Origin of the sequence: Sphingopyxis sp. HIX (assembly GCF_001468285.1) — a bacterium.
GTDB lineage: Bacteria > Pseudomonadota > Alphaproteobacteria > Sphingomonadales > Sphingomonadaceae > Sphingopyxis.
The window spans coordinates 1-109017 of record NZ_LNSB01000010.1; the positions used below are offsets into that span (position 1 = coordinate 1).

The 109017-nt window shown below is 67.1% G+C and carries 115 protein-coding genes and 1 tRNA gene; 50 read left to right on the forward strand and 66 right to left on the reverse strand.

What is annotated here, in order from left to right:
* Nucleotides 1–144 precede the first annotated feature (144 nt).
* Both ATE62_RS06430 and ATE62_RS06435 read left to right on the forward strand, forming a co-directional pair.
* Nucleotides 145–2862: an ATP-dependent DNA helicase gene (locus ATE62_RS06430; protein ID WP_058809309.1), complete on the forward strand. Its 2718-nt coding sequence runs from the start codon at nucleotides 145–147 to the stop codon at nucleotides 2860–2862.
* 59 nt (nucleotides 2863–2921) lie between these two features.
* A complete protein-coding gene (locus ATE62_RS06435) occupies nucleotides 2922–3467 on the forward strand; it encodes a SixA phosphatase family protein (protein WP_058809307.1) in 546 nt (181 codons plus the stop codon).
* Nucleotides 3468–3469: 2 nt separating this feature from the next.
* Here ATE62_RS06435 and ATE62_RS06440 read toward each other — a convergent pair whose 3' ends face one another.
* From ATE62_RS06440 to rpmF, 5 genes are all read right to left on the reverse strand, one after another.
* Nucleotides 3470–3859 (reverse strand): MerR family transcriptional regulator, encoded by a 390-nt coding sequence (locus tag ATE62_RS06440; protein ID WP_058809302.1) that lies wholly within the window; start codon nucleotides 3857–3859, stop codon nucleotides 3470–3472.
* A 3-nt stretch (nucleotides 3860–3862) separates the two neighbouring features.
* Nucleotides 3863–4156: an integration host factor subunit alpha gene (locus ATE62_RS06445; protein WP_058809301.1), complete on the reverse strand. Its 294-nt coding sequence runs from the start codon at nucleotides 4154–4156 to the stop codon at nucleotides 3863–3865.
* Nucleotides 4157–4440: 284 nt separating this feature from the next.
* Nucleotides 4441–5406 (reverse strand): beta-ketoacyl-ACP synthase III, encoded by a 966-nt coding sequence (locus ATE62_RS06450; RefSeq protein WP_058809295.1) that lies wholly within the window; start codon nucleotides 5404–5406, stop codon nucleotides 4441–4443.
* Entirely contained in the window at nucleotides 5403–6437 is a 1035-nt protein-coding gene (gene plsX / locus ATE62_RS06455; protein ID WP_058809293.1) for a phosphate acyltransferase PlsX, read from the reverse strand. The genes ATE62_RS06450 and plsX overlap by 4 nt, the downstream gene beginning before the upstream one ends.
* Before the next feature lie 22 nt (nucleotides 6438–6459).
* Nucleotides 6460–6639, reverse strand: coding sequence for a 50S ribosomal protein L32 (rpmF, locus tag ATE62_RS06460; protein WP_056348227.1), 180 nt, complete (start codon nucleotides 6637–6639; stop codon nucleotides 6460–6462).
* Nucleotides 6640–6941: 302 nt separating this feature from the next.
* Here rpmF and ATE62_RS06465 point away from each other — a divergent pair, with 302 nt between their 5' ends.
* Entirely contained in the window at nucleotides 6942–7376 is a 435-nt protein-coding gene (locus ATE62_RS06465) for an MAPEG family protein (protein WP_058809291.1), read from the forward strand.
* Nucleotides 7377–7383: 7 nt separating this feature from the next.
* Here ATE62_RS06465 and ATE62_RS06470 read toward each other — a convergent pair whose 3' ends face one another.
* The 4 genes from ATE62_RS06470 to ygfZ are packed head-to-tail and all read right to left on the reverse strand — an operon-like array spanning nucleotide 7384 to nucleotide 10043.
* Nucleotides 7384–8049 carry an MBL fold metallo-hydrolase gene (locus ATE62_RS06470; RefSeq protein WP_058809288.1) on the reverse strand — a complete coding sequence of 222 codons (666 nt, stop codon included), beginning with the start codon at nucleotides 8047–8049 and terminating at the stop codon, nucleotides 7384–7386.
* A 54-nt stretch (nucleotides 8050–8103) separates the two neighbouring features.
* A complete protein-coding gene (locus ATE62_RS06475) occupies nucleotides 8104–8649 on the reverse strand; it encodes a retropepsin-like aspartic protease family protein (RefSeq protein WP_058809286.1) in 546 nt (181 codons plus the stop codon).
* 45 nt (nucleotides 8650–8694) lie between these two features.
* Entirely contained in the window at nucleotides 8695–9285 is a 591-nt protein-coding gene (locus ATE62_RS06480; protein ID WP_058809285.1) for a hypothetical protein, read from the reverse strand.
* Nucleotides 9286–9317: 32 nt separating this feature from the next.
* Nucleotides 9318–10043 (reverse strand): CAF17-like 4Fe-4S cluster assembly/insertion protein YgfZ, encoded by a 726-nt coding sequence (gene ygfZ / locus ATE62_RS06485; RefSeq protein ID WP_058809284.1) that lies wholly within the window; start codon nucleotides 10041–10043, stop codon nucleotides 9318–9320.
* A gap of 67 nt (nucleotides 10044–10110) precedes the next feature.
* Between ygfZ and pyrC the strand changes: the two genes are divergently transcribed.
* Nucleotides 10111–11130, forward strand: a complete 1020-nt coding sequence (gene pyrC / locus ATE62_RS06490; RefSeq protein WP_058809283.1) for a dihydroorotase — start codon at nucleotides 10111–10113, stop codon at nucleotides 11128–11130.
* A 173-nt stretch (nucleotides 11131–11303) separates the two neighbouring features.
* On the opposite strand, the gene rarD is transcribed toward pyrC, so the two are convergent.
* Together rarD and ATE62_RS06500 are read right to left on the reverse strand one after the other, a co-directional pair.
* Nucleotides 11304–12221, reverse strand: coding sequence for an EamA family transporter RarD (gene rarD, locus ATE62_RS06495; RefSeq protein WP_058809282.1), 918 nt, complete (start codon nucleotides 12219–12221; stop codon nucleotides 11304–11306).
* A 20-nt stretch (nucleotides 12222–12241) separates the two neighbouring features.
* Complete coding sequence (locus tag ATE62_RS06500) at nucleotides 12242–12463, reverse strand: hypothetical protein (RefSeq protein WP_058809280.1); 222 nt, start codon at nucleotides 12461–12463, stop codon at nucleotides 12242–12244.
* A gap of 194 nt (nucleotides 12464–12657) precedes the next feature.
* Here ATE62_RS06500 and ATE62_RS06505 point away from each other — a divergent pair, with 194 nt between their 5' ends.
* The gene (locus tag ATE62_RS06505; RefSeq protein ID WP_058809278.1) at nucleotides 12658–13056 is read left to right on the forward strand and encodes a glycine zipper 2TM domain-containing protein; all 399 of its coding nucleotides are present in this window, start codon (nucleotides 12658–12660) and stop codon (nucleotides 13054–13056) included.
* A 126-nt stretch (nucleotides 13057–13182) separates the two neighbouring features.
* Here the strand turns inward: ATE62_RS06505 and ATE62_RS06510 are convergent, their stop codons facing one another.
* Complete coding sequence (locus ATE62_RS06510) at nucleotides 13183–13527, reverse strand: arsenate reductase family protein (RefSeq protein WP_058809276.1); 345 nt, start codon at nucleotides 13525–13527, stop codon at nucleotides 13183–13185.
* A 166-nt stretch (nucleotides 13528–13693) separates the two neighbouring features.
* Here ATE62_RS06510 and ATE62_RS06515 point away from each other — a divergent pair, with 166 nt between their 5' ends.
* Nucleotides 13694–14443 (forward strand): murein L,D-transpeptidase catalytic domain family protein, encoded by a 750-nt coding sequence (locus ATE62_RS06515; protein WP_231736159.1) that lies wholly within the window; start codon nucleotides 13694–13696, stop codon nucleotides 14441–14443.
* 145 nt (nucleotides 14444–14588) lie between these two features.
* Here the strand turns inward: ATE62_RS06515 and ATE62_RS06520 are convergent, their stop codons facing one another.
* From ATE62_RS06520 to ATE62_RS06535, 4 genes are all read right to left on the reverse strand, one after another.
* Nucleotides 14589–15920: a L,D-transpeptidase family protein gene (locus ATE62_RS06520; protein ID WP_058809274.1), complete on the reverse strand. Its 1332-nt coding sequence runs from the start codon at nucleotides 15918–15920 to the stop codon at nucleotides 14589–14591.
* Nucleotides 15921–16016: 96 nt separating this feature from the next.
* Complete coding sequence (gene accC / locus ATE62_RS06525) at nucleotides 16017–17378, reverse strand: acetyl-CoA carboxylase biotin carboxylase subunit (RefSeq protein WP_058809273.1); 1362 nt, start codon at nucleotides 17376–17378, stop codon at nucleotides 16017–16019.
* Nucleotides 17379–17386: 8 nt separating this feature from the next.
* Complete coding sequence (gene accB, locus ATE62_RS06530; RefSeq protein WP_058809272.1) at nucleotides 17387–17872, reverse strand: acetyl-CoA carboxylase biotin carboxyl carrier protein; 486 nt, start codon at nucleotides 17870–17872, stop codon at nucleotides 17387–17389.
* A 76-nt stretch (nucleotides 17873–17948) separates the two neighbouring features.
* Nucleotides 17949–18389, reverse strand: a complete 441-nt coding sequence (locus ATE62_RS06535; RefSeq protein WP_058809271.1) for a type II 3-dehydroquinate dehydratase — start codon at nucleotides 18387–18389, stop codon at nucleotides 17949–17951.
* A gap of 81 nt (nucleotides 18390–18470) precedes the next feature.
* Between ATE62_RS06535 and thiS the strand changes: the two genes are divergently transcribed.
* The 4 genes from thiS to ATE62_RS06555 all read left to right on the forward strand — a co-directional run bounded on the left by thiS (nucleotide 18471) and on the right by ATE62_RS06555 (nucleotide 20613).
* Nucleotides 18471–18674 carry a sulfur carrier protein ThiS gene (thiS, locus tag ATE62_RS24080; protein ID WP_058809315.1) on the forward strand — a complete coding sequence of 68 codons (204 nt, stop codon included), beginning with the start codon at nucleotides 18471–18473 and terminating at the stop codon, nucleotides 18672–18674.
* Nucleotides 18671–19441, forward strand: a complete 771-nt coding sequence (locus ATE62_RS06545; protein ID WP_058809270.1) for a thiazole synthase — start codon at nucleotides 18671–18673, stop codon at nucleotides 19439–19441. Before thiS ends, ATE62_RS06545 begins: the two co-directional genes overlap by 4 nt.
* A gap of 11 nt (nucleotides 19442–19452) precedes the next feature.
* Nucleotides 19453–20304: an amidohydrolase family protein gene (locus ATE62_RS06550; RefSeq protein WP_231736160.1), complete on the forward strand. Its 852-nt coding sequence runs from the start codon at nucleotides 19453–19455 to the stop codon at nucleotides 20302–20304.
* 126 nt (nucleotides 20305–20430) lie between these two features.
* Nucleotides 20431–20613, forward strand: coding sequence for a CsbD family protein (locus ATE62_RS06555; protein ID WP_058809268.1), 183 nt, complete (start codon nucleotides 20431–20433; stop codon nucleotides 20611–20613).
* A 91-nt stretch (nucleotides 20614–20704) separates the two neighbouring features.
* Here ATE62_RS06555 and ATE62_RS06560 read toward each other — a convergent pair whose 3' ends face one another.
* The 5 genes from ATE62_RS06560 to ATE62_RS23565 form a co-directional block, all read right to left on the reverse strand.
* Nucleotides 20705–21451, reverse strand: coding sequence for a hypothetical protein (locus tag ATE62_RS06560; RefSeq protein ID WP_058809266.1), 747 nt, complete (start codon nucleotides 21449–21451; stop codon nucleotides 20705–20707).
* Between the two features lie 86 nt (nucleotides 21452–21537).
* Nucleotides 21538–21978, reverse strand: coding sequence for a DUF1330 domain-containing protein (locus ATE62_RS06565; protein ID WP_058809264.1), 441 nt, complete (start codon nucleotides 21976–21978; stop codon nucleotides 21538–21540).
* Complete coding sequence (locus tag ATE62_RS06570) at nucleotides 21975–22526, reverse strand: GNAT family N-acetyltransferase (protein ID WP_058809262.1); 552 nt, start codon at nucleotides 22524–22526, stop codon at nucleotides 21975–21977. The genes ATE62_RS06565 and ATE62_RS06570 overlap by 4 nt, the downstream gene beginning before the upstream one ends.
* A 227-nt stretch (nucleotides 22527–22753) precedes the next feature.
* Nucleotides 22754–23863, reverse strand: coding sequence for a DNA replication/repair protein RecF (recF, locus tag ATE62_RS06575; protein ID WP_058809260.1), 1110 nt, complete (start codon nucleotides 23861–23863; stop codon nucleotides 22754–22756).
* A 178-nt stretch (nucleotides 23864–24041) separates the two neighbouring features.
* Nucleotides 24042–24215 (reverse strand): hypothetical protein, encoded by a 174-nt coding sequence (locus ATE62_RS23565; protein WP_156420611.1) that lies wholly within the window; start codon nucleotides 24213–24215, stop codon nucleotides 24042–24044.
* Here ATE62_RS23565 and ATE62_RS24015 point away from each other — a divergent pair.
* Nucleotides 24207–24335, forward strand: coding sequence for a hypothetical protein (locus ATE62_RS24015; protein ID WP_257787762.1), 129 nt, complete (start codon nucleotides 24207–24209; stop codon nucleotides 24333–24335). The genes ATE62_RS23565 and ATE62_RS24015 overlap by 9 nt on opposite strands.
* A gap of 61 nt (nucleotides 24336–24396) precedes the next feature.
* Nucleotides 24397–24576 carry a PspC domain-containing protein gene (locus ATE62_RS06580; RefSeq protein WP_058809258.1) on the forward strand — a complete coding sequence of 60 codons (180 nt, stop codon included), beginning with the start codon at nucleotides 24397–24399 and terminating at the stop codon, nucleotides 24574–24576.
* 96 nt (nucleotides 24577–24672) lie between these two features.
* Here the strand turns inward: ATE62_RS06580 and ATE62_RS06585 are convergent, their stop codons facing one another.
* Nucleotides 24673–25398, reverse strand: a complete 726-nt coding sequence (locus tag ATE62_RS06585; protein WP_058818470.1) for a hypothetical protein — start codon at nucleotides 25396–25398, stop codon at nucleotides 24673–24675.
* A gap of 182 nt (nucleotides 25399–25580) precedes the next feature.
* Between ATE62_RS06585 and ATE62_RS06590 the strand changes: the two genes are divergently transcribed.
* The gene (locus tag ATE62_RS06590) at nucleotides 25581–26354 is read left to right on the forward strand and encodes a DUF3658 domain-containing protein (protein WP_058809256.1); all 774 of its coding nucleotides are present in this window, start codon (nucleotides 25581–25583) and stop codon (nucleotides 26352–26354) included.
* A 78-nt stretch (nucleotides 26355–26432) separates the two neighbouring features.
* On the opposite strand, the gene rpoC is transcribed toward ATE62_RS06590, so the two are convergent.
* The 3 genes from rpoC to rpoB all read right to left on the reverse strand — a co-directional run bounded on the left by rpoC (nucleotide 26433) and on the right by rpoB (nucleotide 35023).
* Nucleotides 26433–30713, reverse strand: coding sequence for a DNA-directed RNA polymerase subunit beta' (gene rpoC, locus ATE62_RS06595; RefSeq protein ID WP_058809255.1), 4281 nt, complete (start codon nucleotides 30711–30713; stop codon nucleotides 26433–26435).
* 42 nt (nucleotides 30714–30755) lie between these two features.
* Nucleotides 30756–30834, reverse strand: a tRNA-OTHER gene (locus tag ATE62_RS23220).
* A 10-nt stretch (nucleotides 30835–30844) separates the two neighbouring features.
* Nucleotides 30845–35023, reverse strand: coding sequence for a DNA-directed RNA polymerase subunit beta (gene rpoB / locus ATE62_RS06600; protein ID WP_058809253.1), 4179 nt, complete (start codon nucleotides 35021–35023; stop codon nucleotides 30845–30847).
* A gap of 302 nt (nucleotides 35024–35325) precedes the next feature.
* Between rpoB and ATE62_RS06605 the strand changes: the two genes are divergently transcribed.
* The 7 genes from ATE62_RS06605 (at nucleotide 35326) to ATE62_RS06635 (ending at nucleotide 41264) form a co-directional block, all read left to right on the forward strand.
* Complete coding sequence (locus ATE62_RS06605) at nucleotides 35326–35673, forward strand: ArsR/SmtB family transcription factor (protein WP_058809251.1); 348 nt, start codon at nucleotides 35326–35328, stop codon at nucleotides 35671–35673.
* Between the two features lie 14 nt (nucleotides 35674–35687).
* On the forward strand, nucleotides 35688–36152 hold the full coding sequence (locus tag ATE62_RS06610; protein WP_058809311.1) for an SRPBCC domain-containing protein: 465 nt from the start codon (nucleotides 35688–35690) through the stop codon (nucleotides 36150–36152).
* A 42-nt stretch (nucleotides 36153–36194) separates the two neighbouring features.
* Entirely contained in the window at nucleotides 36195–37475 is a 1281-nt protein-coding gene (gene serS, locus ATE62_RS06615) for a serine--tRNA ligase (RefSeq protein ID WP_058809249.1), read from the forward strand.
* Between the two features lie 99 nt (nucleotides 37476–37574).
* Nucleotides 37575–38348: a 5'/3'-nucleotidase SurE gene (surE, locus tag ATE62_RS06620; RefSeq protein WP_058809247.1), complete on the forward strand. Its 774-nt coding sequence runs from the start codon at nucleotides 37575–37577 to the stop codon at nucleotides 38346–38348.
* Nucleotides 38345–38932, forward strand: coding sequence for an SOS response-associated peptidase (locus ATE62_RS06625; protein WP_082662650.1), 588 nt, complete (start codon nucleotides 38345–38347; stop codon nucleotides 38930–38932). The genes surE and ATE62_RS06625 overlap by 4 nt, the downstream gene beginning before the upstream one ends.
* Before the next feature lie 215 nt (nucleotides 38933–39147).
* A complete protein-coding gene (locus tag ATE62_RS06630; RefSeq protein WP_058818471.1) occupies nucleotides 39148–40212 on the forward strand; it encodes a LysM peptidoglycan-binding domain-containing M23 family metallopeptidase in 1065 nt (354 codons plus the stop codon).
* Nucleotides 40209–41264, forward strand: a complete 1056-nt coding sequence (locus ATE62_RS06635) for a potassium channel family protein (RefSeq protein WP_058808027.1) — start codon at nucleotides 40209–40211, stop codon at nucleotides 41262–41264. Before ATE62_RS06630 ends, ATE62_RS06635 begins: the two co-directional genes overlap by 4 nt.
* Here the strand turns inward: ATE62_RS06635 and ATE62_RS06640 are convergent.
* Nucleotides 41261–41587: a DUF423 domain-containing protein gene (locus ATE62_RS06640; RefSeq protein ID WP_058808093.1), complete on the reverse strand. Its 327-nt coding sequence runs from the start codon at nucleotides 41585–41587 to the stop codon at nucleotides 41261–41263. The two genes, ATE62_RS06635 and ATE62_RS06640, sit on opposite strands and share 4 nt — an antisense overlap.
* Nucleotides 41588–41744: 157 nt before the next feature.
* Here ATE62_RS06640 and ATE62_RS06645 point away from each other — a divergent pair, with 157 nt between their 5' ends.
* Both ATE62_RS06645 and rimO read left to right on the forward strand, forming a co-directional pair.
* The gene (locus ATE62_RS06645) at nucleotides 41745–42146 is read left to right on the forward strand and encodes a DUF1761 domain-containing protein (protein ID WP_058808029.1); all 402 of its coding nucleotides are present in this window, start codon (nucleotides 41745–41747) and stop codon (nucleotides 42144–42146) included.
* A 222-nt stretch (nucleotides 42147–42368) separates the two neighbouring features.
* A complete protein-coding gene (gene rimO, locus ATE62_RS06650) occupies nucleotides 42369–43739 on the forward strand; it encodes a 30S ribosomal protein S12 methylthiotransferase RimO (RefSeq protein WP_058808031.1) in 1371 nt (456 codons plus the stop codon).
* Nucleotides 43740–43749: 10 nt separating this feature from the next.
* Here the strand turns inward: rimO and ATE62_RS06655 are convergent, their stop codons facing one another.
* Entirely contained in the window at nucleotides 43750–44034 is a 285-nt protein-coding gene (locus ATE62_RS06655) for a hypothetical protein (protein WP_058808033.1), read from the reverse strand.
* On the reverse strand, nucleotides 44031–44444 hold the full coding sequence (locus ATE62_RS06660; protein WP_058808034.1) for a hypothetical protein: 414 nt from the start codon (nucleotides 44442–44444) through the stop codon (nucleotides 44031–44033). Before ATE62_RS06660 ends, ATE62_RS06655 begins: the two co-directional genes overlap by 4 nt.
* Before the next feature lie 271 nt (nucleotides 44445–44715).
* On the opposite strand from ATE62_RS06660, the gene ATE62_RS06665 reads away from it, so the two are divergent.
* The 3 genes from ATE62_RS06665 (at nucleotide 44716) to ATE62_RS06675 (ending at nucleotide 48603) form a co-directional block, all read left to right on the forward strand.
* Complete coding sequence (locus ATE62_RS06665) at nucleotides 44716–46359, forward strand: tyrosinase family protein (RefSeq protein ID WP_231736161.1); 1644 nt, start codon at nucleotides 44716–44718, stop codon at nucleotides 46357–46359.
* A 26-nt stretch (nucleotides 46360–46385) separates the two neighbouring features.
* Nucleotides 46386–47015: a DJ-1/PfpI family protein gene (locus ATE62_RS06670; RefSeq protein ID WP_058808095.1), complete on the forward strand. Its 630-nt coding sequence runs from the start codon at nucleotides 46386–46388 to the stop codon at nucleotides 47013–47015.
* 88 nt (nucleotides 47016–47103) lie between these two features.
* Complete coding sequence (locus ATE62_RS06675; RefSeq protein WP_058808036.1) at nucleotides 47104–48603, forward strand: DUF4403 family protein; 1500 nt, start codon at nucleotides 47104–47106, stop codon at nucleotides 48601–48603.
* A 1-nt stretch (nucleotide 48604) separates the two neighbouring features.
* Here ATE62_RS06675 and ATE62_RS06680 read toward each other — a convergent pair whose 3' ends face one another.
* Nucleotides 48605–49618 (reverse strand): inorganic phosphate transporter, encoded by a 1014-nt coding sequence (locus ATE62_RS06680; protein WP_058808037.1) that lies wholly within the window; start codon nucleotides 49616–49618, stop codon nucleotides 48605–48607.
* A gap of 15 nt (nucleotides 49619–49633) precedes the next feature.
* Nucleotides 49634–50758, reverse strand: a complete 1125-nt coding sequence (locus ATE62_RS06685) for a DUF47 family protein (protein WP_197411667.1) — start codon at nucleotides 50756–50758, stop codon at nucleotides 49634–49636.
* Between the two features lie 198 nt (nucleotides 50759–50956).
* Between ATE62_RS06685 and ATE62_RS06690 the strand changes: the two genes are divergently transcribed.
* On the forward strand, nucleotides 50957–52516 hold the full coding sequence (locus ATE62_RS06690; protein ID WP_231736162.1) for a flavin-containing monooxygenase: 1560 nt from the start codon (nucleotides 50957–50959) through the stop codon (nucleotides 52514–52516).
* On the opposite strand, the gene ATE62_RS06695 is transcribed toward ATE62_RS06690, so the two are convergent.
* Entirely contained in the window at nucleotides 52517–53086 is a 570-nt protein-coding gene (locus ATE62_RS06695; protein WP_058808041.1) for a hypothetical protein, read from the reverse strand. It abuts the gene before it with no gap.
* A gap of 293 nt (nucleotides 53087–53379) precedes the next feature.
* Here ATE62_RS06695 and ATE62_RS06700 point away from each other — a divergent pair, with 293 nt between their 5' ends.
* Nucleotides 53380–54804: a hypothetical protein gene (locus ATE62_RS06700; RefSeq protein WP_058808043.1), complete on the forward strand. Its 1425-nt coding sequence runs from the start codon at nucleotides 53380–53382 to the stop codon at nucleotides 54802–54804.
* A 158-nt stretch (nucleotides 54805–54962) separates the two neighbouring features.
* Here the strand turns inward: ATE62_RS06700 and ATE62_RS06705 are convergent, their stop codons facing one another.
* Complete coding sequence (locus ATE62_RS06705; RefSeq protein WP_058808045.1) at nucleotides 54963–56174, reverse strand: acyl-CoA dehydrogenase family protein; 1212 nt, start codon at nucleotides 56172–56174, stop codon at nucleotides 54963–54965.
* A gap of 180 nt (nucleotides 56175–56354) precedes the next feature.
* Nucleotides 56355–57167 (reverse strand): flagellin N-terminal helical domain-containing protein, encoded by an 813-nt coding sequence (locus ATE62_RS06710; protein ID WP_058808046.1) that lies wholly within the window; start codon nucleotides 57165–57167, stop codon nucleotides 56355–56357.
* 245 nt (nucleotides 57168–57412) lie between these two features.
* Between ATE62_RS06710 and fliE the strand changes: the two genes are divergently transcribed.
* The 17 genes from fliE to ATE62_RS06795 are packed head-to-tail and all read left to right on the forward strand — an operon-like array spanning nucleotide 57413 to nucleotide 71123.
* The gene (gene fliE, locus ATE62_RS06715; RefSeq protein WP_058808097.1) at nucleotides 57413–57754 is read left to right on the forward strand and encodes a flagellar hook-basal body complex protein FliE; all 342 of its coding nucleotides are present in this window, start codon (nucleotides 57413–57415) and stop codon (nucleotides 57752–57754) included.
* A gap of 3 nt (nucleotides 57755–57757) precedes the next feature.
* Nucleotides 57758–59413: a flagellar basal-body MS-ring/collar protein FliF gene (gene fliF, locus ATE62_RS06720; RefSeq protein WP_058808047.1), complete on the forward strand. Its 1656-nt coding sequence runs from the start codon at nucleotides 57758–57760 to the stop codon at nucleotides 59411–59413.
* Nucleotides 59406–60440: a flagellar motor switch protein FliG gene (locus ATE62_RS06725; RefSeq protein WP_058808048.1), complete on the forward strand. Its 1035-nt coding sequence runs from the start codon at nucleotides 59406–59408 to the stop codon at nucleotides 60438–60440. Before fliF ends, ATE62_RS06725 begins: the two co-directional genes overlap by 8 nt.
* Complete coding sequence (locus tag ATE62_RS06730) at nucleotides 60433–61032, forward strand: FliH/SctL family protein (protein ID WP_058808049.1); 600 nt, start codon at nucleotides 60433–60435, stop codon at nucleotides 61030–61032. Before ATE62_RS06725 ends, ATE62_RS06730 begins: the two co-directional genes overlap by 8 nt.
* Nucleotides 61029–62360 carry a FliI/YscN family ATPase gene (locus ATE62_RS06735; RefSeq protein ID WP_058808050.1) on the forward strand — a complete coding sequence of 444 codons (1332 nt, stop codon included), beginning with the start codon at nucleotides 61029–61031 and terminating at the stop codon, nucleotides 62358–62360. The genes ATE62_RS06730 and ATE62_RS06735 overlap by 4 nt, the downstream gene beginning before the upstream one ends.
* Nucleotides 62357–62797, forward strand: coding sequence for a hypothetical protein (locus tag ATE62_RS06740; RefSeq protein WP_058808051.1), 441 nt, complete (start codon nucleotides 62357–62359; stop codon nucleotides 62795–62797). The genes ATE62_RS06735 and ATE62_RS06740 overlap by 4 nt, the downstream gene beginning before the upstream one ends.
* Nucleotides 62794–64185 (forward strand): flagellar hook-length control protein FliK, encoded by a 1392-nt coding sequence (locus ATE62_RS06745; protein ID WP_058808052.1) that lies wholly within the window; start codon nucleotides 62794–62796, stop codon nucleotides 64183–64185. The genes ATE62_RS06740 and ATE62_RS06745 overlap by 4 nt, the downstream gene beginning before the upstream one ends.
* A 13-nt stretch (nucleotides 64186–64198) precedes the next feature.
* Nucleotides 64199–64810: a flagellar basal body-associated FliL family protein gene (locus ATE62_RS06750; RefSeq protein ID WP_058808053.1), complete on the forward strand. Its 612-nt coding sequence runs from the start codon at nucleotides 64199–64201 to the stop codon at nucleotides 64808–64810.
* The gene (locus ATE62_RS06755) at nucleotides 64807–65736 is read left to right on the forward strand and encodes a FliM/FliN family flagellar motor switch protein (protein WP_058808054.1); all 930 of its coding nucleotides are present in this window, start codon (nucleotides 64807–64809) and stop codon (nucleotides 65734–65736) included. The genes ATE62_RS06750 and ATE62_RS06755 overlap by 4 nt, the downstream gene beginning before the upstream one ends.
* The gene (gene fliN, locus ATE62_RS06760; protein WP_058808055.1) at nucleotides 65729–66061 is read left to right on the forward strand and encodes a flagellar motor switch protein FliN; all 333 of its coding nucleotides are present in this window, start codon (nucleotides 65729–65731) and stop codon (nucleotides 66059–66061) included. Before ATE62_RS06755 ends, fliN begins: the two co-directional genes overlap by 8 nt.
* The gene (locus ATE62_RS06765; protein WP_056349463.1) at nucleotides 66061–66345 is read left to right on the forward strand and encodes a flagellar biosynthetic protein FliO; all 285 of its coding nucleotides are present in this window, start codon (nucleotides 66061–66063) and stop codon (nucleotides 66343–66345) included. The genes fliN and ATE62_RS06765 overlap by 1 nt, the downstream gene beginning before the upstream one ends.
* Nucleotides 66335–67102 carry a flagellar type III secretion system pore protein FliP gene (gene fliP / locus ATE62_RS06770; protein WP_058808056.1) on the forward strand — a complete coding sequence of 256 codons (768 nt, stop codon included), beginning with the start codon at nucleotides 66335–66337 and terminating at the stop codon, nucleotides 67100–67102. The genes ATE62_RS06765 and fliP overlap by 11 nt, the downstream gene beginning before the upstream one ends.
* A gap of 4 nt (nucleotides 67103–67106) precedes the next feature.
* Nucleotides 67107–67376, forward strand: coding sequence for a flagellar biosynthetic protein FliQ (locus tag ATE62_RS06775; protein ID WP_058808057.1), 270 nt, complete (start codon nucleotides 67107–67109; stop codon nucleotides 67374–67376).
* A gap of 10 nt (nucleotides 67377–67386) precedes the next feature.
* Nucleotides 67387–68166: a flagellar biosynthetic protein FliR gene (gene fliR, locus ATE62_RS06780; RefSeq protein WP_058808058.1), complete on the forward strand. Its 780-nt coding sequence runs from the start codon at nucleotides 67387–67389 to the stop codon at nucleotides 68164–68166.
* A 3-nt stretch (nucleotides 68167–68169) separates the two neighbouring features.
* Nucleotides 68170–69309, forward strand: coding sequence for a flagellar type III secretion system protein FlhB (gene flhB, locus ATE62_RS06785; protein ID WP_058808059.1), 1140 nt, complete (start codon nucleotides 68170–68172; stop codon nucleotides 69307–69309).
* Nucleotides 69310–69353: 44 nt separating this feature from the next.
* Entirely contained in the window at nucleotides 69354–70721 is a 1368-nt protein-coding gene (gene fliD / locus ATE62_RS06790; RefSeq protein WP_058808060.1) for a flagellar filament capping protein FliD, read from the forward strand.
* Nucleotides 70722–70733: 12 nt separating this feature from the next.
* A complete protein-coding gene (locus tag ATE62_RS06795; RefSeq protein WP_058808061.1) occupies nucleotides 70734–71123 on the forward strand; it encodes a flagellar export chaperone FliS in 390 nt (129 codons plus the stop codon).
* Nucleotides 71124–71218: 95 nt separating this feature from the next.
* Here ATE62_RS06795 and ATE62_RS23225 read toward each other — a convergent pair whose 3' ends face one another.
* The 15 genes from ATE62_RS23225 to ATE62_RS06865 form a co-directional block, all read right to left on the reverse strand.
* Nucleotides 71219–71632, reverse strand: coding sequence for a hypothetical protein (locus ATE62_RS23225; protein ID WP_156420534.1), 414 nt, complete (start codon nucleotides 71630–71632; stop codon nucleotides 71219–71221).
* 230 nt (nucleotides 71633–71862) lie between these two features.
* Nucleotides 71863–72927 carry a sigma-54 interaction domain-containing protein gene (locus ATE62_RS06800; protein ID WP_058808098.1) on the reverse strand — a complete coding sequence of 355 codons (1065 nt, stop codon included), beginning with the start codon at nucleotides 72925–72927 and terminating at the stop codon, nucleotides 71863–71865.
* Between the two features lie 195 nt (nucleotides 72928–73122).
* Nucleotides 73123–73980 (reverse strand): flagellar motor protein MotB, encoded by an 858-nt coding sequence (locus ATE62_RS06805; protein ID WP_058808062.1) that lies wholly within the window; start codon nucleotides 73978–73980, stop codon nucleotides 73123–73125.
* Nucleotides 73980–74843, reverse strand: coding sequence for a flagellar motor stator protein MotA (gene motA / locus ATE62_RS06810; RefSeq protein ID WP_058808063.1), 864 nt, complete (start codon nucleotides 74841–74843; stop codon nucleotides 73980–73982). Before motA ends, ATE62_RS06805 begins: the two co-directional genes overlap by 1 nt.
* A gap of 103 nt (nucleotides 74844–74946) precedes the next feature.
* A complete protein-coding gene (locus tag ATE62_RS06815) occupies nucleotides 74947–75774 on the reverse strand; it encodes a flagellin (protein WP_058808064.1) in 828 nt (275 codons plus the stop codon).
* A gap of 13 nt (nucleotides 75775–75787) precedes the next feature.
* Nucleotides 75788–77113 carry a flagellar hook-associated protein FlgK gene (flgK, locus tag ATE62_RS06820; protein WP_058808065.1) on the reverse strand — a complete coding sequence of 442 codons (1326 nt, stop codon included), beginning with the start codon at nucleotides 77111–77113 and terminating at the stop codon, nucleotides 75788–75790.
* Complete coding sequence (locus ATE62_RS06825; RefSeq protein ID WP_082662646.1) at nucleotides 77110–77427, reverse strand: rod-binding protein; 318 nt, start codon at nucleotides 77425–77427, stop codon at nucleotides 77110–77112. Before ATE62_RS06825 ends, flgK begins: the two co-directional genes overlap by 4 nt.
* Nucleotides 77424–78533: a flagellar basal body P-ring protein FlgI gene (locus ATE62_RS06830; RefSeq protein ID WP_443028855.1), complete on the reverse strand. Its 1110-nt coding sequence runs from the start codon at nucleotides 78531–78533 to the stop codon at nucleotides 77424–77426. The genes ATE62_RS06825 and ATE62_RS06830 overlap by 4 nt, the downstream gene beginning before the upstream one ends.
* A 28-nt stretch (nucleotides 78534–78561) precedes the next feature.
* Nucleotides 78562–79239, reverse strand: coding sequence for a flagellar basal body L-ring protein FlgH (locus ATE62_RS06835; RefSeq protein WP_058808066.1), 678 nt, complete (start codon nucleotides 79237–79239; stop codon nucleotides 78562–78564).
* On the reverse strand, nucleotides 79220–80008 hold the full coding sequence (gene flgG, locus ATE62_RS06840) for a flagellar basal-body rod protein FlgG (RefSeq protein WP_058808067.1): 789 nt from the start codon (nucleotides 80006–80008) through the stop codon (nucleotides 79220–79222). Before flgG ends, ATE62_RS06835 begins: the two co-directional genes overlap by 20 nt.
* Before the next feature lie 12 nt (nucleotides 80009–80020).
* Nucleotides 80021–80764, reverse strand: a complete 744-nt coding sequence (locus tag ATE62_RS06845) for a flagellar basal body rod protein FlgF (protein ID WP_058808068.1) — start codon at nucleotides 80762–80764, stop codon at nucleotides 80021–80023.
* 35 nt (nucleotides 80765–80799) lie between these two features.
* A complete protein-coding gene (locus ATE62_RS06850) occupies nucleotides 80800–81627 on the reverse strand; it encodes a flagellar hook-basal body complex protein (RefSeq protein ID WP_058808069.1) in 828 nt (275 codons plus the stop codon).
* 10 nt (nucleotides 81628–81637) lie between these two features.
* Nucleotides 81638–81943, reverse strand: coding sequence for a flagellar hook assembly protein FlgD (locus tag ATE62_RS06855; RefSeq protein WP_058808070.1), 306 nt, complete (start codon nucleotides 81941–81943; stop codon nucleotides 81638–81640).
* A gap of 1 nt (nucleotide 81944) precedes the next feature.
* Nucleotides 81945–82355 carry a flagellar basal body rod protein FlgC gene (gene flgC / locus ATE62_RS06860; protein WP_058808071.1) on the reverse strand — a complete coding sequence of 137 codons (411 nt, stop codon included), beginning with the start codon at nucleotides 82353–82355 and terminating at the stop codon, nucleotides 81945–81947.
* Nucleotides 82352–82690: a flagellar basal body rod protein FlgB gene (locus tag ATE62_RS06865; RefSeq protein ID WP_058808072.1), complete on the reverse strand. Its 339-nt coding sequence runs from the start codon at nucleotides 82688–82690 to the stop codon at nucleotides 82352–82354. The genes flgC and ATE62_RS06865 overlap by 4 nt, the downstream gene beginning before the upstream one ends.
* A gap of 273 nt (nucleotides 82691–82963) precedes the next feature.
* On the opposite strand from ATE62_RS06865, the gene ATE62_RS06870 reads away from it, so the two are divergent.
* The 6 genes from ATE62_RS06870 (at nucleotide 82964) to ATE62_RS06895 (ending at nucleotide 88105) form a co-directional block, all read left to right on the forward strand.
* Nucleotides 82964–83470 (forward strand): flagella basal body P-ring formation protein FlgA, encoded by a 507-nt coding sequence (locus ATE62_RS06870; protein ID WP_058808073.1) that lies wholly within the window; start codon nucleotides 82964–82966, stop codon nucleotides 83468–83470.
* A gap of 268 nt (nucleotides 83471–83738) precedes the next feature.
* Nucleotides 83739–84041: a flagellar biosynthesis anti-sigma factor FlgM gene (gene flgM / locus ATE62_RS06875; protein WP_058808074.1), complete on the forward strand. Its 303-nt coding sequence runs from the start codon at nucleotides 83739–83741 to the stop codon at nucleotides 84039–84041.
* Nucleotides 84038–84343 carry a hypothetical protein gene (locus tag ATE62_RS06880; RefSeq protein ID WP_058808075.1) on the forward strand — a complete coding sequence of 102 codons (306 nt, stop codon included), beginning with the start codon at nucleotides 84038–84040 and terminating at the stop codon, nucleotides 84341–84343. The genes flgM and ATE62_RS06880 overlap by 4 nt, the downstream gene beginning before the upstream one ends.
* Before the next feature lie 81 nt (nucleotides 84344–84424).
* Nucleotides 84425–85252 (forward strand): transglycosylase SLT domain-containing protein, encoded by an 828-nt coding sequence (locus tag ATE62_RS06885; RefSeq protein WP_058808076.1) that lies wholly within the window; start codon nucleotides 84425–84427, stop codon nucleotides 85250–85252.
* Between the two features lie 5 nt (nucleotides 85253–85257).
* Entirely contained in the window at nucleotides 85258–87369 is a 2112-nt protein-coding gene (flhA, locus tag ATE62_RS06890) for a flagellar biosynthesis protein FlhA (RefSeq protein ID WP_058808101.1), read from the forward strand.
* A complete protein-coding gene (locus tag ATE62_RS06895; protein ID WP_058808077.1) occupies nucleotides 87359–88105 on the forward strand; it encodes a sigma-70 family RNA polymerase sigma factor in 747 nt (248 codons plus the stop codon). Before flhA ends, ATE62_RS06895 begins: the two co-directional genes overlap by 11 nt.
* A gap of 222 nt (nucleotides 88106–88327) precedes the next feature.
* Here the strand turns inward: ATE62_RS06895 and ATE62_RS06900 are convergent, their stop codons facing one another.
* The 18 genes from ATE62_RS06900 to ATE62_RS06985 all read right to left on the reverse strand — a co-directional run bounded on the left by ATE62_RS06900 (nucleotide 88328) and on the right by ATE62_RS06985 (nucleotide 108797).
* Nucleotides 88328–88819, reverse strand: a complete 492-nt coding sequence (locus tag ATE62_RS06900; protein WP_058808078.1) for a winged helix DNA-binding protein — start codon at nucleotides 88817–88819, stop codon at nucleotides 88328–88330.
* 24 nt (nucleotides 88820–88843) lie between these two features.
* The gene (locus tag ATE62_RS06905; protein ID WP_058808079.1) at nucleotides 88844–89263 is read right to left on the reverse strand and encodes a hypothetical protein; all 420 of its coding nucleotides are present in this window, start codon (nucleotides 89261–89263) and stop codon (nucleotides 88844–88846) included.
* 27 nt (nucleotides 89264–89290) lie between these two features.
* Nucleotides 89291–89656, reverse strand: a complete 366-nt coding sequence (locus ATE62_RS06910) for a hypothetical protein (RefSeq protein WP_058808080.1) — start codon at nucleotides 89654–89656, stop codon at nucleotides 89291–89293.
* A 59-nt stretch (nucleotides 89657–89715) separates the two neighbouring features.
* Nucleotides 89716–90210 (reverse strand): response regulator transcription factor, encoded by a 495-nt coding sequence (locus ATE62_RS06915; protein WP_058808081.1) that lies wholly within the window; start codon nucleotides 90208–90210, stop codon nucleotides 89716–89718.
* 170 nt (nucleotides 90211–90380) lie between these two features.
* The gene (locus ATE62_RS06920; protein ID WP_058808082.1) at nucleotides 90381–91346 is read right to left on the reverse strand and encodes an ROK family protein; all 966 of its coding nucleotides are present in this window, start codon (nucleotides 91344–91346) and stop codon (nucleotides 90381–90383) included.
* Nucleotides 91346–92053: a FadR/GntR family transcriptional regulator gene (locus tag ATE62_RS06925; RefSeq protein WP_058808083.1), complete on the reverse strand. Its 708-nt coding sequence runs from the start codon at nucleotides 92051–92053 to the stop codon at nucleotides 91346–91348. The genes ATE62_RS06920 and ATE62_RS06925 overlap by 1 nt, the downstream gene beginning before the upstream one ends.
* Nucleotides 92050–92805 carry a helix-turn-helix domain-containing protein gene (locus ATE62_RS06930; RefSeq protein ID WP_156420535.1) on the reverse strand — a complete coding sequence of 252 codons (756 nt, stop codon included), beginning with the start codon at nucleotides 92803–92805 and terminating at the stop codon, nucleotides 92050–92052. The genes ATE62_RS06925 and ATE62_RS06930 overlap by 4 nt, the downstream gene beginning before the upstream one ends.
* A 32-nt stretch (nucleotides 92806–92837) precedes the next feature.
* A complete protein-coding gene (locus ATE62_RS06935; RefSeq protein ID WP_058808084.1) occupies nucleotides 92838–94154 on the reverse strand; it encodes an MFS transporter in 1317 nt (438 codons plus the stop codon).
* Entirely contained in the window at nucleotides 94154–95557 is a 1404-nt protein-coding gene (locus ATE62_RS06940; protein WP_058808085.1) for an FAD-binding oxidoreductase, read from the reverse strand. Before ATE62_RS06940 ends, ATE62_RS06935 begins: the two co-directional genes overlap by 1 nt.
* Before the next feature lie 2 nt (nucleotides 95558–95559).
* Nucleotides 95560–97734 carry a TonB-dependent receptor gene (locus ATE62_RS06945; RefSeq protein WP_058808086.1) on the reverse strand — a complete coding sequence of 725 codons (2175 nt, stop codon included), beginning with the start codon at nucleotides 97732–97734 and terminating at the stop codon, nucleotides 95560–95562.
* Between the two features lie 246 nt (nucleotides 97735–97980).
* Complete coding sequence (locus ATE62_RS06950; RefSeq protein ID WP_058808087.1) at nucleotides 97981–98754, reverse strand: SDR family NAD(P)-dependent oxidoreductase; 774 nt, start codon at nucleotides 98752–98754, stop codon at nucleotides 97981–97983.
* Nucleotides 98755–98760: 6 nt separating this feature from the next.
* Nucleotides 98761–100248: a carboxylesterase/lipase family protein gene (locus ATE62_RS06955; RefSeq protein ID WP_058808088.1), complete on the reverse strand. Its 1488-nt coding sequence runs from the start codon at nucleotides 100246–100248 to the stop codon at nucleotides 98761–98763.
* 67 nt (nucleotides 100249–100315) lie between these two features.
* A complete protein-coding gene (locus ATE62_RS06960; RefSeq protein ID WP_443028856.1) occupies nucleotides 100316–101218 on the reverse strand; it encodes an SDR family NAD(P)-dependent oxidoreductase in 903 nt (300 codons plus the stop codon).
* Between the two features lie 80 nt (nucleotides 101219–101298).
* Complete coding sequence (locus ATE62_RS06965; protein WP_231736163.1) at nucleotides 101299–101973, reverse strand: TetR/AcrR family transcriptional regulator; 675 nt, start codon at nucleotides 101971–101973, stop codon at nucleotides 101299–101301.
* A gap of 52 nt (nucleotides 101974–102025) precedes the next feature.
* Entirely contained in the window at nucleotides 102026–103606 is a 1581-nt protein-coding gene (locus ATE62_RS06970; RefSeq protein WP_058808090.1) for an AMP-binding protein, read from the reverse strand.
* Nucleotides 103603–105228: a carboxylesterase/lipase family protein gene (locus tag ATE62_RS06975; RefSeq protein ID WP_058808104.1), complete on the reverse strand. Its 1626-nt coding sequence runs from the start codon at nucleotides 105226–105228 to the stop codon at nucleotides 103603–103605. Before ATE62_RS06975 ends, ATE62_RS06970 begins: the two co-directional genes overlap by 4 nt.
* On the reverse strand, nucleotides 105225–106511 hold the full coding sequence (locus ATE62_RS06980; RefSeq protein ID WP_058808091.1) for a spinster family MFS transporter: 1287 nt from the start codon (nucleotides 106509–106511) through the stop codon (nucleotides 105225–105227). The genes ATE62_RS06975 and ATE62_RS06980 overlap by 4 nt, the downstream gene beginning before the upstream one ends.
* Before the next feature lie 3 nt (nucleotides 106512–106514).
* Nucleotides 106515–108797 (reverse strand): TonB-dependent receptor, encoded by a 2283-nt coding sequence (locus ATE62_RS06985; protein ID WP_231736164.1) that lies wholly within the window; start codon nucleotides 108795–108797, stop codon nucleotides 106515–106517.
* Nucleotides 108798–109017 lie beyond the last annotated feature (220 nt).

Below are 109017 nucleotides of genomic sequence, written 5' to 3' on the forward strand. Positions count from 1 at the left end.
CCCCTCCACCACCCTGCGGGTGGTCCCCCTCCCCACGGCTACGCCGCAGGGAGGATTAAGATGGCCGGCTCCCCACCCCAAAGCCGCCACCAGCCCCACACCCCCACCCTTGCCGCGTTCCTCTTTTGTCCCTAGTCTGCGGCGATGCTCGCTCCCCTGCCCCTTCCCGCGATCCACGCGAGCCATGTCGGCATCTGGCTCGCCGATGGCGAGGGCCGCGCGCGGCGGGTCGATCGGGGGGCGGCGATCGCGGCGGTGGCCGGGACGCCGCATATCTTCCTCAATGCGCCGCTGACCGGCGACCGGCTGGGGTATCCCGAATTGTCGGGGCTCGACCTGCTTGAGCTTTTCGCTTTCCTCTTTCCTGCGCGTTTCGCGGTGCCGACCCCGGCGGGGCTCGCCGCCGCGCTGGGGCTCGATGCGCCGCAGCGCGAGGACGATGTCGCGGCCTTCCTGCCGCTGGCGGCCGCGGCGATGCTGGCGTGCCTCGACGATCCCGCCTGGCCCGAGCGCGAGGGTGCGTGGCACGGCATGCAGGCGCTGGCGCGGCAGCGCTGGCCGTGGGCGCCGCTCGTGCAGCCGCGCCTCTCCGCCCCCGACAAGGACGAGCGCTGGCTGTTCACGCGCCTGCCCGACTGGGAGGAAGCGCCCCCACGCCCACAACCGCGGCAGGTGACGCTGAACGCCGACGACGTCAGCGCACGGCTCGACCGGCTGACCGGCGACGGCGCCGAGCGCCGCGCGGGCCAGCAGGATTATGCCCGCGCCGCCGCCGGAATCTTCGCCGCGCGCGAGCGCAAGGATGCGCCGCAGATGCTCGTCGCCGAGGCGGGCACGGGGATCGGCAAGACATTGGGCTATCTCGCCCCCGCCAAACAGTGGATCGACCAGTCGGCGGGCGCCGTGTGCATCTCGACCTTCACCAAGGCGCTGCAGCGGCAGCTCGCGCGCGAGACCGAGCGGCTCTACCCCGACGCGGCGACGCACCGCGAGAAGGTGGTGGTGCGCAAGGGGCGCGAAAACTACCTCTGCCTGCTCAACCTCGAGGATGCGCTGCAGGGCGGTTTTTCTGGGCGCGCCGCGGTGCTCGCGCAGCTGGTCGCGCGCTGGGCGGCCTATAGCCGCGACGGCGACATGGTGGGGGGCGACCTGCCCGGCTGGCTGCCCGCGCTGTTCCGCCGCAACGGCACGACCGCGCTCACCGACCGGCGCGGCGAGTGCATATATGCCGGCTGCCCGCATTTCCGCAAATGCTTCATCGAGCGCTCGGCGCGCGCCGCCGGGCAGGCCGACATCGTCATCGCCAACCATGCGCTGACGATGGTGCAGGCGGCGCGCCCGCGCGACGGCGGCGCGCCCGCGACGCGGCTGATCTTCGACGAGGGCCATCATCTGTGGGACGCCGCCGACTCCATGTTCGCCGCGGCGCTGACCGGGCAGGAAGCGATCGAAATCCGCCGCTGGGTGCTGGGGCCCGAGGGCAAGTCGCGCGGGCGGCGGCGCGGGCTGGCCGCACGGCTGGCGGACGTCGCGAGCTATGACGAGGCAGGCGACAAGGCGATCCAGGCGGCGATCGCCGCGGCGGGCGAATTGCCGGGCGACGGCTGGCTCGGGCGGCTCGCCGAGAATGCGCCCTGGGGAGCGGTCGAGCGGCTGCTGGCGGCGGTGCGCGGGCAGGTCTATGCGCGCGGTATCGACGCCAAGGGCGACAGCGGCTACGGGCTCGAGACCGAACTCGCCGATCCCGACGCCGAGCTGGTCGATGCCGCGGCGAGCGCGAGCGACGCGGTCGAGGCGCTGCTGCGTCCGCTGATGGCGCTCGGCAAGCGCCTCGACGCCTTGATCGAGGACCCGCCCGACTGGCTCGACGGCCAGGCGCGCGCGCGCGTCGACGGCGCGCGGCACAGCCTGGGCAACCGCATCGACACGCTCGGCCCCTGGCTGTCGCTGCTCGGGCGCGTCGGCGGGCCCGCCGATCTCGATTTCGTCGACTGGCTCGCGGTGAACCGCATCGACGGGCGCGAGATCGATGCCGGGCTGCATCGTCACTGGCTCGATCCCGCCAAGCCGATCGCCGACATCGTCTATCGCCCCGCGCATGGCGTGCTGGTGACCTCGGCAACCTTGCGCGGGTCGAACGACTGGCACGACGCCGATATCCGCACCGGCGCACGGCACATGGACGGCGGGGTGCAGCATTTCGCGGTGCCCAGCCCCTTCGACTATGCGCGCCAGTCTGAGGTCATCATCGTCACCGACATCGCGCGCGGCGACCTGCCAGCGCTGGCGGGCGCGTATAGCCGGCTGATCGAGGCGTCGGGCGGCGGCGGGCTGGGGCTGTTCAGCGCGATCCGGCGGCTGCGCATCGTCCATGCGCGCATCGCCGACCGGCTGGCGCGCGCGGGGCTGCCGCTGTTCGCGCAGCATGTCGACCCGCTCGATACCGGGACGCTCGTCGATATCTTCCGCGCCGACCCGCACGCTTCGCTGCTCGGCACCGATGCCCTGCGCGACGGCGTCGACGTCCCCGGCGATTCGCTGCGGCTGGTGGTGATGGAGGGGGTGCCCTGGCCGCGGCCGACGATCCTCCATGCCGCGCGGCGCGCGGCGCAGGGCGGCGCGCGCTACGACGATATGGTGATCCGCGGGCGTATCGCGCAGGCCTTCGGCCGGTTGATCCGCCGCAGCGACGATTATGGGCAGTTCGTGATGCTGTCGCCGAGCTTCCCTTCAAGGCTGCTGTCGGCCTTCCCGCCCGGCACCCCGATCCGCCGCCTGCCGCTCGACGAGGCGGTCAATCATGTCGCCGCGGCGAATGTCGAGCGCAGAAAAAGCGCATATCGCGCCTTTTCACCGTCATAAGATTGCGGCACAAGGCCCGATATCACGGGGAAAAAGCGCGGCGCGCGCGGGGAGAGATTTTGAAGACGCTGACGATCCTGCGCCACGCCAAATCGGGTTGGGACGCCCCCGTCGAACGCGATTTCGACCGTCCGATCAACGCCCGCGGCAAGCGCGGCGCCGACCTGATCGGCCAATATCTCAAACGTCAGGGTTTTCCGGTCGACCGCATCATCGCCTCGCCCGCGGTGCGCGTGACCGAGACGCTCGACATCTTCCAGCCCGCCGCAAACCTCGATGCGCTCGAGCCGCATTGGGACCGGCGCATCTATCTCGCCTCGGCGGCGACCTTGATCGACACGATCCGCGACACCGGGCGCGACGCGCAGCATCTGCTGATCGCGGGGCATAATCCGGGGCTGGAGGACCTGATCCTCGAGCTGGTGCCCGAAAGCGACGGCGATGAACTCCGCGCCGAGGTCGAGAAAAAATTGCCGACGTCGGCGATGGCGCGGCTGGAGATCGACATCGCCGACTGGCACGACCTCGACACCCGGCAGGCGCGGATCGTGAACTTCATCCGCCCGCGCGACCTGGACCCGGCGCTGGGTCCGGCGATGGACTAGGGCTAGACCAGCACCCCGATCGCCTTCGCCAGCCGCTCACGCAGTGCGATGAGCTCGGCGACGGGCACGGCCGATTGGCCCACCGCCGCCGCCGGATCGAGCTCCTCGCGCGTCAGCGGCGCGCGCGGCGCCACCTCTTCCTTGCCGGTCAGCGCCTTGCGCGCGCCCTCGACCGTGAAGCCCTTCACATGGAGCAGCTCGTGGATCTTTTCCGCAAGCGCGACATCCTCGGCGCGGTAATAGCGGCGGCGGCCCGAACGTTGCAGCGGCTTCAGCTCGGGGAAGCGCGTTTCCCAATAGCGCAGCACATGGGTGGGCACGCCGATGCGGTTCGCCAGCTCGCCGATCGCGAGCATGGCGCCGTCGGCCTTGCCGCCGTCATCAACATCCATGCTTTATCCGCCCGCGACGCGGCCGCGCATCGACTGGCTGGCGCGGAAGGTCATCACCCGCCGCGGCAGGATCGGAACCTCGACGCCGGTCTTGGGGTTGCGGCCGATCCGCTGCGCCTTGTCGCGCAGCACGAAGGTGCCGAAGCCCGAAATCTTGACGTTCTGCCCGTCGGCGAGCGCATCGGACATATGGTCGAGGATCGATTCGACGATGCTCGCCGACTCGTTGCGCGACAATCCGATCTGATGGTTGATCCGCGCTGCGATGTCTGCGCGGGTGAGCGTGCCTGCTGCCATCCTAGTCCCTCCCCTGACGAAGCAAATGCCCGATGGGGTCCCGCCGGTCCCCCACCGTCGCGAGTCCCACCGCGCCTATGTAACAAAAGCGAATTAATCCGCCAAACTGAAACGGATGGAGCGAGGAGTTAAAGCGGTGGATGTTGCTCCCCTCCCGCAGGCGGGAGGGGCAGCGAGACTTGGAAACTTGTTTCCTAGTCGCAGCGGGGTGGGCAGTCGCGACGCCGCGTGCTCGCTGCGCTCGCGCCCACCCCTAACCCCTCCCGCCTGCGGGAGGGGAATTTTCAGACGCGCAGGACCGCGGCGCCCCAGGTGAAGCCGCCGCCCATCGCCTCGAGCACGACGAGGTCGCCGCGCTTGATGCGGCCGTCGCGCACCGCGAGGTCGAGCGCCAGCGGCACCGACGCCGCCGAGGTGTTGGCGTGCTGGTCGACGGTGAGCACGACGCGTTCGGCGGGCAGGCCCAGCTTCTTCGCGGTCGCATCGATGATGCGCTTGTTCGCCTGGTGCGGGACGACCCAGTCGATCTGGTCGGCCGACAGCCCGACATCGGCCATCACCTCGCCCAGCACCGAGGCGAGGTTGGTCACCGCGTGGCGGAACACCTCGCGGCCCTGCATGCGGACATGGCCGACGGTGCCGGTGGTCGAGGGGCCGCCGTCGACATAGAGCATGTCGCAATATTGGCCCTCGGCGTGGAGCCGCGTGGCGAGGATGCCCTGGTCGTCGTCGACGTCCTTGGCGGACAGGACGGCCGCGCCCGCGCCATCGCCGAAGAGGACGCAGGTCGTGCGGTCCTCCCAGTCGAGGATGCGGCTGAAGGTCTCGCTGCCGATCACCAGCGCATGCTTCGCGGCGCCGGTGCGCAGCATCGAGTCGGCGACCGACACCGCGTAGAGGAAGCCCGAGCATACCGCCGCGACGTCGAACGCGATGCAGTCGGGTGCGCCGAGGATCGCCTGCACCTTGGTGGCGCTGGCGGGGAAGGTGTTGTCGGGGGTCGCGGTGGCGACGATGATCAGGCCGATGTCGGCGGGCTCGAGCCCTGCGGCGGCAAGCGCCTGCTTCGCGGCATCGGCGCCGAGCGTCGCGGTCGTTTCGTCGGGTTCGGCGATGTGGCGGAAGCGGATGCCGGTGCGCTCGACGATCCATTCGTCGCTGGTGTCGACACGTGTCGCGAGCTCGGCGTTCGAGACGCGCGTGCGCGGCAGCGCCGAGCCGGTGCCCGCGAGAATCGCGCGCAGCGTCATGTCGCAGTGTCCCGGCGGAAATTGGCGAGATCCTCGGTCACCTGACGCGTGATATCCTTTTCGACCAGTTCGGCGCAGACATGGACCGCGTTGGCGACGCCCTTGTCGTTGGCGCTGCCATGGCTCTTGAGCACGACGCCGTTGAGCCCGAGGAACACCGCGCCATTGTGATTGTTGGGATCGAGATGGTGGCGCAGCAGCTCGGTCGCGGGGCGCGAGATCAGGAAGCCGATCTTCGAACGCACCGACGAGGTGAAGGCGCGGCGCAGGACGTCGGTGACGAAGCGCGCGGTGCCCTCGATCGTCTTCAGCGCGATATTGCCCGAAAAACCGTCGTGTACGATCACGTCGACCTCGCCGCGCGACAATTTGTCGCCTTCGATGAAGCCGGTGAACTCCATCGGCAGATGCGTCGCGGCGCGCAGCAGGGCGGCGGCCTCGCGAATCTCGTCGGTGCCCTTGAGTTCCTCGGTGCCGATGTTGAGCAGCGCGACGCGCGGGCGTTCGAGCCCCATGACGGTGCGCGCATAAGCGGCGCCCATCACCGCGAATTGGGTGAGGTTGTTGGCATCGCAGTCGGTATTGGCGCCGAGGTCGAGCATGACGACGTCATTCTCGCCGAGCGAGGGCAGCAGCGCCGCGAGCGCCGGCCGGTCGATCCCCGGCATCGTGCGCAGCGCAAGCTTCGCCATCGCCATCAGCGCGCCGGTGTTGCCCGCCGACAGCGCGCCGCCGGCATCGCCGCGCTTCACCGCGTCGATCGCCAGCCCCATCGAGGTGGTCTTCGCCTTGCGGATGGCCTGACTGGGCTTGTCCTCGCCGGTCACCACGCCATCGGTGTGGATGATGTCCGACGCGGCGCGCAGGTTCGGATGGTTTTCCAGCGCGGCCTTGATCTGCACCTCGTCGCCGACGAGGAGGAAACGCAGGCCGTCGTGCTGGTGACGCGCCATCGCGGCGCCGGCGAGCATCACGCGCACGCCGACGTCACCGCCCATCGCATCGATCGCGATTCGCGGTGTGAGGCTCATCCGAACGCTTTCCGGTTAGGGCTTAGGCGCCGACCGAGACGACTTCGCGGCCGTTGTAATGGCCACAAGCGTTGCAGAGGTTGTGCGGGCGCTTGAGCTCGCCGCAGTTCGGGCATTCCTGATAGGCTTCGACCTTCAGGCTGTCGTGGCTGCGACGCATGCCGCGCTTCGAGGGCGAGGTTTTTCGCTTGGGGACGGCCATGATATTTCCTGCATATTTAGACGTTTATACGAATCGGCTACCCGGATTTGTCGTCCCCGTCGCCGGGAATGACTGGCCCGCCCGCCGTGCCGAAGCCCGTCCTGCCTTGAAATGACAAGAAAATCTTCTGCCGGAGGGTGCCTCAACGCCTGTCGGTGTCGGGTGCCGGATCGGGCGGGGCTATAGCGTTTTTGCCCGCAAAGGCAAGCCCCGAGCACGGCTTGCCGCACGCACGCGGGAATGCCACATGTCGGCCACCGCCGCGCGCTTGATGCCGCGGCCAACGACATGGGGGAAGCGAGATGACGATATTGCCGATCAGCCTGACGATCGCCGCGGGGGCGGCGCTGCTCAACCTGTGGCTTTCGATGCGCGTCGGACGCGTGCGCGGGCAGGAGAAGGTCTGGGTCGGCGACGGCGGCAACGAGCGGGTGACGCGCCGGATGCGCGCGCACAGCAATTTTGTCGAGAATACCGCTTTCGTGCTGATCCTGCTCGCGCTGGTCGAGCTCGCCGCGGGGTCGTCGACCTGGCTGTGGGCGGTCGGTGCGCTCTATCTCGTCGGGCGCATCCTGCACGCCATCGGCATGGACGGGATGATGTGGGGCCGCATGGCCGGCACCACGATCACCATGCTGGTCCAGCTCGGGCTGGCGGGCTTCGCGCTGTTCACCGTCTATTCGGCGCCGACCAACATCACCTCCACCGTGACCGAGACGGTGGTGGTCGACAAATAAGGAGGGATCAGGCACCCATCGCCATGTCGCTGACATAGGGGTTGGTGCGCCGTTCCTGGCCGAATTTGCTGTGCGGGCCGTGGCCCGGCAGGAAGACCGTGTCGTCGCCGAGCGGCCAGAGCTTCTGCGTGATCGAATCGAGCAGTTGCTGGTGGTTACCGCGCGGGAAATCGGTGCGGCCGATCGATCCCTGGAACAGCACGTCGCCGACGATCGCGAGCTTCGAGGGCTCGTGGTAAAAGACGACGTGGCCGGGCGTGTGCCCCGGGCAGTGGATCACGTCGATGCTGAGGTTGCCGACGGTCACCTTATCGCCGTCGACCAGCCAGCGGTCGGGCTCGAAGGGCTCGCCCTCCATGCCGAAGCGTTCGCCCGCGGTCGCGAGACCCTCGATCCAGAAGCGGTCGTCCTCGTGCGGACCCTCGATCGGCACGCCGAGTTCCTTCGCCAGCACCCCCGCCATGCCGCAATGGTCCATATGGCCGTGGGTGACGAGGATCTTCTCGACCTCGACCCCGGTCTGGCGGACGGCTTCGCGCAATTTGTCGAGGTCGCCGCCGGGATCGACGAAGGCGGCCTTGTTGGTCTCGGTACACCACAGCAAAGTGCAATTCTGCTGGAAGGCGGTAACGGGGACGATCGCGGCGCGCAGCGGCGGATTGGGAGCGTTCATGGCTTGCCATTTGGGCAAAGCCGACGGGATTGGCAAGGTTTTGCCGACCGCGCCTCAGCGCAGCGTCATCGTGTCGCCCTCGACATTCACCGCGTCGAGCTTGGCGAGATAGCTTTGGCCGAGCAGCGAGACGCCCATGTCGGCGTCGACCACCGCGGCCTCGACGCGGCGCACCTCGATGCCGTCGATGTCGACGCTGTCGAGCACCACGCGGCGCATCGGGACGTCGCCGCCCGCGGTGCGCGCCATGCCCGCGACGGGCAGGCTGTCGACGTCGATCCCGACCGCCTCGGCATCGCGGCGCGTCAATGCGACGACCGAGGCGCCGCTGTCGACCATCATGCGGATATTGGTGCCGTCGACATTGGCGTCGGCATAGAAATGCGAATCGCCCGCGCGGCCGAGGCGGACCTCGCCCGACGAGGAGACGCTTGGTCCCGACGACGATCCGCCGCCGCGCTCGCTCCAGCCGCCGTCGTCCTTCGGCTTCGCCGCGGCAATCTCGGGCGCCTGCGAATCGGTCGAGCGAATCGCCACCCCGGCCACGCCGACCGATATCGCCGCGATGCCCGCGACCAGCAGGATGAAACGCCCCAGCATCGCCCTGTCCTAGCCCGACATCCTTGGTTTTGCGTTAAGCGCGGGTCAGGACCGCCCCGCCCCCGGCTGTTCGATGAAGGCGCGCCAGCCGGGCGCCTCCTCGCGCATATTGAACACGATCCGCGCGCAGGCATAGCGGCCCGGCTCGGTGTCGGCTTCGCGCGCGGTCGCGGGCCAGGCGCCGTCGCCGTTGCCGCCCGCCGACCAGCAGACGAGCGCCTCGGCCTCCTCCCCCGCCTCGATCGCGGCGCGTTCGCCGGCGTCCATCGCGGCGGGTGCGCTCCATCCGAGGATGCGCTGGTGGGTGAAGCCTTGCGCGAAGAGCGCGTGCCGGAACGGGCCTTTGGGATCGGCGAGCAGGCCGCGGACACGCGCGCGGTCGGCGGCGGCGAGCCACCGGCCGCCGAGCATCGGCCCCCAGCGCGCCTCGTCGCGCGACCGCAGCGCCGCGACGAGTTCGGCGGCCGCCGCCTCGAAGCGCGGGGTCCACACCGAATCACTGGCGAGCGGCGCAAGCGGCGACGCGGGCGACGCCGCCTCGGCTTCGACGGGCAAGAGCGAGGCCGGCGCCGCATGGGCGGGCGCGGCCAGGACGAAAGCGGCGACGAGCGCCGATGGCATCGACTTCGCAAGCATGGCGGTGAGCCTAGCAGCAAAGCCTGTACCTGTCATGACTCGACCGCGAGCCCCGCGCGCATCCATTCGGGCGCGCTCGCGGGGTCGATAGTCTCGACGCGGCGATGCTCGACCGACAGGCCGAGGTCGGGACAGGCGATCAGCTGGCGCTTTTCGTCGGCCTCGGTCAGCGGCACGACGACGAGCCGCCGGTTGACCTTTTGCCGCCAGTTCATCCGCGCGGTATTTTCCTGGCCGACATAGCAGCCCTTGGTGAAGCTGACGCCGTTCAGCTCGGCGGCATTGCATTCGAGCCAGAGCGTCGCGCCGTCGCCGAGTTCGGCGCGGCCTTCGGTGACGCCAAGCGACAGGCGGTGGGCGCGCCATGCGGCATCGGCGCCCTCGCCGTCATCGGCGGGAGCGAGCCAGCGCTGGCCGAGGTCGGCGAGGCGCGGGTCGACGGCGCCAAGGTCGCCTTCTCTCGCCCAATGCACCGCGAGCGTCTCTTCGGGCGCGATCGTGATTGCCCGGCGCAGGCGGTAGAGGGTGAGGCGCTTGATGAGGTCGGCCACAGCGGCGCGCTCGCAGTCGATGAGGACATCGTCGCCATCGCCCCAGATCAGGAAGTCGAACAAGGCCTTGCCCTGCGCGGTCAGCAACGCGGCCCAGACGGGCAGATTGCCGGCGGTGTCGTTGGTGACGAGCCCCTGCAGGAAGCTGCGGACGTCGTCGCCCGTCAGGCGGATCAGCGCGCGGTCGTGAAGGGTTGTGTTGGGCATGCACCGACAATAGGGAGCGCGGGAACCAACTTAAAGCCCCTCCCCTTCAGCGGAGGCGGAGATTGATATGACCGACCGCCTGACCATCCGCCGCCCCGACGACTGGCATGTGCATCTGCGCGACGGCGCGATGCTCGATCATGTCGCCAAATATACCGCGGCGCAGTTCGCGCGCGCGATCATCATGCCCAACCTCTCGCCGCCGGTGACCACCGCCAAGGAAGGCGCCGCCTATCGCGACCGCATCCGCGCCGCGGTGTCGGGCATGGACTTCACCCCGCTGATCGTCGCTTACCTGACCGACAACAGCGATCCCGACGAAATGGCGCGCGGGCACAGCGAGGGCGTGTTCACCGCGGCGAAGCTCTATCCCGCGCACGCGACGACCGGCAGCGCGCATGGCGTTACCGACATCGGCAAGATCATGCCCGTGCTCGAACGCATGGCCGAGATCGGCATGCCATTGCTGATCCACGGCGAGGTCACCGACCATGACGTCGACATCTTCGACCGCGAGGCGGTGTTCATCGAGCGCACGCTGAAGGGGCTGGTGCGCAACCTGCCGAGCCTGAAGATCGTCTTCGAGCATATCACGACGTCCGAAGCGGTCGATTTCGTGAAAGCCGCGCCCGCCAATGTCGCGGCGACGATCACGCCGCAGCATCTGCACATCAACCGCAACGCGATGCTCGTCGGCGGCATACGGCCGCACGCTTACTGCCTGCCCGTCGCCAAGCGCGAGCAGCACCGGCTCGCGGTGCGCGCGGCGGCGGTGTCGGGTTCGCCCAAATTCTTCCTCGGCACGGACAGCGCGCCGCACGCGGTGCACACCAAGGAAGCCGCCTGCGGCTGCGCCGGCATCTTCAACGCGCCCTATGCGCTGGAGAGCTATATCGCCGTGTTCGACGACGAGGGTGCGCTCGACAAGTTCGAAGGGTTCGCCAGCGAGCATGGCCCGAATTTCTATGGCCTGCCGCTGAATGGCGGGACGGTGACGCTGGAACGCGGTGAGACGGTGGTGCCCGATCGCTGCGGCGAGGTCGTGCCCTTCCACGCGGGTGAGACGCTGGGGTGGCGGCTGGTCTGAATTTTTTCGCACAAAGCCACGAAGCCACAAAGGGGCTTATCCCGATCCGTTCGTGCTGAGCTTGTCGAAGCACCGCCCTTCGCCGTCCTCAAAGAGGAGAACGGCCCTTCGACAAGCTCAGGGCGAACGGGAAAAGCTATCTTTGTGGCTTCGTGGCTTTGTGCGAGCCAGAATCACGCAATCTCGATCATCCGCTCGGCGCGCATCTTGCGCCACATGTCGAAGCTGAACACCGCGATGCTGGTCCAGATCAGCAGGAAGCAGGCGAGTTGCGCGGGCTTGAGCGGTTCGTCGAAGACGAAGAGGCTCAAGAGGAAGGCGATGCTGGGCGCCAGATACTGGACGAAGCCGAGCGCGGCATAGCTCATCTTGCGCGCAGCGGTCGCGAAGAGCAGCAGCGGTACTGCGGTGACGACGCCGCCCGCCGCGAGCAGCCAGCTGATTTCGGCTCCCGACCCGAAACCGCGCCCGTCGCCGAGCCAGATATAATGGGCGGCCGCCGCCAGCGAGAGCGGCAGCAGCAGCGTGGTCTCGATCGCGAGGCCCGGCAGCGAACCCACCGGCGCGACCTTGCGGATCAGGCCGTAGGTTCCGAAAGTGACGGCGAGCGTCAGGCTGATCCACAAGGTGTCGAGCGCGCCCGCGAGCAGGATCGCGACGCCGACCCCGGCGATCGCCACCGCGACCGCCTGGAGCCGGCTCAATCTTTCGCCGAGGAAGATCATGCCGAGCAGCACGTTGATCAGCGGGTTGAGATAATAGCCGAGGCTCGCCGCGAGCACATGGTCGGTGAAGATCGCGAAGATATAGACGAGCCAGTTGACCGCGATCAGCACCGAGCTCGCGAGGAGCAGGCGCAGCGCGCGCCAATCCTTCAGCGCCGCGAAATATTCGCCGATCTGGCGGCGGAACGCCATGATGAGGAAGCAGAGTGGCAGCGACCAGACGATGCGCTGCGCCAGCACTTCGACCGGCGGCACGGTCGTGAGCAATTTGAAGAAGAGCGGGACGAAGCCCCAGATCGCATAGGCGCCGAGCGCATAGGGCAAGCCGCCCTGATTGCTCCCCGCGGGGGCCGGTGCCTGCGCCATGTCGGAAACCGCCGCTTAGGTCAGATGATGCCGCCGCCGAGCATCAGGCGGATCACGCCGATGACGATGACGACGATGTTGAGGTTCCGGCCGCTCGTCTTGTCCGACATCGCGCCGAGCGCGAGGCCGACGACCGCAAAGGGAATGATCACCCAATTCGCCAAGCCGAGGAAGGGAATGAAGGCAATAACCACCAGAATGAGCGCGATGACGCCGATGACGAGCGAGCCGATGTTGAGCATGTGCGGAGTGTCGCACGGCGTCCCGCGCGCCGCAAGGGGGCTGTTTGACGCAACTCGTTTCATCGACGATATCGCTCGCCTCGTCTTGTTGCCGGGCGTTCATGCAACGCCCGCCGCGATCGGCTCGTTCTCCCCTCGTAGCGCCCGATGCCACCGTGCGGGGTCGGGACGCCGAACCAGGAAAGGACATTTCGATGAATATTCTGACCAAGGGCCTGCTGGGCGCCTTCGCCGCAATCAGCGTCACCGCGACGGCGCCGGTCTATGCCGGCATCACCGCGACCCCGGCCAAGAGCGAGGGCTTTTACAAGCTCGAGCAGGAAAGCGGCTTTCACAAGCGCAACAAGCGTCACCGTCATTATTCCGACCAGCGCGTCGGTGCGAACACGCGCATCTGGCGCGGCGATGACGGCCGTTATCGCTGCAAGAAGGACAATGGCACCACCGGCCTGCTGATCGGCGGTGCGGTCGGCGGCCTTGCCGGCCACGAGATCGCGGGCAATGGCGACAAGCTGCTCGGCACCGTGCTCGGTGCCGCGGGCGGCGCGCTGCTGGGCCGCGAGATCGACCGCGACAAATATCGCTGCCGCTAAGCGGCCAGAGCAACCGTTACGGGTGCGGGTCCGAGACCCCTCCGCCCGCATACGTGATGGAAGAGGGCGTCGGTCGCAAGGCCGGCGCCCTCGACTGTTTGGGGCGCTAAACCATCGCCCCCGCCCTCACAAAATCTCGTAAACCTTCTCCATCGGCCGGCACAGCCGCACTCCCCTGTCGGTCTCGACGAAGGGCCGTTCGACATAGGCGGGATTCGCCGCCATCGCCGCGACGATCGCATCCTCGCTCCACTCGGTCATCCCGCGCTCCTGCGCATCGGTGCCGCGCAGGCGGAGCGCGTCGCGCGCGCTGAGATTGGCGGCCGCGAACAGCTGGCGCAACTTGTCGGCCGCATAGGGCGCCTTCAGATATTCGACGACGGTCAGCTCGACGCCGGGAGTTTCTTGCAGCACGGCGAGCGTCTTGCGCGAGGTGCCACAGGCGGGGTTGTGCCAGATGGTTGCTTTCATGCCCCGCCCTATCGCGCCGAAGGTTGCCGTGTAAACCCGCCGTTCATGGCGATTATGCCACAGTTCGCGGTATGACGAACGCATTGCGGCTTGCCTTTGCAAGCGAAGCTGCGGCTAATAGCCCCACGAGGGATCGCCAGAGGCGACAGACGGGGTTGGGTTGCAAGTGAACAAACTGATCGATCGCCGATCGATGCTGGGTGCGGTGGCCGCCGGTGCGGGAGCATTGGCCGCGATGCCGCTGCGCGCGCAGTCGCTGCCGGGCTGGATCCGGCAGCCGGCGCCTTTCGTGCCGCCGCCGGTCGACTATGTCGCCGTCGCCAAGGCGCAACTGGGCCTGCAGGGCCGCAACATCACGCAGACCGACCGCGTCGGCATCGTCGATTTCGGTTTGCCTTCGTCGCGCCCGCGCTTCGCGCTGGTCGATATCGTCGCGGGCAAGGTCGACATGTTCCCGGTCACCCACGGCCGCGGGTCGGACCCGCAGCACGACGGCTGGCTCAAGAGCTTCTCGAACCGCGTCGGATCGCTGGCGAGCTCGCGCGGCGCGTACCGGACCAGCGACTATTATTGGGGCGCCAACGGGTCGTCGATGCGGCTTGCGGGTCTCGAGCCCGACAACAACAATGCCGACGCGCGCGCGATCGTCGTGCACGGCGCCTGGTATGCCGAACCGTCGCTGATCGCGACGCAGGGCAAGCTGGGGCGGAGCGAAGGCTGTTTCGTCTTCGGCGAGGAACTGCTGCCGCTGATCCTCTACAAGCTGGGACCGGGGCGGCTGCTGTTCGCCGACAAATTGAGCCTGCCGCCGCCGGCGCCGGTGCCGTTCGAACTGCCCGGCACGCCCGCGCCGGGGACCGAGAATATGGTGCGCACCGGTGCGCAGCAGGGTGTTTTTCCGAAGACGGCGGATTGAGTCTTTATAATCCTCCCTGTCGCGCAGCGATGGGGAGGTGGCAGCGCGTAGCGCTGACGGAGGGGCAATCACGCAACGGCCCCTCCACCACCCGCTTCGCGGGCGGTCCCCCTCCCCACGGCTTCGCCGCAGGGAGGATTAGGAATCAATTCCCGACGCTGACCCCTGCCGCCTTGCTCGCCACGGTCGGCACCACCGGCGGCGCGATCATCGTCGCGGCGGGGCGGCCGGGCTTGGCAAAGCTCGCCACCACCGGCGCGTCGCGGCCATAGATGTCGGCGAGCTTCTTCACGCCGCCCTTCTCGCCCGGGATCATCGTCCAATAGGCGACATAGACGGGGAAAGGCTTTTCGAAGCCGAAGCGCGTCGTCTCGCCGCTGGCGATCGCCTCGCCGAATTCCTCGGGGGTCTTGCCCGCGAACCACACGGTCATCAGGCCCGAGAATTTCAGCGCCTTTTCGGTGCGGATGCAGCCGTGGCTGAACGCCCGCGTCGCCGAAGCGAAGGCGCCCTGCGACGGCGTGTCGTGCAGGTAGATGGCGTGCGGGTTGAGCATTTCGAGCTTCATCACGCCGAGTGCGTTGTTCGCGCCGGCCTTTTGCACCACCGACAGCGTCTTGCCGCTGCCTGTCCAAGTATAGCCCTGCGCGCGTGCGGCAGCGGGATTGCGCGCGATCGTCGCGCCGATGCCCTCATTGATGATGCTACGCGGCAGCGTCCACGTGGGGTTGACGATCACGCCCGTCGCCATCGGGTTGAGCTGCGGCGTCGCGGTCGACGGCTTGCCGACCACCGCCTTGTGCTCGCCGATCTTGACCCCGTCGAAGATGACGCGCGTCTGATATTCGGGGACGTTGGTGACGATATAGGTCGGGCCCAGGTCGCGCGGCATCCAGCGCCAGCGCTCCATGTTGACGCGGATCGCATTGGCGTCGGCGGTGGTCTTGGCGTTCGCGAGCGCCGCCTTCAGCGCCGCGAAATTGGCGTGCGTCGGCTCGAAACCCGCAAGCGTCTCGGGGATCGTGCCTGCGAGAAGCGCCGAGGTGAGCATCGAGACGAGCGGCATGCTGTCGGCGTCGCTGTCGGTCATGAACCACTGTTTGCGCGCCGCGTTGGGCGTGCGCCCGTCGCGCAGGTGCGTCGCGAGCAGCAGGAAGCTGTCGGTCGCGACACGGTCGAGATGCGCCTGGTCCTCGCCGATGATCGCCGCGGCGAGCCCCTGCGGGTTATAATCCTTGGCGAACAGCCCCTCGGCGCCGGCGCCCTCGATCGCGCGCAGCAGCGCCTCGGCGTTGGCTTTCGACCAGCTCGGCAGATTGGCTTCGGCGGCGCTTTCGATCTCGGGCGCGTCGTCGGTGACCTTGTCGGGCTGGACGACGACCGAGTCTTCCTTGACGTTGGTCTGGGCGAACGCGGGGATCGCCGCGAGCAAGAGCGGCAGGATCAGCGGGGCGGCGATGGGGGAGATTTTGACCATAGGCCAAGGGCTATAGTCAAAAAACCGCGCTAGTTAAAGTGATGCAGCGCACAACTCGTCGCTAGTAGAGAAGAGCCGTGCGCCCCCGTTGAAAGATTAGGCCGAAGCGTCCCCGTCCTGCCGCGCCAGCCATTCCTCGAGCCACTTGATCGTATAGTCGCCGTGGATAACGTCGGGGTCAGCGAGCAGCGCCTGATGCAGCGGGATGTTGGTCTTGACTCCGCTCACCACCATTTCCTCGAGCGCGCGGCGCATCCGCATCATGCAGCTTTCGCGGCTGCGGCCATAGACGATCAGCTTGCCGATCATGCTGTCGTAATAGGGCGGGATCGCATAGCCGGCGTAGAGCCCGCTATCGACGCGCACGTGCATGCCGCCCGCGGGATGATATTGCGTGACCTTGCCCGGCGAGGGCAGGAAGGTGCGCGGATCCTCGGCGTTGATGCGGCATTCCATCGCATGGCCCCGGAATTCGAGGTCCTCCTGCCGCACCGACAGGCCGCGGCCGTCGGCGATGCGGATCTGTTCGCGGACGAGGTCGAAGCCGGTGATCATCTCGGTCACCGGATGCTCGACCTGGATGCGCGTGTTCATCTCGATGAAGAAGAATTCGCCATTTTCCCACAGGAACTCGATCGTGCCCGCGCCGCGATAATGCATCTTGGCCATCGCGTCGGCGCAGACCTTGCCCATGCGCGCGCGTTCCTCGGCCGAAATGACGGGCGACGGGGCTTCCTCGAGCACCTTCTGGTGGCGGCGCTGGAGCGAGCAGTCGCGCTCGCCCAGATGGATGGCATTGCCTTGCCCGTCGCCGAAGACCTGGAATTCGATGTGGCGCGGATTGCCGAGATATTTTTCCATATAGACGGTCGGATCGCCGAACGCCGCCGCGGCCTCGCTCGACGCCTGCCCCATCAGGCTTTCGAGGCTGTCCTCGTCGGGAACGACCTTCATGCCGCGCCCGCCGCCGCCCGACGCGGCCTTGATCAGCACCGGATAGCCGATCGCCTCGGCGAGCTTCTTGGTCTCTTCGCCATAGGTCACCGCGCCCGGCGAACCTGGAACGACGGGAAGACCCAGCGCAACCGCGGTGCGCTTCGCCTCGACCTTGTCGCCCATGGTGCGGATATGCTCGGGCTTGGGGCCGACGAAGCAGATATTATGCGCCTCGATGATCTCGGCGAAACGCGCGTTTTCCGACAGGAAGCCATAGCCCGGGTGGATGGCGTTGACGCCGGTGACCTCGGCCGCCGAGATGATCGCGGGGATGTTGAGATAGCTGTCCTTCGCCGCGGGCGGGCCGATGCACACCGCCTCGTCGGCGAGGCGGACGTGCATTGCGTCGGCATCGGCGGTCGAGTGGACCGCGACGGTCTTGATGCCCATTTCGTGGCAGGCGCGGTGGATGCGCAGCGCGATCTCGCCGCGGTTGGCGATCAGAAGCTTTTCGATCGACATATTTGGGCTCAGCCGATGGTGAACAGCGGCTGGTCATATTCGACCGGCTGGCTGTTCTCGACATGCACGGCCTTGAGCGTGCCCGCGGCGGGCGCGGTGATCGGGTTCATCACCTTCATCGCCTCGATGATCAGGATCGTGTCGCCGGCCTTCACCGCCGAACCGGGGCTGGCGAAATTGGGCGCGCCGGGTTCGGGCGACAGATAGACGGTGCCGACCATCGGCGACTTCACCGCGTCGGCAAAATTGTCGGCGGCGGGGGCTGCCGGAGCGGTGGCAGCCGGGGCGGCGGGCGCGGCAGCGGCAGGCGCGGCGACCGGCGCGGGCGCATAAGCGACGGGCGCCGCGGCGGCGGTAAGCGTGCGCGCGACGCGAACCTTGCGGTCGCCGTCCTCGACCTCGATTTCCGAAAGCTGCGTATCGTCGAGCAATTCCGCGAGCGCGCGGACGAAGGCCGGATCGATGTTGATGCCATTATCCTTATGGTCACCCATGATGATTTTCCTGCTTGTTGCGGCGTCTTTCATGACGTGAAGACGCGCGGACCCCTGTTTTCGATGCCGCCTCTTGTCAGAGAGAGGCGGCGGCGTCCAGCGCCAGCGTGTAGCTCGCTGCGCCGTGCCCCGCGAAATGCAGCGCGGCGGCCATGCCTACATAGCTGATATGGCGAAAGGATTCGCGCTTCATCGGGTCCGACAGGTGGACTTCGATCACCGGCACCTTGATCGACTTGATCGCGTCGTGGATCGCCACCGACGTGTGCGTATAGCCCCCGGCGTTGAGCAGCACCGCCTTCGCGCCCGCGATATAAGCCTCATGCAGCCAGTCGATCAGCACGCCCTCATGGTTGGTCTGGCGGCATTCGATCCGCAGCCCAAGCCCCTCCGCCTGCGCCTCGAGCCGCGCGTGAATGTCGTTCAGCGTGTCATGGCCATAGATTTCAGGCTCGCGCGTGCCGAGCAGGTTGAGATTGGGGCCGGAGAGGACATAGACGGTCGGCTTGTCGGTCAAAGGGCGGGCTTTCGGTTGCGACGTTCGGCGCTCCCCCTATATGGGCTGCTCGGCAAAAGGCAAAGCGAGGCGGACACTCCCTTGATCTCGATCATCCTCAACGGCGACCCGCGGCAGGTGCGCGCAGGCAGCATCGCCGATCTGGTCGCGTCGCTGGGGCTCGACGTGAAGAAGGTCGCGGTCGAGCGCAACCGCGAGATCGTGCCGCGCTCGACTCTCGCCGACGTCGCGCTCACCGAGGGCGACGCGCTGGAAATCGTGCATTTCGTAGGAGGCGGTTGTTGACCGACAATTGGAGCGTTGCCGGACGGACTTTCACCTCGCGGCTGATCGTGGGGACCGGCAAGTACAAGGATTTCGAGCAGAATGCCGCGGCGGTCGCGGCGTCGGGGGCGGAGATCGTCACCGTCGCGGTGCGCCGCGTCAATGTGTCCGATCCGACCGCGCCGATGCTCACCGACTATATCGATCCCAAGAAGATCACCTACTTGCCCAACACCGCGGGCTGCTTCAACGCCGACGATGCGATCCGGACTTTGCGGCTGGCGCGCGAGGCGGGGGGCTGGGATCTCGTCAAGCTCGAGGTGCTCGGCGAGGCGAAGACGCTCTACCCGAACATGCGCGAGACGCTGGAGGCGACCGAGGTGCTCGCGAAGGAGGGCTTCCTGCCGATGGTCTATTGCGTCGACGATCCGATCGCCGCGAAGCAGCTCGAGGACGCCGGCGCGGTCGCGATCATGCCGCTGGGTGCGCCGATCGGCTCGGGCCTCGGCATCCAGAACCGCGTGACGATCCGGCTGATCGTCGAAGGCGCGTCGGTGCCGGTGCTCGTCGATGCCGGGGTCGGCACCGCGAGCGACGCCGCGGTGGCGATGGAGCTCGGCTGCGACGGCGTGCTGATGAACACCGCGATCGCCGAAGCCAAAGACCCGGTGCTGATGGCGCGCGCGATGAAGCGCGCGGTCGAAGCGGGGCGCGATGCCTATCTCGCGGGTCGCATGGGACTGCGCAAATATGCCGACCCGTCGAGCCCGCTCGCGGGGCTGATCTGAGGAGCGTCGCCGTGAGAGTCCTGTCCGCCCTCGCCGCAACGCTCCTGCTTCTTCCGGCCGCCGCGAGCGCCCAGCCGGTGTTCGACACGCATGTCCATCTTTGGGACGGCGAGAAATCGCTCGGCGAGTATCAGGCGCAGGTGAAGGCCGCGGGGCTGACCACGAGCGGGCTCGGCGTGATGTGGTTCGGCGGGCCGAACCAGGCGCGCGAGGGCAATCCCGCCGACATCGCCGCGCGCAACGATGCGCTGATCGCGCTGGCGGCGAAGCATCAGGGCGTGGTACCGATCGCGACGGTGCATCCTTATGACGGGCAGGCGGCGCTCGATGAACTGGCGCGCGTCGCGGGGCGCGGTGTGCGGCTGCTCAAGATCCACCCGCACACCCAGCGCTTCGACCCCGCCGACCCGCGCGTACTGACGCTGGTCAGGCGCGCGGGCGAATTGGGCCTGATCGTCGTGATGGACAATGCGAACATCGTCCCCGGCGGCGACAGCGAGAAATTGTTCAACCTGGCGCTCGCGGCGCCGAAGACGAAGTTCGTCTTCGCGCATATGGGCGGGCTCAACTTCCGCTTCTGGAACATGCTGAAGCTCGCGCGCACCGCCGAGGGCCTGTTCGGCGACAATATCTATTTCGACATTTCGGCGATGGTGGTGGTCGCCGCCGACGCGCCGATCGAGGAAGAGTTTATCTGGACGATGCGCAACGTCGGGATCGAGCATGTCCTGCTCGCGTCGGACTATCCGCAATTCTCGCTGAAGCAGACGCTCGACGCCTTCGAGCGGCTCGACCTGACGGCGGAGGAGAAGGAAAAGATCCGCGAGGATAACGCCCGGAGGCTCCTCGGGCGCGCGCCTTAACCCAGGTTAAAAGGGCTTTGCGATGAACGGTTTAACCCGTTTTGCCGGAACATAGCCCGCCCCCGTGTGTTGATCCTGCAAGAGGCCTTGCCCCCTCGGGCCTCTGACGAGAAAGGATATTTCCCCATGGGTGAACTCAAGGAAAAATCGAAAGGCATCGCCAACGAAGCCGCCGGCAACGTCAAGCAGGCCGTCGGCAAGGCGACCGACAACGAGCGGCTGCGCGCCGAAGGCGAAGCGCAGGAGCGCAAGGGCGAGGCCCAGAATCTGAAGGGCAAGGTCGCGGGCGCGCTCGGCGACAAAATCTGACCCTCCTTTCCGACGAAGTCCGCTTCGTCACGCACGGAAAAGGCCCCGGAGCGATCCGGGGCCTTTTTCACGTCCGCAATGGATGCGGGGCTCAGCGGCCGCCCGAGGCCACCAGGTCGACGTCGGTCATGCCGCCGTCGGCGCGCGCCATCACGACATAGGCGAGGTCGCCCTTGGTGCCGCCCAGCATATGCTCGCGGCCGTTGACGCGGTGGTCGCTCGAATAGCCCGCGCGCACCGCCATGGTGTGATAATAGTCGAGCACCGCCTGCAGCGAGGCCGCGGTCTGGAAATTGACGACGCGGATGTTGCACTTGCCGCCCGCAATGCCCGCGGCCTCGCGCAGCGTCGCGCGCGGATACACCTTGAACGCGGCGGGCAGGCGATCGGCCCAGGAATTGTTGTAGGTGAGCTTGGCGTCGCAGCTGCCCTTGGCCTGGTCCTTGGCGAGCGCGCCGATGGTCACCGGGCGCTTCGCATCGCAGCCGTCGCAGCCGGCTTCGAAGGGCAAGGCCTTGGGCGCCGCGAGCAGCTTGCCCGCGCTCAGCGCCGCGGCGGCCTCGGCGGCGGTCGCCGCCTTGCCGCCCGCGACCGCGGGGACACCGCCGGCGACCGGCTGGTTGCCCGGGGTCACCGCATTCTTGTTCGCCTGGCCCGCGAGCTTGGGATCGACCATGATCTTGTCTTCGAGCGAGCCCTTGATCGCCGGATCGGCGTTGGTCAGCCCGTCGTCGAGCGGCGACAGTTCGGCCTTCGCATCGGGATTGTCCCGGCACCCCGCCAGCGGGGCCGTCGCCATCAGCAGGCCGGCGACCAGCCATTTACCGCGCAAGATCATCGCTAACACTCCCTTAACAGACCAAAGGGAATGCCCGATCCTGGTAAAGAAGGCGCGAATAAAGAGTCTTAATGGGTAACGCTTTGTTAGCCGAAAACTGTCTCGCCCTGAGACGTATTTGGGGCGCAGCGGATCAGCCGCGAGGTTTCGACCGCCGCCTGGCGATGCTTCACCGCCTGCCGGTACACAGGGTCGGTGACCATGTCCATGAAGGCGCTGCTATTGGGATATTCGGCGATGAACATCGCGTCCCAGCGCTCGCCGTCGGGGCCGATCAGCATCGCCTCCATACTGCCGCGCCAGACGATCGCACCGCCGACGCGCTGGAACACCGGGCCGCTGTCGGTGCCGTAATGGCGATAGGCCTCGGCGCCCGACAGCCCCTGCCCCGCCAGCGCATGGCCTTCCTCATAGGTCGCCCGCTCCTTGAAGCGCACGAGGTTGAGCATATGGATCTTCGTGTCGCGCGGCAGCGCCTTGAAGGCGTCGAACTGCGCGCGTTCGGGGTCGATGTGCTGGTCGGTCACGGCAGAAACTCCTTGCGCTTCGCGCGCCAGGCGTCGGCGCTCTGCGTCCAGGCGTCGACCGGCGCGTCCTGAAAGGGTTCGGGCAGCCGCGTCGGGCCGCTGTTGCTCGCGCCGAGCCGCCTCGCCAGCGCCTGCGAGCGCGTGTTGGCGGGGTCGATGCTGTGCATCAGTTCGGGCCATTTCAGGAACTCGACCGCGAAGTCGCACGCCGCGACCGATCCTTCGAAGGCATAGCCCTTGCCCGCGAATTTCGCGCGCACGCCATAGCCGATCTCGGGCGCGGGCCAGCCGTCGGGCTCCCACGGCCCCAGCCGCCCTACCCATTCGCCGGTCGCACGCTCGATCACCGAGAACATCGAGAAGCCGCGGATGTGCCACGCGCCCGCGAGGGTGCACCACAGCCGCCACGCCTGCGCACGCGGCGCGACGCCGCCGATGTAGCGCATCGTGTCTTCCTCGACGCACATGCCGGCGAAGGCGTCGAAATCCTCGGTCGCGGGCGGGCGGAGGATCAGTCGCTCGGTGACGAGCAGCGGGCCGTTGAGCATCTTGTCCTCCCCAGTGTGGCCGACGCTTCTGCGGCAGGACGAAAGGGAGGGCAAGCGAAAGCCGGGTCTATTCCAATCCTCCCCGCTCGCGGGGAGGTGGCAGCGCGAAGCGCTGACGGAGGGGGGGCGCGTCCTTGCGCGACGTCGCTGCAGGCCGATGGCCCCCTCCACCACCGCCTTCGGCGGCGGTCCCCCTCCCCACAGAGTGGGGAGGATTTTGTCGCGCCCTAGCCCGCCGCGATCCGGCCGCCCGCGATGCGGAAGCGCGTCACCGGGCCCGGCATGTCGCCAAACAGCGCCGCCTCGGTTCCCGTCAGCCACGCCTGACCGCCCTGCCCCGCGAGCCGGGCGTAGAGCGCGGCGCGGCGCGAGGGGTCGAGGTGCGCGGCGACCTCGTCGAGCAGCAGGATCGGGCGCTGCCCGCGCAGCCGCGCGACGCAGTCGCTGTGCGCGAGAACGAGCGAGAGCAGCATCGCCTTCTGCTCGCCGGTCGAGCAGCGCGCGGCGCTGCGCCCGCTCGCGGCGTGGACGGCGGCAAGGTCGTCGCGGTGCGGCCCCGCGGTCGCGCGGCCGGCGGCGGCGTCGATGCGGCGGCGCGCGGCGAAGAGCGCCTTCAGCTCCCCGGCGGTCCAGACCGTATCGCGCGGGGCGCCGTCGGCGTCGACGAGCGTCAGCAGCGGGCGCGCGAAGGGCGCGTCGGGCTGCGCCGAGAGTTCGGCCGAGAGCGCGGCGAGCGTGGCCTGCCGCGCGGCATCCATCGCCGCGCCATGCTCGGCGAGCTGCGCCTCGAGGCTGGCCAGCCATTGCTGGTCGGCACTCGCGAGATCGGCGAGCAACTTCCCCCGCGCGCGCAGTGCCGCCTCGTAACGATTGCCGTGCTGCGCGTGGCGCGGATCGAGCGCGAGCACCAGCCGGTCGAGAAATCGCCGCCGGTTGCCCGCGGTCTCGACGAACAGCCGGTCCATCGCGGGGGTGAGCCACAGCACCGCGAGCCAGTCGCCCAGCGCCGTCGCCGCCGCCGACGCGCCGTTGATGCGGACGATGCGCCGCCCGGGGTGCGCGGGCTCGATCCCGGTGCCGAGCGCGACCGGCGCGAGTTCGTCGCCCGCCGCCACTTCGGCGAACACCGCGAAGCCGCCGGTCGCGCCGTCGCGCACCATGTCCGAAAGTGCCGCGCGGCGCAGCCCGCGCCCGGGTGCGAGCAGCGAGATCGCCTCGAGGATGTTGGTCTTGCCCGCGCCATTGTCGCCGTGCAGCGCGACGAGGCCCGGCCCGGCGCCCATCTCCGCCGCGGCATGATTGCGAAAATCGGTGAGCGAGAGGCGCGCGATCGTCATCTGGGGCCTGCCCTAGGGGATTTGGGGCGGAGAGGGAAAGGGCCCTTTCTCCCCTCCCGCTTGCGGGAGGGGTTAGAGGAGGGCCTGTAACGATACCACGCGAAAAAACATGTCCTCCCCTAGCCCCTCCCGCAGGCGGGAGGGGAATGGCCGACTAACCCATGTTAGAATTTTCCATTCATCGGGAATTAATCCCGATATAGCGGATTTTTCCCGTTGAAATAATCTTTCGATTTCCAATAATCCCCAGAAAACCGCCGCGAAAGCAAATTGGCACGCCTCCTGCATTACCCTTGGCATCCACCGGATGGTCCGGTCGGAAGGTTTCAGGAAGGACAAAATCATGGCTCACTTCAACGTTCACGCCGTCAAGAGCTACGCGCTCGCTGCTTTCGCTTCGGTCTATGCCTCGGTCATGCTGCTCGCGATCGTCGGTCAGAATGGTGCGCAGGTCGGTTCGCTGGTCATCTGACCGGCGAACCCCACCCCCCACCGAAACGCCGGTCCCACGGGCCGGGATGGAAAGGAAAGAAATGAAACAGGGTTTTCGCAAGAATCGTCGCGATGGCATGGTCTTCGGCGTCTGCGCCGGCATGGCCGACCACTTCGGGATCGACGTCTTGTGGACGCGCGTCGGCTTTGTCGCGCTGACTTTGCTGGGCTTCGGCCTGCCGCTGCTGCTCTATATCACGGTCGCGATCCTCGCGCCCTAAGCAGCACCGGGCCGGGACGCCTTTCAGGCGCCGTCGCATCCGGCCCGCATATTCCCAAGATCGAAGGCCCGCCGGCCCAACCGGCGGGCCTTTTGCTTATGCGCCCTTCGGCAGCACGGTGAAGCTGTAGGGAATGTACAGGAACACCTCATTCTCGCTCGCCTGGTTCCACACCAGATGCCGGTCGAGCCCGCTGACCGTCACGCCGTAATCGGCACCGAAGGCGCTGCTGGTGCGGCGCGATTCCTCGGCGATCAGCTGGACGACCTGCGCGCGATACTGGTCGGGGTTGACGATGGTCAGCTGCATCGCGCCATTCTTCTCGACCAGCGAGCGCCCCGTCGCGGGAACCGCCTTGATAAAGCCCTCGATCCGCCGGAGCGCGCTGTCGGCGGGGCCCGCGAGCCTGGTCTTCACGACGACCTCGATCTCGCTGGTGTCCGAGCGGCGCCCCATGCGCAGCGGCAGCTCGCGATAATTGGCGAGCGTCACCGGGGTCAGCTCGAAACTGCCGGTGACCAGTTCGACCCCCGCGGCGTCGGCGCGGCGGATCGCCGCCTCCAGCATCGCGTGGATTTCCTGCCGCCGCACATTGGCGTCGCGCGAATCCGACGTGACCACTATGTCCTGGATCGCGCCGTCGGCGAGCCGCCGCAGCCCGATGACGGGCACGCTTTCCTTGAAATAGCCGTCGCCCGACCCGCGCGTCGACGACACCCGCACCTCGCCGCGGATATTGCTGCTGTCCTGCGCCACCGCGCCGCCAGCGGTCACCGCGAGCAGCAAGGCCGCGGACATCGCCCATGTCTTTCCGATTTTCATATATCCACCTCGCAACAAAAGAGTTGCGACCCGGAGGCGGGATATCAGGAGGCGCCCTGCCCTGAGATGAACGGCGAGCCGCAGATCAGAACGGCGTACGCGGGAACGTTAGATTATCCATTTCGGCGCAAGATGGCGCCGCGAGGGATGCCCCAAGTCGCGGCACCTGTCATGAGGTAGAGATGATCCATATCGTTTTCGGCTCTTCCGCCGCCGGCATGTTGCGACAATTGCTCGTTTCGCGCGGCCTCCGGCAACGCGTCGTCGATCTGCAGGATTGCCTCCATTGGGGCCCGATTTCGAGCGGGCACTTTCAAAGCCGCGGGGCTTGGCTGGACGAGCACTCGCCCTGCGAGCTTGGCAGCCATGGGTGGCTGGATGAAGCGACCGCCAAATTCTGCCAGCGCGTCGAAGCCGACGACGACCGGCTGATCTGGGTTGCGCCGCGCTGTGCCGCCGAATTGTCGGGACTCTATTGGTTTCTGGCGCAATTCGGCGGTGCGGGCGCGCGGATGGTGATCGCCGACTATCACCTGGGCGGCTGGAACGAAGCCCCGCCGACGCTCGGCATGCTCGACGAGAAGGCGATCGGCGAATTGTTCGACGGCACGCCGAGCACGTGGGACGAGCAGCGCTTTCCCCGAGATCGCTGGTTCGGCTTGATGGCCGAGGATGCGCTGCTGCGCATCGTCGATGCCGGAAAGCTTCGCAGCGCGCCCGAGAATTCTTTCGACGACTTCATCTGGCAGCAGGTGCCCGACCGGCCGACCAATGTGCGACGCGTCGTCGGCAACATCATGGTCGCGTCCTTCGATCTGGAAAATTCGCTGCACGATGACTTCATCATCTGGCGCCTGCGCGAGCTTTTTCGAAAAGGGAAGATTCGCTCCGAGGGCGGACCGCCACGACAGGTCGTCGATGCCGAAAGCGTGCCGATAATCCAGCGCATCGATTAGCCTTCCGCTCAAAGAAAAAGCCCCGCCGGATCGCTCCGGCGGGGCTTGTTTCATAGGCTAGGCCATGACGCCGAGGATTTACTCCTCGTCGCCACCTTCCGGACGGTCCAGCACCGCGACGTCGTCGGTGGTGAAGTCCTCGCCCTGGACCTTGCCGAGCGGATCGTCGCCGATCGCCGCTTCGGGGCCCTGCGCCAGTTCGGCGGCATGCTCTTCGGCCGCGGTCTGCGGCGCGATCAGATGCTCCTGATTGGCGCGCATCGCCGCGCGCAGCGCCGCGTCCTTCGACGAGGCGGTGACGCGGACACGGTTCATGGCAGCGCCGGTACCCGCCGGGATCAGGCGGCCGACGATGACATTTTCCTTGAGGCCCTGCAGCGAGTCGATCTTGCCCTGCACCGACGCTTCGGTGAGGACGCGGGTCGTCTCCTGGAAGGACGCCGCCGAGACGAAGCTGCGGGTCTGCAGCGACGCCTTGGTGATGCCGAGCAGGACCGGACGGCCCTCCGCGGGCACGCCGTTCTTCGGCAGCTTGGCATTATATTCCATCATCTCCAGATAATCGAGCTGTTCGCCCGGCAGCAGCGTGGTGTCGCCGCCCGACGTGATCTCGACCTTCTGCAGCATCTGGCGAACGATCACCTCGATGTGCTTGTCGTTGATCTTCACGCCCTGGAGTCGATAGACTTCCTGGATTTCCGCGACGAGATATTCGGCCAGCGCTTCGACGCCCATGACGTCGAGGATGTCGTGCGGGTTCGGCGATCCGCTGATCAGCGCGTCGCCGCGCTTGACCATGTCGCCTTCCTGCACTTCGAGGACCTTCGACTTGGGAATCAGATACTCGATCGCATCGCCTTCTTCCGGAACGATCGCGATCTTGCGCTTCGCCTTGTAATCCTTGACGAATTCAATGCGGCCGCTGATCTTCGCGATAACGCTGTTGTCCTTCGGAATGCGCGCTTCGAACAGCTCGGCAACCCGCGGCAGACCGCCGGTGATGTCGCGCGTCTTCGACGCTTCGCGGCTGACGCGTGCGAGCACGTCGCCCGCCTGCACTTCCTGACCGTCCTCGACCGACAGCATCGTGCCGACCGCGAGCAGGTAGCGCGCGGCTTCGCCCGAGGCGTCGTCGAGCAGGGTGAGGCGCGGCTGAAGGTCCTCCTTCTTGCCGCGGCCCGCGGCGCGATATTCGATCACGACGCGCTGGGCGATGCCCGTCGCTTCGTCGACCTGTTCGACCAGGGTCTTGCCGTCGGCGAGATCCTGATACTTCACGACGCCCTGCTTTTCGGTGATCAGCGGCATGGTGAACGGATCCCATTCGGCAATCCGGTCGCCCTTCTTCACCTTCTCGCCGTCCTTGTGCATGATCTGCGCACCATAGGGCAGCTTGTGGGTCGCGCGCTCGCGGCCCTCGGCGTCGATCACCGCGATTTCACCCGAACGCGACAGCGCCAGACGGCGGCCGCGCTGGTCGACGATCGTCGCCATGTCGCGATATTCGATCGTGCCGTCCGAGATCGCTTCGGCGTTCGACTGCTCGTTGACCTGCGCCGCACCACCGATGTGGAAGGTACGCATGGTCAGCTGGGTGCCGGGTTCACCGATCGACTGGGCGGCGATGACGCCGACCGCTTCGCCGATGTTCACCGGGGTCCCGCGCGCGAGGTCGCGGCCATAGCATTTACCGCAGACGCCGAGCGTCGCTTCGCAGACCAGCGGGCTGCGGATCTTGACCGACTGGACTTCGGCGTCCTCGATCCGCTGCGTCGTGGCTTCGTCGAGCAGCGTGCCGATCGGCGCGATGATATTGCCGTCCTTGTCGGCGACATCCTCGAGCGTGGTACGGCCAAGGATACGCTCGCCGAGCGAGGCGATCGTCGAACCGCCCTGCACGATCGCGCGCATTTCCATGCCGCGTTCGGTACCGCAATCTTCCTCGATCACGACGCAGTCCTGCGACACGTCGACCAGACGGCGGGTCAGGTAACCCGAGTTCGCCGTCTTGAGCGCCGTATCGGCCAGACCCTTACGCGCACCGTGGGTCGAGTTGAAATACTCGAGAACGGTCAGGCCTTCCTTGAAGTTCGAGATGATCGGCGTTTCGATGATCTCGCCCGACGGCTTGGCCATCAGGCCGCGCATGCCCGCGAGCTGCTTCATCTGGGCCTGCGAACCACGGGCACCCGAATGCGCCATCATATAGATGGAGTTGATCGGGGCCAGACGGCCGTCGTCCAACTTCGGCGTCGCGCGGATCTCGTCCATCATCGCGTTCGCGACCTTGTCGCCGCACTGCGACCAGGCATCGATCGCCTTGTTGTACTTCTCCTGCTGCGTGATCAGGCCGTCCTGATACTGCTGCTCGAAGTCCTTCACGAGGGCGCGGGTCTCGTCGACCATGCCTTCCTTCGACGCCGGGATGATCATGTCGTCCTTGCCGAAGGAAATGCCGGCCTTGAACGCGTTGCGGAAGCCCAGCGCCATGATGGCGTCGGCGAACAGCACGGTCTCTTTCTGGCCGGTGTGGCGATAGACCTGGTCGATCACGTCGCCGATTTCCTTCTTGGTGAGAAGGCGGTTGACGACGTCGAAGGGCACGGTGTGCGACTTCGGCAGGCATTCGCCGATCAGCATGCGGCCCGGGGTGGTCTCGAACCGCTTCAGATACTCGTTGCCCTGCTCGTCGGTCTGCGGAACGCGGCTGACGACCTTGGTGTGGAGCGTCACCGAACCGGTGAACAGCGCCTGGTGCACCTCGGCCATGTCGGCGAGCAGCATGCCCTCGCCCGGTTCGCCTTCGCGCTCCAGCGAGAGATAATAGAGACCGAGGACCATGTCCTGCGACGGAACGATGATCGGCTTGCCGTTCGCGGGGCTGAGGATGTTGTTGGTCGACATCATCAGCACGCGCGCTTCGAGCTGGGCTTCCAGCGACAGCGGCACGTGGACCGCCATCTGGTCACCGTCGAAGTCGGCGTTGAACGCGGCGCAGACCAGCGGGTGCAGCTGGATAGCCTTGCCCTCGATCAGAACCGGTTCGAACGCCTGGATGCCGAGGCGGTGAAGCGTCGGGGCGCGGTTCAGCAGGACCGGGTGCTCGCGAATGACTTCGTCGAGGATGTCCCAGACTTCCTTGCGTTCCTTTTCTACCCACTTCTTCGCCTGCTTCAGGGTCATCGACAGACCCTTGGCGTCGAGGCGCGCATAGATGAACGGCTTGAACAGCTCGAGCGCCATCTTCTTCGGCAGGCCGCACTGGTGCAGCTTCAGCTCCGGACCGGTCACGATGACCGAACGGCCCGAATAGTCGACGCGCTTGCCGAGCAGGTTCTGACGGAAGCGGCCCTGCTTGCCCTTGAGCATGTCGGACAGCGACTTCAGCGGACGCTTGTTGGCGCCCGTGATCGTGCGGCCGCGGCGACCGTTGTCGAACAGCGCGTCGACGGCTTCCTGCAGCATGCGCTTTTCGTTGCGGACGATGATGTCCGGCGCGCGCAGCTCCATCAGGCGCTTCAGGCGGTTGTTGCGGTTGATCACGCGGCGATAGAGGTCGTTGAGATCCGACGTCGCGAAGCGTCCGCCGTCGAGCGGCACCAGCGGGCGCAGTTCGGGCGGGATGACCGGCACGACTTCGAGGATCATCCATTCGGGGCGGTTGCCCGATTCGATGAACGATTCCACGACCTTGAGGCGCTTGATGATCTTCTTGGGCTTCAGCTCCGACTTGGTGGTCGCGAGCTCTTCCATCAGGTCGACGCGTTCCTGCTCGAGATCGAGATTCTCGAGGAGCACGCGGATCGCCTCGGCGCCGATGCCGGCCGAAAAGGCGTCTTCGCCATATTCGTCCTGCGCGTCGAGCAGCTCGTCTTCGGTCAGCAGCTGGAACTTCTCAAGCGGCGTCAGGCCGGGCTCGAGAACGATATAGGCTTCGAAGTAGAGGACGCGCTCGAGCTGCTTCAGCTGCATGTCGAGCAGCAGGCCGATGCGCGACGGCAGCGACTTCAGGAACCAGATGTGCGCGACGGGCGCGGCGAGCTCGATATGGCCCATACGCTCGCGGCGGACCTTGGTCACCGTGACTTCGACACCGCACTTTTCGCAGACGATGCCCTTGTATTTCATGCGCTTGTACTTGCCGCACAGGCATTCATAATCCTTGATCGGACCGAAGATGCGCGCGCAGAACAGGCCGTCGCGCTCGGGCTTGAACGTGCGGTAATTGATCGTTTCGGGCTTCTTGATCTCGCCGAACGACCACGAGCGGATACGCTCGGGGCTCGCGATGCCGATCTTGATCATGTCGAAGGTTTCGGGCTTCGCGACCGGGTTCATGAAGTTGGTAAGCTGGTTCATGTCTTTGTCCTCAATCGAGGGAAAATCTTCAAATGCTTCAGTTGCCGGTGGTTGGGACTTGAACCCACACCCCTTTCGGGGACCACTGTAGTGATACGTCTACCAATTCCGTCACACCGGCATCTGATCCATTATTCCGCGGCTTCGGGAAGGGCTTCCGGACCTTCGTCATCGTCTTCGTCCGCATAGGACGAGAGTTCGACGTTGAGGCCCAGCGAGCGCATTTCCTTGACGAGCACGTTGAAGCTTTCGGGAATGCCGGCCTCGAAGGTGTCGTCGCCCTTGACGATCGCTTCGTAGACCTTGGTGCGGCCGATCACGTCGTCCGACTTCACCGTCAGCATTTCCTGGAGCGTGTACGCCGCGCCATAGGCCTGGAGCGCCCACACCTCCATTTCACCGAAGCGCTGGCCGCCGAACTGCGCCTTACCGCCCAGCGGCTGCTGGGTAACAAGCGAGTAGGGCCCGATCGAACGCGCGTGGATCTTGTCGTCGACCAGGTGGTGCAGCTTCAGGATATACATATATCCCACCGTCACCTTGCGGTCGAAGCGGTCGCCGGTGCGGCCGTCGTAGAGATCGACCTGACCAGAGCGGTCGAGACCCGCGCGTTCCAGCATCGCCGACACATCGCCCTCGCGCGCGCCGTCGAACACCGGGGTCGCGAAGGGCACGCCCACCGACAGGTTTCCGGCGAGTTCGACGACCTCATCGGTGCTGCGCGCCTTGATGTCGTCGGCATATTCGTCGCCATAGGCCTGCAGCAGCGCTTCGCGCACCGCTTCGGGCGGAGCGCCGGCCTCGGGCTCAGGGTTGGCCATGCGCCAGTCCTCGAGCGCCGCGGTGATCTGGCGGCCGAAACCGCGCGATGCCCAGCCGAGGTGCGTCTCCAGGATCTGCCCGACGTTCATGCGCGACGGCACGCCCAGCGGGTTGAGCACGAAGTCGACGTGCGTCCCGTCTTCGAGGAACGGCATGTCCTCGATCGGCAGGATGCGGCTGATGATGCCCTTGTTGCCGTGACGGCCGGCCATCTTGTCGCCCGACTGCAGCTTGCGCTTCACCGCGACGAAGACCTTGACCATCTTGAGCACGCCCGGGGCGAGTTCGTCGCCGCGCTGCAGCTTTTCGACGCGGTCTTCGTACTTCGCGCTGATCCGCTTGATCGCGTCGTCATACTGCGCCTTGATCGCTTCGAGGGCGGTCTGGGCGTTGTCGTCGACGACGGCGAGCTTCCACCAGTCCGAACGGTCGAGATCGACGAGCATCTGCTCGCTGACTTCGTCGCCCTTCTTCAGGCCCTTGGGCACCGCACTGGTCACCTGACCGATGAGCAGGTCCTTGAGGCTGGAGAAGGTCGCGCGGTTGAGGATCGCGCGTTCGTCGTCGGCGTCCTGCTTCAGGCGCTCGATTTCCTCGCGTTCGATCGCGATCGCGCGTTCGTCCTTGTCGATACCGTGGCGGTTGAAGACGCGGACTTCGACGACCGTGCCCGACACGCCCGGCGGCAGGCGGAGCGAGGTGTCGCGCACGTCGCTGGCCTTTTCACCGAAGATCGCGCGCAGCAGCTTCTCTTCCGGCGTCATCGGCGATTCACCCTTGGGGGTGATCTTGCCGGCCAGAATGTCGCCCGGGCCGACTTCGGCACCGATGTAGACGATGCCCGCTTCGTCGAGGTTGCGCAGCGCTTCCTCGCCGACGTTCGGGATGTCGCGCGTGATGTCTTCCGGCCCGAGGCGCGTGTCGCGCGCAGTGACTTCGAATTCCTCGATGTGGATCGAGGTGAAGACGTCGTCCTTCACGATACGCTCGCTGATGAGGATCGAGTCCTCATAGTTGTAGCCGTTCCACGGCATGAACGCGACGAGCACATTCTTGCCGAGCGCCAGTTCGCCGAGCTCGGTCGACGGGCCGTCGGCGATGATGTCGCCGGCGCGGACGACTTCGCCCACCTTCACCAGCGGACGCTGGTTGATGCAGGTGTTCTGGTTCGACCGCTGGAACTTCTGCAGGCGATAGATGTCGACGCCCGACTTGCCGGGTTCGACCATGTCGGTCGCACGGATGACGATACGCGTCGCGTCGACCTGGTCGATGATGCCGCCGCGGCGCGCCGCGATGGCGGCGCCCGAGTCGCGCGCAACCGTCTCTTCCATGCCGGTGCCGACGACCGGCGCCTCGGCGCGGATCAGCGGAACGGCCTGGCGCTGCATGTTCGAGCCCATCAGCGCGCGGTTGGCGTCGTCGTTTTCCAGGAACGGAATGAGCGAGGCCGCAACCGAAACGAGCTGCTTCGGCGACACGTCCATCAGCGTGATCTGGTCGCGCGGCGCCATCAGGAATTCGCCGGCTTCGCGCGCCGAGATCAGCTCGTCGATGAAGCTGCCGTCGGGGTTGAGGTCGGCGTTCGCCTGCGCGACGGTGTGCTTCTGCTCTTCCATCGCCGACAGATAGACGACCTCGGTCGTCACCTTGCCGTCGATGATCTTGCGGTACGGGGTCTCGATGAAGCCGTATTTGTTGACACGCGCAAAGGTCGCGAGGCTGTTGATCAGACCGATGTTCGGACCTTCGGGCGTTTCGATCGGGCAGATGCGGCCATAGTGGGTCGGGTGAACGTCGCGGACTTCGAAGCCAGCCCTTTCACGGGTAAGCCCGCCCGGCCCGAGCGCCGACACGCGGCGCTTGTGCGTCACTTCCGACAGCGGGTTGGTCTGGTCCATGAACTGCGAAAGCTGCGACGAGCCGAAGAATTCGCGCACCGCGGCGACCGCGGGTTTCGCGTTGATCAGGTCGTTCGGCATGACGGTCGACACGTCGACCGACGACATGCGCTCCTTCACCGCGCGTTCCATGCGCAGCAGGCCGACGCGATACTGGTTCTCGAGCAGCTCGCCGACCGAACGGACACGGCGGTTGCCGAGGTTGTCGATGTCGTCGATTTCGCCCTTGCCGTCCTTCAGGTTCACCAGCTCCTTGACCACGGCGAGGATGTCCTCGCTGCGCAGCGTCGTGACCGTGTCCTCGGCGTCGAGGCCGAGGCGCATGTTGAGCTTGACGCGGCCCACGGCCGACAGGTCGTAGCGCTCGGGGTCGAAGAACAGGCCGCCGAACAAAGCTTCGGCGGTTTCGCGCGTCGGCGGTTCGCCGGGGCGCATGACGCGATAGATGTCCGACAGCGCCTGGTCGCGATCCTCGGCCTTGTCGGCCTTCAGCGTGTTGCGGATCCAGGGACCGGTGTTGTTGTGATCGATGTCGAGCAGCACGAGCTTGTCGATGCCAGCGGCGTCGAGCTTCTCGAGATTGTCGGCGGTCACTTCGTCGCCGGCCTCGATATAGATCTCGCCGGTCGACTCGTTGATGAGGTCATAGGCGCTGTAACGGCCGAAGATTTCCTCGGTCGGGATCAGCAGCGTGTCGAGACCGTCCTTCGCCGCCTTGTTGGCGAGGCGCGGGCTGATCTTGTGGCCGGCGGCAAAGACGACTTCGCCGGTCTTGGCGTCCACCACATCGAAAGCGGGCTTCGCACCGCGCCAATTCTCGACCTGGAAGGGCACGCGCCAGCCGTTCTCGGCGCGCTCGAAGACGAGGCGGTCGTAGAAATGGTTGAGGATTTCCTCGCCCGACATGCCCAGCGCATAGAGGAGCGACGTCACCGGCAGCTTGCGCTTTCGGTCGATACGGACGTTGACGATGTCCTTGGCGTCGAATTCGAAGTCGAGCCACGAGCCGCGGTACGGGATCACGCGCGCGGCGAAGAGGAACTTGCCCGACGAGTGGGTCTTGCCGCGGTCATGGTCGAAGAGCACACCCGGCGAACGGTGCATCTGCGACACGATAACGCGCTCGGTGCCATTGACGAAGAAGGTGCCGTTCTCGGTCATGAGCGGCATGTCGCCCATGTAGACGTCCTGCTCCTTGATATCGAGCACCGAGCGGGTGTCGGTTTCGCTGTCGACCTCGAAGACGATCAGGCGCAGCGTGACCTTCATCGGCGCCGCATAGGTGATGCCGCGCTGACGGCATTCCTCGACGTCGTATTTGGGGTCTTCGAGTTCGTAGTGGACGAAGTCGAGCTCGGCGGTGCCGGCGAAGTCGCGGATCGGGAAAACGCTGCGCAGCGTCTTTTCGAGGCCCGAAACATAACCCGTCGAGGGATCCGAGCGCAGGAACTGCTCATAGGATTCGCGCTGCACCTCGATGAGGTTGGGCATCTCCACCGCTTCGTGGATATTGCCGAACAGCTTACGGATTCGCTTGCTTGCGGTTGCTTCGAGGGCCTTGCCCACCGACTTCGCCTTGGTCGCCATAAGTGATTGTCTCGCCTTGATAAATTAGCTCGCGGATGCGATAGAGACGCAAAAAGGCCGCAAGCAACCGTTGCCGGTTTACCGCAGCTTCTTGACGCATCTCGAAATCCCCGCCGACCTATCCGTACAGCCTGCCGCGCAAAGTCAGGCTCTATCTCGGACGGTGGGGTGTGCGGGCGATATAGGTTTCGGGTCCTATTTTGTCAACGCGGGGGCGATGTCTAATTGCGCCCGAACGCAGCCGCTCCCCCCTACCGAAAAACAGTTTGCCAATCAGCAAAGTTTCTATCATGGTTCGCCATATGGCAAACCAACGACCCGCGCTCGACCCGATCTTCCACGCGCTCGCCGATCCGACGCGGCGCGCGGTGATCGGCCGGCTGATGCAGGGCGCGGCGCCGGTCAAGGAACTCGCGCAGCCCTTCGCGATGGGCCTGCCCGCCTTCCTCAAGCATCTCGGCGTGCTCGAGGCGGCGGGGCTGATCCATAGCGAAAAGCAGGGCCGCGTGCGCACCTGCCGCGTCGACGCCGCGCGGCTCGCCGCGGCCGAGCAGTGGCTCGCCGAACAACGCGCCCTCTGGCAGGGGCGCGCCGACCGCCTCGCCGCCTTCGTCGAATCGCAAAATCCCCCAAATCCCCCCAGCGAATGAACCAGGAGCCCTTCATGTCCGACAAAACCGAACTCACCATCGCGCGCCAGATCGCCGCGCCGCCAGCGGCGGTGTGGGATGCATGGAGCGACCCCGCCAAACTCGCGCAGTGGTGGATCCCCGGCCCGATGGCATGCCAGGTCGTCAAGCTCGACCTGCGTCCCGGCGGCGGTTTCGAGACGCTGATGCGCGAAGAGGACGCCGTCAGCTTCCAGCCGCACGTCGAGGGCTGCTTCCTCGAGGCGATCCCCGAGCAGCGGCTTGTCTTCACCACAGTGCTCAAGGAAGGCTGGCAGCCGATCGAACCCTGGCTCGCGCTCACCGCGATCCTGACCTTCGAGGCGAAGGACGGCGGCACGCTCTACACGTCGCGCGTGCTGCACCGGAATCCCGAGGAGAGCCGCAAGCATGAAGAAATGGGCTTCTACGAAGGTTGGGGCGCCGCACTCGGCCAGCTGGCGGCGCTGCTGGAGCGGTAAGACGGGGTTGCACGCGCGCGGCGCCAACGCCATAGCGCGCGCATGCACGATATCCGCTTGATCCGCGAAAACCCGCAAGCCTTCGACGCCGGCCTCGCCCGCCGCGGGCTCGCGCCCCTGTCCGCCGAAATCCTGAGCATGGACGCGTCGCTGCGCGCGCTCCAGACCGAGATGCAGGCCGCGCTGGCGCGCCGCAACGAAGCGTCGAAGCTGATCGGCCAGGCGATGGCGCAGGGCGACAAGGACAAGGCCGAGGCGCTGAAGGCCGAGGTCGCGGGCCTCAAGACCGCGCTCCCCGCGCAGGAAGAGGCCGAGCGCGAGCAGCTCGCCGCGCTGCACGACAAGCTCGCCGCGCTCCCCAACCTTCCCGCGGGCGAAGTCCCCGATGGCGACGACGAGGAAGGCAATGTCGAGATTGCGCGCTGGGGCACGCCCCGAACGTTCGACTTCGAACCGCAGGAACATGCCGATTTCGCCCCCGCGCTGGGCCTCGATTTCGAGACCGCGGCGAAGATGTCGGGTGCGCGCTTCGCCTTTTTGAAAGGCCAGATGGCGCGGCTCGAACGCGCGCTCGGCCAATATATGCTCGACCGGCAGACGATCGAGCAGGGCTACACCGAATGCGCGACCCCGCTGATGGTGCGCGACGAGGCGGCGTTCGGCACCACGCAGCTCCCCAAGTTCCGCGAGGACCTGTTCCAGACCACCGACGGCCGCTGGCTGATCTCGACCTCCGAGATGAGCCTGACCAATGCGGTGCGCGAGGACATCCTGACCGAAGAGCAGCTGCCGATGCGGATGACCGCGCTCACCCCCTGCTTCCGCTCGGAGGCGGGATCGGCGGGGCGCGACACGCGCGGCTATATCCGCCAGCACCAGTTCTGGAAGGTCGAGCTCGTCTCGATCGTCCGGCCCGAGGAGAGCGACGCCGAACTCGAACGCAAGACGCGCGCCGCCGAGCTGATCCTCGAAGGGCTCGGCCTGCCGTACCGCAAGATGCTGCTCTGCGCCGGCGACATGGGCTTCGCCGCGCGCAAGACCTATGACCTCGAGGTCTGGCTGCCCGGGCAGGACAGCTACCGCGAGATTTCGAGCTGCTCGAACTGCGGCGATTTCCAGGCGCGGCGCATGAACACGCGCTTCCGCCGCGAGGGCGTCAAAGGCAATGAGTTCGTCCATACGCTGAACGGCTCGGGGCTCGCGGTCGGGCGGACGCTGGTGGCGATCCTGGAGAATTACCAGCAGGCCGACGGGAGCGTCACGGTCCCCGAGGCGTTGTTGCCGTACATGGGCGGGATCACCAAGCTGGAACCCGCCAACTGAATTATCGTCACCCCGGGCTCGACCCGGGGTCCAGCTGATCGCCGTGGCCAAGCGGGACCCCGGGTCAAGCCCGGGGTGGCGCAAGAAGAAAGAAAAACAGTGCGCATCCTCCTCACCAACGACGACGGCTACCACGCCCCCGGCTTCGCGGTCCTCGAAGCGATCGCGCGGCAGCTCAGCGACGACATCTGGGTGTGCGCCCCCGCCGAGGAACAGTCGGGCGCGGGCCATTCGCTGACCCTGTCGCGCCCGGTGCGTATTCGCCAGCATGGCGAGCGGCGCTGGTCGTGCACCGGCACGCCGACCGATTCGGTGATGATGGCGATCGGCAAGCTGATGCCCGAAAAGCCCGACCTGATCCTCTCGGGGGTCAACCGCGGCGCGAACCTCGGCGACGACATCACTTATTCGGGCACGGTGTCGGCGGCGATCGAGGGGGCGCTCGCGGGCATCCGCTCGATCGCGCTGAGCCAGGTCTATGCGAAGGAAGGCATGGGCGACGCCGTGCCCTTCGGCGCGGCCGAGGCGTGGGGCGCGAAGGTGCTGCGCCCGCTGCTCGACATGGAGATGCCGCCGCGCACGCTGGTGAACGTCAATTTCCCCGCGATCGCCGCCGATGCGGTCAAGGGCATCCGCGTCACGCGGCAGGGCTTCCACGATTACGGCCGCGGCTCGATCGTCGAGGGCACCGACCCGCGCGGTTATCGCTATTACTGGTTCGGGCTGCACGGCATCGAGCACAGCTTGGGCCACGACAGCGACCTCGAGGCGATCGACGACGACTATATCTCGGTCACCCCGCTCCAGCTCGACCTGACCCACGACGCGTCGCTGGCGGCACTGCGCAGCGCGTACGGAGTGGCGTCGGCCTGACCCGCCTCTATCGCCTCGACGTCCCCGCCGCCGACATCGCGGCGCGTTTCGGCGCCGAGGCGGGCAAGGATCCCTGGACCGGCGACTATGTCGCGCCCGGCCGCCCCGCGCCGGTCGTGATCCGCGACGAAAAATGGCGCGTGCGCCGCGTGCGGCCGATGTTCTGGGGCGTGCCGCCGCCGCCGCGCGGCACCGACCCGATCACCAGCGTGCGCAACCTGGACAGCCCCTTCTGGGTCGGCACCTTGCGTCACACCGAATTCCGCTGCCTGATCCCCGCGACCAGCTTCGCCTTATGGTCGGGACCCGCGGGCGCGCGGCGCCAGCATTGGTTCGCGGTCGCGGAGCAGCCGATCTTCGCGATGGCGGGCATCGTCCGCTTCGCCGACGAGATCCCGACCTTCGCGATGCTGACGACCGATCCCAACCGGCTGGTCGCGCATCACCATCCGGGCGCGATGCCGCTGATCCTGCCCGCCGAGGCGCACGAGCGCTGGCTGACCGCCGACTGGAAGGATGCACAGGGCCTCGTCACCCCCTTCCCCGGGCAGGCAATGACGGTGTCGGACGCGCCGCCATTTTAATCCTCCCTGTCGCGAAGCGATGGGGAGGGGGACCGCTCGCGAAGCGAGTGGTGGAGGGGCCGATGCCATGAGCGTCGGTCTAAGGCCGCCGCCCCTCCACCATGCTTCGCATGGTCCCCCTCCCCACGGCTTCGCCGCAGGGAGGATTATTACGTCGGCTCCCAATAACAATGTCCCCGCTGGTCAAGCGCGCAAGGCTTTGGCAGATAAGGCGCATGGGGGACCGGCGCCGCATCTTGACCATCCTGCTGCTGACGGCGCCGCTCGCCGCCTGCATCCCCGCCTCGACACCGCCGCAGCGGCCCGTAGCGCCCGCGACGACCGCCCCCGCACCCGGCGCACCGCTATCCTATGACGATGTCGCGGGAGGCGACAGCCAGCCGACCTGGACGCTGAAGCCCGTCGCCACCAACGCCGCCACGGTGACCGCTACGACCTACACCGTCCGCTCGGGCGACACGCTGCGCGCGATCGGCGAGATGACGCGCGCTGGGTCCGAAGCGATCGCGATGGAGAACGACCTCGCACCGCCCTATACGCTCGTTCCCGGCCAGCGGCTGCGCATTCCCGCCGGCCTCTATCACCGCGTCGCGGCGGGCGAGACGGGGATCGGCATCGCCAGCGCCTATGGCGCCGACTGGGGCGAGATCGTGACGATCAACGCGCTCAGCGAACCCTATATCCTCCGCGTCGGCCAGCGGCTCCGCCTCCCCGCCGACGCGCGCCCGCTGCCGAAGAAAGAGGTCGACATCGCGGCGCGCGCCGCGGCCTTCACGCTCGACATCGACGATATCGCGACGGGCAGCCAGCCCGCGCTCGCCGCGAACAAGGCGCCGGCTCCCGCCAGCGCCGCGCCGCGCGGGCCGGTCACCGCCGCGATCGCCACCCCCGCCGCCTTCACCGGCCGCTTCGTCTGGCCGCTGCCCGGCAAGGTCATCGCGCGCTTCGGCCCGCTCGCGCCGGGCAAGGTCAGCGACGGCATCAACATCGCGGCGGCCGCGGGCACGCCGATCCACGCGACCGCCAATGGCGTGGTCTCCTACGCCGGCGATCAGATCGCGGTCTATGGCGGGCTGATCCTGATCGATCACGGCAGCGGCTGGGTCAGCGCCTATGGCCATGCGCAGCAGATCGACGTCCGCCGCGGCCAGGCGGTCAAGGCGGGCGACATCATCGGCCTCGCGGGCGCCAGCGGCCAGGTCCAGACCCCGCAGCTGCACTTCCAGCTCCGGAAGAACCGCATCCCCGTCGACCCGCTCAAACAATTGCCCGCGCGATGAGCCGCAAGCCGAACGAGAAGCTGCATTTGCAGCATATCTTCCGCCCGCTCAAACGCGCGAGCAAATGGCCGATCTGGGCCGATGTCATCGCGCGGCTCGGCCTCGCCTTCTTCCTGATCGGCATCGTCGTGCTCGTCCACTGGATCGACCGCGCGGGGCTGAAGGACAGCCACGACGGCCAGATCAGCTTCCTCGATGTCGTCTATTTCACGATGATCTCGGTCACGACGACGGGCTTCGGCGACATCGCCCCGGTGTCGGACCGCTCGCGATTGATCGAGGCGGTGATCGTCACCCCGATCCGCATAGCAGTGCTCTTCATCTTCGTCGGCACCGCCTATAATTTCGTCCTCAAGCGCACATGGGAAAAATGGCGTATGGCCCGCATCCAGGCAAAGCTCACCGACCATATCGTCGTGCTCGGTTACGGCACCAGCGGCGCCGAGGCGGTGCGCGAACTCATCGCGCGCGGTACGCCGCCGCACTGCATCGTCGTCATCGACCAGGCGGGGAACCGCATTGCGGAGGCCGAGGCCGCGGGCTGCAACGTGCTCCAGGGCGACGCGTCGAACGACGACACCCTGCTCGACGTCCATGTCGCGCGCGCGCAGAATGTCCTCGTCTCGGCGGGGCGCGACGACACCTCGATCCTGATCGTGCTCACGGTCCGCCACCTCGCGCCGAACGTACCGATCAGCGTCGTGATCCGCGCGCAGGACAACGAGTTGCTCGCGCGGCAGGCGGGCGCCAGCAACGTCATCAACCCGGTCAGCTTCACCGGACTGCTACTCGCCGGATCGGCGCAGGGCGAGCATGTCGCGAGCTATATGGCCGACCTCGCGGCGGTCGGCGGCAAGGTGCAGCTGCGCGAGCGCCCGGTCAGCGCCGAGGAAGTCGGCCGCAGCCTCGACCAGCTCGCCAGCGGCGGCCGCGGCCTGCGCATCTACCGCGACGGCAAGCCGCACGGCTTCTGGGAAGACGAAGTGCGCGTGCTGCAGGCGGGTGACGTGGTGGTCGAAGTCATCCCGTGCGAGGTGTGCGAGGCCGACTAGGCCTTCCAGTATATCCACGCCGCCCACAACCAGCCGATGATCAGCAAGGTCCCGCCGATCGGCGTGACCGCGCCCAGCCATTTCGGCGCACCGAGCGCCATCGCATAGAGCGTCACCGCAAAGATCGCCCCGCCCGCCAGCAGCAGCATCGCCGGCCCGCGCGCGAAGCTCATGATCGCGAGCGCCGCGACCGCGTGGATGAGCTGGTAGAGCCCGCCGGTGCGCAGCCATTCGGCCTGCTGCGGCCCCGCGGCGCCATGCGCGCCGAACGCGCCCGCCGCCACCGCCATCGCCGCCGAAATCGCAGCCAATACGCCCATCATCATTCGATACCCCTGCAAGGCCTTACGACGCGCCGCGCTGTCATCGCGCGCGAGGGGGACCATGATCGTCCTACGGTTGGATCGCAACGCCTGCGGTGATAAATGGGCAACGGGGACGGGTGCACAAGCCGTGCGCCGGCCGCGGAGGGGAATGAGGATGTGGGAAATCAGCTGGCTCGCGGTGGTCTTGGCCGCACTGGTAACCTTTGTGGTCGGGGGTCTATGGTACGGCCCGCTGTTCCTGAAGGTCTGGCAGCGCGAGGCCGGCGTCACCGAAGAATCGATGCAGAAACGCCATCCTGCCTATGTGTTCGGCGGGGCGTTCCTGCTCAACCTGTTCGCCGCCTATATCCTTGGCCATGTGCTTGCGACCTATGGCCGGCCGCCACTTGGCGTCGATATCATGATCGCCTTCGGCGTCGCCGCGGGGTTCATCGTCACCGCCTTCGGGGTCAATTATCTGTTCGCGGGCAAATCCTTCACGCTGTTCGCCATCGACGCGGGCTATTGGATCGTGACCTATAGCCTGATGGGCGTGATTTTCGGCTATCTCGGCTAGGCTCTCGCCGCAAGGTCAGGAGCCAGCGGGGAGAGTTAGCCCGCAAAAGCGACGCGCGACTCTCCTCCTTCCGTCACACCGGGGCTTGACCCGGGGCCTGCCTTTTCTTGAAGAAAGAGGCGGATCCCGGATCAAGTCCGGGATGACGAAGACAAGCATGGGCGGCGCCAAGCACAGCCATGGTGACAAAGTGCGAAAAATCCCCTATGCGCCCCGCCAATCATGACAATCAAAACCCTCCCCACCCAGCCGAAGGTCGGCATGGTGTCGCTCGGCTGCCCCAAGGCGCTCGTCGACAGCGAACGGATTCTGACCAAGCTGCGCGCCGACGGCTACGGCCTGTCGCCCGACTATGCGGGCGCCGACGTCGTGCTCGTCAACACCTGCGGCTTCCTCGATTCCGCGAAGGAAGAAAGCCTCGAGGCGATCGGCGAAGCGATGGCCGAAAACGGCCGCGTCATCGTCACCGGCTGCATGGGCAACGAGGCCGAGGTCATCCGCGCGCGCTTTCCCAACGTCCTCGCGGTTACCGGCGCGCATCAGTACGAGCAGGTCGTCGACGCGGTCCATGACGCCGCGCCGCCCACCCAAGGCCCCTTCGTCGATCTCGTCCCCGAGGGCGGGCTCAAGCTCACCCCGCGCCACTACAGCTATCTGAAGATCAGCGAAGGCTGCAACCACAGCTGCTCCTTCTGCATCATCCCGGACCTTCGCGGCAAACTCGTCAGCCGCCGCATCGACGCGGTGCTGCGCGAGGCCGAAAAGCTCGTTGCCGCGGGGACCAAGGAACTGCTGGTGATCAGCCAGGACACCTCGGCCTATGGCGTCGACATCCGGCACGACCCGCGCCAGTGGCACGGCCGCGAAGTGCGCGCGCACATGACCGACCTCGCGCGCGAACTCGGCCAATTGAAGACCGGCGAAGGCCGGGCTCCGTGGGTGCGCCTCCACTATGTCTATCCCTATCCGCACGTCGATGCGGTGATCCCGCTGATGGCCGAGGGGCTGCTGACGCCCTATCTCGACATCCCCTTCCAGCACGCGAGCCCCAGCGTTCTCAAGCGCATGAAGCGCCCCGCGAACGAAGCGAAGGTGCTCGAACGGCTCAAGAGCTGGCGCGCGATCGCCCCCGACATCTCGATCCGCTCGAGCTTCGTCGTCGGCTTCCCCGGCGAGACCGAAGAGGATTTCCAGTACCTCCTCGACTGGCTCGACGAAGCCCAGCTCGACCGCGTCGGCGCCTTCCGCTTCGAGCCCGTCGCGGGCGCGCAGGCGAACGCGCTCGACAACCCGGTGCCCGAAGCGGTCAAGGAAGAACGCTACCAGCGTATCATGGCGAAGACCGCCGCGATCAGCGCGGCGAAGCTCGAAGCCAAGATCGGCCGTACCTTGCCGGTGATCATCGACGAGGTCGGCGAGGCGGACGAGGATGGCAGCATCGGCGCGACTGGTCGCTCACAGGCCGACGCGCCCGAGATCGACGGCCACGTCTATCTCCGCGACGTGGCGGAAACGCTGAAGGCCGGCGACATCGTCGATGTCGACATCGAGGACGCCGACGAGCATGACCTGTTCGGGGTGGTCGCGGACTAAACCCGCGGCGTCAGCCCGCGGTCCGGCGCGTCTCGCGCAGCGCCGCGGGACAGGCGGCATGGCACGGCGCCTGCTCGTGGCGCCCCGGCCCCTCGCCGCGCGGCTCACCCAGCGGCAGTTGCATGACGATATATTCGCCGGGCTCGCCCGAACAGACACGCACCACCAGCCCGCCCGGCTCCGCGGCCGCCGGCACGCTCGTCGCGGCCAGCATCGCAAGCGCGGGGATCAGATGCAGCGGGCTACGCCGCCGCGGCACTATCTCTTCCTCGTCGCGGACATCGGCATGCGTCATTTCGCCGCGTCCTGCCGCACCGCGATGAACGACGCCGTCACCCCGGCGGGCGACTTCGGGCCATGCGCGAGCACGCGGACGACGGTGCCGAGCAGCGATGGCACCTGGTCGATGCCATCGGGCCAGTCGTAGCCGGGCCCGCCATGATAATCATAGCGCCACCCCTCGGTCGCGGTCCCCGCGATGCCGAGGCCGATGAGCGCGAAGCCGCCCCGCGCCTTCTCCTCGCCGCTGATCGTCAGCGCATAGCCCGCCCCCATGTCGAGCCGCCCCGCGACCGCGCCGTCGCCATCGACCGTGAAGTCGAAAACCCCCTCGCCGAAGATCAGCGCCAGCGCCGCCTGGGCATCGCTGCCGACCAGCGCCGGGGTGTTGACGAAACTGCGATAGGTCCATTGGCCGGCCAGCATGTACAGGGCTCCCGCAACAGCTTGGCCGCGCCTGCATCGGGCGACCGATGGAGGCTCATAGAGCGAAACGCGCGCCATAAAAAGTAATGATTGCCAGTCATTATTTCGACATTTTCCTGAAACTCTTGGTAAACACTCAAGAAATCAAAGTATCTCTCTCATCTACGTTGCTTTCATCGCGAATCGCCCTAATCTTCGGCACATTGCGATTCGGGGACGCAAGAAAGCCTGCCGAAATAACCATTGGCCCAGCCCCGCCGGGAGAAATATCGTGCAAAAGATTGCGCCGAATACCCGCTATTCGATTTCCGACCTGCAGCGCGAATATGACGATGGCAATAAGGCACCGCTCGAAAATCTGATGCGCGCGTGGAAGGGAATCAAGGAACTCGACCCGCAGGACCCGCGGTCCTTTTTCAACTTGGGCGGCTTCCACGGCGAACCCTTTCGCGGTCCCGGCACGACCGACCCCGCCTGGTGGGGCGGCTATTGCCAGCATGGCACGGTGCTGTTCCCGACCTGGCACCGCGTCTATCTCTACAAGCTCGAAAAGGCGCTGCAGAGCATCCCCGGATGCGAAGATGTGATGCTCCCCTTCTGGGACGAATGCAGCGACGAATCGCGGCTGAACGGCATCCCGCGCGCGCTGACCGACGAATTTTTCACCCTCGACGGCGAACAGATCCCCAACCCGCTGCGCTCCTTCGTGCTGCCGATGGCGATCGACGACCAGGTGTCGAACGACGGCAAGCTGTACAGCAAGCCGCTGCATTACGAGACGGTCCGCTTCCCGCTATCGGGGCTGGTCGGCACGCCCGAAGCCATCGCGGCAACGGCGGCGCACAATGCGCAGTACAGCAATTATGAAGACCGCACGAAGCTGCTCAACATCAACATCTCGGCCTGGCTCAACTTCGCCTTCGAGATCGACGGAAGCCCGCGCGGCGAGATCTATTCCAAATTCGTCGCCTGCCTTGATGCGCCCAACTACACGCTCTTCTCGAACACGACCTCGATGGGCGCGTGGAACAAGGCGAACCCCGCGAACAAGATCATGGCGCTCGAATCGCCGCATAATTTCATGCATCTCGCGGTCGGCGGCTATGACGTCCAGAACAACCCCAACCCGGGCAACGATGGCGACAGCACGCTGATCGCGGGCGCCAACGGCGACATGGGCGAGAACGACACCGCGGCGCTCGACCCGATCTTCTTCTTCCACCACTGCTTCATCGATTACACCTTCCATGTCTGGCAGGTGCGCAATTTCGCGTTCGGGGGGTTCACGATCGACACGAACGACCCGGGCGCGCATTACAGCAGCAACAGCCCGCCGCCCGCCGACGGCAACCCCGACGATGTCTTGTCGATGGACAGCCCGCTCCAGCCCTTCATGCTCGACGACGGGTCGCGCTATTTCACGTCGGCCGATTGCGTCCAGATCCTGAACCAGCTCGGCTACAGCTATGGCCCCGGCTCGCTCGACAAATATATGACGCGCGACGCGCCGACCGAACTCGCGGCGATCGCGGGCGCCCCGGGACGTACCGTCCGTGTCGACGGCATCGACCGATCGAAAATCCGCGGCTCCTTCATCATCGAGGCCTATGCCGAAGTCGACGGCGAGCTGAAATCGCTCGGCCACGAACCGGTGCTCAGCCGCTGGCAGGTCGGCGGCTGCGCCAATTGCCAGACGCACCTCAAGGTCCGCGCCGACTTCAACCTGCCGCCCGCCCCCGCGGCCCAGCTCGACGCGCTGGCGAGCACCGCGCCCGACTCGCCGCCGGTCTATGTGTCCGTGCGCACCCGCGAGGGTTCGCTCCACCATAATATCGGCGGACCCGCGCTGCTCGGCGCGGCCGATGATGCCTCGCTCGCCGAGGCCCAGCCGGCCTTCACGGTCGACATCGTGTGAGCGGCGCCAAGCAGGAGGGTTCGACCATGCGCATCGTCATCCCCGTCTATCCCGAGGTCGACCTGCTCGACGTCTGCGGGCCGTCCGAAATGTTCAACTGGGCGAAGTTCGACGTCGCGCTGGTCGCGGCCGACCCTGGCCCGATCACCTTCAACAACGGCTTCCAGTTCAACGTCACCGCAGGGCTCGACAGCGTCACCCCCTGCGACGCGCTCTGGGTGCCGGGCGGCGAGCCCGACGCGCTGCAGGCGATCATGTTCGGCAGCGACCGCCGCTACCAGCAGTTCATCACCGCGCAGGCGGCGCAGGCGCGCTATGTCTGCTCGGTATGCGAGGGCGCGCTGCTCGTCGCCCACGCGGGGCTGCTCGACGGCTATAATGTCACGACGCACTGGGCCTTCATTCCCTATCTGCTGCAAAATTACCCGGCGATCAGCGTCGCGCCCGGCCATCCGCGCTTCGTCCTCGACCGCAACCGCCTGACCGGCGGCGGCATCTCGTCGGGGCTCGACGAGGCGCTGCAGCTCATCGCGCTGCTCGGCGGCGAAGAGCTTGCGGTCGACGTCCAGCAATCGACGCAATATTATCCGCAGCCTCCGGTCCACAGCGAGATCCCCAATATCATCCAGTCGCCGATGCCGCCGGTGCCTGCCTGACAATCGGCCGAACGCGCCGATTGGGGCGGCCGCGAGCGGGCCAGAAATCGCTGTCCTAACGCCCGTGGCCGTCCTAGCCTTTGCCGCGATGGATCGAACCGCTCCCAAAAGGCGTTCGCCGCTGCCCGCCGCCCTGCTGCTGGCGGCGGTCGCGCTTACCGGCTGCAACCCCGCCAAGGGCGGCGACGAGGCGCCGCCGCGCGCGACCGATACCGCGCCCTCACCCTCGCAGACCTCGCTGATCGCAGTGCCGATCGACGCCGACATCGGCCCGCTGAAGCGCGAACTCGAGCGCGCGGTGCCGCGGACCCTGTGGACGATCGACCGCCGCGAGAAAGCGTGCGTCGCGCCGCAGCGGGTCAAGGTCTTCGGCAAGAAGGTCAAGGTCACCCCCGCCATCCCCTGCACCATCGTCGGGCAGGTGACGCGCGGACCGCTGCGGCTGCGCGGCGAGGGCGACGAGATCGTCGTCGACGTGCCGATCAACGCGACGATCAGCGCGCGCGACGTCGGCGGGGTGCTGAAGGGCGAGACCGCGACCGGCGCCGCGCTGGCGCATGCGCGCGTGCGGATCGAGCTGACCCCCGACTGGAGGACCCGCGGCCGCGCGCGCATCACCTATGGCTGGACCAGGACGCCGGGGATCGATTTCCTCGGCAAGAGGATCACCTTCACCGACGAGGCCGACGCCAAGCTCAAACCCGTCGTTGCGGGGGTCGAGCGCGAGGTGAACCGCGAAATCGCGAAGATCGACATCCGGCGACAGGCGGCCGAGGTCTGGCGCCAGAGCTTCACCACGCTCGAGCTCAACCGCGAGAACCCGCCCGTGTGGATGCGCGTGACGCCGCAGCGCATCCTCTACGGCGGCTATCGGCTGAACGGGCAGAAACTGAACCTCAACCTCGGGATCGAGGGGATTACCGAGACCTTCGTGTCGAGCCGCCCCGCCAACCCCTCGCCCACCCCGCTGCCCCGGCTGGTGCGCGAGGCGCCCAAGCCGCATCTCGACGTGCGCGTGCCCGTGATCGCCGACTATGCCCAGCTCCAGCCGGTGGTCGACCGCGCGCTCGCCAAGCGCGCCAAGCGGCCCTTCGTGCTGCCCGAGCTGGGGCCGATGGACGTCGCCTTCGGCAAATCGACCATCTATGGCGCACCCGGCGGGCGGATCGCGGTCGGGGTCGATGTCGAGGCGCGGCTGCAGAGCCGCAAGGGCGAGCCGACGCGCGGGCGCATCTGGATGACCGCGATCCCGCGCAACGAAGCCGGGTCGGCCGAGGTTCGCTTCACCGACATATCGATCAACGGCGACAGCGACGGCGTCGGCGGCGACTTGCTGATCCTGCTCGGGCGCAGCGAGGGTTTCGCACCGCTGATCGCCGATGCGCTGACGCAGAATTTCACCCGCGACCTTGAGGAGCTGCAGGGCAAGATCCGCCGCGCGGTGGGCCAGCGGCGCGAGGGCGCCTTCGTCATCCGCACGCATATCGACGGCTTCGCGACCGGCGAGATCAAGGCCTATGGCAACGGCCTCTACCTGCCCGTCCAGATGACCGGCGGCGCGGCGGTCGACTACCGGCCGGTCAAATAGGTCAGAACAGCCGCGTGATCGCGTAGAAGAGCGCCGCGACGATCGCGCTCGCCGGGATGGTGATGAACCACGCCGCGATGACATTGCCCGCGACGCCCCAGCGCACCGCACTCGCGCGGCGCGCGACGCCGGCGCCGATGATGCTGCCGGTGATCGTGTGCGTCGTCGATACCGGGATGCCGAGCAGGCTGGCGGTGAAGACCATGATCGACCCGCCGGTCGAGGCGGCGAAGCCCTGGTGGTGCGACAGCTTGGTGATGCGCCCGCCCATCGTCTCGATGATCTTCCACCCGCCCGACAGCGTACCCAGCGCGATCGCGACATAGCAGCTGAACGCCACCCAGTGCGGGACATGGAATTCGCCCTGCAGGTAGCCGGTCGAATAGAGCAGCACCGCGATGATCCCCATCGTCTTCTGCGCGTCGTTCAGCCCGTGGCTGATCGAATAGGCCGCCGACGAAAAGAGATGGAGATGCCGGAAGGTCTTTTCGGCGAATTTCGCGGTCGCCCGGTGCAGCGCCCAGCTGCTGACCAGCATCACCAGCATCGCGAGCAACATGCCGAGCATCGGCGACAGGAAGATCGCGATGACGGTCTTGTTGAGCCCGGTCCACTCGATCCCCTCGAACCCCGCATGCGCGACGCCCGCGCCGACGATGCCGCCAACGAGCGCATGGCTCGACGAGGAGGGGATGCCCTTGAGCCAGGTCACGACGTTCCAGAACATCGCGCCGACCAGCGCGCCGAACACTACCGCGGGGGTCACCAGATCCTTGTCGATGATCCCCTTGCCGATCGTCTCGGCGACCTTGTGCAGCTCGGGGAAGATGATCGACAGGAAGTAAGCGGCGAAGTTGAAGAAGGCGGCGAAGAGCACCGCCTGCACCGGGCGCAGCAGCCGCGTCGCGACGACCGTCGCGATGCTGTTCGCGGCGTCGTGCAGCCCGTTCAGGAAGTCGAATGCCAGCGCCAGGATGACGAGGCCGACGAGGAGCGGAAAAGCGAGTTCGTGCATGAAGGGCGCCCCCGCCTAGGCGTGGTCGATGACCAGGCCGTCGATCTCGTTCGCGACATCCTCGAAGCTGTCGGTGACGCGTTCGAGGTGGCGGAACAGTTCGCGCGCGATCAGGAAGCGCGTCGGGTTCGCCTCGCCATGCTCGCGGAACAGGCGCTTGAGCCCGGCGGCGTGGATCTCGTCGGCATGGCCCTCCATCCGCACCAGCCGCTCGGTAAGCTCGTGGAGGCGCGGGCCGTTGGCGCCGATGTTGCGCAGCAGCGGCAGCGCCTCGGCGGTCAGGCGCGCGGCGTCGACGATGATCCCCGCGATGTCGCGCATCTCGGGCTCGAACTCGGTGACGTCGTACAGGTCGACCGCGCCCGCGGTCTTCTGCATCTCGTCGATCGCGTCGTCCATCGAGGCGATCAGGTCGGTGATCGCGCCGCGGTCGAACGGGGTCAGGAAGGTCCGGCGAACGGTCTGCAGCACTTCGCGGGTGATCGCGTCGGCGTCATGCTCGCGCTCGATGATCTCGCGGACATGGTCGGCCATGCCCTCGCCGCCCTGCAACATGCGCGACAGCGCATTGGCCCCTGCTACCAGCGTCGCGGCGTGGCTTTCGAACAATTCGAAGAAATTTCCCTGTCGCGGCAGCAAACGCTGAAACCATGCGAACATCCAGCTAACCCCTGTCTTGTCGGCCACATTTTGAACGGCGCCGCGCGGCTGGGCGACGGCACGAAAGCCCCCGTCGCCGAACGAGCGGATCATCGCCTGCAGGTCGGGTTCCTCGACCGCCGCGGCGGCGTCGCGGAACGAAAACCACCGCCGGTCGCGTTCGTCCATTTCTTTCCACTCGGCGAGTTCGTTGGTCACGGCGAGCGGAAACACCTCGACCTGGTACATGATCGACGCGCCATTGGCGCGGCGCTTGCGATATTCATAGCTGCCGATCGGCGTCGGGCACACCGCGCCGATCACCCCCGCTTCCTCCTCGGCCTCGATCGCCGCGGCGGCATGGCGCTCCATGCCGGTCAGCGGATTGCCCTTTGGCACCACCCAGCGCTTGGTCTCGCGCGAGGTGATCAGCAGGATCTCGGTCGGCCCGTCCTGCGCGGGTCCGCTGAACCGATAGGGAAGGACGGCAATCTGACGCAAGGAATCGATCCCTTTCTAAAGGGGCTTGGGGCGGGTCGCGGCCGCATGGTTACAAATTGGTTTCGCCTCTATGACGATTTTGTGACAGCCACAAGCGAAGCCGGTGGCGCTAGCCTCACTTTCCGTAAACGTCAATTCGATTGCAAAATGCAACGCGGTGCGTAAGCTGCCTCCTAACGACAAATGGGAGACGAGATCATGGCAGATAGTGCGACCATGGAACGCGCGAGCGGCGCGGCGGCTGCACCGGTCGATCAGGATGTGCTGATCGTCGGCGCGGGCATTTCGGGCATCGGCATGGCCGTGCACCTGCAGGCGCACAGCCCCGACCGCAGCTTTACGCTCGTCGAGCGCCGCGCCGACCTCGGCGGCACCTGGGACCTGTTCCGCTATCCCGGCATCCGTTCGGACAGCGACATGCACACGCTGGGTTTCGTCTTCGAACCGTGGAAGCATGAAAAGTCGATCGCCGACGGCCCCGCGATCCTCGAATATCTGAACCGCATCGTCGACGAGCGCCACATCCGCGAGCGCATCCGCTTCGACCGCAAGGTCGTCGGCGCCGACTGGGACAGCGCGGCGGCGCGCTGGACGGTGACGATGGAGGATGCGGCCGGCGGCACCTCGACCACCACCGCGCGCTGGCTGTACCTCGGCGCGGGCTATTACGACTATGACTCGCCCTTCGACGCCAATTTCACCGGGCGCGACGATTTCCAGGGGCAGATCGTGCATCCGCAATTCTGGCCCAAGGACCTCGACTATGTCGGCAAGAAGGTCGTGGTGATCGGGTCGGGCGCAACCGCGGTGACGATCGTCCCCGCGATGACCGATCCCAAGAACGGCCCCGGCGCGGCGCATGTCACGATGCTGCAGCGCACGCCGACCTGGTTCGCGATCCGCCCCGCAAAGGACGGCCTCGCCAATTTCCTGCGCAAGATCCTGCCCGAGCAGCTCGCGTACAAGATCACGCGCTTCAAGAATGTGAAGATGCAGGACATCGTCTTCCAGAAGGCGCGCGACAAGCCCGAGAAGGTCCGCGACTTCCTGACCAAGCAGGTGAAGAAGAACCTCGGCGACCGTTATGACGCCGAAGCCTTCACCCCGCCGTACAACCCGTGGGAGCAGCGGCTGTGCCTGGTCCCCGACGCCGATTTCTTCGAGGCGATCAAGCGCGACAAGGCGTCGGTGGTCACCGACCATATCGAGCGCTTCGATGCGACGGGCATCCAGCTCAAATCGGGCAAGCATCTCGACGCCGACATCATCGTCACCGCGACGGGGCTCAGCCTCGCGGTCGCAGGCAAAATTCCGGTGCGCGTCGACGGCGACCTCGTCGACTGGAGCGAGCATTTCTACTACAAGGCGTGCATGTTCTCGAACGTGCCGAATTTCTCGGCGGTGTTCGGTTATCTCAACGCCAGCTGGACCCTGCGCGCCGATATCGTCGCCGAATATGTCTGCCGCGTGCTCAACCATATGCAGGCAACGGGGACGACGGTCGCGACGCCCGTCCTCGCCGATCCGGCGAGCCTGACCGAGGAGAATATCTTCGATTTCTCGTCGGGCTATATCCAGCGCTCGCTGCACATCATGCCCAAGAATGCCGACAGGCTGCCGTGGCGGCTCAACCAGAATTACCTGCAGGACCGCGTCGACATGCGCACCGGCGCGATCGAGGACGGCGTGCTCGGCTTCGGCAATGCCCGCGCTCCGGCCGCCGAGACCGAAGCCCCGGCGCTCGAAGCCGCCGAATGATCAGGCGGGCGGAGCGGCGCGCTTGGCGCGGCTCCGCCTGACCAGCCAGAAGATCAGCCCGCCGATCGCGAGCAGCAGCAGTGGCGCAACGATCCGCGCCGTCTTCGCGCCCGCCTCATAGCTTTCGATGAGGGCCAGCGCCTCGGGCTTGGTCGAACTGCCGAGGACATTCCACTCGGTGATCTGCAGCGGCGCGTCGTTCTCGGCGAAGAAGCGCAGCGACACCGTGGTCCATTTCGCGCCCGAATGGCCGACGACGACGACCTCCTCCTGCCGCTGTTTGATGCCCGGTTCGGCATTGGTTTTCCACTCATAGGAAGCGAGCTGCCACGTCGCTTTCCCTTCGGGGCATTCGCGCGGGAGCAGCGGCGCGGCCTCGACCGCGGTGTTCGCGATCTCGGGATGGAGCAGGCTCACCGTGCTCGCGGGGTCGGTGCAGAAACGCTCGGCGATGCCGATGATCTCCTTCTGCCGCTCGGGCGAGACCAGCTTGTCGAGCGTCGCCTGGAAACTGCATCCCGCCATCAGCAGGGCCAGCAGCCCCAGAATGCCCGTAAAAATCGTCCGCATCGCAACCTCCCCCTGATGCCCGACCCGTGCCGATGATGACGAATCGCAGCCCGTGAATCCAGCGCCTTTGTGCCTGGTCCGCCGCACTCCCGCTGTGCCGCGGCGCACAGGCGGTCGCGCGATCCAACCATATTGGCAGCAATATTGTCGCGCTCCCGACTTTCTGGACACGCCAACGATATTTACTCTATTCACAAACTATAATAGTCTGCCTGCGATCAGGGGGAGGTCGCATCATGAAATTTTCGGAAACGATATTTGCTCGATTACCGCTTCGCGGCGCTGCGCTCGCGTTGGCGGCACCGCTGCTGCTCGCAGGCTGCCAGGACGGCGGCTATGGTGAGAAGGAAGTCGCCGCCGCGGGCAGCTGTCCCGAGGGTTTCGGCTGGGCCGAGGGGTTGCAGGCTTATCTCAGCCCGACCGCGACGATGCCCACCGCGATGAGCGCCGATGCCGACGACTGCCTGTTCAACCAATGGTCGTGGGAGGCCTTCGTCTGGGCCAATGCGCCGATCGACGGCACCCCGCGCTTCCTGACCTGGCAGGTGCCCGACGACCTGCTGACCAACACCAGCGAAGTGCCGCGCACCTCGCTGCTGCGGCTCGACGTGCATATGAAGCCGATCCACATGGGCGCGAACGCGCCCAGCCAGGACGGCGCGATCGTCGAGGCCGACGGCAGCATGCTGATCGGGCCGAACGGCTATCCGGTCTATGCATCGAGCCATATGACCTCGAATTATTTCGATACGGTCAAACGCAATCTGATCGCCACCGGTGCCTATCAGAACAACCCCAACCAGGACGATTATTTCAGCGTCGGCGACGCGATCGTGAAGGCGACCTGGTACCGGCTCGCCGCGGGCGAGGCCGCGCCCGCGGGCGCCTATACGACGCAGGCCGAGGTGCCGGTGCTGCAGAATAACTGCACCGGCGGCAGCTGCGCCGTGGTGCCGAGCGGGAAATATGAGACGGTCACCGTCGCGCTCGTCGGCATGCACGTCGTCGGCTATACCGAAAACCATCCCGAGTTCGTCTGGGCAACCTTCGAGCACAAGCTCAATGCGCCGATGTTCCCGGACAATACCTTCGTGTTCGACGCGAGCCAGAGCAACCCGAACAACTTCACCTTCTACAAGGCGGGGACGCCCTATTCGCAGGCCGCCTTGCTGGTCGAAACCAACACCAACCCGGCGACGGTGACCTTCGATGGCACGACGGGCAAATTCTCGCCGGTGACGCAGGTCGTCCAGATGAACCAGACCGGCGGCGACACCCAGCCGAACGGCCCCGCGAACATCACCGCGATCAACACCGCGTCGCAGGGCGCAGCGAAGAATTTCCCGAACAACTCACCGCTCCAGAATTACAATCTGATCGGCACCGCATGGTTCAAGCCCAACACCTATGTCACCACCAATCCGAATTGGGCGAACCTCAACCAGACCAACGCGGTCGGCGCGATCAGCCTGATGAACACGACGGCCGAGACTTTCCTGCAAAGCGCCAAGGGGCAGCAGGGCAATAATTGCTTCGAATGCCACAGCGCGACGAGCTTCTCCTACAACGGCATCCAGCCCAAGGCGCTGACGCCGCGCCGCGTCGCGATCAGCCACATGGTCGCGATGGGCTCGCCCTATGAGGTGCCCAACACGCTGCCGGTGAAAGCGGGCGGAGCCGCACCGGCGCCGGCCGCGAAAGCGCCGCCGAAAAAATAGAGCTGCACTGGGTCGCAGTCGCGTAACCCCGGGTCCAACATGGGCCCGGGGTTATGTGTTTTGAGGCGAATGGCCGGTTTGAGGTGGGAAAAAGACGCTCTTAATCCGCCTCCGCCCCTATGCGCCCCTTCATCCCGGCCGCCGGGCCGATCCAACGCTCAGCCCGGATTCGCATTCTTCCAGTCGCGCCGGATCTTCTTGGCGAGGCTCCATTTATGGACCTCGGTCGGGCCGTCATAGATGCGAAAGGCGCGGACTTCGCGGAACACCTGTTCGACGATCGTCTTGTCGGTGACCCCGGTGCCGCCCATCACCTGGACGCAGCGGTCGGCGATGCGCATCAGCGCCTCCGACACCGCGACCTTCGCCATCGAGCTTTCGGCGGTGCCGAGATCGCCGGTGTCGAGCACCTCGGCGCACCAGCGGATCATCAGTTCGGCCTGCTTCAGGTCGATCAGATTTTCGGCGAGCATGAAGCCGACGCCCTCATGGTCGATCAGCGGCTTGCCGAAGGCGGTGCGGCGGTTGGCATAGTCGGTCGCGATCTCGTGCGCGCGCTGGCAGGCACCGTGCCAGCGCATGCAGTGCGAGAGGCGCGCGGGGCTGAGGCGCACCTGTGCATATTTGAAGCCCTCGCCCGCCTCGCCGAGCATCTGGTCGGCGGGAACGCGCAGATTGTCGATGATCACGGTGGCATGGCCGCCGGGCATCGAGCTGTCGATCGTGTTCGGCACATGCTCGATGCGGATCGCCGGATCGGGCAGGTCGACGAGGAACATGCACGCACCGCCGCCCGCGGCGACATCCTCGGCCCTGGCCATGACGATGCCGACCTTCGCGCCGTCGGCGCCGGTGATGAAGCATTTGCGGCCGTTGATCACCCAGTGATTGCCGTCCATGCGGCAGCTGGTCTTCATCATCGACGGGTCGGAGCCCGCGCCGCCCTCTTCGGCGGGTTCGGTCATGAAGAAGGCCGAGCGCGCGTGACCCTGCACCAGCTGGTCGAGGAAGCGCGCCTTGAGCTCGGGACTGCCGACCTTGCCGAGGAGGTACATATTGCCCTCGTCGGGCGCCGCGGTGTTGCACGCGAGCGGGCCGAGCGGCGAGAGGCCGGTCTTCTGCAGCACATACGCCGTCTCGACCTGCGTCAGATGGTCGCCATCGGACAGGATATGCGGAGTGAGCACCCCCGCGGCGCGCGCCCTGGCCTTGAGTTCGTCGACGAGGTCGTCGGTCGGGGCGCCGTGATGATCGCGGCGCGGGTCGCTCTCATAAGGAGCCACGACGGTGCGGACGAAGGCTTCGACGCGTTCGCCGATCTCGAGCGCACGATCCGAGACGGTCGCGGCGGCGGCTTGCTGATGGCTCATTACCTGGCTCCCCAAATTGTCGGGGACCCGTTGGATCATTTGATCCGGCAGGGCAAGCGCTTCGCCATCGAAGCATCGCGCAAAAAAAAAGGATGCCCCGGTCGTGGGGGACCGGGGCATCGCATCGGGCTACTTAAGGGACCAACCAAATATAGCCCGAACTCGGGTACTCTTTACCGCTTAGCGCAGCAGGTTCATCACGCCCTGCTGGCTCTGGTTCGCCTGGGCGAGCATCGCGGTCGACGCCTGGGCCAGGATGCCGGCGGCGGCGAGGTTGGTCGATTCCACCGAGAAATCGGCGTCTTCGATGCGCGACTTCGATTCCGACAGATTCGTGACGGTCGCCGTCAAATTGTCGACAGCCGAAGTCAGGCGGTTCTGCTGGGCACCCAGGTTGGCGCGTTCGGTGGCGATCGTCTGGATCGCGGTGTCGAGCGTCGCGAGCGCACCCGACGCACCGGCCGCGGTCGAGAAGTCGAGGCCGTCGACGCCGAGGCCGGCGGCCTGGAGGTCGGCGATCGCGACGTTCACGACTTCGCCGTCGTTGAGGCCGGTCTGGATGTCGAGGTCGGCAGTGCCGTCGAGCAGCGCGGTGCCGTTGAAGGTCGTGCGCGTCGCAACGTCGTCGATCTGCGCGATCAGCGCGGTGACTTCGGTCTGGACCGCAGTGCGGTCGTCGTCGCCCATCGTGCCGGTCGAAGCCTGCATCGCCAGTTCGCGCATACGGACCAGGATGTCCGCGATGCTGCCGGCGGCGCTGTCGGCGGTCTGCGCCAGCGAGATGCCGTCATTGGCGTTGCGGACCGCCTGCGTCAGGCCACGGACGCTGGCGTCCATGCGGGTCGCGATGGCGAGGCCGGCAGCGTCGTCCTTGGCGCTGTTGATGCGCTTGCCGCTCGACAGGCGTTCCATCGCCTGCGACTGCATGCGCTCGGCAACACGCGAGTTATTCTGGGCGCGAAGCGCGCTCACATTGGTGTTGATAACAGTCATAAGTTCCCTTTCCGGCCCCCCAAGGGCCATTCCCATGGTGTGCGGCTCGGCGAGCTTCACGATTGCAGTAACGGCGGGGGCGCCGGGGGCTTAAGCGCGGCACGTCAAAAAATTGCCGGACAGGGTTAATCGCGCTGGCCGATCGCAGCCATGCCCATGTTTTCCAACGATATAAATTTTTGGCACGCGCTTTGCATTACTCTCTGCGTGCGGCGCGATGCCGCGTCTCGAGACGGATGAAAGCCATGAGCACGATTGACCAGAGCCGGCTGCTGCAGATGCGCAGTTCGATCCTCAATCAGAACGAAGCGCTGCAGCGCGCCGCCGGCCGCGGCGCCGCCGGCGGCGTCGACAGCGCCGCGGGAACCCCCGATTTCGGATCGGCGATCTCGGCCGCGCTGCAACAGGTCAACGCCCAGCAGTCGAAGGCGAGCGAGATGACCGAAGCCTATGAGCGCGGCGACACGCACGACATCGTGAGCGTGATGATCGAGCGCCAGAAGGCCTCGCTCGGCTTCGAGACCACGTTGCAGGTCCGCAACAAGCTGTTGTCCGCGTACCGCGACATCATGAACATGCCGGTGTAATCCATGTCCGATACCCAGATCCTGAGCCCCGTCGACGCGGGCGCCGACCGCCGCCTCCCCGTCCCTGCCATGGGCGGCCGTTTCGCCCCCGTGCAGCAGTTCATCCGCCAGCCCGCGGTCCAGCGCGCTTTGCCCGCGATCGCCACGACTGCCGCGATCGGCATCGCCGCGCTCGCCTATTTCGCAACCGCCGCGGCGCCGCAGACGCAGCTGTTCGCCGGACTCGCCGACGCCGACAAGGCCGCGGTCGCCGACGCGCTGACAGCGCAGGGCATCGGGCATACGATCGATCCCACCACCGGCGCGCTCACCGTCGACGCCGACAAACTCCACCAGGCGCGCATCGCGCTCGCCGGCCAGGGCCTGCCCAAGGCGTCGGCCGACGGCAGCGAGATGATCGGCGCTTTGCCGATGGGCGCGAGCCGCGCGATCGAGGGCGAGACGCTGCGCGGCGCGCGCGAAGCCGACCTCGCGCGCACGATCGAAGCCATCGACGCCGTCAAGGGCGCGCGCGTCCATATCGCCGCCGCGGAACCCAGCCTGTTCGTCCGCGAGGACAAGCCCGCCACGGCCTCGGTGATGCTCACGCTCCAGAACGGCCGCAGCCTCAGCGACGGCCAGGTGCAGGCGATCCGCTTCCTCGTCGCCTCGTCGGTGCCGGGGATGAACGCCGACCAGGTGTCGGTGATCGACCAGCGCGGCGCGCTCCTCTCGGACTCGGCGACGTCGGGCGACATGCAGGCGTTCCAGCTCCAGACGCAGATGGAGGACCGCTACCGCCGCGCGCTCGACAGCCTGCTCGGCCCGATGCTCGGCGCCGGCAACTACACCGTCGAGGTCCACGCCGACGTCGACATGTCCGAAAGCCAGGCGACGCGCGAAAGCTTTCCCGAAAACGACCGCGCGCTCACCAGCGAGATGGTCACCCGCTCGGTCAGCGGCCAGGGCGACGTGCCCGCGGTCGGCATCCCCGGCGCGCTGTCGAACCAGCCGCCGCCGGCCTCGGCGCTGAACCAGACCCCGAACGGCACCGCCCCCGGCGCCCCCGCCCCGACGACGCAGAGCAACGAGAATGCCCAGCGCGCTTACGAAGTCGGCCGCGAGATTTCGGTCACCCACCGCCCGCAGGGCCAGCTGCGCCGCGTGTCGGTCGCGGTCGCGCTCAACCAGGGGCCGAAGGCGCTGACCCGCGCCGACATCACCAAGATCGACGGCCTCGTGAAGGGCGCGGTCGGTTTCGACGCCGCGCGCGGCGACCAGGTCGCGATCAGCCAGCGCCCCTTCGCCAAGGTCGAGGACATGTCGCCCGCCTTCTACGAACAGGGCTGGTTCCTGCCGCTGGTCAAGCAGATCGGCGCCGTGCTCGTCGCGCTCCTCGCCTTCTTCTTCATCGGCCGCCCGCTGATCAAGGCCGCCAAGGCCCGCGCCGCCGCGCGCGCGGAACGCGACGCTGCGCTCGAGGAATCGCTGATGGCGGCGGCCGAGGGCGGTAACCCCGCCCTGCCCCGTCCGCGCGGCCGCGAAATCACGCTCGAGATGATCGAGGCCGCGCCGAGCTACGAAGACCGCGCCAATCTGGTCCGCGCTTTCGTCCGCCAGGACTCGGCACGCGCGGCGGTCGTCGTGCGCCAGCTGATGCAGGAGGGCGCCCGTGGCTGATCTCGACGCCGACCTCGGCACCCCGCCCGCCAAGGCCGAGGTCGAAGGATCGGCCGCCGCCGCGATCCTGCTGATGCTGCTCGACGAGAGCGAAGCGGCGACGATCCTGAAGCATCTCGATCCCGCCGAAGTGCGCCAGCTCGCCAAGGGCATGTTCGACGCCGCCAACGCCACCGAAGTGCAGATCGAGCATGCGCTCGACCGCTTCGTGACGCGCAGCCGCTCGGTGAGCGCGCTCAGCGTCGGCGCCGACACGCGCATCCGCACCGTCATCAACCAGGCCGTGGGCAACGTCCGCGCCGACAATATCCTCGCCGCCGTCGCGCCGCAATCGAGCGCCGCGTCGCTCGAAATGCTGCGCTGGATGGATGTCGATGCCATCAGTGGATTGCTCGCCAGCGAACATCCGCAGGTCGGCGCGCTGATCCTGTCGGTGCTGGTCCCCGACATTGCGGCGCGCGCGATCGAGACGCTCGACGAAGTGCTGCAGGCCGATCTGGTGCTGCGCGCGGCGCAGCTGTCGTCGGTCCCTGCCGCGGCGATCGAGGATCTGGAATCGGTGCTCGCCGCCGCCAATGTCGGCGGCCAGCGGGTGGCGAAGCAAGCGATCGGCGGCCCGAGCGACGTCGCCAAGATCATGAAGAAGATGCCCAAATCGCTGTCGGAACGCACGATCCGCAACCTGAAGAAGGCCGACCGCCAGCTCGCTCAGACGATCGAGGAAGAGATGTTCATCTTCGAGAATCTCCGCGACCTCGACCTCCGCAGCCTCGGCACCATCCTGCGCGGCGTCGATGCCTCGCAGCTGTCGATTGCGCTCAAGGGTGCCGACGACGACATGGTCGACCTCTGCCTCTCGACGATGTCGCAGCGCGCGTCGGAAACGATCCGCGACGAAATGGCCGAGATGACGATGGTCAAGCGCACCGACGTCGACGACGCGCAGAAGGCGATCATGACGATCGTCCGCCAGATGGCCGCCTCGGGCGAGATCATGATCGCGGGCGCGGGCGACGATTATGTCTGACCCGCATTTCGCCCCCACCCCGCTCGCGATGGCGATGGCGCGTCAGGGCGGCTTCCGCCCGATGTCCTTCGACCCTGCGGTGCGCGACGCCGAGGCCGAAGCCGCCGCGCATGTGCCCGCCGAGGTCGAAGCCGGCGAAGACCCCTTCGAAAAGGGCCTCGCCGAGGGCCAGCGCCTCGCCGAAGCGGGTTTTGCGGTCGAGCGCGGCCAGCTGCTCGCGCTCGTCGCGGGCGCCGAGGCGCTGCAGGACGAACCGAGCGAAGAACTGGCGCAGCTGATCGCCGAGACCGTCGAGCGGCTGGTGCGCCAGATCGTCGCCGAAGCGCCGATCGACGCCATGTGGCTCAAGGATCAGGCCGAAACCGCCGCCGCGCTGGTATCGGAAGCCGACAAGGCGCGCACCCTGTGGGTCCACCCGCAGGACGCCGCGTTGCTGATGGACGCCGACATTCGCCTGCCCGTCGCCGCCGACCCCGTCATGATGCGCGGAACCGTGCGCATCGAGAGTTCGGCGGGCTGGATCGAGCACGGCCGCGCCGTCTATCTGGGCGAACTCCGCGCCGCATTGGGCCGCGAGGAAGCCAGCGCATGACGCGCCGCCTCGCCCTGTCGGCGCAGCAATTGCTCGCCCCCGTCGATATCGCCAAGGCGAGCCCGCGCCGCATCGGCACGCTCGTCGCGCACGAGGGCATCATGCTCGAAGTGTCGGGTTTCCCGCAGCCGCTGGGCAGCAACGTCCGAATCAAGTCGGCCGACAACGACTATGTCTATGGCGAGGTCGTCGGATTCCGCGGCCACCGCAGCCTCGTCCTGCCCTTCGACATGAACAAGCCGCTGGTCACCGGCGCGCCGGTCGAGCCGCATGGCGCGAGCTCGATGGTCCCCGTCGGCAAGGCCTTGCTCGGCCGCATCATGGACGCACAGGGCAATCCGCTCGACGGCCGCCCGCCGGTCAAGTCGCAGTTCACCTGGCCGCTCGCCGGGCGCAAGGTCAACCCGCTGCGCCGCGGCCGCGTCACCCGCCCGCTCGACATGGGCGTGCGCGCGATCAACGGGCTGCTTACCGTCGGCGAAGGCCAGCGCGTCGCGATCATCGCAGGCTCGGGCGTCGGCAAATCGGTGCTGATGGGCCAGATGATCGCGGGGACCGACTGCGACGTGATCGTCGTCGGGCTGATCGGCGAGCGCAGCCGCGAAGTCAGCGACTTCGTCGAGACCAAGCTGCCCCCCGAAGTGCGCAAGAAATCGGTCGTCGTCGCGGTCCCCGCCGACCACCCGCCGCTGCTGCGCCTGCGCGCCGCGATGCGCGCGACCGCGATCGCCGAAGCCTTTCGCGACGAGGGCAAGAAGGTGCTCCTGCTGATCGACAGCCTGACCCGCGTCGCGCATGCGCAGCGCGAGATCGGGCTGACCTTGGGCGAACCGCCGACGATGAAGGGCTATCCGCCCTCGGTCTTCGCGCTGATCCCCTCGCTGTGCGAACGCGCCGGCATCGACAAGGCGACCGGCGGATCGGTCACCGCGCTGTACACGGTGCTCGCCGACGGCGGCGACATCGAAGATCCGGTGGTCGACAGCGCGCGTGCGATCGTCGACGGCCACATCATCCTGTCGCGCGCCATGGCCGAACAGGGCGTCTATCCCGCGATCGACGTCGCGCGCTCGCTCTCGCGCACGATGGTCGACTCGGTCGACCCCGAGCATGCCGCCGCCGCCGCGCGCTTCCGCCAGCTCTGGTCGGCGTATGAAGAGAACCGCGATCTGATGCTGATGGGCGCCTATGTCGCCGGCGGCGACCCGGTGCTCGACGAGGCGATCATGCGCCGCGCCGACCAGCTCGCTTTCGTATCGCAGGGCGCCAAGGCCCAGGTCGATTTCACCACCTCTCGCCAAACCCTAGTTGAAGGATATAGTGCATGACCTCTCGCACCGCGCGCCGCAAACGGATCATCCGCGTGCGCAGCGTCGAACATCAGATGGCGGAGGCCAATCTCGCGCGCGCCACCAGCGAGCTCGCGAACCTCGTCGAGCTCGGCAAGCGCCTCGAGACGCTGCGCACCGACCTCGCGATGGCGAAGGGCGCGGTCGCCGGCCGCGCGCTCAACACGATCGGCGAACTCGGCATGCGGCTCGACATGGCGAAGGAAAATCTGGTCGCGCCGACAGCGGGCGCCAGCGCGCGCCGCGACCAGATGGGCGCGCTCGCCCAGCGCGCGATGGTCAAGGAAGAATCGGCGGTGCGCCTCTACGAGCGCAGCCGCAAATCGGCCGAGCAGGAAATGGAACGCCGCGCCGACGCCAACCGCCCGTTCCGCACCGGCATGCGCCTGCGCCTGATCGACGGGGGCATCGCATGATGCCTGCGCTGCCGCAGACCTCCACGGCGCCGATGCCCTCGCTGCTCGCGATGCTGACCCAGGTACAGGGCGGCGACGCGGGCGAAGCAGGTGCGTTCGACCAGCTCGTCGCGGCGCAGGGCCGCGGCGCGGCTCCGGCGGCCGCGCCCGTGGTTCCGACTGCGGCGCCGACTGCTGCGCCCATTATGCCGATCACCGTCGCGGCGCCCGCCGTGCCGGCCCCGGCCTCGCGGAATGCTCCGGTTCCGGCGCTGCCGATGGCGATCACCGCCGAAATGCCTGCTGCCGCGGCGCCGGTAGAATTCGCACCCGCCACGCCGATCCAGTTTGCGTCCGTGGCGATCCCGGCTGCACCGCTGGCTCCTGCAATCGTGCCGCAGCCCGTGCGCCCTGCCCTGCCGCTTCGTACGCCGCAGGCGGCCCTGCCGCAGGAGCTCGCTCCGACCGAAGACCTGCCCGTCAAAACCGCGACGCCGGGGAAGCCCGAGGCCGCGCCGACCGACAAGGCGATCCTCGCCGCGAACGAATTGCTCGCGACGCTGGCGCAGTTCGCCGTTCCCGCCGGCAAACCCGCCGCCACCAAGCCCGCAATCGCCCTGCCCGCCACCGAAGGCGAAGCCGCGAGCGAGGGCGAAACTCAGGTTGCTGCCGAAGCCGCGCCCATCACGGCCTTGTTGGCCTCGGCCGTCGCGCCCATCGAAACGCGCCCCGTCGGCAAGCCTGCCGCCGACATGCCACCCGCTGCAAAACCGCGCCGCGACGACGCGCCCGCGCTGCCGGCCGCCGCGCCCAAGGTCCGCGGCGATGCGCCCGCGCTTCCCATGATGGCCGCGCTCGAACCCGCCGCCGCCAAGCCCACCGCCGAGCCGTCGATGACGATACTCTTCGCGCAGCCCACTACCACCGCGACCACCGCACTCGCCGCCGCGCCCGTCGGGACGATCGCCGAACGCACGCTCGACCTCAGCAGTGACGACGCCTGGATCGAACAGCTCGCCGCCGATATCGCCGCGACCAAATCGGCGTCGGGGGACATCAGCTTTCGCCTGATGCCGCGCCACCTCGGCCGCCTCGACGTGTCGATGACGGCGGGCGACGAGGGCGTGTCGGTCAAGCTCGACACCCAGCATGAGGCGACCGCGACGATCGTCACCGCGGCGCAGACGCGCCTCGCCGACGATCTCCGCCAACAGGGCGTGCGCGTCGCCGACACGCAGGTGACCTGCACCCCGAACGAAGCCGGCCGCCAGTTCCAGCAGGGGCAGGGCCAGGGCCGCAACGGTGCGCAGGATGCCAGCCACCTGATCGAAACCGCCGACGACCGCGCCGAAGCGCGCACCGAAACCCGTGACGAGCGCAGCGGCGAACGCCGCGGCCGCTTCGCCTGACAGGAGCCGACCGATGACCAAGGACAAGACCGAAGCCGCCGCGCCGAAGAAGGGCGGCAAGATGAAGAAGCTGCTGATGATCACCGTCGGCGCCGCGGTGCTGATCGGCGCCGGCGCCGGGGCGGGCATGTATTTCGGGGTCGGCATGGCCAAGACCGCGCCCAAGCCCGAGGATTTCTATCCCAAGCTCGTCGTGCGCAGCGAGGGCGAGGAAGAACCCGTGGCCGAGGGCAAGAAGGAAGAAGCCCCGCCGAAGGTCGGCACCGTCTCGGTCCCGAACGACAAGTTCAAGGTCGATCCGCGCAAATATGAGATCACCTATTATCCGATCGAGCAGAGCTTCACCACGAACCTCGCCGACGGGTCGGGTTTCCTGCAGGTCGGGATCAGCCTGTCGACCTATTATGACGGCAAGGTCATCGCGAACATCCGCCGCCAGGACGTGCCGATCCGCTCGGCGGTGCTGATGGTGCTCGCCGAACAGGATCCTGCCCTGCTCTCGACCTCGCACGGCAAGCAGTCGCTCCAGCGCCAGCTGACCGGCGCGATCAACCAGGTGCTGCGCGACAAGGAAGGCTTCGGCGGCATCGACAATGTCTATTTCACGAACATGGTGATCCAGTGAGCGCCAAGGGCAATCCCTTCAAGGCGCCGAAAGCGCCGACCGCCAAGCCCGCCGCCGACGACGCGACCGCGTCGCTGCTGCTGCGCAAGGCCGAGGACGGTTATGCCTTCCCCGTGATCGAGGGCGTCGCGAACCAGTTCGCGCGTAGCTTGCGCGACCTCATCCGCGCGCTCGGCGCGCCGACGGTGCAGGTCGAGCGCGAACCCGCCAAGCGCGTCCGCTTCGCCGACTGGTGCGCCGCCGCCGCGCCGGCGATCTTCTGGCGCTACCACGCCCCGCCGCTGAAAGGCCCGGTGCTGCTCGCCGGCGCGCGCCCGCTGATCCTCCAGCTCGTCGACATCTTCTATGGCGGCAAGGGCCAGCTCGCCAGCGAGCGCGAGGATCTGACCGACGCCGAGGACCGCTTCGCCGCGCGCCTCGGCCGCGACCTCGGGCTGCAGCTCGCCGCCGCCTGGGGCGACAAGATGGCGCCCGAACTCGACTGCGTGACGACCGACAGCGCCAAGCTCGCCGCGGTGCGCGCCGACGACGAATTGCTGGTCCAGCGCTTCACTTTGCGCGGCGGCGTGCTCGACGGCCGCACCATCGCCTGCGCCTATCCGGTCGCGGCGCTGCGCGGCATCGCCGACGTCGAATCGGGCCCCGATGTCCGCGACGAAGCCCCCGCCGACGCCGAATGGACCGCGACGCTGAACAGCGCATTGAAGACCGTTCGCCTGCCGGTGCGCTCGGTCCTGGCGCGTCCCGAAATTTCTTTGGTCAAACTGCTCGCTTTGGAGGTCGGTGATATCATTCCGTTAACCATTCCGCGCAATGTTCCGGTAACCGTCGCCGGTCGGCATTTCGCCGCCGGGAGCATCGGCGAAGCGAATGGAAATGCGGCCATAATGATCGAGCATATCGAAAGAGGATCGGACGATGAGTGATCTCAGCGAAGCCCCCGCGCGCGGCGAACGCCGCGGAGCCAAGGACATGGCGGCGGCGCCCAATTTCGACCTGCTCGCGGGCGTGTCGCTGCGCGTGTCGGTCGAGGTCGGATCGACCTCGATGACGCTCGCCGAACTGCTCGCCATGTCCGAAGGCAGCGTCGTCGAGCTTGATCGCGCCGCCAACGAGCTGCTCGACATCTATGCCAATGGCACGCTGATCGCGCGCGGCGAGATCGTCAACGTCGACGGCCGCTACGGGATCCAGGTCGCCGAAGTCGTCGCCCCCGACCGCGGCCTCGCCGGGTTCGACCGGAGGGCCTGATGTTCGAATATATCCTGCGCCTCCTCATCCTGCTGCCGCTCGTCGGCGGCATGGCGTGGGGCAGCCTGTGGCTGTGGAAAAAGGTCCAGATGGGCACGCTCCAGCTGCCCGGACAGGGCGCGAAGCGGACGCGCGCGATCGAGATGATCGACGTGCTGCCGCTGGGCCCCGGGACCAAGCTGACCGTCGTCGAATTCGCCGGGCAGCGCATCCTGCTCTCGGTCTCGCGCGGCGCGGTCACCCGCCTCGCCGACAACAGCCAGGGCGACTTCCATGTCGACTAAGAGACATTGGCTGCGCGCCGCGGCGATCGCCGGCGGCGTGGCGCTGCTGATCGCGGCGCCCGCGGCTTATGCGCAGGAAGCGAGCGGGCTCACCCGCGCGGTGAACGAGATCGGCGGCGATGGCCGCCCGCTGTCGCTGTCGCTGCAGATCCTGCTGCTGATGAGCCTGCTGACGGTGCTGCCGTCGCTGCTCCTCATGATGACCAGCTTCACGCGCATCATCATCGTGCTGTCGATCCTGCGCCACGCGCTCGGGCTGCAACAGACCCCGCCGAACCAGGTGCTCGTGGGTTTGAGCCTCTTCCTGTCGCTGTTCGTGATGGCGCCGGTGATCACCGAGGTGAACCGCGTCGCGATCGAACCCTATGGCCAGGAACAGATCGACATCGGCACCGCAGTGACGCGCTCGGGCGATGCGCTGCACGGCTTCATGCTCACCCAGACGCGCAAGTCCGACCTGATGATGTTCGCCAAGATCGCCAAGGCGCCCAGCTATGCGAGCCCGAAGGACGTTCCCTTCTCGATCCTGCTCCCCGCTTTCGTCACCAGCGAACTCAAGACCGCCTTCCAGATCGGCTTCCTCATTTTCCTGCCCTTCCTGATCATCGACCTGATCGTCGCATCGGCCTTGATGTCGCTCGGCATGATGATGCTGTCGCCGACGATCATATCGATGCCCTTCAAGCTGCTGCTCTTCGTCCTCGTCGACGGCTGGGCGCTCACGATGGGCTCGCTAGCGGCGTCATTCGGGACGTAGCGCGGTGGAAGCCGATTATTTCGTTGGGGTCGCGCAGCAGTCGCTGTGGATCCTCGCGCTCGCGACCGCGCCTTTGCTGATCCCGATCCTGATCGTCGGCGTACTGCTCGGCATGGTGCAGGCGGCGACCTCGATCAACGAGCAGACCCTGACCTTCGTGCCCAAGCTGATCGTCGCCGCGATCTGCCTCGCGATCTTCGGCGGCAGCATATTGGTGCTGCTCACCGACTTCACCCGCGAAATCTTCGCGCAGATCCCGACGCTGGTGCGTTAGCCCGGGACCGATGACCCCCGCCGACATCCCCAATGTGGAGGCGATGCTGCAGCTGTGGATGCTCGGCATGATCCGCCCCGGCGCCTGCTTTCTCGCGGCGCCGGTGTTCGGCGCGGCGAACGTTCCGGTCCAGCTTCGCCTCGTCATCGCGCTCGCGGTCGGCGTGCCCGCGGTCGCGGCGTCGGGCATGACCCTGCCGCCCGAGGGGATCGTCTCGGTCCCCGGCTTCTTCCTGGTGATCGGCGAGGTCGTCATCGGCCTCGCCATGGGCTTCGTGCTCCAGATGGGGCTCGCCGCCGCGTTGCTCGCGGGCGAGGCGATCAGCAACGCGACGGGCCTCGGCTTCGCGTCGATGGTCGATCCCTTGAGCGGCGCGTCGAGCTCGGCGATCGGGCAGTTCCTCTCGATGCTCGCGACCGCGATCTTCCTCGCCGCCGACGGGCATCTGGTGCTGATTTCGATCATCGTCGACAGCTATAGCGCGCTGCCGCCCGGCAACGCCTTCCCTTCGTGGCAGACGATCGAGGGCATCATCCGCTTCGGCAGCCTGATGTTCGCCGCGGGGCTGACGATCGCCCTGCCCGTCGGCTTCGTCCTGATCCTCGTCCAGATCATCATGGGCGTGATCGGCCGCTCGGCGCCCGCGCTCAACCTGTTCGCGGTCGGCATCCCGGCGACCCTGCTCGCCGGCGTCGTGCTGCTCGGCGTCGCCACCCCGGTGATGGCCGAGGGGCTCGCGCAGATCCTGTCCGACGCGCTCGACGCCGCGCGCATGGTCGCGGGGGGCTGAGCCATGTCGGGGACGACCGAGAAGGACCAGAAGACAGAACTCCCGACGCCCAAGAAGCTCGCGGACTCCGCGCGCGAGGGCGATGTGCTGCAGTCGCGCGAGCTCGCGACCGCGCTGATGATGCTCGTCGCGGCGGGCTGGCTGGTCGCCGCGGGCGGCTGGTTCGTGCGCACCGTCGGCGAACTCGTCTCGCGCGGGCTGACGCTCGACCGCGGCGACATCACCGATTTCGCGCCCGGCGAGGCGCTTCTGCGCAACGGGACCGAGGTGCTGCTGCCGCTCGCGAGCCTGTTCGCCGCGGCGCTGCTCGCGGCCTTCGCGGGTCCGGCACTGCTCGGTTCGATGGGCTGGCGCGGCAAGGCGCTCGGCTTCAAGGGCAATCGCATGAACCCGATGAGCGGGCTCAAGCGCATGTTCGGCATGCAGGGCGCGACCGAGCTCGGCAAGGCTCTCGCCAAAGTGCTTCTGCTCGGCACGATCGGCTATTGGCTGATCGCCAAGAATTTGCCCGCAATCGTCCAGATGGCGTCGAGCGACCTGCATTCGGCGATCGGCCTCGCCGGCCAGGCGGTCGCGCAGTCGGTGCTGGTGATGGCCGGCGGGCTCGTCGTCATCGCGCTGATCGACGTGCCGGTGCAGTGGCTGCAACGCCGCAAGCGGCTGATGATGAGCAAGCAGGAAATCAAGGAAGAGATGCGCCAGTCCGACGGCGCGCCCGAGCTCAAGCAGGCGCAGCGCCAGCGCGCGCACGAGATGCTGAGCGGCTCGGCGCGCAAGGCGGTGTCAGAGGCGACGGTGATCCTGACCAACCCGACGCATTTCTCAGTCGCGTTGCGCTATCGCCCCGGCATCGACGCCGCGCCGGTGGTCGTCGCGCGCGGCCGCGGCGACGTCGCGCTCGCGATCCGCGAACTCGCGCGCGGCACCGACGTGCCGATCCTCGAATATCCGCAGCTCGCGCGTGCGATCTATTTCACCGCGCGCCCGGGGCGCGTGATCCCCGAGGAACTGTTCGTCGCGGTCGCGACGATCCTCGCCTTCGTCTTCCGCCTCGAACGCGCGGTCGCCGACGGGCTGGCGCAGCCCGACATCGAGGTGCCGTCGTCGCACTGGTACGACGCCGACGGTCGAAAACAGGCTTAAACTCCCCCGCGCGCTGCCGTTAACAGCTTCGAAGGATAGCGCGCATGGTCAGTTCAATCGCCAACAGCCTCGGTTTCGGATCGGGCATCGACACCCAGCAATTGGTCAAGGACCTCGCCGCGGCGTCGCGCGAGCCCAAGATCGAGCGGATGACCGGCCTGGTCCAGGCGAACCAGACGCGGATCAGCGCGCTGGCGCAGGCGCGCTCGAACCTCGACGGCTTTGCCGACTCGCTCGGCCAGATGGTCTCCGACGGCACGCTGCGCAGCACACCCACCGTATCCGACGACAGCGTGCTCAGTGCCACCGCGCGCGCCGGCCTGTCGGCGGACAATTTCGCCGCATCGGTCGAGGTCACCCAGCTCGCGCGCGGGCAGACCATCTTTTCAGGCGTCGTCGCCGACAAGAGCGCCGCCATCGGCCAGGGGACGATGACGCTGACCGTCGGCGGGGTCGCCAAGACGATCACCATCGGCGCCGCCAACGACAGCCTCGACGGCCTCGCCAATGCGATCAACGCCAGCGGCGCCGGCGTCACCGCCTCGGTGATCGCCGCCGACGGCGGCTACCGGATGATCCTGAAGGGCCCGACCGGGGCGGCCAATGCCTTCACGCTCGACACCGCCACCCCGGCATTGTCGGGTTTCGCTTATGGCTCGGGCGGCGGCATGACGCTGGGCCAGAGCGCGGCCAACGCCGAATTCACCCTCGACGGCATCGCCTTCAGCCGCGCCAGCAACATCATCGACGATGTGGTCCCCGGCATGTCGCTGACGCTGAAGAAAGCGGCGCCCGGCCAGCCGGTCGACATCGGCGCCAGCCGGCCGCTCGACATGATCAAGCAGACCATCGGCGATTTCGTCGACGTCTATAACCAGCTCAAGAAGAGCCTGCAGTCGGCATCGAAAATGTCGGGCGCGACGCAGAGCCTGCGCGAGCTGGAACGCGAGTTGCAGGCGCTGGTCGGCAAGGTGCTGACCAGCCATGGCAGCATCAACAAGCTGAGCGACATCGGCATCGGGTCGACGAAGGACGGGCTGCTCGCCGTCGATACCGCGAAGCTGGAAAAGGTGCTGGCGACCGACGCCGGCGCGGTCGAGGCGATCTTCAACCCGCGCCGCGACGCCGCGCACACCGAGGCGACCGACCCCGGCATCGCCTTCGCGCTCGACGCGATCCGCGACAAGGCGATCGGCGCGGACGGCGTCATGGACCGCATATCGAAATCGCTGACCGCCAAGAGCGAGTCGCTCGCCGAACAGCTCGAAAAGATCGAGATGCGCGAGGAAGCCTATGAAAAGCGGCTGGAAAAGCAGTTCGGCGGCCTCGATGCCAAACTCGCGGCGCTCAAGGCGACGCAAAGCTATCTCGAGCAACAGATCGAGATGTGGTCCAACCAGGGCAATAATTAAGGTCGACCGACAGTGGCAGCCACCGCATCGACAGTCCGCGCGACCGGCCAGTACCGGCGCATGCAAAGCGAAAGCCGCGCCGCCGGGGCAAACCCCGTCGAGCTGGTCACCATGCTCTATGACGAGCTGGAGATCGCGATCGGCGTGCTCGCCGCGATGGTGCGGCAGGGCCAGCAGATTTCGGCCACCGAACCCGCGCACCGCGCGCGCGCGATCCTGATCGGGCTGGACGCCGGGCTCGATCACCAGGCCGGCGGCGACGTCGCCGCGGCGCTGACGCGCGTCTATAGCAGCATGCGCCGCAAGCTCGACAAGGTCGTGGCGGCGAACGACGCCGAAGGGCTCGACGAGCTGCTGGAGGGCGTGAAGACGGTGAGCAGCGCCTGGCGGCAGCTGCGGTAGTCAAATCGCCAGCGACTGGTTTCGGCCGGTGGCGGACTTTAGGATCGTTTTGAGTCGGGTCGGCGATGTCGACACAGAGCCGCCGGATATTCGAACTATCGACCGCCGACGTTTTCCCAACGGCGACGCTCGATTTCGCACGCCGCTTCGACAGCTGTCCAGATGTCGGATGCGAACTTTCTCATCGAAACTAGATCAGCTAATTCGGATGGTGCAGCAGGCACGAACCTGTCGATGGCCGCCACTATCTCGATATGCCATTGCTGCAGTCGCGCTCGTAATGCCGCAGGGGTATCCACACCGCAAAAATAGACATCTTCGCGGCCATATACATAGCTACAGCCACCAGTTTCCAAGATGCCATATAGTGGTCCGGCTAGGCCATCGCGCAGAACTTCCAAATCAATCCAATGAGAATGGCCGCGCTTCGACTTCCAGTTATGGTGCGCGGGCACGTAGAACGCTTGCCTGAATTGCCTTTCCAGTGCGGCCTTTTCATATTCATCCATGGCTGACCGCTAGATGTCAGACCCCTTGTCCGCAAGGCGTGCTCGATCGGGATCCTCCAAGCGCCATCGTCGCAACGTCGGCTCTCCACCCTCAATGCGACCACAAACTCCAGCAAACAAAAAAACTTCGGCACCGGCTCGCTCCCCTGCCCCGCGACCAAGGTGGGGACTGGTATGGGGTGGGAAGCGAACCGGTGCCGATTCAGCGGCACTGAGACGGGTGGGGACGCTCAGGCTGCCTGTTGCTGAACTCCATATTTGCGCATCTTTTCGATGAGCGTGGTGCGCTTGAGCGTCAGGAGACGCGCCGCTTCCGAAATGATGCCGTCGGCGAGGTCGAGCGCGACGTGGATCTGCTCGAGCTCGATCGTCTCGATCTCGCGCTTCAGATCGATCGGGCGGCCCGGGGCCGGCGCCTTGGCGAAGGGCATCGCCGGCGAAATATCGTCCGCGCTGGCTTCAGCCGCGACGAAGCCGGTGGGGATGGCCTGTCGCGGCTGAAGCGCGGCGGTGGGGTTCAAAAGAAGGACGACGTCCTCGGCGCCGAGCGTCTCGCCGCCGTGCAGCACGCTGGCGCGCTCGACGAAATTGCGCAGCTCGCGGACATTGCCCGGCCAGCGGTGCTGCATCAGCAGCGCCATCGCGGCATCGTCGTAGCGGCACTTGGCTTCGCCGGGCATCTTGCGCTGGAAATGGCGGATCAGCGCGGGAATATCCTCGACGCGGTCGGCCAGGCTGGGGACCTGGAGGACGACCACGCCGAGCCGGAAGAAGAGATCTTCGCGGAACTTGCCATCGGCGATCGCGGCGCCGAGATCCTGGTGAGTGGCCGAGATGACGCGGACGTCGACGGCCTTCACGTCGCTGCTGCCGACGCGGACGATCGTCCGCTCTTCGAGCACGCGGAGCAGTTTGACCTGCATGTCGAAACGCATGTCGCCGATTTCGTCGAGGAAGAGCGTGCCGCCCTCGCTCGCTTCGAAATGGCCGATGCGGCGGGCGTGGGCGCCGGTGAAGCTGCCCTTTTCATGCCCGAAAAGTTCGGATTCGATGAGGTCGCCGGGGATGGCGCCGCAGTTGATCGCCGAAAAGGCCTTGGCCGAACGGGCGCCTTCGTCGTGGATCGCGCGGGCCACCAGTTCCTTGCCCGAGCCCGAAGGGCCGCAGAGCATCACCGAAGCGCTGGAACGTGCCACGCGGCGGATCATGTCGCGCAGGCGCTGCGCGGCAGGGCTGTGCCCGATGATCAGCATTTCAAGCGCGGCCTGGTCGCCGCAAGTCCCCACCTTGGTCATTTCGATCTCCACCGCGCCCCCCGAATTCGGCGCTTCTCGATGACCCAAGAGATTGCGGAATCTGGTAAATAAACTGCTAACCAAAGTGAACTAACCCCTTCAAAACAAAGGGTTATTGCCAATCTGGCAGCAATCGCGGCGGAACTGCGTCGTTAAGGATTTTAATGCTGCCAGATTGGCACCAATTGTCGGAAACTATTGGCCGCCGGTGTCCCAGCCGAGGGTGACCGAGATGCGGCGGTTGCGCGGATCGAATCGGTCCGACGGCACATAGGGCTCGGTATCGGCGACCCCTTCGATGCGCGCGAAGCGGTCCGAGCCGATGCCGCGGAAGGCGAGATATTGCCGGGCGACCTCGGCGCGCTCGACCGACAGGCGCCAATTGTTCATCCCCGTCTTGGCTGTCCAGGGGCTGGCGTCGGTGTGCCCGCGGATCATCACCTGGTTCGGAACCTCGGCGACGATCCTGGCGATCTCGGCGAACAGCCGCGACGCGTCGGGGGTCAGCTGGTTGGTGCCGACGACGAACATCGAGAAATTGGCGTCGTCGACGATGTCGATGCGCAGCCCCTCGCGCGTCTCGGTAAAGCGGATGTTGGGCGCCAGCCGGCGGATCTCGGCTTTCGCCTGCACCTCGCGCAGCAGCGACTTGGCGAGCTTCTGGAAATTGGCGCGCTGCAGCTCGCGGCCCGACGCCTCGCGCGGGCCGCCCTCGGCGTCGCGCGGGATCGTCATCGACTTGGTGCCGGTCTGCGCCGCACCGTGCGGATATTTGTCGGCCGCCACCAGCGAGTCGCCGCCGAACAGCCCGGTCGCACCCGCGGTGTCCTGCTTGGTCTGGACGATCGTCGGCGCAAAATAGTCGGCGAGCGCCTTGCGCTGCTTCTCGGTCGTCGCGCCGAGCAGCCACATCAGGAGGAAGAAGGCCATCATCGCGGTCACGAAGTCGGCATAGGCGACCTTCCACGCGCCGCCGTGGTGGCCGGCGTGCGGGGCCTCGATGACCTTCTTGACGATGATCGGGCGTAGGGGAGTATTCGGGCGCGCGGCCATTACCGGCCTCGCATGCCGTCGAAGACCTCGGCGAAGCTCGGCTGGTTGTCATGGTCGACCCCCGAGCGCGCCGCCTCGATCACCAGCGGCTGCGGATGGCCGTGGAGCGAGGCGATGATCAGTTGCTTGACCGTCTGATAGATGGCGGCGTCGCTTTCGATCACCGCGCGCGCGCGGCCCGCGAAGGGACCGACGAAGCCATAAGCGAGGAGCACGCCGAGGAAGGTCCCGACGAGCGCCGAGCCGATCATCGCGCCGAGCACCTCGGGCGGCTGGTCGATCGAGCCCATCGTCTTCACGACGCCGAGCACCGCCGCGACGATGCCCAGCGCAGGCAGCGCATCGGCCAGGCTCTGCAGCCCGTCGGCGGGCTTGATCGCATGATGGTGGTGGTTCTTGATCGCGCTGTCCATCACCTCCTCGACCGCATGCGGGTCGAGCGTGCCCGACGACACGACGACGAGGCGCAGCGTGTCGCAGATCAGGTGGACCAATGTCTGGTCCTTCAAAAGCTTGGGATATTGCTGGAAGATCGGCGAGCTCGCCGGATCCTCGATATGCGGCTCGACCGCGACCGGCCCCTCGGTGCGCATCATCTTCATCAGCGTCGAGACGAGCAGGATGCAGTCGAGATAGTCGGCCTTCTTGTACGTCGGCCCCTTGAACACCTTGCCGAAGCCGCCCCCTAGCGCCTTCAATTCCTTGCCCGAATTGCCGATGATCAGCGACCCGACCGCGGCGCCGCCGATGATCAGCATTTCGTGCGGCAGCGCGTGCAGCACCGGCTCGAGATTGCCCCCCGTCAGCGCGAAGCCCCCGAAGACCAGCAGGATCAGAACGATGATGCCGATGACGGGGAACATGCTGAACAACTCCAGTCGGGGGCCGATACCCCCGGGAAAAAACGGGACGTCTTGATGCTTAACGGCAGTGGCGGCGAAAGATTTAGCCCCCTACCCGCGCGGCTCAGCCCAAAATGTCGAACAGCGTCTGGCGGTTCATCCGCGCGAAGGCGGCCTGCGCGGCTTGCAGCGTCAGATCGGTCGCGTTCAGCTCGGCGATCGCGACCGACAGGTCGGTGTCCTCGACATCCTTGCGCTCGTCGGCAAGCGTGATGCGGCGCGCCTCGAGGCTGTCGCCGATGCGTTCGAGACGTCCGGCCGAGAGACCCATCGCGGCGCGCTGGTCGGCCACATGGCCGATGCTGTCGCCGAGCGTCGTCAGCGCGGCGCCAATCGCCGTGGCATCGCCGCTGGTGATCGCGGCGGCCGCATCGCGCAGCCCGGTCGACAGGCTGTTGCCGCCAACGACGAAGACGTCGGCGACCGAAGGCACCGGCGCAAAGCTGATATCGGCATCGAAGCGGACCTGCTTGGCATTGGCGGCGAACAAAGGCTCGCCGTTCGAATCGCGCGTCGCGGCGAAGCCGTCGATCTCGTCGGCGATCGCCGACAGTTCGGCGGCGATGCTCGCGCGGTCGGCGGGATTGGTCGTCGCGGTCGACGCCGACAGCGTCAGCTCGCGCGCACGCGTGAGCAGATTGCCCACCGAGCCGAGCGTGGTGTCCGCCTGCGACACCTGTGCCGACGCGGTCTTGATATTCGCGGCCCAGGTCGTGCTGCTCGCCTGCGCCTTGCCGATCGTCGCGATGCGGCGCGACGCGACGGGATCGTCGGAGGCGCGGAGCAATTTCTTGCCGCTCGAAATCTGCGTCTGGATGCGGTCGAGCGCATCGGAGAGCTTCGACTGGCGCGCGATCTCGCGCGTCATGCGGTTGCCAACGGCGTTGATCATCTCTCGCGCCCCTCTAGATCGCGCTCAGCAGCGCTTGCATCGTCTCGCGCGCGACCTGGATCGTGCGCGCGGCCGCCGAATAGGCCTGCTGGAAACGCAGCAGGTCGGCGGCTTCCTGGTCGAGGTCGACCCCGCTGACATTGTCGCGCGCGGCGGCGGCGCCATCGGCGCGCGTTGCGGCGGCGGCGCCCTGAGCGCGCGCCGAGGCGGTCGCCTGCGCCTGTTCGGCGAGGCGGCCCGACCAGGCCGCTTCGGGATCGTTCGCGCCGCGCATGCCGCCGATGGCGAGCATATTGCCGTTCGAGCCGCTGGCATTGGCAGCAGCGACCTGATCGGGCGACAGCGCGGTGGCGGTCAGCGTCGCGGCGGTCGTGCCGCTGAACAGCGGCTGCCCCGCATTGCCATTGGCGTCTGTGCCCGCCTGGTGCGCGGCGTTGAGCTGGCCCGCGAAGGCCGCCGCCGCGGCGTCGAGCCCGCTGCGCTGGCCCGCGACATGGTCGGCCGCCTGCGCGAGACCGGCGAGATTGCCCGAACCCGGGTCGAGCGGCGCGCCGCCCGCCGTGAAGCTCAGCCGCCCGTCGGCGCCGGCCGTCACCGTGACATGGGTGACCGTCGCATTGCCGACGAGCATGTCGCCCGACGACGCCGCGCGCACGGTCACCGCACCCTTGGCATCATAGCTGGTGGTCACCGGCATCTGCGCCGAAATCTGGTCGACCAGCCGGTCGCGCTCGTCGAGCAGGCTCGCCTCGTTGGTCGAACCCGGGCGCGCCTTGCGCAGCCCGTCGTTGATGCGCTCGAGCGCGTCGAGATTGGCGTTGAGTTCGCCGACCGCGGTCGCAGCCTCGCCCGAGATCCCCTCGGACATCGACGCCAGTTCCTTGGCGGTGCCTTGGAATCCCGTCGCGATATCCTTTGCCGTCTGCAGGAATTCGGCGCGCAGCGTGCGGTTGTTCGGATCGGCGGTCAGCTTGTCGGCGGTGGTGAACAATTTGGTGAGGTTGGTCGAAATGCCGTTGCTGTCGTCGCTCAGCGCATCCTCGGTCCGCGTCATCCACGACAGCCGCGCCATGGCGCGCTCGGCCTCGCCCGACGAAGTGCGCGCGTCGTCGATCAGCCATTTATCGACCGAGCGGGTGAGCCCGCCGATCACCACGCCGCCGGGGCTGACGTTGCGCCCGACGAGCGCGGACTCGGTGCCGCTCGCCATTTCATTGAGCGCTAACCGGCGGCGGGCGTAGCCCGGCGTCTGGGCGTTGGCGATATTGTCGCCGATCGTCGTCATCGCGCGCGAATAGGCCTTGAGCCCGCTCGCGCCGATGCTGAGGAGGTCGCTCACTGCACGCCTCCGCCGAGGTTGCTCGGGCCGCTGCCCGTCACACCGCGGAACTGGCGCTCGACCATGTCGGCGATGCCGAACTGGCGCATCGCGGCGATGCTGTCGGCGGTCTTGGCGTCCGCCATTTCGCGGAAATTGTCGGTCGCGCTCGATCCGAAGATGTCGGAGCCGAGCTTCGCCTGGCGCATCGACGCCATCAGCTGGCGCAGGATCACCGCTTCGAAAGCCTCGGCCGCCTTGCGCAGCCCGCCGTCGCCGCCGCCGGCGGCAGCGGGGGTCGGCGTCGCCGACGAGAAGGAGATGGGCGTCGTCATATGATCACCAGCTCGGCTGTGAGCGCGCCGGCCTGGCTCAGCGCCTCGAGGATGGCGACGAGGTCGCCGGGGGGAACGCCCATGCGGTTGATCGCATCGACGAGTTCGGAAAGCGACGCGGTCGGCGCGACCAGCATCATCGGGCGATATTCCTCGGTCACCTCGACGTCGCTCGATTCCTCGACCGCGGTCTGGCCGCGGCTGAAGGGTTCGGGCTGGACGACGCGCGGCGATTCCTTGATCGCGACGGTCAGCTTGCCCTGCGACACCGCGGCGGTGCCGACGCGCACCGCGCCGTTGATCACCACCGTGCCGGTGCGCGCGTTGACGATCACCTTCGCGGCCGCCTCGGTGCGCCGGACGCCGAGATTCTCGATCTGCGACATCAGCCGCATCCGGGCGTCACCGCCGCCCGCGGCGCGGATCGCGATGCTGGCGCCGTCGATCATCGACGCGGTGCCGGGCAGCGCGGCGTTGATCGCGTCGGTCACGCTCTTGGCGTTGGTCGCGTCGAACTGGTGAAGGTTGAAGGTCAAAATCTCGCTGCTGGCAAAGCCGGTGTCGACCGCGCGCTCGACCGTCGCGCCATTGGCGATCCGGCCGCTCGACGGGACATTGACCGTCAGCTTCGACCCGTCGGCGGCATCGACCCCGAGCCCGCCGATGACGAGATTGCCCTGCACCATCGCATAGATCTGGCCGTCGGCGCCGTAGAGCGGCGCGAGCACCAGCGTGCCGCCGCGCAGGCTCTTGGCCTTGCCGATCGCCGAGACGGTGACGTCGAGGCGCTGGCCGGGCTTGGCGAAGGGCGGCAGTTCGGCGGTGATCATCACCGCCGCGGCATTCTTCAGCGCCGGGTTCACCCCGGCCGGCAAAGTGAGACCGAAGCGCTGCACCGCGCCCTTCATGCCCAAAGTCGAATAGTCGAGGCTGTCGTCGCCCGTGCCCGCGAGCCCGACGACGACGCCGTAGCCGGTGAGCTGGTTGGCGCGCAGGCCCTGGAACTGGCCCATGTCCTTGATGCGCTGCGCCTCTGCCGGGCCCGCAAAAGCGAAGCTGGCAATCAGGAGCGTCAGGAAGGTCAGGATGGCATGGCGTATCGGCACGATAATGGTCCCTTGGTCGCTGGCGTGGTCAGAACGGGCTGATGATCGAGAAGAATTTCTGCAGCCAGCCCTGCTGGCTGGCGCGGGCGATCTCGCCCTTCCCGGTGTAGCGGATGTGCGCATTGGCGACGCGGGTCGACAAAACGCGGTTGTCGGGGGTGACGTCGGCGGCGCGGACGAGGCCCGCGATCTGCACGCGTTCGTCGCCGCGGTTGAGCGTGATGAGCTTCTCGCCCTTCACCAGCATCGTGCCGTTCGGATAGACCGCGGCGACGGTGACGGTGACTTCGCCCGACAGCATGTTCGACTGCGCGGCGTCGCCCTTGCCCTTGAACTGCGATCCGCCGCCCATCGCGACGTCGCTGGGGTTGAACAGCGACAAGGGGCCGGTGGTCGGCGGGGTCAGGCCGAAGCTGCCGTCGCGGTTGGTACCCGCGCTGTTGCTTTTAGCCCCGATCGTGCGCTCGACGAGCTGGATCGTCAGGATATCGCCTACCTGCCCCGCGCGCGCGCCCGAGGTGAGCGCGACATAGCTGCCCTGGAAGATCGAGCCATTGGCCGGCGGCGCCGGCGGCACCGGGTCGGGCAAGGTGACCGAAAAGGCGTCGGGCGCGATCTTGTCCTTCTTCGCCTCGGCCGCGGCGGGAACCGCGAGCAAGCCGAAGAAGAGCGCTCCGGAGGCCAGCTTAGAGAGTCTGGGTCGCATTTTTCAGCATCTCGTCGGTGGCCTGGATCATCTTGGAATTGACCTCGTACGCGCGCTGGGTCTCGATCATGTCGACGAGTTCCTCGACGACGTTGACGTTCGATCCCTCGAGCATCCCGCCGCGCAGCGTGCCGCGCCCTTCCTCGCCCGCGGCGCCGACCAACGGCGCGCCCGACGCGTTGGTTTCCATCAGGATATTGTCGCCGATCGCCTGCAGCCCCGAGGGGTTCGAAAAGCGCGCAATCTCGATCCGGCCGAGTTCGGTCGCCTCGGCCTGCCCGGCGATCGTCGCCGAGACGGTGCCGTCGGCGCCAATCGAGATGCCCGTGGCATCCTCGGGGATCTGGATCTGCGGCTGGATCGGCTTGCCGTCGGGGGTGATGATCGTGCCGTCGGACGAGCGGTTGAAATTGCCCGCGCGCGTATAACCCATACGCCCGTCGGGCATCTGGACCTGGAAATAGCCCGCGCCCTCGATCGCGACGTCGAGCGCGTTGCCCGTCGTCTGCAGCGTGCCCTGCGTGTCCATGCGCGAGGTGCCCGCGAGTTCGACGCCGGTGCCGAGGTTGAGCCCCGTCGCATAGCGGTTTTCCGCCGACGAGGGCGCCCCCGCCTGCGTCATGATCTGATAACCGAGCGTCTCGAAATTGGCGCGGTCGCGCTTGAAGCCCGTGGTGTTCACGTTGGCGAGGTTGTTCGCGATCACCTGCATCCGGAAGCCCTGGGCATCCAGACCGGTTCGCGCGACGTGCAAGGCACCATAGCTCATGTTCTTGTCTCCTTAACGCGGCAGCGCCATCAGGTTCGCGGTCGAGCTGTCCATGTCGCGCGCGTCCTCGATGAGCTTCAATTGCGAATCCCAGGCCTTGCTGGCCTCGATCATGTCGACGAGGGCGACCGTCGCGGTGACGTTCGAGCCCTCGATCGAGCGGGTGATGACGCGCGCTTCGGGATCGTCGGGCAATATGCCGCCGCCCTTCACGCGGAAGAGGTTGTCGAGCCCCTTGACGATGTCCGAGCCCGTCGTGGTCGCGAGGCGCAGCCGGTCGACCTCCTGCGGATTTTCGGGATCGCCGCCGGCGGGCACGACGAAGACGCGGCCCTGCTCATCGATCTTGATCGAATCCGCGGGCGGGATGGTGACCGGGCCCTGCAGGCCCTGTACCGGATTGCCGTCGCCCGTGGTCAGCAGCCCGCTCGGCGACAGCTGCAGGTCGCCGCGGCGGGTATAGGCTTCCTCGCCGTTCGGCGCCTGGACGACGAGCATCGCGTCGCCGGCCATCGCGATGTCGAGGTCGCGCCCCGTCGCGGTGATCGTGCCGGCGCGCATGTCGGCGCCGACGACCTCTTCCGACGCCATCGCGCGCCCGCCGAGCCCATTGCCGTGCAGCCACAAGGACTGCGCCTCGGCCATGTCGGCGCGAAAGCCCGGGGTTTGCGCGTTGGCGAGGTTGTTTGCGATCGCCGTCTGCCGGGCCATGCTGCCCCGCATCGCGGTGAGGCTGGTATAGATGACGCGGTCCATGGGGATCCTTCCGGCAGGCGGCGGTTAGCGGATTATCAGCGCAGGCCGATGATCGTCTGGGTCAGCGCGGACGCGCCCTCGATCGCCTTTGCATTGGCCTGGAAATTGCGCTGCGCGGCGATCAGCATCACCAGTTCCTCGGTGATGTCGACGTTCGAACGTTCGAGTGCGCCCGAGCGGATCGTGCCCATCGGGCCGTTGGTCGCGGCGTCGATCGTCGGCGGGCCGCTGTCGCCGGTCGACTGCCAGTGCGCGTCGCCCACGGGGCGCAGCCCCTCCATCGCGGGGAAGGTCGCCATCGCGATCTTGCCGAGCACCTGCGTCGATCCGTCGGCGAAGGTCGCCGAGGCGAGGCCGTCGAGCCCGATCGAGACGTTGACCAGCGCCGCATCGGGATTGCCCGCCGCGTGCTGCGGCACGACGAAGTCGGTGGTCGAGGCAAGGTCGCGGCTGGTGACATTGCCGTCGGCGTCGACGGGCAGCAGCTGCAGCGTCGCGCCGGTCGAGTCGATCACGCGCCCGTCGTCGAGCGGCGTGAACGAGCCGTTGCGGGTGTAGGTAACCTGGTTGCGCGGCGGCTCGCCCTTCACGACGAACATGCCGTCGCCGATGATCGCCATGTCGAACGTCTTCTCGCTCGATTCATACGACCCCTGGGTGAACTGCTGGGTGATGCCGTTCAGGCGCGTGCCCTGCCCCGCGACCGTCTTGGCCGACTGGTTGGGCGAAGCGGCGAAGATGTCGCCGAACTGCGCCTTGCTGCGCTTGAAGCCGATCGAGCCGGCGTTGGCGATGTTGTTCGATACGACCGACATTTCGGTCTGGGCGCCCTTGAGGCCCGAAAGCGAGGTATAGAAAGACATGAAACGATCCTTACTGCTGGGTGGTGTCGGTGGGGGCGGGCGTGGTCGCCGCCTTGATGTCCTTGAGCAGCTGGGTCTGCGCCGTGAGCTGCTCGGAAATCTGCTGGAGCGTGGTGTTGGTCTCGGTGATCCCGGCGAGGCTGGAGAATTGCGCCATCTGCGCGACCATCTGCTGGTTATCGACCGGGTTGAACGGGTCCTGCTGGCTCAGCTGCGCGGTCATCAGACGCAGGAAGTCCTGCTGCCCCATCTGGTTCGCGGTTCCCGGCGGGTTGATCACCGGGTTGCTGTTGTTGGTGATGCTGTTCACGGCCATCTTACTGTCCCATCCTGAGGGTTTCGTTGATCAGGCCCTTGGCGGTTTCCAGGACCTGGACATTGTTCTGATACTGCCGGGCGGTCTCGACCATCTCGACCAGCTCGGCGGCACTATCGACCGCGGCTTCCCAGACATTGCCGTCGGCATCGGCCAGCGGATTGTTGGGATCGTGCTTCTTGGTCGGGGTCATCTTGGTCTGCGTGACCTGGTCGACCTGGACCGTCGCGCGGCCCTGTTCGTCCATCACGGTGCGGAACACCGGCTTCATCGCGCGATAGGCGGTCGCCTCGCTGCCCGCCGTGGTCCCGGCATTGGCCAGGTTCGACGCGGTGGTGTTGAGGCGGACGAGCTGCGCCGACATCGCGCGGCCGCTGATGTCGAAGACCGAGAGCGAGCCGTTCATGGTCATTCGCCCTTCAGCGCGCGGGTCAGCGTGTTGACGCGCCCCGACAGGAAAGAGAGGCTCGAGCGATAGGCGAGCGCGTTTTCGGCAAAGGCGGTCTGCTCGGTCGCCATTTCGACGGTGTTGCCGTCGAGCGAGGACTGGACGGGCACGCGATAGGAAATCGCGCCCTGCATGTCGCCGCCCTGCTGCGCGAGGTCGAGCGCCTTCGAGAAATCGATGTCGCGCGCCTTGTAACCGGGCGTCGCGGCGTTGGCGATGTTCGACGCCAGCATCATCATGCGCTGGCTGCGCAGCTGAAGCGCGCTGGCGTGGATGCCAAAGAGCTTTTCGGATGCCATAGCCTTAATCCTTCCTCCGCCGTCCCGTCCGGCACCGGCCGGCGCAGACGCGCGGAAACACCAAGGCATGATGCAATGGGCGTGCCAAAATGATTTTCTGGCCGGAAATCAGCGTGAAACAGGCGATTGCCGACGGCCCGATTTCGGCCTGACGCGCGGCGGTCAAAAATCTGACGGCCCCCTGCCACCAGTCCCCGAACCCCGCGGCAAAGCGCGACTGGCACGCATCCTGCAATCCTGCGAGCGACCATTTTGGACCGAAGGAGATGGGTCGTGAACCGCAAGATCATAATGGGCATCGCCGCCTTTGCCGCCGCTATCCCCGCCGCATCGGCGCAGCAGGCCAGCGAGGACTGGCAGACGATCGACGTGCTGACCGCGATGGTGGCCAATGCGATGGGGCGCACCGCGACCCCGATCGACCGCCGCATCAAGCTCGCGCGTTGCCCCGAGCAGGCCTCGGTCACCGCGATCGACGCCAATGCGCTCGCGGTGCGCTGTCCCTCGCTCGGCTGGCGGCTGCGCGTGCCGATGAGCGGCCCCGCGGGCGCCAGCGCCGCGGGCGGCTTCGTCGCCAAACCCGCCGCCGCCTCGCCCGCCATCCGCCGCGGCGACAATGTCCGCGTGACGATCGAAACCGAAAGCTTCGCGATCAGCTATGCCGCCACCGCGACGCAGGACGGCCGCGTCGGCGAGCTCATCGCGCTCAAGGGCAGCGATCCCAAATCGAGCCTCAGCGCCATCGTCACCGGCCCCGGCCGCGCGCGCCTCGCCGACTGACGCCCCTTCGCCGAATAATCACCGTCATCCCGGCGAAGGCCGGGATCTCACCCTCTCGCCATTATCCACCGGCGAGATCCCGGCCTTCGCCGGGATGACGGACGTAGAAACCCTGCCCTGGCCCGGTGGCTGTCGGTTTTCCGACGCCGCCGGGCCTTTTCTTATCTTTTTCGCGAAACGCGCCTTAATCGCCCGCGCACCCCGCCGTTAAAGCCCCTGTAAGCGCCGCGTCGATTTTCCGACGGCGGCCTTCGGAAAGGAGGCGCATATGACGGGAGACGGCAAGATCGGATTGCAGGTCGGCAATGTCGTGCGCCTCGGCGCCGTGCGCAAACTCACCTCCGCCACCACCGAGGAAAAATCCGCCGCGACGCCGCGCCCGGCGCAGGACGTCGCCGCGAGCGCCAGCCTGATCACCCGCGCCGCCGATATCGCCAGCCAGCCGGTGCCGGTCGACCATGGCCGCGTCGCCGCGATCCGCGAGGCGATCGCGGGCGGCAGCTACCGGCTCGACCCCGCCGCCACCGCGCGCGCGATGCTGCAGTTCCATGCAGGCGGCGCCGACGCATGATGATGCAGATGGACGAGGTACAGGCGCAGCTCGACGCGCTGGTCGAGGCGCTGGACGGGCACGACGCCGGCGCGATCGTCGCCGCGACCGAGGCGCTGGCGACGGCGGTGATCCTGTTCAAGGGCGCCAAGGTCCCGCCGGGGCGCGAGGAGCATGCGCGGATGCTGATCGACAAGGTCCTCCGCAAGCTCGAGGCCGCCGCGATCCGCGTCAACATCCTCAAGGACTGGACGCGTCAGAGGATTGACAACGGCCATGCGCTGCGCGGAACGCGGTCGCAAGGGATCGCGCTGAGCTACTAGTTAACCAAAGAAACCCGCGCCTTTCGGGCGAATGGCACGATGATTGCTTTTGGTCTGCTGAATGCAGCGAGACCGAAAGCCATGACGACGATCAACAGCAGTGCAGCCGGCGGCGCAGCCTCCCCCGTGATGACGGCGGTGCAGGATGCGTCGGCGCGCACGGGCATCGACTTCGACTATCTGGTCGACGTCGCGCGCGTCGAAAGCGGGTTCAACCCGACCGCGCAGGCCTCGACCTCGTCGGCGCGCGGCCTCTATCAGTTCACGCGCTCGACCTGGCTCGCGACGCTCGACCGCCATGGCGCCGACCATGGCCTTGGCTGGGCCGCGAACGCGATCGGCCGCGACGCGTCGGGCCGCCTCACCGTCACCGACCCGACCTTGCGCCAGCAGATCATGGACCTGCGCGACGATCCCGCCGCTTCGGCCGCGATGGCTGCGGCCTTCACCTCGGACAACCGCGCCTATGTCGAAAGCCGCATCGGCCGCGCCGCCGAGCCGGTCGACCTCTATCTCGCGCATTTCCTCGGCAGCGGCGGCGCGGTCAAATTCCTGACCGCGATGGCGACCGACCCCGACCAGCCCGGCGCGGCGATGCTGCCCGACGCTGCCGCGGCCAACCGCTCGATCTTCTACGCGTCCGACGGCAGCATGCGCAGCCTGCAGGACATTCGCGAACGCTTCCGCGCCAAGCTCGACGCGGGCGGCGCCCCCGGCTTCATGCCCGGCGGCGGCGCCACCCCGCCCGCCAATCCCGACTGGCGCATGCAGATGGCCAGCGCCAGCGGCACCCAGGGCGGACGCCCGCCGCTCCCGATGATGGATATCCAGCCGATGCCCAAAAAACTCTCGATGGGCTTCGCCGCCCAGGCCTATCAGCGCCTCGCCTCCTTGGGAGGTAATGCGTGACCGCGATGCCGAGCATGAAGCAGGCGGGCCGCTTCGCCGGCGCCGCGGCGCTGCCCGCGGGCATGCTGATCCTCGTCGCACTGATGGTGATCCCGGTTTCGCCGCTGATCCTCGACATCAGCTTCGTCGCCAACATCATGATCAGCCTCGCGGTGCTGATGGTCGCGCTGTCGGCCGCGAAGCCGCTCGACTTTTCGGCCTTCCCGACCGTCCTCCTCCTCACCACCCTCTTCCGCCTCGCGCTCAACGTCGCCTCGACGCGCGTCGTGCTCGTCCACGGGCACGAGGGCACCCACGCCGCGGGCCATGTGATCGAGGCGTTCGGCCAAGTGCTGATCGGCGGCGATTATATCGTCGGCCTGTTCGTCTTCGTCGTGCTGATGATCATCAACATGGTCGTGATCACCAAGGGCGCGGGCCGCGTCTCCGAAGTGTCGGCGCGCTTCACCCTCGACGCCCTCCCCGGCAAGCAGATGGCGATCGACGCCGACCTCAACGCCGGCCTGCTCACCCCCGACGAAGCCAAGGCGCGCCGCCAGGAAGTCGCGACCGAGGCCGATTTCTACGGCTCGATGGACGGTGCCTCGAAATTCGTGAAGGGCGACGCGGTCGCGGGCCTGCTGATCCTGTTCGTCAACATCGTCGGCGGGCTGATCCTCGGCGTGTTCAGCCATGGGCTGAGCTTCTCCGAAGCCGGCAGCACCTATGTCACGCTCGCGATCGGCGACGCGCTCGTCGCGCAGATCCCGGCGCTTTTGCTGTCGATCGCCGCCGCCGCGATCGTCACCCGCGTCACCTCGCCGCTCAACCTCAGCGACCAGATCGGCAGCCAGTTCGCCGCGCCGCACATCTGGTTCGCGGTCGGTGGCGTGCTCCTCGTCCTCGGCCTCGTCCCCGCGATGCCGCAGATGCTGATCCTGCCCGCCGCGGCGCTGTCGCTCGCGATGGGCTGGCAGCTGCGCAAGGCGGCCGCCAGCGCCGCGATCGTCGCCGCCGAACCCGCCGCGCCGCCCGCCGACCCGCACCTCATCGACTGGGCGGACGTCAGCGAAGGCAGCGCCTGCCAGCTCGAGATCGGCTATGCGCTCGTCGCGCTGGTCGACGAACGCAAGGGCGCGCCGCTGATGGGCCGCATCACCGGCATCCGCCGCCAGCTGTCGAAGGAACTCGGCTTCGTCGTCCCCGCGGTCAAGGTCAGCGACGACTTGTCCTTGCCCGGCAACGTCTATCGCATCTCGGTCGCCGGGGTGATCGTCGGCGAGGACGAGGTCTTCCCCAACGAAATGCTCGCGCTCGATTCGGGCGACCTCGTCACCAAGGTCGCGGGCCGCCCGTGCAAGGACCCGACCTTCGGGCTCGACGCCCTCTGGATTCCCCGCGCGGCACAGAACGACGCGATCGCCGCCGGCTATACCGTCGTCGATCCCGCCACCGTCGTCGCGACGCACCTCAACAACAGCATCGTCGGATCGGCGTCGGACCTGTTCGGCATCGACGACGCGCAGGCGCTGGTCGACAATCTCAAGGCGCATTATCCGCAGCTCGCGGCCAGCCTCACCCCGACCGGCTTCCCCCTCCCGCGCATCGCCAGCCTTTGCAAGACCTTGCTGATCGAGCGCATCCCCTTGCGCGATTTCCGCAAGATCGCCGAGGCGATGGTTGCGATGTCGGGGCAGCCGCTCGGCGAGACCGAACTGGTCGAGGCGGTGCGCCAGCGCATCGGCGCGCTGATCGTCCAGACGATCGTGCCCAGCCGCATGCCGCTCCCCGTCGTCACCTTTACGCCCGAGATCGAGATGCTGCTCAACCAGGCGGTGCGCGCCAATCCCGGCGCCGACTGGCCGTTCGAGCATGGCCTCGCGATGAAGATCATCGACCAGGTCGGCCAGGCGGTCGAGCCCCTGCTCCTTTCGACCCGCAGCTTCGCGCTGGTCGCGTCGCCGATCTGCCGGCCTGCGCTGTCGCGGCTGGTGCGCGCGACCTTCCCCGACGTCGCGGTCATTTCCTACCTCGAAATCCCGGCGACCAAGGCGACCGAGATCGTCGCGACGATCGGCGCCGAAGTCCCCCGCCTCGAAAGCGCCGACCAGATGAAGGACCATCATCATGAGAATTGAGCCCGCCGAGCAGTTCGCGCGCGCCCAGAATCGTGCGACGTCGCCGCAGGGCTATGGCGCCACCGCCGAGGAACTGATCGATGAATATGCGCCGCTGGTCCGCAAGATCGCCTGGCAGGTCTTCTCGCGCGTGTCGCGCACCAGCGACCTCGACGACCTGATCCAGACCGGGCTGATCGCGCTGATCGAGGCGAGCCGCCATTATGAGGATCGCGGCTACGCCTTTGCCACCTATGCCTCGACGCGCATCCGCGGCGCGATGATCGACCAGCTGCGCCGCGAGGCCGATATCGGCCGCTCGGCGATGGTCGCGAGCAAGCGCATCGCCTCGGTCCGTGCGGCGCTCGAACAGAATCTGATGCGCGCGCCGACGACCGCCGAAATGGCCGCGGCGTTCGAGATGAGCCCGGAGGAATATTTCGCGCTCGAACGTAGCGCGACCTACGGCCGATCGACCTCGCTCGACGCCCTGGTCGACGAGGGCAGCTTCCTCTTCGCCGACGACAGCGAGGGCGCCGACGAGCGGCTGGAGCAGGATGATCTGCTCGAAGCGCTGGGCGCGTGCATCGCCCGGCTGCCCGAGCGCGAACAGCTAGTGCTGCAACTCTATTTCTTCGAGGAACTGAACCTGCAGGAAATCGGCCTGACGCTCGACGTCAGCGCCGCGCGCGTGTGCCAGATCAAGGCCGGCGCGATGGCGAAGATCGACCGGATGCTGCGCGAGGTTACGGAGTAGGGTTTTGGGCGGTCGGTTTTGGGGTGGGGAGCGGACATATTAATCCTCCCTGCGGCGAAGCCGTGGGGAGGGGGACCACCCGCAGGGTGGTGGAGGGGTCGACGCCATAAACTCGGCTCAAGGCCGCCACCCCTCCACCATGCTTCGCATGGTCCCCTCCCCATCGCTTCGCGACAGGGAGGATTAGGATGACCGCAATCGCCCGTCACCTGCCTTGGCGATTCACATCGCATAGCGCTGCCGGCCGCTCCACGCCTGCCCCATCTTCTCGAAATAGCGCGTCATGCTGTCGACGCCATTGTCGGTGAGCCGCACGATCGAGCGGCGGCGGTCGCGTTCGTCGATATAGCGCTCGGCAAGGTCCAACTGCTCGAGCAGCGCGATCATGCGCAGCCCCGACGACAGCGGCACGCCCGCGCCCGTCGCAAGGTCGCTGGCGCTGAGGTCCCGGCCATTGGTCTTGGCCAGCATCAGGTCGAGCATCATGTCCCAGGTCGGCCCGGTCAGCTGGGCGCTGCCGAAATGCGCCTTGCGCGTGCGGCGCATCTGCATGCTGAAGTTGAGCTGCTCGATCAGGCCCGGGACCGGCGCGTCGATACGATCGGGCTGCGCGGCGTCGGGCGCCTGCGCACCCGCCCCCGTCGCCAGCATCTCCTGTATCTGGTCGATCCGCGATTTGATTTCCGCAATTTCAACATTCGAAAATTGCTGCATGACTTGGGACCCCTGGGGGCGCCGCTAGGCGGTCGCCCTCATGTCACCGTTCCGTTTCGTCGATCCCGCCGCGTACATGATCACGAACAGGATCGGATAGGACACATATATCGAAAGCAGCGAATAGGGGCGCGCCAATATCTCCGAAAACATCAGCTTCTGAAGATGTCCGAAAATCGCGATCAACTGCCAGCCGGTGATCCAATAAGGCCAAAACCGGTCTGTTTTGAAAGCGATATACCAGAAACTTCCCAAGACGATGAGGTCGATGACGAAGATATTGATTTCGATATTCGTCCATTCCGGAACGGGTGACACCAATGTGGAGCAGACCGAAGCGATCAGTGCCGTATACGCCGCCCAGCGTTCGAGGGGGCCGCCGCGCCTCATCGCGACGGCCACCGTGCCCAGCAAAACAGCGTAATAGATCGCAACGGCCCACATGTGGCGTATGTCTACCCTTCGCGGTTATCAGCCGGCCTTGGCCAGCGGCGCCGCGGCCACCAGGTCGTTGCTGCCCTCGTCGAGCGTCGCGCTCGCGGGCTTCACGCCGGCGCCGAACATGCGGGTGCCGAGGCCGACCTCCTTCTGGGTGACGGTGAGCGCGAGGTGCGCGTCGGTGAGCAGCTGGCGGACGTCGCCGGCGGCGGCGAGCGCGTGCGCGACCTTGGCCATCGCTTCCTGGCCGACGATCGCCGACATGTTGGTGTCGCGGCGCACGGTGGGCAGCGTCGCGGCGAGGTTGGCGATGCGGATCATCGCCTCGTCGATGGCGTCTTCGGCCTGGTGCAGTTCGGAGGCGATCTTCTTTGCGCCGGAGAGTCGTTGGTTCAGCATTTTCTTGGTCCTTGAAAAAGGAATGCCACCGGTTCCCCCCGCCAGCATTCATTCGAACGTCAGGTCAACCGACCAAGTCCGACAAGGATCGAATAGAGAGCGGAGAAGGCCAAAATCGTCACGAAGGCGATCAAGATTGGCCAGACAATCCTTTCCAACAACCCATGCCGATTGACCGGCTGGGACTTGGTCGGGAATGGAAGTCCGATGTTCAGAACCTGCCACGCCGACCTTTGCCCCGGGTCGCCTTCGTCGCCCGCGGCGCCGTCCGAAAGGTAAAGCGATTGATATGTCAAAGGCTGATAAGGGGTAACATCGTCGAAGACACCGTTACGAGCCAATATCGTTGCGGCCTCCACACGATTGGAAACGTTGAGTTTTTTTAGAGCACGCCGGACGCGCTCGTCGACCGTGTGCGGCGACACGTTCATCAGCCGGGCGATTTCCTTGGAATTTTTATGCTCGAAAACATGCCGCAGCGTTTCGATTTGCGCGGCCGACAGGAGACTGAGGTAGTTGTCAGGATCGCCTTGCACGGATCGGGAATAGTACATCGGGGGTCTAAATCAAGCTGGCTAACTAGGTATGACGGGTCGCACGCGCCGCAGCCACCGCTGCGACCACGCGGCGACGCCGCATGCCTGTCCCGACGCTGCATAATCTGCCTTCATGCCAGTCTCCGTTCGCTGCGACCCTATCGACGGAAGCCGATGTAATTATGCTCTCACACCCGTGAATCACGAAGGGCGGCCGAACGCAAGTCCGTTCTGACACCGGGTGTCCCAGCCTGATCCGCCCCGGCTGCGAGCAGGATCGCCCCCAGCGGGCCGGCGTCGTGTTTCAGTACCGGCGGCACGACGATACACGACAAGGCCGTAACGTCATAATCAGCGATATATTTCATTAACCTTTCACCGGCGCGATCGGTTGCACGGACCAGCAGGCCGGGCTGGCCCAGCGCGACGCTGCCGCCGACGACGATGCGATCGGGGGACAGCGTCAGCATCAACGCGACGAACAACTCGGCGAGGTCGGATGCGGCCAGGTCCCACGCCGGATTTCCGGGGTCTACCGTCGCCGGGTCGCGGCCGAAGCGCGCGCGCAGCGCCGGGCCGCTCAGCAGGCCTTCGATGCAATCGCCGTGGAAGGTGCAGGCCCCGGCGAAGCTATCGCCGTCGGCGCGGCGCAGGCGCAGGTGGCCGATTTCGGGGTGCAGCCGGCCGATCACCGGCCGCCCGCCGACGATCACGCCGCCGCCGACCCCGGTGCCGATCGTCAGATAGACGATGGTCTTGCACCCCCGCCCCGCGCCGAGCGCAGCCTCGGCGATGCCGGCGCCGTTGACATCGGTATCGAGCGCGATCGGACAAGCGAAGCGCTCGGCAAAGGCGTGGACAACGCGCGCGCCGGTCCAGCCGGGCTTGGTCGTATAGAGCATCGTGCCATAGTCGGCCGCCGCCGGATCGACGCGGATCGGGCCGAAGCTGGCGATGCCGATCGCCGCCAGCGGCGCCGCATCGTCCCACGCCGCCAGCCGCGCGACCGCGGCGCCCAGCGTTTCGGCGGGGCTCGTCGTCGGCAGATTATGCTGTTCGACGATATCGAGCCCGTCGGCCAGGGTGACGATGACCTTGGTCCCGCCCAGCTCGACCCCCGCGAAGCGGCCGACCGGCGGCGCCGCGCCGGCCATCAGCCCGCGTCCCGCAGCCGCTCGCCGATCGAATTGGCGAAATGCTGTTCCATCGCGATCCGCGCGCGCGCGGGCTCGCGCGCCGCGATCGCATCGGCGACCTCGCGGTGCAGCGCCAGCGTTTCCTCGCGCTCTTCCTGCGTCGTGCGTTCCTGCCAGGCGCGCGGGATGGCGAGCGCCATCAATTCCTCGAACGAGCGCACGATCTGATAGAAGAGCGGGTTGCCGCTCGCCGCGGCGATCGTCTGGTGGAAGGCGGTATCGGCGGCGGTGCGCGCCGCCTCGTCATGGTCGACCGCCAGGCCGTGCGCCGCGTGCAGGATCGCACGCGCCTGTTCCTCGGTCCGGTTCAGCGCGGCGAGCTCGGCGGTGCGCAGCTCGAGCGTGCGGCGCACGTCCCAGACATCGGCGAGGCTGACCTGCGCGGTGTTGACCGCATGCCCCATCGACGCCGCCATCACCGACCCGTCGATCGCGCCGACGCGCGGCTTGCGGCCGTTGCCGACATCGACCAGCCGCAGCGCCGCGAGCGCGCCGAACGCCTCGCGCATCACCGGACGGCTGACCCCCATCTGCGCCGCGAAACTCCCCTCGCCCGGCAGCGTGTCGCCGACCTTCAAATCGTTGGTGCGGATATGGTCGCGCACATATTCCATCGCGCGCTCGACGAGCGAGCCTCCCGCCGCAGCGTCGAGCATCCCGCTCATGCCGCCACCCCGACGCGGCGCATCGCGGTCGGCGCCATGCCGAAGCGGCGCGAGAAAGCGCGCGTGAAGCTGGCGTTGTTGAGATAGCCGCAGCGATAGCCGATGCTCGCCACCGGCAGGTCGCTCGCCGCGAGCATCTGCCGCGCCTGGCGCAAGCGCCGTTCGCTCAGCGCCTCGGCGACGGTGCAATGATAGAGCTCGCGGAAACCGCGGGTCAGCTTGTCGCGATTGATGCCGCAGCTCTTCGCGATGTCGTCGAGGGTGAGCTTCTCGTGCCAACGCTCGTCGACGATGCGGCGCGCCGCCGCGATGCGCGCGATGTCGCTTTCGCACAGGCTCGGCTGGCCGTCGACGGTAACCATGCGCCCGGCGCGGAGCGCGGCGAAGAATTGGCAGAGCAGCTCGATCGAGCGCGCCAGGCGCAACGTGTCGACCGCGGGGGCGTCGCTGTCGGGCGCGAGGATCGACTGGCCGAGCGCGCGCAGGTCCGACGGCAGGTACCAGCGTGCATCGGGATCGGGCAGTTCGCCGAACAGGCGGCGGCACGCGCCGCGCGAGACGGCGAAGACGAGCAGATGCTCGCCCGCGGCGCTTTCGAGATCGCGGAAACTCAGGGTGCTCACCACCGGTTCCTGGATCCCGCCGAACCCCAGGATCAACGCGTCGGGCGGCAGCAGACGACGGTCGCAGCCCCCCTCGCCGACATATGTCGTCATCTCGTGCGAAACGATAACCGGATGCTTGGTCGCCATGGCATTTCTCCCGCGACCGGCTATAACCTATCTTACAGCTTTTGCAAGACCTGTCTGACAGGTTCGGGCGCGCGGCGCATCGCGAGCCAGAAGGCGACGAAGGACAGCGCGCTGACGGTGACCCCCACCAGCGCGAGCGCCTCGGCGAGCATCGCCTCGCCGCCCATCATCGCGCTGACGCGGGTGACGATCCACGGCGCGAGCCCGAAACCGATCAACCCCGCGACCGCGATGAACGCACCGATGCAGAGGCCGCGCAGCTCGTTCGGGATATAGACGGTGAGCGCAACCGAGACGACGAGCCCGGTCACTGCGCCCGCCGCCGAGATGATGCCGAGCATGACCGCGACCCCGGTGACGCTGGGCATGATCGGGAAGAGTGCCGCGGGCACGCCGATCCCCGCGGCGATCACCGCGCCGAGCAGCAGGCCGCCCCGGCGCCCGCTCTTCTGCCCCCAGTCGGCCGACAGCCCGCCGACGATCGCGCCGAGCACGCCGGTGCCGAACAGCAAGGCGCCGACCCAGCCCGAGAAATCCTGCGGCTGCAGGGCGAAATCGCGCGACAGCACCGGCGCGATCCACACGGTCGCGGCGACATCGGCCATCACCACCGCGACCTGCCCCGCGAAAAGCGGGACCAGGAAGGCGCGCCGCGCCCAGAGCTCGGCCGCGACCATCTTGAACGGCGCATCGGGGCTCGCCTCGACCTCGCGCCGTTCGGGTTCGCGCAGGAACAGCAAGGGCAGCAGCAACAAAGCGCTGATCGCCGCGAGCGCGACATGCGCGCTCCGCCACGGCGTCATGCGCTCGAACCACCCCGGCCCGGTGAAATCGGCGAAGAAGCCGAACAGCCAGCCGGTCAGTGCAAAACCGAGCGCGACGCCGAGCGCCTTGCCCAGATTGACGATCAGCATCGCCCTGCCCCGCTGGTCGGCGGCGCAATAATCGGCGCAGAGCGACAGCGCAGCAGTCAGCGACCCCGTCGAGCCGATGCCGGTGAGCATCCGCGCCGCGGTGAGCAGCGCCGCGTCGGGTGCGAAGGCGGTGAGCAGCGTCCCGAGCGTCCACAAGATGCCGAGCCCGATCGTCAGCCGCACGCGGTTGCGCCGGTCGACGAGAATGCCGACGGGAATCGAAAAGAGCACCATCGGCACCGCGGCACCCAGCCCCTGGATCAGCGCGAGATGATCGTCGCTGAGCCCCATTTCGGCCTTGGCGCTTTCCTGGATCGTCCCGAAGCTGCCGAGCGCGGCGAAGGCGACGGTCGTCACGAGCGCGAGCAGCAGCAAGGGCGCCGCCGCGGCGGAGAGGCGCGCCGGCGGCGCGAGCGGTTCGGCCTGGCTCGCCATCAGAGCGCGAAGATCTTGCCGGGGTTGAGCAGATTCTGCGGGTCGAAGGCACGCTTCACCAGCTTCATCTGCTCGACCGCGTCGCCGAGTTCGGCGACCAGCCACTGCTGCTTGCCGATGCCGATGCCATGCTCGCCCGTACAAGTGCCGTCCATCGCCAGCGCGCGCTCGACGAGCCGCGCGTTGATCGCCTCCACCTCTTCCATCTCTGCGGGCGCATCGGGATCGATCGAGAAGACGACATGGAAATTGCCGTCGCCGACATGGCCAAGGATCGTCGAGGGGATCGTCGACGCCTCGAGGTCGGTATAGGTCTCGCCGATACATTCGGCGAGCCGGCTCATCGGAACGCAGACGTCGGTCGCCCAGCCGATCGCCCCCGCGCGCATGTTGACCGCGGCATAATAAGCTTCATGCCGCGCGCGCCACAGCTTGGTGCGCTCCTCGGGCAGGTTCGACCAGGCGAAGTCGCTGCCGCCATTGGCCTCGGCGAGCATCCGCACCGTCTCGACCTGCTCGGCGACATGCGCCGCGCTGCCGTGGAATTCGAAGAACAAGGTCGGCGCCTCGGGATAATCGAGCTTCGACCAGCGATTGACCGCCGCCATCTGCTTCTTGTCGAGGATCTCGACGCGCGCCAGCGGTACCGCGCTCTGGATCGCCTGCACCACCGTATCGACCGCGCCGGGCAAAGTATCGAAGCTGCACACCGCCGCCGAAATCGTATCGGGCACCGGATGCAGCCGCAGCGTCACCTCGGTGATGATGCCCAGCGTGCCTTCCGAGCCGACATAGAGCCGCGTGAGGTCGTACCCCGCCGCCGACTTGCGCGCGCGGCGCGCGGTGCGGATCACCTTGCCCTGCGGCGTCACCACTTCGAGGCTGAGCACCGCGTCCTTCATCGTGCCGTAGCGCACCGCATTGGTCCCCGAGGCGCGCGTCGAGGCCATGCCGCCGATCGTCGCATTGGCGCCCGGGTCGATCGGGAAGAACAGCCCTTGGTCGCGCAGATGGACGTTGAGCTCCTCGCGCCGCACGCCGGGCTGGACGACGCAGTCGAAATCCTCGGCGTGCACCGCGATGACCTTGTCCATCCGGCTCATGTCGAGCGAGATGCCGCCGCGGATCGGTAGCGCATTGCCCTCGATCGAGGTGCCCGCGCCGAAGGGCACGATCGGCACGTCGGCCGCCGAGCAGAGCGTCACCAGCGCGACGACGTCGTCGGTGGTCAGCGCAAAGACCACGGCGTCGGGCAGCACGGGCGCGAAGTGCGACTCGCTTGCCCCATGCTGCCCGAGCACCGCCTGACCGCGCTCGAAACGGTCCCCGAACCGTTGCTCGAGCGCCCCCACCAGGTCGGCGGGGAGCGGCTTGCGCCCCCCGGCATAGGCCGTCCCCGCCATGGTCAGAACTTCAGGCTTGCACGCACGCCGTAACGGCGGCGGTCGCCGGTGATGCCGAGATCGGAGGCCGGCAGCCCCGCGAGCGCCAGCGTCGTTTTCTCGATATAGGATTCGAAATATTCGGTGTTGAAGATGTTGTTCGCGAACAGCGCGACCTCGACCGGACCGGTCCGATAGGCGATCGACGCATTGGTCAGCCAATAGCTGTCGAGGAAGGTCGGCGTCGTCTGGTTGAGCGTCGCGGCGAGGCGCTTGCCCTTGCCGACCAGCCCCGCGCTCAAGGTCAGGTCGCTGTCGCCGCCGGTCTCGATGCGATAGTCGCTCGAGAAGCTGGCGGTCCAGTCGGGCTGGAAGGTCAGCCGGTCGGACGACAGCTGGCGCCCGGTGGTCGCCACATAGGCGCTGTCGTCGACGATCCGCGCGTGCATCCAGGTGAAGCCGCCGCGCAGCGTCCACGCCTGCACCGGCCGCACCATCGCCTCGAGTTCGACGCCATAGCTTTCGACGTCGCCGGTGTTGAGGTCGACCGTGACGAGCCCGCCGCCCGCCGCCGGCGCGATCGAGTTGAGCCCGATATAATCCTTGTAATCGCTGTAGAAGACCGTGCCCGACAGGCTCATCCCCGGCGCGGCATATTTGGCGCCCGCCTCATAGGTCCAGGCCGAGTCCCCGCGATAGGTGCGCGTCGGCGCGGTCGGGGCGTTGAAACCGCCGCCGCGATAGCCGCGCGCCACCGACACATAGGTCATGAAATCGGGGGTCCATTTGCGCGTGACCGACAGCTTGGGCTGCCATTCGTCGGACTTGATCTTCGCGGTGGGGACGAGGCCGCCCGCCGTGACCGCGCCGAGCACGGTCGTCGTGGTCGTGATGACCGAGCCGTTGGCGACGCGGTCCTCATGATCGTATCGCAGCCCGAGCGCGACTTCCCAGTCGAGGTTGGGTTTCCAGAAGACCGTACCGAAGGCGGCATAGGTATCGCCGACATTCTTCGCGGTGGTGCTGCGCACGATGTTCACCGGGCCCAGGATCGGGTGGACGAGGTTGATCGTGTCCTGCCCGCGCGCGCGGACCATTTCGTTGCTGTAGAAGACGCCGAACAGGGTCGAGAACTGATCCGACCATTCGCTGTCGAGCCGCGATTCGAGCGTCATCGTGCGCAGGCTGTCGCGCGCAATCGTGCGCACCGTGTTCGTCGGACCGAAGTCGCCCTCGCCGTCGGGGGTGAAACCGCCCCGCATATCATAGGCACCGATGACGCTGAGCCGCGACCCGCCGCCGAGATCGGCTTCGGCGCGCGCGTTGAACCCGCGATATTTGAAGCGCACTTCGTTGAGCGTGTTGAACTGGACGTCAGGGCGATAGTCGGTGGGGCCGCTGACCCGCGAATAAGGGACGTTCACGCCCCGGACATTGTCGTAATAGCCCTTCAGCGTCAGCGAAAAGCCGTCCGACGGAGTGACGCGCAGCGTCGCGTTGAGGCTGTCGGTGTTGAGCGGGTTGGCGTCGCCGCCGATCACGCTGTTGGTCAGGAAACCGTCCTGCTGGCGGTGCGCCGCCGCAACGCGCAGCGCCACCTTGTCGGTGACGATCGGGCCCGACACCGAACCCGCGACCATCCAGCTGTTGTCGGGGCCGGCGTAGCTCGCATTGGCGCGCGCTTCGAAATCATTGCCCGGCTGGCGCGTGATGACGTTGATCGCGCCGCCCATCGTGTTCTTGCCGTACAGCGTGCCCTGCGGCCCGCGCAGGACCTCGATCCGCTCGACGTCGGTCAGCGGATTGTTGAGATAGGCGGTATTCGGCTGGTAGATGCCGTCGATGAACAGGCCGACGCCCGGCTGCACGCTCTGCACCAGCGTCACGCCGACGCCGCGGATCGAGACGAAGGCGCGGCCGGTGCCGTCGCTGTTGATGTTGAGCCCGGGCGACAGCACAGCGGCTTCGCGCACCGAATTGAAGCCGCGCGCGATCAGCGTGTCGCCGGTGATCGCGGTGACCGCGATCGGCACGTCGTTCAACGTCTCGTCGCGCTTGCGCGCGGTGACGACGATGATGCCGTCGTCCTCGCCCTCGGCACTCGCCGCGGCGGGCGTCTCCTGCGCGTGGACGGGCGCCGCGGCCAGCACGGCGGCGAGCGCGAGCGACGAGGCAATGGCGAAACGGTACTTGGTCATCAGGCATCATCCCCAAAAGAGGCGGTCGCGGCCGCCCTGCGGGAACCTATCTGACAGCTTTTCAACCTGTATGAAAGGTCGCCGATTGTGCCGATCGGCAGAGGGATTTTGCCGGGGCGGAACGGCGGCCATCCCCCTCGTCACCCGGGGCTCGACCCGGGGTCCGCTTGGCGACGGTGAATGGCGGGACGCCGGGTCGAGCCCGGGGTGACGAAGATGGTCAGGCTAGCGTCTGACTCGACCGGATCACCAACAACTATACCCGCCGTCGGCCAGTACGATGCTCCCGGTCATCAAACTCGCCATGTCCGACGCGAGGAACAGGATCACCGCCGCGACCTCCTCGGGCTCGCCGAGCCGCGCCTGCGGGGTGCCGTCGATCCAGCGCCGGTACATCGCGCCCTCCTTGTCGGCGAAGGCGTTGAGCGGCGTCGCGATATAGGTCGGCGCGACCGCATTCACCCGCACGCCGCGCGGTGCCCATTCGGCGGCGAGGCTCTTGGTCAGCTGGTGCACCGCGGCCTTGGACGCGTTATAATAGCTCTGCGGCTGCGGGCGGTTGACGATGAAGCCCGACATCGACCCGACGTTGACGATGCTCCCCCGCCCCGCCGCCAGCATATGCCGCCCGAAGGCGCGCGCGCACCAGAAGCTGCCGTTCAGATTGACGTCGAGCACATTCAACCAATGTTCGTCGGCGACATCCTCGGCTGCGGTCTCGCTGCGCGCGATGCCGGCATTGTTGACGAGGATGTCGATCCGCCCGTCGCGCGCCAGCATCGCATCGGCGGCGGCGGTTACGGCGGTGCTGTCGGTGACGTCAAGCTGTTCGGCGTGGACGGCATAGCCCTTGGCCGCGAGTTCGCCCACCGCGCGCTCCAGCGCCGCCGCGTCGCGATCGGCGATCGTCACCCGCGCACCCGCTTCGGCGAGCGCCTCGGCAGCGCAAAGCCCGATCCCCTGCGCGCCGCCGGTGACGAAAGCGGTGCGCCCGTCGAGGCGCAGTCTGTCGAGATACATGAGAGCTTACTCCGGAACGAAGGCGGCGGCAGGCATCACCGGCTCATGCACCGCCTCGCCGCGTTCGAGCTGATAGATCTGCCGGTCGCCCCCGAACTCGGCCCAGGGCAGCGACCCGTCGCGCGCGAAGCCGACCCATATCTTGTGCACCCGCTCGGCCAGCTCCTGCGGCGGCGCCTCGCCGGCCAGCCCCTTGGGCCCGGCCGCACTCGCCAGCGTCTTGAACACGAAGGGCAGCTCGATCCCGTGGCACGCGCCGAGCTCGCCCCCGCATGCGGGCGAGCGCCAGTCGAACTCGTACATCCAAGTCTTGCCCCGATGCGCCGCGGCATATTGCCGCGCGGGCCAGCGGAAGACGAGGTCGTTCATCGCATCGGTCAGCGCCGCGCCCGGACGCACGCCCTTCTGCTTATAACCATAAGCGAGCAGCGCGCCCTTGGCGTCGGGCATCGACCGCCCGAGCAGCCAGCGCGCGAACAGCCCGCCGATCTTGGCACGCACCCCGGTCGGCACGAAATAGAGGTTCATCTCCTCGGCATTGCTGCCGATCAGCACCTCGACCTCGGCCCCCGCGCCGCTACGCAAAGCATCGTGCGGTTTCTCGGGCAACACATCGTCGCCGTACACGGGAATGAAACGACTGATCCCATAGACCGGCTCGCGCCCGCCCGCATCGCGAAGGTCGATCGCCCAGGGCTTGCCGAGCTTCTCGATCGCCGCGGTCGCCGCTTCGTGCGACACGCTGCGGAACCCGTCGGCGTCGGGGCTGACCTTGAGCAGCTTCGCGAGCTTCTTCACCAGCCGCTGCGCCACCGCGATATCGCGTACCATCGCGCCATGGCCGCTCTCGACGATCGCACGCGCGAACAGCCCCTTGGCGAGCGGCGAGGTAACGAGGTCGGCGATCGCCATCGCCCCCGCGCTTTCGCCGAACACGGTGACATTCGCCGGATCGCCGCCGAAGGCCGCGATGTTGCGTTGCACCCAGCCGAGCGCGAAGATCATGTCGCGCAGTCCCAAATTGGTCGGCACGCCGGGCACCGGCAGGAAACCGTCGATCCCCAGCCGATAGTTGATCGCGACGCACATCACGCCCGAGCGCGCGAATTCGGACCCGTCGCTGACCGGCGCATCCTTGCTGCCGACGACGAAGCCGCCGCCGTGGATGAACACCATCACCGGCGCGCGCTTGGCGTCCTTCGGGGCCCAGATATTGACGCGCAGATAATCGCCGTCGCCGCCGTCCGAGCCGCTGCCGACGAGCGGTACGATGTCGATCGCGGGAAAGGCGCGGATCATATGCGGTGCGGTCGGCCCGGGATCGAGGGCGTCGCGTACGCCGTCCCATGCCGCGACCGGCTGCGGCAGTTCGAAGCGCCGCGGCGGCGCGGCATAGGCTATGCCGAGATAGCGGACGATATTCCCGTGGGCGCGGCCGCGCAGCTGCCCCGCCTCGGTTTGGACGATCGGATCGGTCGGAGTCGCGTCGGTCATGCCCCAAGGGCTATCACGCCGCGCGCCGCCCCGGCAGCGGGCGATGCTGTGCCTTCCGCCGCTATGGCTATGCCAGCTCGCGCGCCGCCGCGGCGCTCGCGACCTCGCGCTCGGCCTGGGTGAAGCCATAGGCGGGCACGATCGCGCCGTCGCGGTCGACCACCTGCGGCAGGGCGTCGGCCAGCCGCTGCCCCGCATCGGCGCCAGCACCGATATGAACGCCCGGCGACAGCGTCACTTCGGCCGCGGCAAAATGCCCCGCCCCGGCGCAGAGGATCGTCCGCGTCGGAGCCGCTTCGGCCACGAGCGGCAGCAGCGCGGGGCTGACGAGCGCCGGGTCGAGCGCCGCGAGGCTCTCGTCCGCGAGCACGCCGTGCGTCATCTGCGTCGCCGCGGTCGGTGCCAGCGCGTTGACGCATATGCCATATTTCTCGCCCTCGATCGCCAGCGTCTGCATCAGCCCGACGAGTGCCATTTTCGCCGCGCCATAATTGGCCTGCCCGAAATTGCCCCACAGCCCCGACGAGGAGGTGGTCATGACGATCCGGCCATATTGCTGGGCGCGCATCACCTCCCACACCGCCTTGCTGCAGATCGCGGCGCCGATCAGGTGGACGTCGACGACCAGCCGGAAATCGTCCAGGCTCATCTTGGCGAAGCTCTTGTCGCGCAGGATGCCGGCATTGTTGATCAATATGTCGATGCGACCCCACCGATCGAGCACCCCGGCCACCATCGCCGCGACCGCGGCCTCGTCGGTAACCGACCCCGCGACCGCGAGCGCGGTGCCGCCCGCCGCCGCAATCTCTCCGGCGACGGCTTCGGCGGGTTCGAGCGCCAGATCGTTGACGACCACCGACGCACCCTGGCTCGCCAGATAGAGCGCATGCGCCCGGCCGAGCCCGCCGCCCGCGCCGGTCACGATCGCCACGCGGCCCGCGAGCAGTCGATCCGATCCCGATGTCATCATGCTCGAAACTCCTTCATTCACTCTCTAGTTAGTTAATTTCTTGAGCGAGCTTGAAATGGGCGAGAGAGTTCCTGCCCAACTTAAGCCGGCTTGCAGATCTGCAGGAAACCCGCGGCCATGAACGACGCCATGCGCGCCTTGATCGCTTCGAAATCCTCTGACTTGCACACCCCGCCCGACAATTTGTCGATGCGCCCGGTGCGCGCGAGGGTGACCATCAGCGCGCCGGTGACGAAATGATAGCCCCAGAAGATGTCGCGCTCGGCGCAGTCGGGCAGCGCCTTCTTGAGCAGGTCGATCAGCCGCAGCACCACCGGGTCGAAATGGCTGTCCATCAGCTCGGCGCCCCATTCGGGGGTGTTCGCGACCAATGCACCGAGCGCGCCGTAATTCTTCCACCCCTCGCCGCCATGGATATAGAGGTCGAGGTCGGTGTCGAGAAAGGCGTGCAGCGCGCCCTCGACCGTCGGCTTGCCGCCCGCGGCCTTCTCATAATCGTCGAGCGCCTTCATCCGCCGCTCGCTGGTCACCACCGCGCGCCGCGCGAAGACCGCGTCGAACAGGCTCTTCTTGTCCTCGAAATAATAGTTCAGCAAAGTGTGGTGCACGCCGACGCGCTTCGCGACGTCCTTCAGCGTGACGCCGTGCAGCCCGTGCTTCGAAAACAGATATTCGGCCTCGTCGAGCATCTGCTCGATCGTTTCGGCGCGCTGCTCGGCCTTGGTCGACCGCCGCCGCACTTTCGCCTGTTCCACTACTGGTCCCAAATCCGATCCCCGTTCTTCGCCGCCGCGCGGCGATGCTCTTTCAATAGGCTCCATAGTCGTTCCTGAGCCGAATCTTATCGATTTTTCCGGTCGGCGCCAGCGGCATGGTATCGAGCCGCACCACCGCGTCGGGGATCCACCATGGCGCGACGCGGCCACTCAGCGGCGCGAGCAATTCGGCGTCGTCGATCTCGTCGCCGCCGCGCATCTCGACCAGCAGCACCGGGCGCTCGCCCCATTTGGCGTCCTGCCGGCCGATCACCGCCGCCAGCGAGACCTGCGGCAGCGCCCCGACCACCGCCTCGATCTCGGCGGGGTTGATCCATTCGCCCCCCGACTTGATCAGATCCTTGGCGCGGCCGGTGACGATCAGGTTGCCCTTGGCGTCGATCCGCGCGAGGTCGCCGGTCGGGAACCAGCCCTCGGCATCGGTCGCGGGCGCCTCCTCGCCGAAATAGCGGTCGACCACCGACGCGCCGCGCACATACAAATGCCCCTCGCCGCCGCGCTGCTCGGCGAGCGGTGCGCCGCCCGCATCGGTCAGCCGCAGGTCGACGCCGATGGCGGGCCGCCCCGACACCGCCGCGCTGCGCTGCGGGTCGCCCGGCGGCGCGATCACGCCGAGCGGCGACAATTCGGTCATCCCCCAGCTCGTCTGCACCGTAACCCCGAGCCGCGCTTCGAGCCGCTCCATCAGCGCCGGCGCCATGGGTGCCCCGCCAACGATCAGCCGCTCGAGCGTCGGCAATGCTCCCCCCACGGCCTCGAGATGCTCGACCAGCCCGAGCCACACGGTCGGCACGCCGACCCCGATCGTCACCCCCTCGGCCGCAATCAACCGCGCGAGGCTCGCCCCATCGGCCTGCCGCCCCGGCAGCACCAGCTTCCCCCCGACCGCGGGCAGCGCGAACGGCAGCCCCCAGGCATTGGCATGGAACATCGGCACCACCGCGAGCACCGCATCGCGGCTGGTGAAGGCCATGACATCGGCCTGCAAGGAGCGGAGCGTGTGGAGGAAGCTGCCGCGATGTGTGTAGGTCACGCCCTTGGGCGCGCCGGTCGTGCCCGAGGTGAAGCACAGGCCCGCGGGCGCGGTCTCGGCGAAGTCGCCCCACACCGCCCCGCCCGGCGCGTCGGCGATCAGGCTTTCGAGCTCGGCCACCGGCACGCTCGCCCCGCTCCCGCCCGCACCATCGATCAGCAATATCCGCTCGATACCCGGCGCGCGCTCGGCGACCAGCTTCGCCAGCGGCAAGAGGTCGGCGCTCGCGACCAATATCTTCGCGCCCGATTGCACCGCCATCGACGCGAGTTGCGGCCCCGTCAGCCGCGGGTTCAATGTGTGGCACACCGCGCCCATGCCCATCACCGCATACCAGAGCTCGACATGCGCCGCGCTGTTCCACGCCAGCGTCGCGACGCGGTCGCCCTGCGCGATGCCGAAACCTGTGAGCAACGACGAGATCGCCAGACTACGCTCGCGCAGCATAGCATAGCTGATGCGCGCCACGCTGCCGTTCTCGCGCGCGCTCGCGACCTCGGCCTCGCCGTGCCAGCGCGCGGCATGGTCGAGGAAGCGGTTCAGCGTCAGCGGATAATCCTGCATGCTGCCGTCGATCATGGGCAATCGGCGCCCTTCGCGAGCACCGGCGAGACGATGCCGGTGTTCCAGTTCCACGCCACATTGCCCGCGGCGCGGCGGCGGCACATCGCCGCCTCGTGCAGCCGGTACATGCCGGGCATCAGCCGTGCGCCGGGGCGCGGGATATCGGCGAAGGCGAGAAAAGCGGCATCGCTGCCATAGGGCTTCCAGACTGCCTGCCCCGCCGCCTCGGGCTGGCCCGTGCGCGCGAAGGACACCCAATAATCGCCCATCGCCGCCGCGAAGCGCTTTTCGGCGACCGTGTCGGGGATCTTCGGCCAATAGGGCGGCGTGTCGGCCGCGGTGCCGAACACATAGGGGATTTCGGCGGCATGAAAGCCGTGCAGCCCCGCCTCGCTCGCCGCGGGATAGCCATGGTCGAAGAGGTAGAGATAGGCATTCTGCCCGAGCGCGCTCTGCTTCAGCGCGAGCCGTTCCGACGTCCAGCCGTACAGCGCGTCGCGCGTCGTCGCGAGCACCGCTTCGCCGAGGTTGGTCGCGGGATAGAGCTTGAGCCAGCCGTCGGCGAGGTCGCCATAACGCTCGCGGATCGCGCCCTCATAGGCCGCGGCACTCGCGGGCGGCGGCGGCGCGAGGATACGCAGCGAGCGGATCTCGCCGATATTGAACCCTGCGATCATCGGCACCGGCGCCTGCTCGCCGGCGTCGAAGCTGTCGACCAGCTGGCGCGGCAGGACCTTGCCGTCGACCGTACCCCACGGGAAATAACCCGCTTTGAGCGTCCCGTCGTTGAGCGCCCCCGCGTCCATCGCGCGCAGCGCCGCGAGGTCGGCGGCGCCGAGCGCGGCCGCCACCTTGGCCCCCATCGTCTCGGCGGGGACCTCGCCGTGCCGCGCTTCGCGCAGCGACGGGGTCGAGATCATATAGGCGCTCTGCGCGATCGCCTTGTGGAACAGCCCACGCGCCTTGGGCGCGGTCATCAGATACATCACGCTGAGCGCGCCCGCGGACTCGCCCGCGATGGTCACATTGCCCGCGTCGCCGCCGAAGGCGCCGATATTGGCCTTCACCCATTGAAGCGCCGCGATCTGGTCGAGCAGCCCGTAATTGCCCGACACGCCGTCGGGCGATTCCTTGCTCAACTCGGGGTGCGCCAGATAGCCGAGCGCGCCGAGCCGGTAGTTGATCGACACGATCACCGCGCCGCGCGCCGCGAGCTTGGCGCCGTCGTACATCGGCTCGTGGCTGTAGCCATTGGTCAGCGCGCCGCCGTGGATCCACACGATCACCGGGGCATCCTTCGCGCCCTCGGGCGTCCAGATGTTGAGCGTCAGGCAATCCTCGGACATCTTCGCGGGCGGGTTGGTGTAGATGCCGATCGCGGTCGGGCGCGGCTGGATGCACGCCGCGCCGAAGGCCTGCGCCTTGCGCACGCCGGCCCAGGCTGGCAGCGCCACCGGCGGTTTCCAGCGCAGCGGCCCCACGGGTGCTTCGGCATAGGGAATGCCCTTGAACAGGCGGAGCTTGCCGACGCTCTTGCCCTCGACCGTGCCCGCGGGCGCCTCGACCACCGGCGCCGCCGTCGCGGGGACCGCCATCCCCAGCCCCGCCGCCAGCAGCGCGCTCGCCATCCTCATCATGTCGAAGCCTCCTGCCGGCGCAGCCGCGTCGCGAGCCACAGGAACAGCCCGATCGCGATGATGTAGAAGGGCGTCAGCGTGTAGAGCGCCAACTGCAGCCCATGCGCTTCGCCCTGCGCGGTGAACCAGTCGCTCGCGAAGCCGACCCATGTCGGCCCCAGCCCCAGCCCGATGAAGTTCATGATCAGCAGCAGCAGCGCCCCCGCGAGCACGCGCTGGTTGGGCTTCACTTCCTCCTGCACCAGCGCGACCGAGGCCGAGAGGTAGAAATAGTTGAACACCATCACCACAGTGAGCAGCGCGAGCGCCAGCGGCCAGCCCGGCGCCCAGACGAAGGCGAGGTAGAAAGGCATCGCCACCGCGAGCGACAGCGCCGGCGCGGTCGCGTAACCCACGCGCGACTTCTTGACCATCCGGTCGATCACCCGGCCCGAGACGATCATCCCGCCGCCCATCCCGATCAGCAGCACGAGCGCATACCAGATCGCGACCTCGCCCAGCTCCATGCCCTTCTCGCGCATCAGGAACAGCACCGCAAAATTGCCGAGGCCATAGGTCACGAACTGCGTCGCGCCCCCGCCGAGCGCGGCGAGCATCAAGATCGGGTGCGACAGGAACATGCGGACCGTCGGCCAGAAATCGGCCTTGTCCGCCGCCGCGGGTCCGGCGACATCGGTCGCCCCGCGCCTCGGCTCGTGCACAGTCAGCCAGACGGCGAGCGCGGTCACCACGCCGATCGCCCCCACCGCGATGAAGGGGATGCGCCAGCCGAATTTCTCGGCGATCGCCGCGCCGAACGCGACCCCCGCCGCCGCGCCGATCGCGGGCCCGAGGTTGAAGATGCCCAGCGCCGCGGCGCGCTTGCCCGGCGGATAGGTGTCGGTGATGATCGCATAGGAAGGCGGCACGCCCCCCGCCTCGCCGAAGCCCACGACCATCCGCGCGATCGCGAGCTGGGTATAGTTCGCGGCCATGCCGCACGCGACCGTCGCCCCGCTCCACACCGCGCAGGCGACCGACAGCACCCCGACGCGGCTGGTCCGGTCGGCGAACCAGCCGACCGGGATCGCGATGAAGCAATAGAACATCGCGAAATAGAGCCCGCTGATCAGCCCGAGCTGGCCGTCGCTGATCTGCAGCGCGTCCTGGATCGGCTTCGCGAGGATCGACAGCAGCTGCCGGTCGAGGAAGTTCAGCACATAGACGAAGCAGAGCATGCCCAGCACGAAGCCGGGCCGTGCGGCCGGCTGCGCGCCGGACGGAGGGAGCGTGTCGGTCGCCACGGCTTAGAGGCTGTAGCCGAGGCGGATGCCGAAGGTCCGCGGCCGCATCGTGCCGAAGCGGCTCACCAGGAACGCCTCCGGGTGGATGTAGGTGATCGAATGATCGTCGAAGAGATTTTCGACATAGAGCTGCGCCGAGATATCGCCCTTCTTGAGCCCGAGGCTCATGTTGACGTTGCTGTACGCATCGGTCTCGCCAAAGGTCGACAGCGGCACATTCGGCAGGCCCGGGGTGTTCGGGAAGCTACTGTTGTACGACCCGATATGCTGGGCGTTGACCGCCAGCATCGCATCGACGTCCGACCCGATCTTGAAATTATAGCTCATATAGGCCGACCCCTGGATCCGCGGCGCCGACAGCCGGTGCCCGAGCACCGCGCCCGAAATCGCCGCCTCGGCGGGCGAGAGCTTGGTGATCTTGCTGTCGTTATAGGCGCCGTTGAAGCCGATCGTCACGCCCGTCGCGGGGATCACGCTGACCTCGAACTCGAAGCCCTTGCTGCGCGCCGCGCCGATGTTGGTCGCGAACTGCACCGAGTCCGACACGCGGTTCGCCTGCGCCTGGATATTGCTCCAGTCGATCAGGTAGAAGGCGGTGTTGATCGACACGCGCCCGCCGAGCCAGCGGCCCTTGGCGCCGACCTCATAGCTCTTGAGACTATCCGACGTCGCGCCGAACGGAATGATGATATCGTTCGGATCGACGAGGCTCGGGGCGCCGGCGCGCGCGTTGACGATCGGCGCGCGGAAACCCGTCGAGAAGGTCGCGTAAGTCGTCAGGCTGTCGCTCGGCTTGAAGGTCGCGCTCGCCTTCCAAGACGGCTTGGATCCCTTGGCTTTGACCCCCTCGACCGCCGCATAGGGGGTGAAGGTGTTGAAGTTCGCCGGAATGCCCAACAGAGCATAGGTATAATAATTGAACCCCGCCGCGGTCGCGAGATAGCCCCCCGCTTCGGTAAAGGCCTGCGCCGATGTCTCGCCATAACGCATGCCGCCGGTCAGCCAGAATTTGTCCGAGAAACGATAGGTCAGCTCGCCGAAGCCCGCGAGTTCCTTGCTGATCGAGTGGGTATAGAGCTTCTGGAAATATTTGTCGGGCAGCCCGGTCAGCCCGCGCGCCGCGAGGAAATCGAGGTTCGAGCGATAGAAGAAATCGACGTCGCGGCGGCGGTTCAGGTAAAAGCCCCCGAGCACGAATTCGAACGGCCCGTCGAGCGTCGAGGCGAGCCGCGTTTCCTGAACGAACACCTTGTCGTAACCGTCAGCGTCGAGCCCGAAGGCGATCGGCGCGCCCGGAAACGAGCCCGGCGCGAAGGTGCCCGCGAGGTCGACATAGAAGCGCTGGTCGAAGTCCGAATAGGTCGACGAACTGGTGAGCTTGGCGAAATCGAACTCATAATCGATCGTCGCGTTCGCGATCGCCTGCTTGCCGGTGAAGCGGTCGGGCTCGTCCGACACGCGCTTGTTGCGCCCCAGCGACGGGCTGGTCAGCGAGCTGTCCTTGGGATTGCTATACTCATAGCTGCCGAGCAGCTTGACCGACAGCCGGTCGGTCGGCTTCCATTGCAGGATCAGCCGCCCGCCATAATCGATCAGCGTGTTCGAATTCTTCACGCCGGTGCCGACATTGTCGAGATAGCCTTCCTCGTCGCGGTAGAAACCGACCGCGCGCACCGCGAGCCGGTCCTCGACCAGCGGCACATTGACCATCGCATTGTAGCGCTGGCGGAAGCTGTCCGACCCGGTCAGCCCGAAATCGACGAGTGCCGCGGTGTCGAAGTCATTGAGGTCGGGGCTCTTCTGCAGGATGCGCATCGCGCCCGACAGCGAACCCGAACCGAAGAGCGTGCCCTGCGGCCCGCGCAGGAATTCGACGCGCTCGACGTCGAACAGATTGGGGTCGACCACGGTGGTGTTGCCGATCGTCGAGACCGGCAGCTCGTCGATATAGATGGCGACCGAGCTCTGCAGGTTAGCGTTGTAACCGTTGGTCGCGATGCCCCGCGCGGTGAAATTGTTGAAGTTCGCGGTCGGCTTGTTGAGCACGACGCCCGGCGTCTCGCGCCCGATGCCCTCATACCCGACGATGCCCTTTTCGGTCAGCTCTTCCTGCGAATAGGCCGAGATGCTGAGCGGCACGTCCTGGATACGCTCGGCGCGGCGCGTCGCGGTAACGATGATCGATCCGTCGTCGTCGCCCTCGGCCTGCGGTGCGGTGGTGTCCGCGTCCTGCGCCATGGCCGCGGCCGGAATGGTGAACAACGCCGTCGCAGCGACGGACGCCAAGAAGATTCCCCTCATCACGCTCTCCCAAATCGCGCCGATCGGATGTCGGCATCGAGGGGGTTATGCCCGTCGTTCGGGAGCGAGTCAATATTCACTCTCACGAGTGTGAATATTATGAAGGGGAGCGATTTGCGAATGAAGTTGCGCGGAAATCAGCGGAAAAAGGGACAAGAGCCCTCCCCCTTGAGAGGGAGGGTTGGGTGGGGGTACTCCATTCGAA

What these genes read in the sequence shown, in the direction of transcription:
- ATE62_RS06430 (WP_058809309.1), top strand. Translation starts at nt 145, where the DNA reads ATGCTCGCTCCCCTGCCCCTTCCCGCGATCCACGCGAGCCATGTCGGC.
- ATE62_RS06440 (WP_058809302.1), bottom strand. Translation starts at nt 3,859, where the DNA reads ATGGATGTTGATGACGGCGGCAAGGCCGACGGCGCCATGCTCGCGATC.
- ATE62_RS06445 (WP_058809301.1), bottom strand. Translation starts at nt 4,156, where the DNA reads ATGGCAGCAGGCACGCTCACCCGCGCAGACATCGCAGCGCGGATCAAC.
- ATE62_RS06450 (WP_058809295.1), bottom strand. Translation starts at nt 5,406, where the DNA reads ATGACGCTGCGCGCGATTCTCGCGGGCACCGGCTCGGCGCTGCCGCGC.
- plsX (WP_058809293.1), bottom strand. Translation starts at nt 6,437, where the DNA reads ATGAGCCTCACACCGCGAATCGCGATCGATGCGATGGGCGGTGACGTC.
- rpmF (WP_056348227.1), bottom strand. Translation starts at nt 6,639, where the DNA reads ATGGCCGTCCCCAAGCGAAAAACCTCGCCCTCGAAGCGCGGCATGCGT.
- ATE62_RS06465 (WP_058809291.1), top strand. Translation starts at nt 6,942, where the DNA reads ATGACGATATTGCCGATCAGCCTGACGATCGCCGCGGGGGCGGCGCTG.
- ATE62_RS06470 (WP_058809288.1), bottom strand. Translation starts at nt 8,049, where the DNA reads ATGAACGCTCCCAATCCGCCGCTGCGCGCCGCGATCGTCCCCGTTACC.
- ATE62_RS06475 (WP_058809286.1), bottom strand. Translation starts at nt 8,649, where the DNA reads ATGCTGGGGCGTTTCATCCTGCTGGTCGCGGGCATCGCGGCGATATCG.
- ATE62_RS06480 (WP_058809285.1), bottom strand. Translation starts at nt 9,285, where the DNA reads ATGCTTGCGAAGTCGATGCCATCGGCGCTCGTCGCCGCTTTCGTCCTG.
- ygfZ (WP_058809284.1), bottom strand. Translation starts at nt 10,043, where the DNA reads ATGCCCAACACAACCCTTCACGACCGCGCGCTGATCCGCCTGACGGGC.
- pyrC (WP_058809283.1), top strand. Translation starts at nt 10,111, where the DNA reads ATGACCGACCGCCTGACCATCCGCCGCCCCGACGACTGGCATGTGCAT.
- rarD (WP_058809282.1), bottom strand. Translation starts at nt 12,221, where the DNA reads ATGGCGCAGGCACCGGCCCCCGCGGGGAGCAATCAGGGCGGCTTGCCC.
- ATE62_RS06500 (WP_058809280.1), bottom strand. Translation starts at nt 12,463, where the DNA reads ATGCTCAACATCGGCTCGCTCGTCATCGGCGTCATCGCGCTCATTCTG.
- ATE62_RS06505 (WP_058809278.1), top strand. Translation starts at nt 12,658, where the DNA reads ATGAATATTCTGACCAAGGGCCTGCTGGGCGCCTTCGCCGCAATCAGC.
- ATE62_RS06510 (WP_058809276.1), bottom strand. Translation starts at nt 13,527, where the DNA reads ATGAAAGCAACCATCTGGCACAACCCCGCCTGTGGCACCTCGCGCAAG.
- ATE62_RS06520 (WP_058809274.1), bottom strand. Translation starts at nt 15,920, where the DNA reads ATGGTCAAAATCTCCCCCATCGCCGCCCCGCTGATCCTGCCGCTCTTG.
- accC (WP_058809273.1), bottom strand. Translation starts at nt 17,378, where the DNA reads ATGTCGATCGAAAAGCTTCTGATCGCCAACCGCGGCGAGATCGCGCTG.
- accB (WP_058809272.1), bottom strand. Translation starts at nt 17,872, where the DNA reads ATGGGTGACCATAAGGATAATGGCATCAACATCGATCCGGCCTTCGTC.
- ATE62_RS06555 (WP_058809268.1), top strand. Translation starts at nt 20,431, where the DNA reads ATGGGTGAACTCAAGGAAAAATCGAAAGGCATCGCCAACGAAGCCGCC.
- ATE62_RS06560 (WP_058809266.1), bottom strand. Translation starts at nt 21,451, where the DNA reads ATGATCTTGCGCGGTAAATGGCTGGTCGCCGGCCTGCTGATGGCGACG.
- ATE62_RS06570 (WP_058809262.1), bottom strand. Translation starts at nt 22,526, where the DNA reads ATGCTCAACGGCCCGCTGCTCGTCACCGAGCGACTGATCCTCCGCCCG.
- recF (WP_058809260.1), bottom strand. Translation starts at nt 23,863, where the DNA reads ATGACGATCGCGCGCCTCTCGCTCACCGATTTTCGCAATCATGCCGCG.
- ATE62_RS24015 (WP_257787762.1), top strand. Translation starts at nt 24,207, where the DNA reads ATGGCTCACTTCAACGTTCACGCCGTCAAGAGCTACGCGCTCGCTGCT.
- ATE62_RS06580 (WP_058809258.1), top strand. Translation starts at nt 24,397, where the DNA reads ATGAAACAGGGTTTTCGCAAGAATCGTCGCGATGGCATGGTCTTCGGC.
- ATE62_RS06585 (WP_058818470.1), bottom strand. Translation starts at nt 25,398, where the DNA reads ATGAAAATCGGAAAGACATGGGCGATGTCCGCGGCCTTGCTGCTCGCG.
- ATE62_RS06590 (WP_058809256.1), top strand. Translation starts at nt 25,581, where the DNA reads ATGATCCATATCGTTTTCGGCTCTTCCGCCGCCGGCATGTTGCGACAA.
- rpoC (WP_058809255.1), bottom strand. Translation starts at nt 30,713, where the DNA reads ATGAACCAGCTTACCAACTTCATGAACCCGGTCGCGAAGCCCGAAACC.
- rpoB (WP_058809253.1), bottom strand. Translation starts at nt 35,023, where the DNA reads ATGGCGACCAAGGCGAAGTCGGTGGGCAAGGCCCTCGAAGCAACCGCA.
- ATE62_RS06605 (WP_058809251.1), top strand. Translation starts at nt 35,326, where the DNA reads ATGGCAAACCAACGACCCGCGCTCGACCCGATCTTCCACGCGCTCGCC.
- ATE62_RS06610 (WP_058809311.1), top strand. Translation starts at nt 35,688, where the DNA reads ATGTCCGACAAAACCGAACTCACCATCGCGCGCCAGATCGCCGCGCCG.
- serS (WP_058809249.1), top strand. Translation starts at nt 36,195, where the DNA reads ATGCACGATATCCGCTTGATCCGCGAAAACCCGCAAGCCTTCGACGCC.
- ATE62_RS06630 (WP_058818471.1), top strand. Translation starts at nt 39,148, where the DNA reads ATGGGGGACCGGCGCCGCATCTTGACCATCCTGCTGCTGACGGCGCCG.
- ATE62_RS06635 (WP_058808027.1), top strand. Translation starts at nt 40,209, where the DNA reads ATGAGCCGCAAGCCGAACGAGAAGCTGCATTTGCAGCATATCTTCCGC.
- ATE62_RS06640 (WP_058808093.1), bottom strand. Translation starts at nt 41,587, where the DNA reads ATGATGGGCGTATTGGCTGCGATTTCGGCGGCGATGGCGGTGGCGGCG.
- ATE62_RS06645 (WP_058808029.1), top strand. Translation starts at nt 41,745, where the DNA reads ATGTGGGAAATCAGCTGGCTCGCGGTGGTCTTGGCCGCACTGGTAACC.
- rimO (WP_058808031.1), top strand. Translation starts at nt 42,369, where the DNA reads ATGACAATCAAAACCCTCCCCACCCAGCCGAAGGTCGGCATGGTGTCG.
- ATE62_RS06655 (WP_058808033.1), bottom strand. Translation starts at nt 44,034, where the DNA reads ATGACGCATGCCGATGTCCGCGACGAGGAAGAGATAGTGCCGCGGCGG.
- ATE62_RS06660 (WP_058808034.1), bottom strand. Translation starts at nt 44,444, where the DNA reads ATGCTGGCCGGCCAATGGACCTATCGCAGTTTCGTCAACACCCCGGCG.
- ATE62_RS06670 (WP_058808095.1), top strand. Translation starts at nt 46,386, where the DNA reads ATGCGCATCGTCATCCCCGTCTATCCCGAGGTCGACCTGCTCGACGTC.
- ATE62_RS06675 (WP_058808036.1), top strand. Translation starts at nt 47,104, where the DNA reads ATGGATCGAACCGCTCCCAAAAGGCGTTCGCCGCTGCCCGCCGCCCTG.
- ATE62_RS06680 (WP_058808037.1), bottom strand. Translation starts at nt 49,618, where the DNA reads ATGCACGAACTCGCTTTTCCGCTCCTCGTCGGCCTCGTCATCCTGGCG.
- ATE62_RS06690 (WP_231736162.1), top strand. Translation starts at nt 50,957, where the DNA reads ATGGCAGATAGTGCGACCATGGAACGCGCGAGCGGCGCGGCGGCTGCA.
- ATE62_RS06695 (WP_058808041.1), bottom strand. Translation starts at nt 53,086, where the DNA reads ATGCGGACGATTTTTACGGGCATTCTGGGGCTGCTGGCCCTGCTGATG.
- ATE62_RS06705 (WP_058808045.1), bottom strand. Translation starts at nt 56,174, where the DNA reads ATGAGCCATCAGCAAGCCGCCGCCGCGACCGTCTCGGATCGTGCGCTC.
- ATE62_RS06710 (WP_058808046.1), bottom strand. Translation starts at nt 57,167, where the DNA reads ATGACTGTTATCAACACCAATGTGAGCGCGCTTCGCGCCCAGAATAAC.
- fliE (WP_058808097.1), top strand. Translation starts at nt 57,413, where the DNA reads ATGAGCACGATTGACCAGAGCCGGCTGCTGCAGATGCGCAGTTCGATC.
- fliF (WP_058808047.1), top strand. Translation starts at nt 57,758, where the DNA reads ATGTCCGATACCCAGATCCTGAGCCCCGTCGACGCGGGCGCCGACCGC.
- ATE62_RS06730 (WP_058808049.1), top strand. Translation starts at nt 60,433, where the DNA reads ATGTCTGACCCGCATTTCGCCCCCACCCCGCTCGCGATGGCGATGGCG.
- ATE62_RS06735 (WP_058808050.1), top strand. Translation starts at nt 61,029, where the DNA reads ATGACGCGCCGCCTCGCCCTGTCGGCGCAGCAATTGCTCGCCCCCGTC.
- ATE62_RS06740 (WP_058808051.1), top strand. Translation starts at nt 62,357, where the DNA reads ATGACCTCTCGCACCGCGCGCCGCAAACGGATCATCCGCGTGCGCAGC.
- ATE62_RS06745 (WP_058808052.1), top strand. Translation starts at nt 62,794, where the DNA reads ATGATGCCTGCGCTGCCGCAGACCTCCACGGCGCCGATGCCCTCGCTG.
- ATE62_RS06750 (WP_058808053.1), top strand. Translation starts at nt 64,199, where the DNA reads ATGACCAAGGACAAGACCGAAGCCGCCGCGCCGAAGAAGGGCGGCAAG.
- fliN (WP_058808055.1), top strand. Translation starts at nt 65,729, where the DNA reads ATGAGTGATCTCAGCGAAGCCCCCGCGCGCGGCGAACGCCGCGGAGCC.
- ATE62_RS06765 (WP_056349463.1), top strand. Translation starts at nt 66,061, where the DNA reads ATGTTCGAATATATCCTGCGCCTCCTCATCCTGCTGCCGCTCGTCGGC.
- fliP (WP_058808056.1), top strand. Translation starts at nt 66,335, where the DNA reads ATGTCGACTAAGAGACATTGGCTGCGCGCCGCGGCGATCGCCGGCGGC.
- fliR (WP_058808058.1), top strand. Translation starts at nt 67,387, where the DNA reads ATGACCCCCGCCGACATCCCCAATGTGGAGGCGATGCTGCAGCTGTGG.
- flhB (WP_058808059.1), top strand. Translation starts at nt 68,170, where the DNA reads ATGTCGGGGACGACCGAGAAGGACCAGAAGACAGAACTCCCGACGCCC.
- fliD (WP_058808060.1), top strand. Translation starts at nt 69,354, where the DNA reads ATGGTCAGTTCAATCGCCAACAGCCTCGGTTTCGGATCGGGCATCGAC.
- ATE62_RS23225 (WP_156420534.1), bottom strand. Translation starts at nt 71,632, where the DNA reads ATGGATGAATATGAAAAGGCCGCACTGGAAAGGCAATTCAGGCAAGCG.
- ATE62_RS06800 (WP_058808098.1), bottom strand. Translation starts at nt 72,927, where the DNA reads ATGACCAAGGTGGGGACTTGCGGCGACCAGGCCGCGCTTGAAATGCTG.
- ATE62_RS06805 (WP_058808062.1), bottom strand. Translation starts at nt 73,980, where the DNA reads ATGGCCGCGCGCCCGAATACTCCCCTACGCCCGATCATCGTCAAGAAG.
- motA (WP_058808063.1), bottom strand. Translation starts at nt 74,843, where the DNA reads ATGTTCCCCGTCATCGGCATCATCGTTCTGATCCTGCTGGTCTTCGGG.
- ATE62_RS06815 (WP_058808064.1), bottom strand. Translation starts at nt 75,774, where the DNA reads ATGATCAACGCCGTTGGCAACCGCATGACGCGCGAGATCGCGCGCCAG.
- ATE62_RS06825 (WP_082662646.1), bottom strand. Translation starts at nt 77,427, where the DNA reads ATGACGACGCCCATCTCCTTCTCGTCGGCGACGCCGACCCCCGCTGCC.
- ATE62_RS06835 (WP_058808066.1), bottom strand. Translation starts at nt 79,239, where the DNA reads ATGCGACCCAGACTCTCTAAGCTGGCCTCCGGAGCGCTCTTCTTCGGC.
- flgG (WP_058808067.1), bottom strand. Translation starts at nt 80,008, where the DNA reads ATGAGCTATGGTGCCTTGCACGTCGCGCGAACCGGTCTGGATGCCCAG.
- ATE62_RS06845 (WP_058808068.1), bottom strand. Translation starts at nt 80,764, where the DNA reads ATGGACCGCGTCATCTATACCAGCCTCACCGCGATGCGGGGCAGCATG.
- ATE62_RS06850 (WP_058808069.1), bottom strand. Translation starts at nt 81,627, where the DNA reads ATGTCTTTCTATACCTCGCTTTCGGGCCTCAAGGGCGCCCAGACCGAA.
- ATE62_RS06855 (WP_058808070.1), bottom strand. Translation starts at nt 81,943, where the DNA reads ATGGCCGTGAACAGCATCACCAACAACAGCAACCCGGTGATCAACCCG.
- flgC (WP_058808071.1), bottom strand. Translation starts at nt 82,355, where the DNA reads ATGACCATGAACGGCTCGCTCTCGGTCTTCGACATCAGCGGCCGCGCG.
- ATE62_RS06865 (WP_058808072.1), bottom strand. Translation starts at nt 82,690, where the DNA reads ATGGCATCCGAAAAGCTCTTTGGCATCCACGCCAGCGCGCTTCAGCTG.
- flgM (WP_058808074.1), top strand. Translation starts at nt 83,739, where the DNA reads ATGACGGGAGACGGCAAGATCGGATTGCAGGTCGGCAATGTCGTGCGC.
- ATE62_RS06880 (WP_058808075.1), top strand. Translation starts at nt 84,038, where the DNA reads ATGATGATGCAGATGGACGAGGTACAGGCGCAGCTCGACGCGCTGGTC.
- ATE62_RS06885 (WP_058808076.1), top strand. Translation starts at nt 84,425, where the DNA reads ATGACGACGATCAACAGCAGTGCAGCCGGCGGCGCAGCCTCCCCCGTG.
- flhA (WP_058808101.1), top strand. Translation starts at nt 85,258, where the DNA reads ATGCCGAGCATGAAGCAGGCGGGCCGCTTCGCCGGCGCCGCGGCGCTG.
- ATE62_RS06895 (WP_058808077.1), top strand. Translation starts at nt 87,359, where the DNA reads ATGAGAATTGAGCCCGCCGAGCAGTTCGCGCGCGCCCAGAATCGTGCG.
- ATE62_RS06900 (WP_058808078.1), bottom strand. Translation starts at nt 88,819, where the DNA reads ATGCAGCAATTTTCGAATGTTGAAATTGCGGAAATCAAATCGCGGATC.
- ATE62_RS06905 (WP_058808079.1), bottom strand. Translation starts at nt 89,263, where the DNA reads ATGTGGGCCGTTGCGATCTATTACGCTGTTTTGCTGGGCACGGTGGCC.
- ATE62_RS06910 (WP_058808080.1), bottom strand. Translation starts at nt 89,656, where the DNA reads ATGCTGAACCAACGACTCTCCGGCGCAAAGAAGATCGCCTCCGAACTG.
- ATE62_RS06915 (WP_058808081.1), bottom strand. Translation starts at nt 90,210, where the DNA reads ATGTACTATTCCCGATCCGTGCAAGGCGATCCTGACAACTACCTCAGT.
- ATE62_RS06920 (WP_058808082.1), bottom strand. Translation starts at nt 91,346, where the DNA reads ATGGCCGGCGCGGCGCCGCCGGTCGGCCGCTTCGCGGGGGTCGAGCTG.
- ATE62_RS06925 (WP_058808083.1), bottom strand. Translation starts at nt 92,053, where the DNA reads ATGAGCGGGATGCTCGACGCTGCGGCGGGAGGCTCGCTCGTCGAGCGC.
- ATE62_RS06930 (WP_156420535.1), bottom strand. Translation starts at nt 92,805, where the DNA reads ATGGCGACCAAGCATCCGGTTATCGTTTCGCACGAGATGACGACATAT.
- ATE62_RS06935 (WP_058808084.1), bottom strand. Translation starts at nt 94,154, where the DNA reads ATGGCGAGCCAGGCCGAACCGCTCGCGCCGCCGGCGCGCCTCTCCGCC.
- ATE62_RS06940 (WP_058808085.1), bottom strand. Translation starts at nt 95,557, where the DNA reads ATGGCGGGGACGGCCTATGCCGGGGGGCGCAAGCCGCTCCCCGCCGAC.
- ATE62_RS06945 (WP_058808086.1), bottom strand. Translation starts at nt 97,734, where the DNA reads ATGACCAAGTACCGTTTCGCCATTGCCTCGTCGCTCGCGCTCGCCGCC.
- ATE62_RS06950 (WP_058808087.1), bottom strand. Translation starts at nt 98,754, where the DNA reads ATGTATCTCGACAGACTGCGCCTCGACGGGCGCACCGCTTTCGTCACC.
- ATE62_RS06955 (WP_058808088.1), bottom strand. Translation starts at nt 100,248, where the DNA reads ATGACCGACGCGACTCCGACCGATCCGATCGTCCAAACCGAGGCGGGG.
- ATE62_RS06960 (WP_443028856.1), bottom strand. Translation starts at nt 101,218, where the DNA reads ATGATGACATCGGGATCGGATCGACTGCTCGCGGGCCGCGTGGCGATC.
- ATE62_RS06970 (WP_058808090.1), bottom strand. Translation starts at nt 103,606, where the DNA reads ATGATCGACGGCAGCATGCAGGATTATCCGCTGACGCTGAACCGCTTC.
- ATE62_RS06975 (WP_058808104.1), bottom strand. Translation starts at nt 105,228, where the DNA reads ATGATGAGGATGGCGAGCGCGCTGCTGGCGGCGGGGCTGGGGATGGCG.